Raw genomic sequence first — 115,343 nt, forward strand, 5'->3', positions numbered from 1 at the left:
ATCACAGCCGGATCACTGCGGCCGGGCTGTCGCGCGCCTTTCTGATGACCGATCTGCCGTTTCTGTCCTATGGCACCAAGCACGATGCGCTGGAAACCTCGCGCCGGCTGATGGGCGAGGGCATGGCCCAGATGGTCAAGTTCGAAGGCGGCGAGATTCAGGCCGATACCATCGAGCATCTGTCGATGCGCGGCGTGCCGGTGTGTGCGCATATCGGCCTGCAGCCGCAGCTGGTGCACAAGATGGGCGGCTTCAAGGTGCAGGGCCGCGGTGATGCGGCCGAAACCATGATCCGCGATGCCAAGCTGCTCGAAGAGTCGGGCGCGGACGTGATTCTGCTGGAATGCGTGCCCTCGGCGCTGGGTGCCGAGATCACCGCCAACGCCAGCGTGCCGGTCATCGGCATCGGCGCCGGGCCGGATACCGACGGCCAGATTCTGGTCATCTACGACATCCTTGGGTTGTCGCCGGGCCGCAAACCGCGCTTCGTGAAGAATTACATGGATAGCGCCGATACCCTCGATGCCGCGGTCACCGACTATGTGGCCGAGGTCAAGAACGGCCGCTATCCCGGCCCCGAGCACGCATTTTCCTAACCACGGGCAGTCCCGCGATGCAGCGACTCCACACGGCGCATGCGCTTCGTGAATGGCGCAGCCGGGCCGGCGGCAAAGTCGGCCTGGTGCCGACCATGGGCAACCTTCATGCCGGCCATCTGGCGCTGGTGGCTGCCGCCCGTGCGGCCTGCGAGCACGTGGTGGTGAGTATCTTCGTCAACCCGCTGCAATTTGGCCCGAACGAGGATCTCGACAGCTACCCGCGCACGCTCGAAGCCGATATCCTCGCGCTCGAAGACGCCGGCGCCGATGCCGTGTTCGCGCCGAGTGTGGATCAGATGTATCCGCACGGCGGTACCACGGCGACCACGGTGCGCGTGCAGGGCATTACCGATATGCTCTGTGGCAGCCGACGGCCGGGGCATTTCGAGGGCGTGGCTACGGTGGTGACCAAACTGCTCAATCTCGTTTGCCCGCATCGTGCTTTCTTCGGCGAGAAGGATTTTCAGCAGCTCGCGGTCATTCGGCGCCTGGTCGAGGATCTGTGCATGAACGTCGACATCGTCGGTGTGCCCACCGTGCGCGAAGCCGATGGCTTGGCACTGTCGTCGCGTAATCAGTATCTCGAGGCCGACGAACGGGCCCGTGCGCCGGCATTGGCGGCGGCGCTCGAGGATTGCAAACAGCGCCTGCTGGCCGGCGATCGCGATTTCGCCGCGCTCGAGGCGCGCGCACGCGCGCTATTGGCTGACGCCGGGCTGGAAGCCGACTATTTCGAGATCCGCTCGCCTGAACTCATTGCACCGCGTGCCGATATGAATGCATTCCGTGTGCTCGCCGCGGCCTTTCTTGGTCGTGCCCGGCTGATCGACAACATCGCCGTCGAGACGGTCGCGGCGGACGTGGCCCAGTAGTCGAACGCGGCGTTTTTCGTTAGGCTTTGGTCCTATTCCCTAGTCTTATTCCCTTCGTTTTTACGATTACAGGAAACTGTCATGCAAGTGACGCTTCTCAAGGCAAAACTTCATCGGGCCTGCACCACGCACGCCGAGCTCGATTATGAAGGCTCCTGCGCGATTGATTCCGATCTGCTGGATGCGGCGGGCATTTTCCCGTATGAACAGATCGAGATTTACAACGTCACCAACGGCGAGCGTTTCTCGACCTATGCCATCAGCGCGGAGTCCGGTTCGCGGGTGATCTCGGTCAACGGCGCGGCGGCCCACAAGGCAAGCCCCGGTGATCGACTGATCATTTGTGCCTATGCACGTATGCCCGAAGGCGAAGCCCATGCGCACAAGCCGCGTCTGATCTATCTCGACGAGCACAACCAGGTCACGCATACGCGCAACGCCATCCCGGTGCAGGCGGCCTAGCCAGGCGCCGTACCGTTCTCACGGTCGGCGATCGGCATGAGTGATCTACGCGACAAGCCGGCCTGGCGCGAACTGGGTGAACTGGCCGCGCGGCTCGAACACGCGCGCGTGGACACGATGTTCGACAACGACGCCCAACGCGCCGCGCGCTTTACCCGTGAAGCCGCCGGGCTGACCCTCGACTTCTCCAAGCAGCGTCTCGATGCGCGCGTGGTCGCCGCGCTCGAAGAACTGGCGGAAAGCCGCGGTTTTTACGAAATGCGCGACGGCCTGTTCGCCGGCGCGCCCATCAACACCAGCGAAGCACGCGCAGCCTGGCATGTTGCGTTGCGCCAGCCGGCCGATGCGCCCCTGTGCGAAGACGTGCATCGCGTACGTGCCGATATGGCGGATTTCGTCGATGCGGTGCGTTCCGGCCAGTGGACCGGCTATTCCGGCGCACCGATTCGCGATGTGGTCAATATCGGCATCGGCGGCTCGGATCTCGGCCCGCGGCTGGTTTACGAAGCCCTGGCGGACCAGGGCCCGCGCGTGCGCTGTCATTTCGTGGCCAATGTCGATCCGGCCGATCTCGACGATACGCTTGCGCATCTGGACGCCGCACAGACGCTGTTCGTGGTGACGTCGAAATCGTTCACCACCGCCGAAACCCTGGCCAACGCCGGCGTCGCGCGCCAGTGGCTGCTCGACCAGGGCGCTGGCGAGGCCGATATCGCCCGTCATTTCGTGGCCGTATCGACCAACGCCGAGGCGGTTCAGGCATTCGGCATTGAGCGCATGTTCGGTTTCTGGGACTGGGTTGGCGGACGGTTTTCGTTGTGGTCTGCAGTCGGCCTGTCGATCGCGCTGGGCCTGGGTAACGAGGTCTTCGAGTCGTTGCTGGCCGGCGCCCATGCGATGGATACGCATTTCAAGCAGGCGCCGCTCGGCGAAAACCTGCCGGCCGCGCTCGCGCTGGTCGGCATATGGAATATCAATTTCCTGGGCCTGCCCAGCCATGTGGTAGTGCCCTATGCACAACGGCTTGCCGAGCTGCCGGCCTATCTGCAGCAGCTGGAAATGGAAAGCAACGGCAAGAGCGTGACCCGCGATGGTCATAGCGCCGGGGTGGATACGGTGCCGGCGATCTGGGGCAGCGTGGGCACCAATGCCCAGCATGCCTACTTCCAGATGCTCCATCAGGGGGTATTGGCCGCCGATGTGGATTTCGTGCTGCCGCTATCCGACGCCCAGGCAGGCGTCGACGAGCGCGAGCGCCAGCGCGTGGCCAATTGCCTGGCCCAGGCCGAAGCCTTGATGTGTGGTCGCGATAGCCAGGCCCTGGCCGCGGAACTGGCGGATGAGGGTCTGGAAGGCGAAGCGCTGCAACAGCGCCTCGCGGCCCGCCGCTTCGACGGCAATCGCCCCAGTTCGACCATCCTCATGGCGCGCGTGGATGCTCATCATCTGGGCGCGCTGCTAGCCGCCTACGAGCACAAGGTGTTCGTGCAGGGCGTGATCTGGGATATCAACAGCTTCGATCAATGGGGCGTGGAATTGGGCAAGACCATGGCCGGCCAGCTGCAGGGCGAGCTCGAAGACCGCGTGGCAGCCGTCGCCCACGACGGTTCGACTGCGGCGCTCATGGCCCGTGTACGCCAGGCCTGGGGGCAGGACGAGGACTAGAAGCCTGTCGCACGTATCGTCGCCCGGTCGCCGATAACGCTAGAATGAAACCATGACCGAATCCAGTGAATATCTGCCCGAAGTCGTCTACGGTGCAGACCAGGTCGGCGCGCTCGACCGCCGTTTTATCGAGACATTCGAGGTCGAGGGCTTCGAACTGATGCAGCGCGCCGCGCGCGCGGCCTATCAGGAGCTCGCCCATATCTGGGCGATGCCGGGCACCTTGTGTGTGTTCTGCGGGCCCGGCAACAACGGTGGCGATGGGTTGCTGGTGGCCGATATCGCCCGTGACGGCGGCTGGGACGTGCGCGTGATCAGTCTTGTAGACACGCAGAAGTACAGTGGCGACGCCGCCCGGGCGCTGTCGCGTTTCATAGATAATGGTGGGACCGTCGAGGCGTTTGCCAATCAGCCGATCGAGGCCGACGTAGTGGTCGACGCGCTGCTCGGCACCGGCCTGAACCGGGATGTCGAAGGCGATTTCGCGGCCGCGATCGAGCGTATCAACGAAGCCGGGGATGCCGGCATCGGCGTGTTCGCGATCGATATCGCCTCCGGTATCGATGCCAGTACCGGCCATGTGTGGTCGCATGCCGTGCGTGCCGATGCCACGGCGACCTTCATCGGCCTGAAGCTGGGCATGCTCACCGGCGAAGGCCCGGCGCATTGTGGCGATATCGCGTTCAACGCCCTTGACGCACCCGATGAGCTGTATGTCGATCAGCCCTATATCGCCCGGCGCCTGACCCATCGGCGTCTGCGTAAGGCCCTGCGGCCACGATCACGCAACCAGCACAAGGGCGACAACGGCCATGTGCTGTGTGTGGGCGGCAACCGCGGCATGGGCGGCTCCATACGCATGAGCGCAGAAGCCGCGCTGCGATCAGGGGCAGGGCTGGTGAGTGTGGTCTGTCACCCCGATCATGCCGGGGCCATGAGTCAGGCCCGCCCGGAGTTGATGTGTCTTGGCGTGGGCGACGACGAATCGATCGCCACGCTGATCGACGCCTGCGACATCATCGCCATTGGCCCCGGGCTGGGCAGCGACCGCTGGGCCGAGAATCTGTGGACGCAGGTCGCCGCCAGCGACAAGCCGCTCGTGGTCGATGCCGATGCCTTGAACCGGCTCGCTCGCGAACCGTTCGAGCGCGACAACTGGATACTCACCCCGCATCCCGGCGAAGCAGGTCGGCTGCTCGACTGGCCCACGGCCGATGTGCTCGATGACCGCGTGAAAGCGGTCCAGACGATGCACGGGCGCTACGGCGGCGCGGTGGTGCTCAAGGGCGCCGGCAGCCTGATCGCCACGCACGAAGAACTGTGGCTGTGTACCGATGGCAATCCGGGTATGGCGGTCGGCGGTATGGGCGATCTGCTCACCGGTGTGATTGCCGCGTTTGCCGCCCAAGGCCTCACGCTCGCCGATGCCGCCAGCCTCGGCGTGTATGTGCATGCGCGCGCCGGCGACCGGGCCGCGGCCGAGGCCGGCCAGCGCGGCCTGCTACCTACCGATCTGTTCGCGGCCATTCGCGGGTTCGTCAATCCCGGGCAGGCGTGATCCACCTCGCCGATGCCGCCGCCACCGATGCCCTGGGCCACCGGCTGGCCGCGGCGCTGCGGGTGTTCGATCGCGGTATCGTGATATCCCTGCGCGGCGAACTCGGCGCGGGCAAGACAGCGCTTGCACGCGCGATCCTGCGCGGGCTGGGCCATGAAGGGCGGGTGGTATCGCCCAGCTATACGCTGGTCGAGCCGTATACGCTGGGCGCGCGCACGCTTTTCCATCTCGACCTCTACCGGCTGGGCGATCCGGAAGAACTCGAGTTTCTGGGCATTCGCGAAATAGACACCGGTCGCGACTGGGTATTCATCGAATGGGCCGAGCGTGGCGCCGGTTTTCTGCCGCCGCTGGATCTGGAAATCCGGCTTGGATATGCCGGTTCCGCGCGGCAGGTGGAGTTTTGCGCGCTCACGCCGATAGGAGAGGAGCTAGGGGCCGCGCTCGATTTTGCGAGATAGGCACGTGCTTTCAAGTGGATATGAAGGTAACGGCCCCTATTGGCTGTTTTGATTGATAAAAAATAGTTGCGCACAGAAAAGCACGGCGCTAGTCTCGCAATCGGGGAATATTACTCACGATGTTCTAGGCAGCAAACTATGCGCGCGAGCATGCAATGGCTTGTTTTCGGGCTTCTGATAAGCCTGACGACACTGGCCGTGGCGAAACAGGCCACGCTGCAGGATGTCCGTCTGTGGGCGTCGTCGGACAAGACGCGCGTGGTTTTCGACCTCGCCGGTCCCACCAACCCGGATCTGTTCATGATCGACAACCCGCTGCGGCTGGTGGTCGATCTGCCCAATGCGCAGGCGCTTAACCGCGTGACCGGCGATATCGACGGCAGCGGCCTGGTCAAGCGGGTGCGCACCGGCGTGCGTCACGGCACCGATTTGCGCGTGGTACTCGATCTCGGCGGGCAGGTGACACCCAAGAGTTTCATGCTGGACCCGGATGCCGACCACGGTTATCGACTGGTGGTCGATCTCAAGCCCAAGAACGGTGGTCCGGCACCCACTATCACAGCCGATGCCGGCTCGGACGCAGCCGGCGCCAGCCACAGCGACGACGATGCCGTGGGGCATGGCACCGCCGCCGCCAATGCCAATGCGCTGGCCCAGGTATCCGAGGCGCCCAGCCGCCAGGCCGCGCCGACGCGCGTGGCCAGAACGCCGGAACGTCCGTCGCGCGATATCGTGATCGTCATCGATGCGGGCCATGGCGGTAAGGACCCGGGCGCCCACGGGCGTGGCGGCACCAACGAAAAGGATGTCGTGCTGCAGATCGCGCGGCGCCTCAAGACCATGGTCGACGACCAGCCGAACATGCGCGGTGTACTGACCCGCGACGGCGACTATTACATCGGGCTGCGCGAACGTATGGTCCGGGCGCGCAAGGCGAAGGCGGATCTGTTCATCTCGATTCATGCCGATGCCGCGCCGCGGGGCGCGCGTGCCACCGGCGCATCGGTCTATGCGCTGTCACACCATGGCGCGACCAGTGAACATGCGCGTTGGTTGGCGCGCCGCGAAAACGCTTCGGACCTGGTCGGCGGCGTCAGCCTGAAGGACAAGGACGACAGCCTCGCCTCATTCATGCTCGATCTGTCGCAAAGTGCGAGTATCGAGGCGAGCATGGACGCCGGCGGACGGGTGCTCAGCGAATTGGACGCGCTCGGGCCATTGCACAAGGCCAAGGTGCAACAGGCCGGGTTCATGGTGCTCAAGTCGCCGGATATCCCGTCGTTTCTGGTCGAAACCGCGTTCATCTCCACGCCCGACGAAGAGCGCAAGCTCAAAAGCGCTGCCTATCAACGTCAGCTGGCAAGCGCCATGCTGCGCGGTATCAAGGGCTATTTCGCCAGCTATCGGCCGGCGACCTTCATCGCCAAGAACCAGGTGCATACCGTGCGATCGGGTGAAACGCTCTCGGAGATCGCCCAGGATTACGGTGTGAGCGTGGCGTCCCTGCGCAGTGTCAATGGCCTCAACGGCAATACCATCCGCGTGGGTGCCGAGCTTCAGATCCCGGCGCCGGGTAACCAGCAGGTCGCCGAGCTGCGTTAAGGCGCTGTATGGGCGCGCCTGATAGGGCGCTTTGATTGCGTGGTCTGAGTCGCCGGATTCGAGAGAATCGCCTGCGGCGGGTGTGCGCACGATCTACGTCGTCTAGCGTAGGCCGGGCCGTGGTGGCGGACTCGTATGAAACCTCAACACGCCCTAGACTGGGCGGATACCGCGCGCAATGGTCGCGCTGGATCAACGCCGCGCCGGGCGTGGCAAAGAGAGGCAGCAGTGGTTCTTCTCCTGGGGGTCGCGGCCGGGCTCGCCTACGGGCTGACCGCGTTCGCGGGCGCATTCCTGGCCGTACCCTTGCTTGTACTGTTTGCGGGCGTGACTTTTCATATGGCGCTGCCGATCGCCCTGTTTGCGCTGGGTATCTGTGCCGCGATCGCAGCCGGTGATGCCGTGCGTGCGCGCCAATGCGATATTTTCGCAAGTGTCTGGTTGATGGGCGGTTCGTTGCCCGTGGCGCTGGCGCTGGGCGCGCTGGCGCATTCGTTGTCGGACTCGGTGCTGGCAACGCTGTTCGTGGTGGCCGCGATCATATTCGGGCCTTTGCTGTTGCTGACCGTGCGTGCCTTTGCCGCGCATGTCGCGCTGCCGCCCGCGGCCCTGCTGCATGCGCCGCGGCGCAGTCTTACCGATGCCAGCACGCACATCGCGCGTAGCCCGGGCGATAATGTCGGCCTGTTGTTCGCGGGTATGGGCTGCGGCGTCTTGACAGCGTTGGTGTCGGCGCCCGGTTCCTGGATCGGCTGGCGCGTACTCCAGCAGCGCTGGCCCGGCCAGCCGCATCTGGCAGTCGGCACGCTGGCCCTGGTGACAGCGGTCGTGGCGACCCTGACTGCCGGCTGGCAGTTTCTGTTCGTCGCCGACGTGCCCGGCTATACGGCCGGACTGTATGTGCTGGGTACAGTCGCCGGCATGGGCATCGCGCGCCGGGTGCAGCAGCGTCTGCCGTTCGCGGCGACCCATCGCGTGCTGGGTGTTCTGACCGTGGTTGCAGCGCTGGCGCTGTGGGTGGCGGTAATGGGCAGTATCCGCGCCAGCTTATGAAACCGCTCGTGCTCGTCGGCGCTGGCCACAGTCATATTGCCCTGCTTGGGCGGGCAGAGCGCCTGCGTGCGGCGGGTTTCGACATAACCCTCGTCGACCCGGGCAGCTTCTGGTATGGCGGCGCGGCCGCTGGCGTGCTGGCAGGACAATTCAGCCAGGCCGCGCTCAAGCTGCCGTTACGCCGTTTCTGTGCCGATCGCGGTGTGCACTACCGCGCCGATCGAGCAATCGGCATGGATACGCGTCATCGCCGGCTGTGGCTTGCCAGCGGGGACATGCTCAACTTCGATACGCTTTCGATGGATGTCGGCCTGGAGAACAGCTTGTCGGTGGCCACCGGCAGTCACGAACCGCCGCAGCTATGGTCGGCGGTGGATGTCAGTGCATTGTTGCAGTTCGCCGATACATTGATGTCGGAAAGCCGGGGCGGGGCACTGCGGCGTATCGCAGTGGTCGGCGCCGGTGCACGCGCGCTGGAGGTGGTGGCCGGGTTGGGCGCACACCCGCAGGCGCGCGCATTCCAGATCGCCTGGTTCGTGCCGCATGCGCGGATATTGCCGGGCGCGCCGGTGGCGCTTGAGCGTCGTATCCGGCGGCGGTTGACCGCGCGCGGCGTGGAGATCATCGCGCACACGGCAATTATCCAGAAGGTCGACGGGGCGATCGTGAGTGACGATGGTCGGCGTTTCGCCATGGATCATGCCGTGCTCGCCGGCGATGCCAGTGCCGCACGGTTCGTACACGCGGCGCGCCTGCCCGCCCAGCAGGCCGGACTCTATGTCACCCGGCGGCTGCAATCGCCATCGGATGCGCGCGTCTATGCAGCAGGCGCCTGTGCCAGTGTGCTCGGCGCGCAGGGCGAACACCGTTATAGCGAACGCCATGCACGCGTTCTCGCCCACAATATCGAGGCAGGCGCACGACAGCGCCCTTTTCAGAGTGTGCGCGCAAACGCTGGCGCTACGGTGGTCGATCTGGGCGATGGACAGGCAGCCGGGTGGCGTGGCCGGTTGTGGTGGCAGGGCCGTGCGCTGGCACGTCGCAAGGCGCGTTCTCACGCGAAATGGCTGGCGTTGATTGCGCAATATGCGCCCGTCAGTCGATAACGCTGCCAATGCGTCGGCCACTGGCTTGAGCTGCCTTCCTTCTAATAGGCCATCGATTCTGAACCGCGCATAAAAAAGGCGACGCATCGAACGATGCGCCGCCTCCAACCGGATCGTCGTTAAACCGACGGTGCGCGGTTACGCGGACTGAAGGTTTTCCCGAACCGCCTTCTCGACGCGCTCGCCGATGGTTTCATCGACGTTGCGCCAGTACTGGAAGGCGCGCTGGAGCACGTCTTCGCCCACGCCGTCGGACAGATGACCCGCGATGTTATGCACCAGACGGTCACGTTCTTCGTCGTTCATCACCTTGTTGACGAGATCGTTGGCCTGGTTGAAGTCGCCGTCATCCTTGCGCAGCGTATAGGCCGCACGAACCATGGCACCGTCGGCTTCCCAGACGTTGTTCGCCGGGTAGGCATCCGGGTTGGCATGGGCGCCGCCCTTGGTGTTGGGCACATAGACCGGATCGCTCACGTTCTGGATGCGCATGGCACCACCCTTGGTGTAGCTGTGAACCGGCGATCTCGGCACGTTGACCGGGATCTGCTTGTAGTTCACGCCCAGACGGGCACGGTGTGCGTCGGCGTAGGAAATGGTGCGGGCCAGCAGCATCTTGTCGGGCGAAACACCGGTGCCGGGGACCATGTTGTTGGGCTCGAAGGCCGCCTGTTCGATTTCGGTATGGAAATCGGTCGGGTTGCGGTCGAGCTTCATGCGACCCACCGTATGCAGCGGGTAGTCCTCGTGCGGCCAGACCTTGGTCAGGTCGAACGGGTTGATGCGATAGGTCTTGGCATCCTTGTAGGGCATGATCTGAACCTGCAGGGTCCAGGTCGGATACTCGCCGCGTTCGATCGCTTCGAACAGATCGCGACGGTGATAGTCGGCGTCGGAGCCGGCCATCTGATCGGCCTGTTCCTGGGTCAGGCACTTGATGCCCTGATCGGTCTTGAAGTGGTACTTCACCCAGAAACGCTCGCCTTCGGCGTTGACCCACATATAGGTATGGCTGGAGTAGCCGTTCATGTGGCGCCAGGTGGCGGGCACGCCGCGATCGCCCATCAGCCAGGTGACCTGATGCGCCGATTCCGGCGACTGGGTCCAGAAGTCCCACTGCATGTCGTGGTCGCGCAGGCCGTTGTCGGCACGACGCTTCTGCGAGTGGATGAAGTGCTGGAACTTCATCGGGTCGCGCACGAAGAACACGGGGGTGTTGTTACCCACCATGTCGAAGTTGCCTTCCTCGGTATAGAACTTCAGCGCGAAGCCGCGCGGATCACGCCAGGTGTCGGGGCTGCCGGATTCGCCGGCGACCGTGGAGAAACGTGCGACCATCGGGGTGGTGGCGCCTTTCTGCAGGAAGGAGGCCTTCGTGTATTTGCTGACGTCTTCGGTGACTTCGAACTGGCCGAAGGCGCCGCCGCCCTTGGCATGGGGCTGGCGGTCCGGAATCATTTCCCGGTTGAAGGCCGCCATCTGCTCCATGAGGAAGTGATCGTGCATGACGATCGGGCCGTCGTTGCCGACGGTCAGCGAATGCTCGTCGCTCGGATACGGTTCGCCGCCGGTGGTCGTTTCTGTTTTATGGATATCGTCCGTCAAGGTTTTACCCTCCAGGTGGTGGTTTACGCGACGCGTACGCCGCATATCGTTATCGTCGCGACTGATCATCGTCCGTGCTGGCAGTGTCGGCCGTACGGCACACGCCGCAGATGCCCCAGTACATGACCTCGGCTTCGTCGATTTCAAAGCCGTGGTCGTGATCGGGATCCAGGCAGGGACGCACGCCAACGGCACAATCGACATCCTCGATACGCCCGCACCGCCGACACACCAGATGATGGTGGTTGTCGCCGGTGCGCCGCTCGAACCGCGCCGGATGGCCGGCCGGTTTGATCTGCTGTACCAGATTGGCTTCGAGACAAGCATTGAGTACGTCGTAGACCGCCTGTTTCGAAATCGAGCCCAGCCGTTGACGCACGCCTTCATGCACCTGCTCGACGGTGGCATGGGGGTTGTCCGCAAGCCACTCGAGCACGCCATGGCGCGCGGCCGTGACCCGCATTCCGCGGGCACGAAGCTGTTGAACGATGGGTGTCATGTCTCGACTCATGGCCAGCCGATACTCGGCGATAAACTTGAACGAGTCAAGTTTACGATTGGCTACAGTCAATCCTGGCGTCACAAGCGCGGGCAGCCGGCCAAATCGGGCGCACCGGTCGCGCTCCGGCGCGCACGCGATTTTGCGAACCCGCCAGACTTGGCCGACACTATGGCGCTGCCCAGACCGATGCAGCCTCATGCCGATTCGCCGACTCGATGACCAGTTGATCAGCCAGATCGCCGCCGGCGAGGTAGTCGAGCGTCCGGCGTCGATCGTCAAGGAACTCATGGAAAACAGCCTCGACGCGGGTGCGGGCTGGATTCACGTGACGATCGAACATGGCGGTCTGCGTCGTATTGTGGTGGCCGATGATGGCCACGGTATTGCAGGCGACGATCTGGCACTGGCCGTGGCCCGTCATGCCACCAGCAAGATCGATAGCCTGGATGCGCTCGAGTCGGTGGCAAGTCTTGGGTTTCGTGGCGAAGCGCTGGCCAGTATTGCCTCGGTATCACAGCTGACGTTGACGTCGCGCACGGCCGACGCCGATTGCGCCTATGCGATCAGCCCGGCCAGCAGCGATACGCCGCGCCCGGCAGCCCTCGATCGTGGTACGCGCGTGGAAGTGCGCGAACTGTTTGCGCGTATCCCGGCGCGGCGTAAGTTCCTGCGCGCGCCGGCGACCGAATTCGCGCATATCCGCAAGGCTTTCAATCAGCTGGCCCTGTCGCGCTTCGATATCGGCTTCGTACTGCATCACGACGGCACCGAAGTCGCGCGTATCGCCCCCGCGCAGAATCCCGAGGCCATGCAGCAGCGCGTGGACAAACTCATCGGCGGGGCGTTTGGTGATCATGCCGTGGCCGTGGATGAACAGGCCGCCGGCATGCGTCTGTCCGGCTGGATTGCCACGCCGGGGTTTTCCCGGGGCCAGGCCGATCGCCAGTACAGCTATGTGAACAACCGGCCGATTCGCGACAAGGTGTTCAATCACGGCGTGCGCCTGGCGTATCGCGATCTGTTGCACAACCAGCGCCACCCGGCCTATGTGCTCTATCTGACGCTGGATACCCGCCAGGTCGACGTGAACGCCCATCCGGCCAAGGCCGAAGTACGTTTTCGCGAATCGCGGCTGGTACACGATTTCGTGTTTCGCAGCGTCGGCCGGGCACTGGCCGCGGTCGAGGCCAAACCACATGCCGCACGCGAGGTCGAGCTGCCGGTAACCGCGAGTGAAAGCCCGCCGCCATCGAACCCGATCGCCAGCGCGGGCGTGCAGCAATCCTTCGATACCCGGCCATACAGTGGCGGGGCGCCGGGTGTCGCCCAGTCGCGTGCGGCCTATGCCTTCCAGATGCCGAGCGCCCCCGAGCCGTCGCTGCAGGCGCCGCCGGCCGCGCCTGCGAGCGCGAATGATGAGCGCGCGCCCATGCCGGCGCTGGGCTATGCCATCGGCCAACTGCACGATATTTATATTCTGGCCCAGAACCGCGAGGGCCTGGTGCTCGTGGATATGCATGCCGCGCATGAGCGCGTGCTCTACGAACAACTCAAACAGGAGTATTCGGCGGGCCATGTCCAGTCAAAGCGCTTACTCGTACCGGAAACGTTGTCGGTATCGGAACAGGAAGCCGCGGCGATCGAAACCCACGCCGAGGCCCTGGCGGCGGTGGGGCTGGAAATCACCCGCGCCGGGCCTACCAGCGGGCTGCTGCGCGCGGTGCCGGCACTGCTGGCCAACGAGGATTACGTGGCCTTGGCCTATGACATGATCGGCGAACTCGGCGAGGGCCTGCGCGGCGCGGCCGGCGTGCGCGATCGTATCGACGACGTGCTGGCCGATATGGGCTGCAAGGCTGCGGTGAAGGCCGGGCGCCGGCTGACCCTGACCGAAATGAATGCGCTGTTGCGCGATATGGAACATACCGAGCGGGCCGGCCATTGCAATCATGGCCGCCCGAGCTGGGTTCAGGTCGACATGGCCGGCCTGGACCGGCTGTTCATGCGCGGCAAGTGACGATGAATACGCACAGACCGGGCGTGGTCTTTCTGCTCGGGCCGACCGCCTCCGGCAAGACCGGTTTGGCCATCGAGCTGGTCGAACGCCTGAATGCCGAGATCGTGTCGGTGGATTCGGCCATGGTCTATCGCGGCATGGATATCGGCACCGCCAAACCGGATGCCGAAACGCTGGCCCGGGCGCCGCATGCGCTGATCGATATTCGTGACCCGGCCGAGCCGTATTCGGCCGCCGATTTTCGGGCCGATGCCATCGCCGAGATCGAGCGCATTCATGCCGCTGGCCGGCTGCCGCTGCTCACCGGTGGCACCTCTTTGTATTTTCGCGCCCTCGAACATGGGCTCAGCGAAATGCCGTCGCGCGATGAAGCCGTGCGCGCCCATCTGAATGCCGAGGCCGAGCGCCACGGCTGGGCGCAACTGCATGAACGCCTGGCAGCGATCGACGCCGAGACCGCGCAGCGGATTCATCCCAACGATGCCCAGCGTATTCAGCGCGCGCTCGAGATTCATACGCTGACCGGGCTCGCCCCCAGCGTATTGCATGCCCGGGACAAGGCGCGCCGGAACGTGGCTGCGCTGCCGTGGTCTATCGGCAAGATCGCGGTCGCGCCAGCGCGGCGCGAAACGCTGCATGCACGCATCGCCCAGCGCTTCGAGACGATGTTGGCACAAGGCTTGTATGCCGAGGTTGAAAAGCTGCACGCCCGGCCCGATCTAAACCTCGAATTGCCGTCGATGCGGGCGGTCGGTTATCGCCAGCTCTGGCAGGTGCTGGATGGGCAGATGACATTGGACGAGGGGATCACCCGCGCGGTGTTTGCCTCGCGTCAGCTGGCCAAACGGCAACTGACCTGGCTACGCTCGCTGGAACGGGTTGCATGGCTGGAAAGTGAAGAAAAAAACATTACAAATCAGGCATTAGAAGCCATCCGGGCAGCCGGCCAGTCTGTCGGGCCCGTGCTATAATCGAATCATACGAATTTTATACCCCTGCTTTTTCGGAGTCTGAATCCATGGCAAAAGGCCAAACACTACAAGAACCATTCCTCAATGCCTTGCGCAAGGAGCGCGTGCCGGTGTCGATTTATCTGGTCAACGGCATCAAGCTTCAGGGTCAGATCGAGTCCTTCGACCAGTTCGTGGTACTGCTGCGTAACGCGGTCAACCAGATGGTCTACAAACACGCAATTTCCACCATCGTGCCCTCGCGCAACGTCCGCTCGGAAATGCATGAGGAAATGAATCAGAACAGTGAGGTTGACGGTAATTCCTGATACAGCGCGTATGAGTAGTCGGCATGTTTGAGCGTCCGCCGACCGGCCAGGCGGCCGTGATCGTGCATCTCGCCTTCGGCCTCGACGAATACGACGAGGCCGATCGCGAGTTCCACGAACTGGTCACGTCGGCCGGTGGCGAAGTGCTTGCCCATGTCGGCGGTAGTCGGCGCAGCCCCGATCCGCGGTATTTCGTGGGCGGCGGCAAGGTCGACGAAATTGCCGAGCTCGTGGTCGAACACGGCGCCGAACTCGTGGTGTTCAACCACGACTTGTCGCCGAGTCAGGAGCGCAACCTCGAAAAGCGCCTGAACGCGCGCGTGCTCGATCGCGCCGGGCTCATTCTGGATATTTTTGCGTCGCGTGCGCGTTCGCACGAGGGCAAGTTGCAGGTCGAGTTGGCCCAACTTCAGCATCTGGCCACACGGCTGGTGCGAGGCTGGTCGCATCTGGAGCGTCAAAAGGGCGGTATCGGCCTGCGCGGGCCGGGTGAAACCCAGCTGGAAACCGATCGCCGCCTGCTCAACGAGCGTATCAAGATGCTGCGCCAGCGCCTGGAGAAGGTCAGTGCGCGGCGCGAGCAGGGCCGTTCGGCACGTCGGCGTGCCCGTACGCCGATCGTGTCGCTGGTGGGCTATACCAATGCCGGCAAGTCGACGCTTTTCAATCGACTCACCGGCGAAGACATCTATGCCGCCGACCAGCTGTTCGCTACGCTCGATCCGACCCTGCGGCGTATGAGTGTGCCGGTGGGCGAGCCGTTGATCGTGGCCGATACCGTGGGTTTCATCCGCGATCTGCCGCATGAACTGGTGGCGGCGTTCAAGGCCACGCTGGAAGAAACACGCGAGGCCGACGTATTGCTGCATGTCATCGATGCCGCCGACGTGGAGCGCCGCGCCCACGCACGCGAAGTCAATAACGTATTGGCAGAAATCGGTGCGGGCGAGGTGCCCCAGATCGAGGTGTTCAACAAGGTCGATCTGATCGACGACGAATCCGCGCGTATCGAAACCGATGCGCACGGCCGCCCGCTGCGTGTCTGGCTGTCGGCGGCCAGCGGCGAGGGCGTGGATGCGCTGCGCGCGGTGCTGGCCGATTTCTGCAATCCGGATATGATCGCCGGCGTGCTGCGCGTGCCGGCGGCAGCCGGGCGGCTGCGCTCGGCGCTGTTCGAGCTGGGCGTGGTGGACGACGAAAGCTACGATGACGACGGCGCGAGCCGGCTGAACGTGACCGCTTCGCAGGGCGACCTGGAGCGAATTGTCGCCCAGGCCGGGCTTGCGTTCGACGACGTGCTGGTGGAACGGCGGGCCGCGCGAATGGCCGCGGCGGACTCGGCATCTTCGGCTTCGCCGTCTGCGTAAGGCGCTTGCAGGCTGCGGTTGTTGCTGTGCTGGCTGTCGGTGTATGCGCCAGCAGCGTTCGACAGGGGTACGGGGGGTCGATAGAATCGCGCTTTCGCCCCGCGCCGGCGGCCAAATCCTTCGTTCCAGCCGCGTGCCGTTACGCCGCGAGCTGTGTGCGCGATGGCAATGTAAAGGAAACAACAGATTTGCTCATGGCAAATGAACGATCGATAACGCAACCGCCCAGCTCGGCGGTTCAGGCACTCGCTCTATCCTTGCGCTGCACCCGATTCGGGCGCGGCGCGCATGGCGCGTGCGCTGTTCACAACATGGCAACGGGAGCCTGCTGATATGGCCTGGAATGAGCCCGGTAAGGGTCAGGACCCCTGGGGCGGCGGCAACAAGAACAACGGTAGCGGCCCGCCCGATCTGGATCAGATCTGGCGTAAGTTCCGTGCCCGCATGTCCGGCAACAAGGGCGGCAATGGTGGTTCGGACAACGGCGGCGGCGCCGGTGGGCCGAGCCCGGCGATTTTGTTGTTCATCGTGCCGGTGGCACTGGTGATCTGGCTGCTGACCGGTCTGTACGTGGTGCAGCCGGGTGAAAAAGGCGTGGTGCTGCGTTTCGGTGACTATATCGAGACGCAGGGGCCGGGCTGGCACTGGCGGATTCCGTATCCGGTGGATCGGGTCTACAAGGTCGATACCCAGCAGGTGCGCCGGGCCAAGAACCGCGCGGTGATGCTGACCAAGGACGAAAACATCGTCGAGGTCGAGGTCGCCGTGCAATATCGCATTTCGGATGCGATGAACTATCTGTTCCAGCTGCGCGAGCCCGATGCCACCGTCGAGCAGGTGCTGCGTTCGGCGGTACGCGAGATCGTGGGCACCAGTCGTATGAACCAGGTGATCCAGGAAGGCGTGCAGGTCGAAGAGCTCGAGGATCGCGCGTTGCAGAACGTCGATCTCAAGGAAGGCTCCGGCCAGCCGGCCGAAAAGGATGCCCTGCAGGGCGTGGACGACAAGCTCGTCAACGAGATCAAGGCCCAGCAGGAAAGCTACCCCGAGATCACCGACCGTTCGCGCGCGGCCTTGCCTGAAAACGTACGCAAGATCGTGCAGAGCACGCTGTCGAGCTACGACGCCGGTATCGATGTGGTGGCCGTGAACGTGCAGTACTCGCAGCCGCCCGAACAGGTGCAGGGTGCGTTCGAGGAAGCCATCAAGGCGCGTGAGGAAGAAGAGCGCAAGAAGAATATCGCCCGCGCCTATGCCCGCGATATCGTCGCCCGTGCCCAGGGTGAGAAGGCGCGAATTCTGCTGGATGCACGGGGTTATCGCGAACAGAAGACGGCCCGCGCCAAGGGTGAGGCCCAGCGCTTCACCGAACTGCTGGCCCAGTACGAAAAGGCGCCGGAAGTCACCCGCGAACGCCTGTATCTGGAAACCATGGGCGACGTGCTGTCGAACGCGAACCTGATTCTGGCCGAGCAGGGCGGCAACGGGCCGATGATGTATCTGCCGCTTGAAAAGATGCTCAATGAATCGCGTCGCAACAAACAGCTCGAGAACGCAGCCAACGACGGCATGAACGCCGATTCGGATGGCAACAGCGCCAATGCCGGCTCGGCCGACAGCGGATCGAACGACAATAGCTCGTCGTCCAGCCGCCGTTCGTCCGACAGTCTTCGCAGCCGGGACCGCAACTCATGAGCCCCAAGCATATTTTCGCGATCATCGTCGTTCTCGTCATCGGCTACGCAGCGCTCGATTCGGCCTTCATCGTCGACGAGCGTGAGCGTGTCGTGGTGGTCGAGCTGGGTGAGATCGTCGGCCAGAACTACGAGCCGGGCCTGCATTTCAAGGCGCCCTTCATCCAGACCGTGCACTCCTTCGATCGCCGCGTGATGACCTTCACCGAAGAGATCGAACGCGTGCTGACCTCCGAGAACAAGAACCTCGCGGTCGATTTCTACGTCAAGTGGCGTATCAACGATACGGTCGACTATTACCTGTCGACCCAGGGCCAGGAACAACGCACTCGCGACCTGCTCACCGAAATCGTGGAGAACGACCTGCTGGCCGAATTCTCCAAGCGCACGATTCGCCAGGCGGTCGGCGACGATCGCAACGAAATCGTCGCCGCGGTTCAGGTGCAGGCCAATCAGGACGCCAAGGAACTCGGTGTGCAGATCGAGGACGTGCGCATCATGCGTCTGGACCTGCCCGAAGAAGTCAGCGAGTCGGTCTACGAGCGCATGCGCTCCGAGCGTCAGGAAGTCATCCGTACGCTCCGGGCCCAGGGCGACGCGGCCGCGCAGGAGATCCGCTCGGACGCCGAACGCGAACGTACGATCATCCTGGCCGATGCCTACAGCCAGGGGCAGGTGATCCGCGGTAAGGGCGACGCTCAGGCCGCCGAGCTCTATGCCCAGGCGTATCAGGCCAACCCGACGTTCTACAGCTTCTATCGCAGCCTGGAGCTCTATCGCAATGCGCTGGGCAGCGACGATCTGATGCTGCTGCGCCCGGACGGCAAGCTGTTCCGTTACTTCAACCCGAGTGCGTCGAACGCCGGATCGAGCCCGTAGCGCGGCATGTGGCCGGATCTTGTGCGCGCGTTGGCGCTTGTGCTGGTGATCGAGGGGTTGATGCCGTTCATCGCCCCCGAGCGCTGGCGTGAGATGATGCTGCGGCTGTCGGAAGTCGACGGCCGCAGCCTGCGCGTGTTCGGCGGCGTGCTCATCGGCGTGGGCGCGGTGCTGTTGCAATTCATTCATTGATTCAAAGACGTCGGAACGCGATGCAATCCAACCGCTGGCTTTTGCCCGAGGGCGTACAGGAAATGGTGCCGCCGGAGTCGTGGCGCCTCGAATCTGCCCGCCGGCAGCTTCTCGATCTGTACTGGCGCTGGGGCTATGACCTCATTCGCCCACCGCTGATCGAATATCTCGACTCGCTGTTGACCGGGGCCGGTCACGAGCTCGATCTGCAGACCTTCAAGCTGACCGATCAGCTCAACGGGCGCATGATGGGCGTACGCTCGGACATGACCACCCAGGCCACGCGTATCGATGCCCATCGCCTGGCGGCCACAGGGCCCGCGCGCTACTGCTATATCGGCAGTATTCTGCGTACCCGGCCCGAAGAGCCGGGTGGTTCACGCCAGCCCTTGCAGGTCGGCGCGGAGAAATTCGGCGATGCCCATATCGACAGCGATCTGGAAATCGTGTCGTTGATGCTGGAAACGCTGGGCCTGATGGGTATCGACAACGCCTGTCTGGATCTCGGCCATGTCGCGATCTACCGGCGGCTGGTCGCCCATGCCGATATGCCGGCCGAGCTCGAGCCGCAGCTTTTCGATGTGGTGCAACGCAAGTCACGGCCGGACCTCGACGCGCTCGCCGCCTCAGGCCGTCTGGATGCCCAGAGCCATGCCCGCTTCACCCAGCTGATCGAGCTCAATGGCGCGCCCAGCGTGCTCGCCGATGCGCGCGAGGCGCTGGCCGGAATCGACCCGGGCATCGACAGTGCCCTGGATCGGCTCGACGAAATGGTCGCGCTGCTGGCCAACCACTACCCGCAGGTACCGCTGTTTCTCGATCTGGCCGAGCTGCGCGGCTATCGTTACAAGACCGGCCTGCTGTATGCGGCCTTTGCGCCCGGTCTCGGGCGCGAACTGGCCCGTGGCGGGCGCTACGACAATGTGGGCGCGGCGTTCGGGCGGCCGCGCCCGGCGACGGGTTTTTCGGCCGATCTCAACCTGTTGGCCGCGCTCGGGCGCTTCGATGTCGCGCCGCGCGGCGGCGCGATCCATGCGCCGGCCGGTAGCGACCCGCAGCTGCTGGCCAGTGTTCGCCGGCTGCGCGCGGCGGGCGAACGCGTGGTCGTGGCCACGCCGGATAGCGGCGATCGTATCGACCCTGGTTGCGATCGCGCACTCGAATATATCGACGGTCGCTGGGACGTGCGACCACTGTCTGAAACGACTCACCCGAGCAAGGATTAGTCATGGGCAAACGTGTCATCGTCATCGGCAGCCAGTGGGGCGACGAAGGCAAGGGCAAGATCGTGGATCTGCTCACCGATCGCACCCGCCATGTCGTGCGCTTTCAGGGCGGCCACAATGCCGGCCATACGCTCGTCATCAATGGCGAGAAGACGGTGCTGCACCTCATCCCGTCGGGCATTCTCCACGATGGGGTGACCTGTCATATCGGCAACGGCGTGGTGCTCTCGCCGGAAGCACTGATCGAGGAAATGGCCACGCTCGAGGCGCGGGGCGTACCGGTACGCAGTCGCCTGCGCATCAGTCCGGCCTGTCCGTTGATCCTGCCCAGCCATATCGCGCTGGACAAGGCGCGCGAAGCCGCCCGCGGCAAGACCGCGATCGGCACCACCGGCCGCGGTATCGGTCCCGCGTATGAAGACAAGGTGGCCCGCCGTGCGATCCGCGTGGGCGATCTGTTCCGGCGCGAGATGCTGGCCGCCAAGCTCGGCGAGGCGCTGGACTTCCACAACTTCGTGCTCAAGAACTATTTCGGCGTTGCGCCGATCGATTTTCAGTCCACGCTCGACGAATGCCTGCGCTATGCCGACGAGATGGCGCCGATGGTGGCCGACGTGGCCGAGCTGCTGCGCCAGGCCTACGTCGCCGACGAATCGATTCTGTTCGAGGGCGCCCAGGGCGCGCTCCTGGATGTGGACCACGGCACCTATCCATACGTAACGTCCTCCAACACCACGGCTGGCGGGGCGGCCACCGGCACCGGCGTGGGCCCGGTGTATTTCGACTACGTCATGGGCGTGGTCAAGGCCTATACCACGCGCGTGGGCTCGGGCCCGTTCCCGACCGAACTCGACGACGCCAACGGCCGCCATTTGGCCTCCAAGGGCGCCGAGTTCGGTGCCACCACGGGGCGCGCGCGTCGCTGCGGCTGGTTCGATGCCGTGGGCTTGCGCCGGGCGGCCTTCAACAACAGTCTGTCGGGGCTTTGTATCACCAAGCTCGACGTGCTCGACGGCCTGGATGCGATTCAGCTGTGTACCGGCTATCGCTGCGATGACGAGCTGATTACCGTGCCGCCGCTGGGCGCGGATGCGCTGTCGCGTTGCGAGCCGGTGTATGAAGAGATGCCGGGCTGGAAGGAGTCCACGGTGGGCGTACGCGAATACGATGCGCTGCCGCAGGCCGCGCGTAATTATCTCGATCGTCTGACCGAGATCGTGGGTACGCCGATCGATGTGGTGTCCACCGGCCCCGATCGGGCCGACACCATCGTGCTGCGCGACCCGTTCGCGGGCTGAGGTTGCCTGGCCGCGGTCGCCGCCTGGTGACCGCGGTGTCTGAAGGGTTGAGGCGCGGCGCACGCGCTTTCGACAGACATAAAAAAAGCCGCGCTACCAGCGCGGCTTTTTCGCGATTCACGCTTGGCTCGGCCAATCGTGAGTCATCAATTCGAACTTGGTGCCCAGGAGAGGACTTGAACCTCCACGACCGTTAGGTCACTAGCACCTGAAGCTAGCGCGTCTACCAATTCCGCCACCTGGGCTCGAAGAGCGCGCAATTTAGCGATTGGCCCGGCAGTTGTCAATCGCTGTCGACAATCGTTGCTTGTGCATGCCTGTGGTTACGGTATCGTGCGCGCATATGGAGCAAAATCTTGAATAAGAAAACGAGCGGTAGCGCCGACTGGCGCGACCGCGATCCGCAGTTCAAACACGAAAAAGGCAGCTACGCCGAACCGGTGCCCAGCCGCCAGCTCGTGCTCGACGACCTCGCCGAGGCCGGGCGGCCCCTGACCTGGGCCGAGCTGACCGAACGCTATGCGTTGACCGGCGATGCCGCTGAAGCGTTCGAGCACCGCCTGCGCGCCATGTTGCGCGACGGCCAGTTGCTGGAAAACCGGCGCGGCGCGCTGGGGCCGCTCGACAAGATGGATCTGGTGCGTGGGCGCGTACAGGGTCATCGCGACGGGTTTGGCTTTCTCATCCCCGACGACGGCGAGCAGGACGATGTCTTTCTCAACCCGCGTCAGATGCGCCTGCTCATGCACGGCGATCGCGCGGTGGTGCGTATCGTCGGACGCGATCAGCGTGGCCGGCGAGAAGGACGTATCGCCGAGGTGCTCGAGCGTGTCAACGACACGGTCGTCGGGCGCTTCGTCGAAGAGCGTGGCGTATGTCATGTCGTGCCCGACAATGCGCGCATCGCCCACGATATCCGCGTGCCCGAGGCCGATCGCAACGGCGCCGAACATAACCAGATGGTGACCGTTCGTATCGTCGAGCCGCCGTCCAAGCGCGTACAGCCGATCGGCGAGATCGTCGAAGTGCTGGGCGACCGCATGGCGCCGGGCATGGAGATCGATATCGCCATGCGCTCGCACGGCATTCCCTACGAATGGCCGCCCGAGGCGCTGGCCGAGGCCGAAGCCTTCGGCGACGCCGTCGCCGAAAAAGACAAGCAGGGGCGCACCGATCTGCGCGATCTGCCCTTGGTCACCATTGACGGCGCCGACGCGCGCGATTTCGACGACGCTGTCTATGCCCGCAAGACTCCCCGCGGCTGGCGGCTGTGGGTCGCCATCGCCGACGTGTCTTCGTATGTGAAACCGGGCTCGGCGCTCGACGAAGAAGCCCAGCGCCGTGCGACCTCGGTGTATTTCCCCGATCATGTCGTGCCCATGCTGCCGGAGGCATTGTCGAACGGCTTGTGTTCGCTCAATCCCGAGGTCGACCGGCTGGCGCTGGTCTGCGAAATGCGCCTGGACAAACAGGGGCGCATGCGCTCGAGCCGCTTTTATTCGGCGGTGATCCGTTCGCATGCGCGCCTGCTCTACGAACAGGTCGCCGACTGGCTGGAAAACCCGGAGAACATGCCCGAGCGCTATCGGGAATTGGCTCAGCCGCTGAACAACCTGCACGGGCTGTACGAGGCGCTGCTCGCCGAGCGGCGCGAGCGTGGCGCGATCGAGTTCGAAACCACGGCCACGCGCATCATCTTCAACGAAGATCGCAAGATTCAGCGCATCGTGCCCACCGAACGCAATGTCGCGCACAAGATCATCGAGGAATGCATGATCGCGGCGAACGTGGCTACGGCCACGCATCTGTCGAAAAAGCGCATGCCGCTGCTTTATCGCGTGCACAGCGGCCCGGCGGCCGACGCGCTCGAGGATCTGCGTGCGTTCCTGGCCGAGCGCGGACTCTCGCTGCCCGGTGGCAGCGATCCGCAGGCGGCCGACTATGCGCGGCTGCTGGCGTCCATCGCCGATCGCAGCGATGCGCATCTGATCCAGACAGTGATGCTGCGCAGTCTGTCCAGGGCGGTCTATACGCCGCATAACGACGGCCATTTCGGTCTGGCGCTGGAAAACTACGCCCATTTCACATCGCCGATCCGGCGTTACCCGGATCTGCTGGCCCATCGCGCGATCAAGCACCTGGAGGCGCGGCGCAAGCCCAAGACCTTCGACTACGACATGGGCATGATGGAGGCTCTGGGCACCGTCTGCTCGGAAGCCGAAAAGCGCGCCGACGACGCCACCCGCGATGTCGACGACTGGCTCAAATGCGAATACATGAGCGATTCGCTGGGCCAGACGTTCGAAGGCACGGTCACCGGCGTGACCTCCTTCGGGCTGTTCGTCGAGCTCGATGGTATTTATGCGACCGGCCTGGTGCATGTATCGAGCCTGTCGAATGACTATTATCATTTCGACGCCCAGTCGCGTTGCCTGCGTGGCGAACGTTCAGGCGTGGTACACCGGCTGGCCGACAAGATGAAGGTGAAGGTCGCGCGCGTCGATCTCGACGAGCGCAAGATCGATTTCGAGCTGGTCGCGCCCGACAGTGCGGCCACCAAACGCGGCAAACCGGCGCCGAAGTCTGACTCGGGCAAGTCCGACAAGCGCAAGTCGTCCGGCAAGTCGCGCCGTCAAAGCAAGCGAGGTAAACGTTGATGAACCGGTCCATGACCCGAAAGAATTCCGCCATCCTGCTCGTCGCACTGCTGTGCACGGCGTTGTTCGTGACCGCCTGCGCGGGGGACCCCAACCGCAAGACCAAGATCGGTGCCGGCGTTGGCGCGGTCCTCGGTGGCATTGCCGGTTCCCAGCTGGGCGACAAGTCCGGCACCAACGCCGCGATCGGCGCGGCCATCGGCGCACTCGCCGGCGGCGCGACCGGGCGCTATATGGATAACCAGCAGCAAGAGCTCAACCAGAAGCTGTCGGCCGAACAGGCCCGCGACATGCTCGATATCACCCGTCTGAACGGCGACGCGCTCAAGATCGGCGTGGCCAGCGATGCCTCGTTCGCGGTGGATAGCGCCACTTTGTCGGGCAACGCCCAGAGCACGTTCAACAAGATCGCGGAAACGCTCAAGGACTACGACAAGACCGCGATTCACGTGGTCGGTCATACCGATAGCACGGGCAGCGAGCAGTACAACATGAAGCTGTCGCAGGAACGCGCTCAGGCCGTGGCCCAGTTCCTGACCAGCCGCGGCGTGGATCCGCAGCGCGTGCTTACCTGGGGGCGCGGCGAATCCGAGCCGATCGCCAGCAACGATACCGAAGCCGGCCGTGCGGAAAACCGTCGTGTGGATATCGTGATCAAGCCGATCGTGGAAGGCCAGGAATCGCAGGCTTTCTCCGAGCCGCCGTACCTCGGCTCGTAAGCGAGGCGTTTTCGGCCATCGTGCCGATCGATGAAGCCCGGCATGGCCGGGCTTCTTTGTTTGCAGCAATTCTTTCGAGCGACAAGAGCGGGGCATAGCCGGTGACAAGCGCAGACGAACGGGGCCTGATCGGCGGCTTTCATGCCGTGATGAGTGCGATTGAAAAGGATCGCGGCCTGGCGCGCATCTGGCTGGCCAGCGGCCGACGTGACGGGCGCGCCGACGCGTTGCGGGCTGCCGCGGCCGATCGCGGTATCGAGATCGTCAGCGCGGATATGGCCGCGCTCGATGCCATGCTCGCCGATGTACGTCATCAGGGCTGTATCGCCGAGCGTGCGCTCGCGCGCGAAAAACGCGAATCCGACCTGCTGGATCTGCTTGCCGCCGCCGAGCGCCCCTGGGTGCTCGCACTCGATCAGGTTCAGGATCCGCACAATCTCGGCGCCTGTCTGCGCAGCGCGGCCGCCGCGGGCGTGACCGCCGTGATCGCACCGCGCAAGCGTGCCGCCGGGCTCACCGCTGCCGTACGCAAGGTGGCCGCGGGCGCGGCCGAGCGTATTGCCTTCGTGCCGGTGACCAATCTCACCCGCGCGATCGCACGCCTGCAGGACGAGGGATTCTGGGCGGTTGGCCTCGACGGCACGGCAGAACTTTCGATCTACGACAGCGACCTGCCGGAACGGCTGGTGCTCGTGGCCGGCGGCGAGGAAAAGGGCATCCGGGCACTCACCGCGCGCCAGTGCGATGCGTTGGTTTCGATTCCGATGGCCGGGGACATCGAAAGCCTGAACGTATCGGTGGCCACGGGCGTGGCCCTGTTCGAAGCGCTGCGCCAGCGCCGGCTGGCTACGCAGGGCTGAAATAGCCCGCGCACGCGTTGCGTTGGGCGCGTCAAGCCCTTAGACTACCGCGCCTCGCGGCGTTCGCGCCGCAGTCCTTGCTCCACGGTCGTTCAGGCAATCGAACAGGCCGGGGGCTGCAACCCGAAAGGAAACACAATGCGACACTATGAAATCGTGTTTCTGGTCCACCCGGACCAGAGCGAGCAGGTGCCGGCGATGGTCGAAAAATATCGCGGCATCATCGAAAACGACGGCGGGACCATCCACCGCCATGAAGACTGGGGCCGTCGTCAGCTGGCCTATCCGATCACCAAGATCCACAAGGCGCATTACGTGCTGATGAACGTGGAGTGCTCGCAGGAAGCGCGCGAGGAACTCGAAGACGCGTTCCGTTTCAACGACGCCGTGCTGCGTCATCTGGTGATCGCCCGTCACAAGGCCGATACCGACCCGTCCCCGCTTGCCAAGAACGCCGACGATCGCGGCGAGCGCAAGCCTGCTGCCAACGCCAGCTAAGGAGTTTCGAACATGGCCCGTTTTTTCCGTCGCCGTCGTTTTTGCAAGTTCACCGTCGAAGGCGTCGAGGAGATCGATTACAAGGATATCGAGACCCTCAAGCAGTACGTCACCGAAACCGGCAAGATCGTGCCCAGCCGTATTACCGGCACCGCGGCACGCTATCAGCGTCAGTTGTCCACCGCGGTCAAGCGTGCGCGTTTTCTCGCGCTGCTGCCGTACACCGATCGGCATTCGTCCTAGGAGGCCCTCGTGGAAGTCATTCTGCTACAGAAAGTCCGCAACCTCGGCGACCTGGGCGATACCGTCAAGGTCCGTCCCGGTTACGGTCGTAATTTCCTGATGCCGCGTGGCATCGCGCTGCCGGCCACCAAGGCCAACCTGGCGGTCTTCGAAGAGCGTCGTTCCGAGCTGCAGGCTGCCTCGCAGGAACGCGAGGACCAGGCCAAGGCGCGTGCCGACAAGCTGCGTGGCACCGAGTACGTCATCGCCATGCGTGCCAGTGACGAAGGCAAGCTGTTCGGTTCGGTCGGTCCGCAGGAAATCTCGGACGCGATCACCGAAGAAGGCGTCGAGGTCAGCCCGAAGGAAGTCACCCTGACCGAAGGCACCATCCGCCAGGTCGGTGAGTACAGCGCCTTGTTGCAGCTGCATGCCGAGGTCGAGGTCGAGGTCACCGTGATCGTCGCCCAGAAGACCGACATGGGCATCAACATGCCGCCGCGTCGGGCCGCCGACGAGGCCGAAGAAGATGCGACCGCCGACGAGCTCGATGGCGAGCGTGTCGAAGACGCCGGCGAGCCGGCCGACGAAACCGGCACCGAAGCCGACGCGCCGCTGGGCGAGCGCGAAGACTGATTCGGTCGCCGTCGCGGCATTTTCTGCCCGACCTGAAAACGCCGCCTCCGGGCGGCGTTTTTTTTGGTCCGCGCCTTGCGTAAACTCCAGCTTCATTCTCGCCGCGTACGCACGGCGAGACGCCCCTCGTTCGTGTAAACAGGCGATACGCCATGGCCGAAGCCAAGTTGCCCCCGCATTCCATCGAGGCCGAGCAATCCGTGATCGGCGGCCTGCTTTTGTCCGAGCGTGCCTGGGACGAAGTCGCCGGGCGCATCAACGAAGACGATTTCTATCGCGAGGATCACCGCCTGCTGTTTCGCGGGCTGGCCGATCTCGCCGATACCGGCCAACCGCGCGATCTGGTCACGCTCACCGAATGGCTGCGTAGCCGCGGTCTGCTGGAAAAAGCGGGCGGGGCCAGCTATCTGGGCAATCTCGCTGCCGATATTCCGGGCGCGGCCAATATCAAGGCCTACGCGGATATCGTGCGCGAACGCTCGATCATGCGACAGCTCATCCGCGCCGGCGACATGATCACCACCATGGGGTTCGATACCCAGGGCCAGACCGCGGCCGATCTGCTCGAATCCGCCGAAAAGGAAATCTTCGCCATCGCCGAGCGCGGCCGGCGCGGCGGCGAGGGCCCGCAGGGGCTCAATTCGATTCTCACCAAGGCGGTGAACCGGATCGAAAAACTCGTGGCCAACGAGGGCTCGTTTTCCGGCCTGCCGACCGGGCTCAACAACTTCGACAAGATGACCAACGGCCTGCAGCCCTCGGATCTGTTGATCCTGGCCGGGCGCCCGTCGATGGGCAAGACCAGTTTCGCGATGAATATCGTCGAAAACGTCGCCATCAAGGAGAAGGTGCCGGTCGCCGTGTTCTCGTTGGAAATGTCGGCCGAACAGCTGGTTATCCGTATGATTTCGTCGTGGGGGCGTATCGATCAGTCGCGGTTGCGCTCCGGCCAGCTCACCGAGGATGACTGGCCCAAGGTCACCTCGGCGATCGGCATCATGAACGAAAATGCGCGGCTGTTCATCGACGACACGCCCGCGTTGTCGCCCTCCGAACTGCGGGCCAGGGCACGCCGGCTCAAGCGCGAACACGATATCGGCCTGGTCATGGTCGACTATCTCCAGCTCATGCAGGTGCCGGGCACCAAGGAAAACCGCACCAACGAGATTTCCGAGATCTCGCGCTCGCTCAAGGCGCTGGCCAAGGAACTGGACGTGCCGGTGATCGCGCTCTCCCAGCTCAACCGCCAGGTCGAGCAACGCGACAACAAGCGTCCGCGCATGTCCGATCTGCGTGAGTCCGGCGGTATCGAGCAGGACGCGGACGTGATCATGTTCGTCTATCGTGACGAGGTTTATAACGAAGACACGCCCGACAAGGGGGTGGCCGAGATCATCATCGGCAAGCAGCGTAACGGCCCGCTGGGCACCGCGCGCACGGCGTTCTTGTCGCATTTCACGCGTTTCGAGAATCTCCAGGAACACTACGACGACGATTTCATGGAATGATCGCCGTTTTCAGCCCAATCGGGATTGCGCCATGATTCGAGCCCGCGCCGTCATCGACCGCGCCGCGATCGCCCACAACCTCACGCGCGTACGTGCAATGGCGCCGCACAGTCGCGTGTATGCCGCGGTCAAGGCCGACGGCTACGGGCACGGCGCGACCACCGTTGCCAATGCGCTGGCCGAGGCCGATGGCTTTGCCGTATCGAGCCTCGACGAAGCGCTGCAGCTGCGCTGGGCCGGGATCGACAAGCCCATCGCCATGCTCTCCCAGCAGCTCGATGCCACGGTCTGTGAACAGGCCGGCGAATATGCCTTCGAACCGGTGATATTCCACGCAAGCCAGCTCGACGCGCTCGAGCACCATATCGGCCCACCCCTCAAGGTCTGGGTGAAAATCGATAGCGGCATGCACCGGCTGGGCTTTGCGCCGGCGTATCTCGACGAGGTACAGGCACGGCTGGAAGCGCTCGAACGCGTCGAAATCGCCGGCTGGCTGACCCATCTGGCCTGTGCCGATGAGCCGTCGCGCCCCGAAACCCCGGCCCAGCTGGCGGTATTCGCCGAGGCCACCGCCAATCGTCGCGGTTTGCGTTCGATCGCCAATTCGGCTGCGGTACTGGCCTGGCCGGACGCGCATGCCGATATCGTACGGCCAGGCATCATGCTCTATGGCAGTTCGCCCATGTGCGATCGCGATGCGGCCAGCTACGATCTCAAGCCGGCCATGCACTTGAGTGCGCCGTTAATTGCGCGTAACCATATCGCCGCCGGCGAAACCATCGGCTACGGCGCGACCTGGCGTACCCCCGAGGCGATGGATATCGGCGTGATCGGCATCGGCTACGGCGATGGCTATCCGCGCCATGCGCCCTCGGGCACGCCGGTGCTGATCGATGGCGTGCGTGTCCCTCTGGTCGGCCGGGTATCGATGGACATGATTACCGTGGATCTGCGCAGCGCGCCGAATGCGGCCGTGGGCGATCGCGCCACCCTCTGGGGCGGCGGCCTCGATGTCGACGAAGTCGCCCGGCATGCCGATACCATCGCCTACGAACTGTTCTGTCGATTGACGCCGCGGGTGCGCTTCGAGTTGGTGTGAGCGTTGCTTGGGTATGAAACGCAGTGGGCTGTTCTGAAGAAGGCAGGTCGTCCGCGAATGAACGCGAATACACGCGAATAAGGCAAAGACGTAGTGCGCCAAGGCCGGCTTGGTGTCCACGCCGCACGCTCAATGCAGTCCGCAGATGGTCCCTCTATAAGCACTTTCGGTAATGCACCGCGAGATGGCTTCGTTCTTCAAGACCAACCACAGATTTCGTAGATTACACAGATAAACACGCGGGCCACATGCGTCGGAAGGCAGTGAATGACCGCGATTTAGTGTCTTGATCTGCGTCGATCTGCGGACTGTGCCTTACCGCGAGTGCCACCCAAGCCAAGGCGTCAATACTGTCTATCGCCCACTACGGCCAAATCAATCAATCGGCGTAATCGGCGTAATCTGCGGATCAATGGCTTCTTGGCTTATGTATGAAATCCAGTTGCAGCCAGATTGTCCGCGAAGACGCGCGAATAAGGCGCACGACAGGTTGCTCGAAGGGCTGTTGCGCTGCGGTTAACGCCTCGCGTGCCAACGGTTTAGCCAATCAAGCGCTGCTTTTCATTCGCGTTTATTGGCGTGCATTCGCGGACCGTTTTCCTTCGCTGTCGATTGCGCCTGAAGCGCTTGTTGAGGGCCGCGCGAGCGTTACCGCAAGCTGATCGGGCTGCGGCTTCGCTCTTCGCGCTTGGCACGGCCCCGCTCGCGGCGGCGGTTGTCGGTCGCCTCTGGGGTCAGGTGTTCGTGGAAGAAGGCGATCTGGTCGGCACTGGACTGGCGAAAGCCCGCACCGCGGTAGATATCGAAATGGCCGATCTTGTAGTGGCGCTCGCGCCCGCGCTCGCCGGCGTGCAGGACGGTGGCCTCGGCGGCCCACGGCGGGGCGACGCTGTCTTCGTCGCAGATCTGTACGAGTATGGGGCAGGGCAGCCGGTTGGCGCGCCGGCCGGGCCGGTAGAAGGCCAGCGTAAGGGCAAAGCGCGCCGCCATTTCGTTGCGCCAGTCGGGTGGGGTGATGGCCTTATAGCCGTCGTAGGCATCTTCGCTGGTCATCGCGGCGAGCGTACCCGGCCGGCCCACGATCGGGATCATGTACGGGTCGGCGCCGGCGAGGTTGTTGATGGCATCGCGAATGCCGGCCCAGGTGAGCTTGAGCAACTGCATGAAGCCCGCGTACGAGACGAAGTTGGTCACCGCGGCAAGCCCGTCCATCATCGGCCCCTGGGCGGTGACCGCGGCGACATGGCCATCGCGCGCGGCGGCGGCCACAACATGCCCGCCGGAGAACGAGCTGCCCCAGAGCGCGATACGTTCGGGGTCCACATCGGCCTGACGCCGGGCGACGGCGATCGCGATCTTCCAATCGTAGAGTTGCGCGCGAACGGAAAACAGCTGGCGTGGCTCGCCGTCGCTGGCGCCGAAATAGCGGTAGTCGAACAGGAACACGGCCAGCCCGGCGCTGGCGAAGCGTTCGGCATAGGGTTCGAGCCCGGCGTCGCGGGTGCCGCCCAGGCCGTGCGCCATGACCACGCAGGGCACGCCATTGTCGGTTCGCAGGGCATCGCTACGCGCGGGATAGAACCAGGCGCGACAGGTCGTGCCACGGCTGATGAAGTCGATATCCAGGCGTTCGTGCATCGAAACCTCGCTGATCGTTCACCACGGCGTCTGCCAATCGTCGGCGCGCGGTGCGTGCATCGCTGAAATACAGCGCCTAGTATGCCGGTTTGTTTTCCGGCGCCGTAAGTCCGTATCGCGACTCCAGCGAGCGAATAGGTGGGCCACGGCGGGCAGGGCCGCGTTTCGTGGTGCCGGCCGGCATGATTTTCGAGAGTGTGATGGCGCGCAACAAGACTGTTTTCATCTGTGAGGCCTGTGGCGCGAGCCACCCGAAATGGGCGGGCCAGTGCAGCGATTGTGGCGCCTGGAATACGCTGGTGGAAAGCGTTGCGGCCGCGCCGGCCAAGCCCGGGGCGGGCGCGCCGACGAGTTTCGGCAATGCCGCGCCGCAGGTGGAACGCTTGAATGCGATCCGACCGGCCGAAACCGCGCGTACGCCCACCGGCTTGTCGGAGCTCGACCGCGTGCTCGGCGGCGGCCTCGTACCGGGCTCCGTGATTCTGATCGGCGGCGATCCGGGTATCGGTAAATCGACGCTGCTGTTGCAGGTGCTGGCCCAGCTCTCGGCGGCAATCCCGGCGCTCTATGTCACTGGCGAGGAGTCGCTGGAGCAGGTTCACCTGCGCGCGCAGCGCCTGGGGGTAGATCAGGCGGAACTGGCGGTGCTCGCCGAAACCTGTGTCGAGCGCGTGCTGGCGCTGGCCAAACCGCAGGCACCTAAACTGGTGGTGATCGATTCGGTTCAGACCGTGTTCTCACAGGCCGTGACCTCGGCGCCAGGCAGCGTGTCGCAGGTGCGTGAATCGGCGTCCATGCTGGTGCGCTTTGCCAAGGCCACGGGTACGGCGTTGATTCTGGTGGGGCATGTCACCAAGGAAGGCACCATCGCCGGCCCGCGTGTGCTCGAACACATGGTTGATACCGTGCTCTATTTCGAAGCCGAGGCGTCCAGTCGCTTTCGCGTGATTCGGGCGGTGAAGAACCGTTTTGGCGCGGTCAACGAGTTGGGCGTGTTCGCGATGTCCAACACCGGCCTGAAGCAGGTCACCAATCCGAGCGCGATCTTCTTGTCGCGGCATGAAACGGCCGTGCCCGGCAGTGCGGTGATGGTCACCCGCGAAGGCTCGCGACCGATGCTGGTCGAAGTCCAGGCGCTGGTCGACGAATCCCAGCTGCACAACCCGCGCCGCGTCGCACTCGGCCCGGACAGTCAGCGCCTGGCCATGTTGCTGGCGGTGCTGCACCGTCATGGCGGTATCCCGTTGGGCGATCAGGACGTGTTCGTGAACGTGGTCGGCGGCATGCGCGTGACCGAAACCGCGGCCGACCTGGCCGTGGTGCTCGCGGCGCTTTCGAGTTTTCGCGATCGCGCGCTCGGCGAACGGTTAGTGATATTTGGCGAAATCGGCCTGGCTGGCGAAATCCGGCCGGTACCGGGCGGCGAGGATCGCCTCTCCGAGGCCGCCAAGCACGGCTTCACCCGGGCGATCGTGCCCAAGGCCAACACGCCGCGCAGCAAGCGTATCGGCGAAATGGAAATCGTCGGCGTGGCGCGCCTGAGCGAGGCGATCGACGCCATCGCTTAGCTCGCTTAGCGATCCCTATCCAGATCGGTCTTGTCACGCTCATCGCGCGGGCGCATGTCCTCGTCGGCCGTGCGCCGTAGCCGACGGCGCGGTGGCTTGACCCGAACGGTTTGCACCAGGTTCGCGCGGGTCTGCGCGATTTCCAGCACGTATTTGCCCACCTTGAGCTTGGTGCCGGGCTGGGGGATGGTCTCCAGGTGTTCGGTGATCAGCCCGTTCATGGTCTTGGGCCCGTCCACCGGCAGCTTCCAGCCCATGGCGCGGTTGAGCGCGCGCAGGGTGACCGTGCCATCCACCAGATAGCTGTCGTCGCCGTCCATATAGACGTTTTTCACGCGCGTGGCGGGGTCGGTGGTGAATTCGCCCACGATCTCTTCGAGAATGTCCTCGAGCGTGACCAGGCCCTGGATATCGCCGTACTCGTCCACCACGAAACCGATGCGACGCTGCTGGTTCTGGAAGTTGAGCAGCTGCTGGTTGAGCGGCGTGCCTTCGGGCACGAAGTACGGCTCGCGGGCGAGGCCGAGCAGCGCGTCCTTGTCGAGATTGTCTTCGGAGATCAGTGCCAGCACCCGGCGCATATGCACGATACCGGCGAGTTCGTCGATGGAACCGTCGAAGATCGGCAGCCGCGTATGCTGATTGTGAACGAGCTGTTCGAGGATATCGGACCAGGACTTGCTGATATCGATGCCCACGATCTCGTTACGCGGGACCATGATGTCCTCGACCGTGGCATTTTCCATATCCAGAATCGACAACAGCATCTGCTGATGTCGGCGCGGAATCATCGCCCCGGCTTCGGTGACCACGGTGCGCAGTTCCTCGGAAGACAGCGAATGGGCGGCCGCATCGTCGGCCGATACTCCGAACAGGCGCAGCAGGCCGTTGCCGGCCCAGTTGATGACCATGACCACCGGCCAGGCTATGCGCAGCAGCGGCGCATACACATAGGAGGCCGGATAGGCCACGCGCTCGGGGTGCAGGGCCGCCAGCGTTTTCGGGGTGACCTCGGAAAAGATCAGCACGAACACGGTCAGCGTAACCGTGGCCACGAGCACGCCGACATTGCCGAACAGGCGAATACCGATCACCGTGGCCACGGCCGAGGCCGCGATATTGACCAGGTTGTTGCCCAACAGGATCAAACCGATCAGCCGGTCGGGGCGATCCAGCAGATGGGCCGCGCGCGATGCACCGCCATGACCGGTCTTGGCCAGGTGCTTCATGCGGTAGCGGTTGAGCGTCATCAACCCGGTTTCCGAGCCCGAAAAGAAGGCGGATAACACGAGCATCAACAGCAATATGCCGAACAGAACCGGCAGCGAGATGGCGTCCAAGAAGTCAGCCCTGAATCAAATGAGTACGCGTCGAGTATCTAGACTATCGGCACGTTGGCCGCGCGTTACCAATGTTCGCCTAGAATCAGCTCCAGCACCAACTTGCTGCCGAAGTAGGCGAGCACGAGCAGTACATAACCGGCCAGCGCGCCGCGCACCGCCAGCCGGCCACGCCAGCCATAGCGCCAGCGCCCGTAGAGCAGCACCGCAAAGAAGACCCAGGCGAACAGCGACAGCACGGTCTTGTGGACCAGATGCTGGGCAAACAGGTCGTCGATGAACAGCGCGCCGGTGGCAATCGCCAGACTCAACAGGAAAAAACCCGCGCCGATCAGCCGGAACAGCAGCGTTTCCATGGTCTGGAGTGCGGGCAGGCGGGTGAACATCCCCGCCGGTGGCCGACGTCTGAGCTGACGATGCTGCAAGGCGAGCACGATGGCCTGTACCGCGCTTAGCGTGAGCAGGCCGTAGGCGAGGATCGATAGCAGGATATGTAGTTGCAGCGGCCAGGCCAGGGCTTCGGTTGCACTGTGGGAATCGGGTACGAGCAGCGCAGCAATCGCGCACAGGCCGGCGAACGGATAGATCACAAGCCCCAGCGCGCCGACCGATTCGCGCAACGAAAACAGCCACAGCAGCAAGGCCGCCTGCCAGGCGAACAGGGATAGCGCGGTACCCAGGCCGATGACCAGCATGCCCGAATGCAGGCTCAGATGAACCAGCGAGCCGATCTGGGCAGCCAGCGCCAGCCCGGCCACGGCGGTGACGTGCCAGTACGGCGCGCCCTGCGCCAGATGGCGCCATACCGCGGCAGCGGCGCCGGCATAGAGCAGCGCTGCGAGCAGCACTTCGATTACGACCAGTGCCATTTAAACCAAGAGGGACTCGAAAGCCATGTGGACCATTGTGCCGTATTTCTCGTCTCGGGCGAGCCGCGATCGTGCGGCTATCGAATGCAGCGAGCGCCTGCGACGTTATACTGGGCGCCTTCATGGTTCCATCGATCGAGCGCGTGCATGTTCGACAGTCTGAGTGATCGGCTCAATCGCAGTTTTCAGACCATCCGCGGCCGCGGCCGGCTGACCGAAGACAACATTAAGGCCACCCTGCGTGAAGTACGCATGGCGTTGCTCGAGGCCGACGTGGCGCTGCCGGTGGTCAAGCAGTTCGTCGACGATATTCGGGCCCGCGCGGTGGGCAACGAGGTGATGACCAGCCTCACGCCCGGCCAGGCGCTCATCAAGATCGTCAAGGACGAGCTCACGTCGCTGCTCGGCGAGGCCAACGAAAGTCTCGACCTGCGCGTCAAACCGCCGGCGGTGGTCCTCATGGCCGGCCTTCAGGGCGCCGGCAAGACCACCTCCACCGGCAAGCTCGCGCGCTATCTCAAGCAGCGCGAGAAAAAGTCCGTGCTGGTTGTCTCCACCGACGTGTATCGCCCGGCGGCCATCGATCAACTCGCGCGGGTCGCAAGCGATGTGGGCGTGGATTTTCATCCGAGCCAGTCGAGCGACAAGCCGATCAAGATCGCGCAATCGGCGATGGAGGCGGCACGCAAGGGCTTTTACGACGTGCTGATCGTGGATACCGCCGGCCGGCTGGGTATCGACGACAAGATGATGGCCGAGATCAGTGGCCTCAACGACGCGCTCAAGCCCGCTGAAACGCTGTTCGTGGTCGATGCCATGACCGGCCAGGACGCCGCCAACACGGCCAAGGCCTTCGGCGACGCGCTGCCGCTGACCGGCGTGGTGCTTACCAAGGTCGATGGTGACGCCCGTGGTGGTGCCGCACTGTCGGTACGCCAGATCACCGGCAAGCCGATCAAGTTCCTGGGCGTGGGCGAAAAGCTCGAAGCGCTCGAGCCGTTTCATCCGGACCGTGTGGCCTCGCGCATTCTCGGTATGGGCGACGTGCTGTCGCTGGTCGAGGAAGCCGAGCAGAAGGTCGATCGCCAGAAGGCCGAAAAACTCGCCAAGAAGCTCCAGAAGGGCAAGGGCTTCGATCTCAACGATCTGGCCGACCAGCTGCGTCAGATGCAGGAAATGGGCGGCCTCGGCGCGCTCATGGAAAAACTGCCGGGTGGGGCGCAGATGCCCAAGGGCATGGCCGCGGCCGCCGACGATACCCAGGTCAAGCGCATGCTGGCCATCGTCGACTCCATGACCGCCCAGGAGCGTGCCTTTCCCGACGTGATCAAGGCCTCGCGCAAGCGCCGCATCGCCAACGGCTCGGGCACGCAGGTACAGGACATCAACCGCTTGCTCAAACAGCATCTGCAAATGCGCAAGATGATGAAGAAGTTCAAGGGCGGCGGCATGAAGAAGATGATGCGTGCCATGCAGGGCATGGGCGGCGGCGGTGGTGGCATGCCGCCCGGCATGGGTGGTGGCGGCAGTCTGCCGCCGGGCATGGGGCGTTAGCGCGCACCGGCTTGCACCGGTTCGGTCGAATTGCCGTATCGGTGCTTTCCTTTTTCAGTGATTGGCGTACAATGCGCGATCTTTGTACGGGCGCAAGCGACGATTTCGGTCGCGCTCTGTGACACCGTTCATTCATATCAACGGCATACAAACAGCTATGGTCAAAATTCGGCTGCAGCGCGGTGGCGCTAAGAAGCGTCCCTTCTATCACATCGTAGTGACCGACATGCGCAACGGGCGCGACGGGCGCTATATCGAACGCCTGGGTTTCTTCAACCCGGTCGCGATCGGTGGCGAAGTGCCGCTGCGTCTCGATATCGAGCGGATCGAATACTGGAAGGGCCATGGTGCACAGCTTTCCGAGCGTGTGACCAACCTGGTCAAGAGCTTCAACCGTCATGGCGAAGGTCAGGCTCCGGCCCGTGCCGCGCCGCCGGTGAGCAAGGCCAAGGAAGCCCCGAATCAGACCGTGCCGGCCGGCGCGACGGGCGATCAGTCCGCCGATGCCGCCCCGCAGGCCGACGAAAGCCAGGCCGGCGCCACGGAATAACAGCGCGCGCCTGCTGGCATGGCGGATCGACCGGTCGTTCTTGGCCATGTAAGCGGGCTTTTCGGCGTCAAGGGTTGGGTCAAGGTTTATTCCTACACCCGCCCGGCCGTTAATCTGTTCGAATACGATACGTGGCTGATAGGCCGCCAGGACGATACCTGGCGGCCTTTTCGCGTTCTGGACGCACGCGAGCAGGGCAAGACACTCGTGGCCCAGCTGGCCAGCGACGGCGCGCCCTTGCCCGATCGGGATGCCGCCGCCGAACTCATCGATCTGCAGATCGCGGTCGAACGCGATCAGTTGCCCGAGCCCGATGACGACGAATACTACTGGTTCGATTTGATCGGCCTGGATGTGGTCAATCGTGACGGCGCGCCGCTGGGCCGCGTGAAAGCGATGATGGAAACCGGCGCCAACGATGTACTCGTGCTCAAGGGCGATCGCGAGCGCCTCGTGCCGTTCGTGGTCGGCGAAATCATCGACGAGGTCGATCTCGAAGCGGGGCGGATCGTTGCCGACTGGGACCCCGACTTCTAGACGTGCGTATCGACGTCGTTACGCTGTTCCCGGAATGGGTCAGCCAGCTCGAACAGTTCGGTGTGGTCGGGCGCGGGCTGCGCGAATCACGCCTGGAACTGGCCTGCTGGAATCCGCGCGAGGCGGCCGATAACGCCAGCGGCCGGGTCGACGATCGCCCCTATGGCGGCGGCCCGGGCATGGTCATGCAGGCCCCACCGCTGGCGGCGACGCTCGAACGCGTGCGCGCTGCACGCAACGACAGCGTACCGGTGATCATGCCTTCGCCGCAGGGTGCGCCTTTCGATCAGGCACGGGCACAGCAGTTGGCCGAAGGCTCGGGGTTCGTGCTCGTTTGCGGGCGTTATGAAGGCATCGACCAGCGTTTTGTCGATGCCTATGTGGATATGGAACTGTCGGTGGGGGATGTCGTGCTCTCCGGCGGTGAACTGCCGGCGATGATGATCATCGACGCGGTGGCGCGGCTGTTGTCCGGCGTGCTCGGCGATAGTCGCTCGGCCACCCAGGATTCGTTCATGAACGGGCTGCTGGATCATCCGCATTACACGCGGCCGCCGACATTTGCCGGCCGGGACGTGCCCGAGGTGCTGCTCGGCGGTGATCATGCCCGGATCGCGCGCTGGCGTGAAAAACAGGCCCTGGGCGCGACCTGGCGACGGCGCCCCGATCTGCTCGCGCGCTGCACGCTCAGCGACGAACAAAAAGCGCTGCTGGAGGCGTATATCGCCGAGCAGGCGGATGTATCCGGGCCCGCGGACGGGTCATACGACTAGAAATTGACGAAAAACCTCGCCACGGGTGGCGAAAAACGCGACGAGTTCCGGTATACTGCCGCGTCTTTCAACGCCCCCGTGGCCTTCAAGAACGCTACTAGAGACTGACCATGAGCAACATCATCGACGAACTGGAAGCCGAGCAGCAGAGCGGCAAGAATATTCCGGATTTCTCGGCCGGCGATATGGTGGTCGTGCAGGTGCGCGTGAAGGAAGGCGAGCGCGAACGTCTGCAGGCCTTCGAAGGCATCGTCATTGCCAAGCGCAACCGTGGCCTGAATTCGGCCTTCACGGTACGCAAGGTATCGCATGGCGAAGGCGTGGAGCGTGTGTTCCAGACCTTTTCGCCGAACGTGGCCGAAATCAAGGTGCTGCGTCGTGGCGACGTGCGTCGCGCCAAGCTCTACTACCTGCGCGAGCGCAGCGGCAAGTCGGCCCGTATCAAGGAAAAGCTGTAAACGCTTTTCCCGGCCGCCATGCAGCCTGATGCATGGCCGCAAAGAAAACGGCGCCCGAGAGGCGCCGTTTTTGTATTGGGCGGCGATTAATCGGTTGCGCGATTCGGTATGACACGCCGCTGGCTGAACGCAAGCCAGCAGGTGGTTCGCCAATGAACGCGAAGCCACGCGAATAAGGCAAAGACGGCTTGCGCCAAGGCCGACCGGGCTGGTGCGCACGCAGCACGCTAAACCCCCCGCAGACGCCGGACGACGTGTGCGCAGTTCGGTAATCGACCGCGTGGTGGCTTCGTTCTTCAAGCGCAACCACAGATTGCGCAGATTACACAGATGAGCGCGCGGCACCTGCGCGATGCGACAGCGACCGATCACGGTTTCCGTTCTTCGATCTGCGTGATCCGCGTCGATCTGCGGACTGTGCCTTACCGCGAGTGCCACCCAAGCCAAAGCGCCGCTGCGGTCGATCGCCCATCACGGCGAAATCAATATATCTGCGTAATCGCCGTAATCTGCGGATAAATGGTTTTACAGAACCCGGCGTGCAGCACGCTAAAGATAATTGCAGGCCGGGCGCGGCTGTGCGCGAATTGCGGTAGTCGACCGTCTGATGGCTTTGTTCTTCAAGAGCAACCGCAGATTACACAGATGAAAAAGCGCGGCAGCTCTGCGACGCGACAGCGACCGATCACGGTTTCCGTTCTTCGATCTGCGTGATCTGCGTCGATCTGCGGACTGTGCCTTACCGCGAGTGCCACCCAAGCCAAGGCGCCGATGCGGTCGATCTCCCATCACGCCGAAATCAACACATCTGCGTAATCGGCCTAATCTGCGGATAAATCGCTTCTTGCATACGGGCGAAACGTCGCTGGTTCTCAAGCAAGCAGGTCGTTAGCCAATGAACGCGAAAATACAAGTCGGCCGCTGGCCGGGTGAGCTCATGTTCAGGCAGGATGCTGAACCTGGCCGATAATCAAGCGCGGGTTTAAAAGCGCTGTCGTCAGGGCAGCTGGCGGACCACGCCGACCAGGCGTTGTTGCCAGAAGTCGTCGTCGGTATCGAATAGCGCCACGCCGCTACTTCCACCAAAACCGGGATTGGCCATGAGCATCTCGCCGGCCTGGGTATACAGGCCGACGACCAGCCGGTCGCCGCCCTGACTATCCTCGACCCGGTAGAACAGCAGGTCGGCCGGCTGAGCTTCGACCAGTTCGATGGGTTTGCCCGTATCCAGCTGGGCCTGAAGATCGCGGGGCAGGGCCGCACCCACGCTGCGATAGGCCGCATAGACCAGGCCGCTGTCGTCATAGGCTTGTGGGCCTGCCGCACCAGCCTGATAGGGACTGCCGAGCATCTGCAGGGCGGCATCGGCCACTGCCGTACGTGTCGCGGTGGTGGGCGGGATATCCTGCTCGCTACCGCGCGGCGCGCTGCTGCAGCCCGCCAGGGCCAGTAGCAGCGCCACTACGAGGATCGGGCAGTAGGCGCGTAACGCAGTCGCCATGCGAATCGAAGCTGTCATGGCCTTCATCATGCCTCAACCACGACCCGCCCGACCAGCCGGTACGCATCGTGGCCGATACGATGGCTCATACCTCGCGGTGCGCGACCTGGCTTTCCAGATGGGCTTCGCGGGCGTTGTCGTCTTCGCTGAGCGCGTCGAGATATTTTTCGGCATCGAGTGCGGCCATGCAGCCGGTGCCCGCCGAGGTAATGGCCTGTCGATAGACATGATCCATCACGTCGCCGGCCGCGAATACGCCGGGTTTGCTGGTGGCCGTGGCATTGCCCTGTGTGCCGCTCTGGACCTTGATATAGCCGCCGGCCATATCCAGCTGGCCTTCGAAGATATCGGTATTGGGCTTGTGGCCGATGGCGATGAAGATACCATCGACATCGAGCTGTTGCGTCTCGCCAGTTTCGCGGTGTTTGATCCGCCCGCCGGTCACGCCCATTTCGTCGCCGAGCACTTCATCGAGCTCGTGATCCCAGACGATCGAGACATTGCCGTTGGCGACCTTGTCGAAGAGTTTGTCGGCCAGAATCTTTTCGCCGCGGAACTTGTCGCGCCGATGCACGACCGTGACATGGGCGGCGATATTGGACAGATACAGGGCTTCTTCGAGCGCGGTATTGCCGCCGCCGATCACTGCGACGTTCTTGTTGCGATAGAAAAAGCCATCGCAGGTTGCGCAGGCGGAAATGCCCTTGCCCATGAACGCGGTTTCCGATTCCAGACCCAGGTAACGGGCGGTCGCGCCGGTAGCGATGATCAGTGCGTCGCAGGTATAGATGCCACGATCGCCTTCCAGCCGGTAGGGCGGCTTCGACAGGTCGGTGGTGTGGATATGGTCGAACACGATCTCGGTATCGAAGCGCTTGGCGTGTTCTTCCATGCGCTGCATCAGCCCCGGGCCCTGCAGGCCTTCGACATCGCCGGGCCAGTTGTCCACATCGGTGGTGGTCATGAGCTGGCCACCCTGTTCCATGCCGGTCAGCAGCACGGGCTTGAGATTGGCGCGCGCGGCATAGACCGCAGCGGTATAGCCGGCAGGCCCGGAACCGAGAATGATCAGCCGGTGGTGGATGACGGGTTTGCTGTCGTCTTTGCTCATGGTTGATCCTGGCGCAGAATTAGCGATCTAGATGCGTGTTCATGCGGTGTCGCGACGCCGAATTCAAGTCGCGAAGGGCAGTGCGAGCGGCTACACTGCCACGCGTCGCACGCGTTTGCATCCATCACGCTTGTCTATCGACCGGCCCGTCCTCGGGTCCCGCGTTGATCCTACGGAGTTGTCGTGGCCAAGAAACCCTCGCTCATTCGTCGTCTTTTTCGTGGTATCTGGCGCACGATCCTGCTGTTTTATGCACTGCTGTTGATCGTGACCCTGGTGCTCGTACCGGTGGGCGTGTATTTCGCGTTTTTCAGTACCCCGAATGTCACCGTGGAGCAGGATACGGCCCTGGTCTGGACGCCCAGCGGCGAGCTGGTCGAGCAGCGCAATCACGGCGTGGGTTCGTTGCTCGGTGCGGCGGTTTCGCAGCCGCAGCCGCAATCGGTGGTGCGCGATCTGATCGAATCGCTGGATCGCGCGGCCGCCGATAGCCGTATCAAGCTGGCATTCTTGAAGCTCGACGAACTGGTGAGCGCCCAACCCGGTCAGTTACAGGATCTGATCGCCGCGATCGATCGCTTCAAGCGTTCCGGCAAGCCGGTCTATGCCTGGTCGCCGGCCTACAATCAGGCCCAGTACGCATTGGCCAGCCATGCCGATACGATCTACCTGGACCCGCTGGGCTATGTGTTGCTCCCCGGCTACGGCGTGTATCGCAACTACTACAAGGACGCCATCGACAAGCTCGGTATCGAGGTCAATGTGTTCCGGGTGGGCGAATACAAGTCCTATGTCGAGCCTTATACCCGCAACGACATGTCGCCGCAGGCCCGCGCGGCCAACCAGGCCTGGATGAATTCGCTCTGGCAGACCTATCGCGACGAGGTCAGTGCCGATCGCGATTTCGCCGCCGAGGATATCGACCGCTATACCGAGACCTATGCCGATGCGCTGGTCAGTGCCGGCGGGGATGCCGCGGCCGTGGCGCGCGATGCCGGTCTGGTCGACACGGTGGCGCCGCTAGCGGATATACGTGCCCAGGTCAGCGAACAGGTGGGCGTGGACAATACCCACGGCAGCTTTCGCCAGATTCACTATGTGGATTATCTGGGCGCGACCGATGCCGACGAGTCGAAACCGGCGACCGAAAGCCGGATCGCGGTGGTGGTCGTGGAAGGCGCAATCGTCGACGGCGAAAGCGTACCGGGTTCGGCCGGCGGCGATACCGTGGCACGTTTGATTGCCGATGCACGGCGCGACGATCATGTCGCGGCGCTGTTGCTGCGCGTGAATTCGCCCGGCGGCTCGGTGACCGCCTCCGAGCAGATCCGCCGCGAAGTACAGCTCACCCGCGAGGCCGGCAAGCCGGTGGTGGTTTCCATGGCCGGGATGGCCGCGTCCGGTGGCTACTGGATTTCCATGAACGCCGATCAGATCTGGGCCGAGCCGGCCACGATCACCGGCTCGATTGGCATCTTCGGCATCGTGCCGACCTTTGCCAAACCGCTCAACGATCTGGGCATCCATACCGACGGCATTGGCACCACGTCCTTGTCCGGCGCGCTGCGTCTCGATCAGCCGCTGTCCGAGCCGGTCAAGGCAATGCTGCAGGCCGGTGTGGAGCACGGTTACGATGAGTTCGTCTCGCGGGTCGCGCAAGCGCGCGACATGCAGCCCGAGGCGGTGCGCAAGATCGCCCAGGGCCGGGTCTGGAGCGGCATTGACGCCGAGCGCATCGGCCTGGTCGACAAACTGGGTGGCTATCTCGACGCCGAACAGGCCACCGCCAAACTCGCCGGCCTGGGAGCCGGGGACTATACGTTGCAGCCCATGCAGCCGCCTTCGGACTGGCGTGCGGCGATCCGGGAATTTCTGAGTTCGAACGTGCAATCCGCCGTCGTGCCAGCGTGGCTGTCCAAGGTCACCGATGCATCGGCACTCGATTGGCTGCGTACGGGACTCAACGACCCGCGGCATCTGTATGCGCATTGTTTCTGTGCGATCGACAACGGTGCACCGCCCGCATCACAGGTCTCGCTACCTCAAAAACGTGTGGAGTGAAGCATGGGATTACTCGTCGAAGGCCAGTGGAAGAACCAGTGGTACGACACCGAATCCACCGGCGGCAAGTTCGTTCGCGAATCGGCCGGTTTCCGTGACTGGGTGAGTGCCGATCCGGATTCGCGCTTTACCGCCGAAGCCGGACGCTATCATCTGTATGTGTCGCTGGCCTGCCCCTGGGCGCACCGCACCCTGATCCTGCGCAAGCTCAAGGGCCTGGAAGGCGCGATCGGCGTATCCATCGTGGACCCGTACATGGGCGAGTGGGGATGGAGCTTCTCCGATGCCCCGGGCACGATTGCCGATCCGCTCTACGGCCTGGATCATCTGTTCGAGCTGTATCAGAAAGCTGCCAGCAGCTATACCGGACGCGTGACCACGCCCACGCTGTGGGATCGTCAGCACGAAACCATCGTCTCCAACGAGTCGGCGGATATCGTGCGCATGTTCAACAGCGCTTTCGACGCCGTGGCCGAGCACCCCGAGCGCGATTACTACCCGAGTGAGTTGCGCAGCGAAATCGATGCCGTCAACGAGCGGGTCTACCACGACGTGAACAACGGCGTGTACAAGGCCGGTTTTGCCACCACCCAGCAGGCCTACGAGCAGGCCTTCGAAAAGCTCTTTGCCACGCTCGACTGGCTCGATGCACGCCTGGCCGAGCAGCGCTATCTCGCAGGCAGCCGGATCACCGAGGCCGACTGGCGTCTGTTCGTGACGCTGGTGCGCTTTGATGCGGTTTATGTCGGCCACTTCAAATGCAATCTGCGCCGCATCGCCGACTACCCGAACCTGTCCGGCTATCTACGCGAACTCTATCAGGTGCCCGGCATCGCCGAGACCACCAACTTCGACCATATCAAGCAGCACTATTACCGCAGCCATCCCACGATCAACCCCACCGGGATCGTGCCGGTCGGCCCGGAGCTGGATCTGTATGCCCCGCACGGCCGTGCCGCGACCGCGGCTGCGTCATAGGTCCAGATCCGAAAGCGGTACGAAGGGCATGTTTTCGGCGAAGCCGCTATCGCCGGTGGCTTCCCAGGCGTCGCATTCGGCCTTGATGTCGAGAATGCGCTCGAAGATCGAGTCGAATAGCGCGATCATCTCTGGGTCGAAATGCCGCCCGGCTTCGCCGAGCATGGTGTCGCGGGCGCGTTCGACCGGCCAGGCCGCCTTGTAGGGACGCGTTGTCGTCAGCGCGTCGAATACGTCGGCGATCGCGGTCAAGCGTGCCGGTATCGAGATCTGTTCGCCTGCCAGGCCGTCCGGATAGCCGTTGCCATCCCATTTTTCGTGGTGATGCAGCGCGATTTCGGCGGCCATTTTAAAGCCGGGCGCGCGGCTTTTCGCGAGGATGTCGTGACCGATACGCGTATGGGTCTGCATGATCCGCCATTCCTCGGCGTCGAGCTTGCCGGGCTTGCGCAGGATCGTGTCGGGGATGCCGATCTTGCCGGTGTCGTGCAGCGGCGCGGCGAGTTCGATCAGATGCACCTGTTCCGTGCTCAAGCCATAGGCGCGAGCCAGTTCGGTTAGGCCATGCGCCAGATATGCACGCCGGTGTCGGTATCGTTGTAATGCCCGGCGTGGCCGAGCATGTTGAGCGCGTCGCGATAGCTTTGATCGAGTCGCGTGGCCTGTACTAATGATAGATGTGTACGTACGCGTGCGCGCACGATCGGCGCCGATACCGGCTTGACGATGTAGTCCACCGCACCGGCGGCGAAGCCTTCGGCCTCGTTGCCGATATCGGCCATGCTGGTGACGAAGATCACCGGAATCGCGGCGGTGTCGGCGTCGCTTTTCAGACGCCGGCAGACTTCGTAGCCGTTCAGATCCGGCATCTGGATATCGAGCAGGATGAGCGCCGGGCTGTGTTTGCGAGCCGCGGCAAGGGCGTTCTCGCCGCTGCGCGCGAACACCAGCCGGCGTTCGCCCGCCAGAATCTGACGCAGGGCGGCCAGGTTTTCCGGTTCGTCGTCGACAATGAGAATCGGCTGCATAAGCGTTAGTTGTCGTCGATCGAAATGCCGAGTTCGTGCGCGAGTTCGGCGGTGCGTTGTCGCCCGCCGTCGAAGTCGAATGCTTCCAGCGCCGCGGTCAGCGGTGCCAGCCGCTCGGGCGACAGATGCATGCGCAAGCGTTGAATGATCGGTTCCACCGCATCCGGATCATCGGTATCGAACGCGCTATGCGCCTGCTGCAACAGGCTCGCCAGAGACTCACTCGAATCCGCAGGCGCCGGTTGGGGGGCGCTGTTTGCTGACGTGTGCGCATACCGTTCTATCGAGCGACGCGCCTGTCGCAAGGCCCGTGCGAGCGCGCGCAGATGTCGCGTGCGCACATGCTGGTCCTTGGCGGCCCCGGATTCGATGCGTCCGGCCGCGTCGGCGACCTCCACGAGCGCCAGATTGGCGGCGACGCCCTTGAGCCTGTGCGCGCGCGCTCGTACCTCGGTAATATCGGCGGCCTGTTGAAGCTCGCGTGCGGCCTCGCCGTGTTCACGTAGAAAGCGCAACAGATACTGTCGATAGACGGCCGTGTCACGCCAGGTGGCCAGCCCACGGGCGATATCCAGGCCGGGTAGAGCCTCGGCCGTTGGCGCCTGGGCCGCGCTCGTTTCGGGCATCTCGGCCCGGGTCAGGCGCTGGAGTACCCGAAACAGCTGGGCCGGATCGAGCGGCTTGGGCAGGTATTCGGCGAACCGGGCCCGCGGGGCATCGCTGCTGCGCGCAAGCAAGGCGTCGGCGGTTAGCGCCACGATCGGCAAATCCTGGCAGCCGTCGAGTGCATGGATTCGCCGGGTGGCCTCGACACCGTCCATATTCGGCATCTGTATATCCATGAGTACCACGTCGGCCTCGCCAATATGCGCGCTGACCCAATCCACGGCCTCGCGGCCGTCTTCGGCGAGCCAGACCCGCGCGCCTTCTTCGACGAGCAGGCGCTGGGCCACTTCACGGTTGATATCACTGTCGTCGACAATGAGTACGCGCACGCCGTCCAGGCTTTGTCCCTCATCGCTTCTGGCCTGTGTTTTGCCGGCGCCGCTGAGACTCGGCGCCAGTGCATCGTGCAGCGAGGACGGTGTCACGGGCTTTGCCAACACCGCGTCGGCGAGATCGCTCGCCGGCTCGGCGATCAGGTCGGCGCGCGAGGCGGCCGTGATCATGATCACGATCGGCCGATTGGGATCATCGGCCGGATAGCGTTCACGCAACGTCTTGAGTACGGCGATGCCGTCCATGTCCGGCATCTGCCAATCGAGCAGAATCGCGCGGCGGCGCCTGGGGGAATCGTTGCGCGCGGCTTGCAAATGCGCCAGCACGGCGGCCCCGGTTTTGAAAGTCTGGCATGAAAAACCAATGCTTCCGACAGTATGGGACAGCGCTTCCAGGGCGAGTTCGTTATCGTCGACGATCATTACGTCCAATTCGTTCGCGCCCAATCCCGCCGGCGCCGGATCGCGGTCGAGCACGAGTTCGAACCAGAACTCGCTACCCTGACCGGGCGCGCTTTCGAGTCGTAGCGATCCGCCCATCAACTCGACCAGTCGGCGCGAAATCGCCAGCCCCAGGCCGGTGCCGCCGAAGCGGCGGGTCGTCGACGTGTCGGCTTGGGTGAACTCGGCAAAGATTTCGGCCTGCTTGTCGGCCGGGATACCAATTCCGCTGTCGCGCACGGCGAATCGCAGTCGGGTGTGGTCGTCTTCGATTTCCAGCGGCGTGATGCGTACATCGACGAAGCCTTCGTCGGTGAACTTGATGGCGTTGCTGGCGAGGTTGATCAGTATCTGCTCCAGACGCAGTCCGTCGCCACGCAACGGGTCGACACTGGGATTGGGCGGCGTGATCGCCAGTTCCAGCGGCTTGTCGCCCAGGTTGAGAGCCATGATGGTGGCGATGTTGTCCAGCAGGTCGGCGAGATAGAAACGCTCGTGCTCGAGTTCGATACGACCGGCCTCGATCTTGGAGAAGTCGAGGATGTCGTTGATCAGGTTCTGTAGCGAGCCGGTTGCACGCTTCATCTTGAGCGCGAGCTGGCGCATGTTCTGGGTCGGCGCATGGCGCTCGATCAGATGGCTCAGGCCGGCGATCGCGTTCATCGGCGTACGGATTTCGTGGCTCATATTGGCCACGAACGCCGTCTTGGCGCTGTTGGCTGATTCCGCCGTGCGGGCACGGCTGCCCAGTTGCCTGTTCAGGCGGGCGATGGTGGCCTGAGAACGCGCGACCGACCATGCAATGAGCAGTGCGAGTACAAAGGCGGCAACCATAACCGGTGCGGCCTGTTTCCAGATGATGTCCTGCTGGATCGCGGCGAAACGCGCCCGGGGCAGGTAGGCCAGAGCATGCCATAGATAATCGCTGCGCCCGACTACTTTCACGTCGCTGTTATTACGTAGTTCCGCGGCGGTTGCTCGAACCTCGGCCAGCGGATCGATTGTGCGCCACGACCATAATCCATCGGCAGTGAGCATGCTGCCGCTGGGTTGGGTGTGCACCGTGCGCCAGACATTGGGATACGTTTTTTGGAGCTTGGCGGCGTGGCCCAGTTCAAACCCCCATTCGTCCTGCGGTTCGGGGCCGATCAGCCAGTAGCCCTTATAGTTGGCGAGCATCAGCTCGCCGCTGCCGGTAAGGTGCGAGGCATGGAACGCATCCAGCCAGCGCTCGCCCAGGAAGTTCACCACCAGCGCCCCCTGAGGCGGCCATCGGGGTCGCGCAGCGGCAGCGCAAAGCGCATGACGGGTTTGTACGGTACTTCGATTTGCCCGTTTTCGATGTTCAGGTTCATCGGCGAGACGTAGATATCGTCGCCACCCAGTTGGCTCGTACGTTTTATATAGTCGCGGCGCGATTTATCCTGCAGTGCGTCTTCGCTGCGGCGGATGGGGACTCGGCCATTGGTATCGACGCGGATCGATTCCATGCCGCGCTGGTCGATCCAGCGGACCTGATCGACGCTGCGGTTGGTCTGGATATAGGCCGCGAAATATCGCGCGACGCGTTCGCGACGCGAGCTCGAGTCGGCGCTGAAGACTTCGGCGATACGCATCTGCTCGCGCAGAAGCAGAATATCGCCGAGCGCGTCACGTAAACGTTCGGCCAGACGCTCCGAACTCGTCGAAAGCGCTTCGCCTTGTTGGTTCACCAGTTCATCGACTACCGCGTTCATTCGGCTTTCGGCATAGATATAGCCGGCGCCGCCGATCAGTACTGCAAAGAAAAGTAACAGCACGAGAAAAATCGCAATCGGCGATTTCACGTTGATATCCCCCCGCCGCTCAATAAGATCGTTCCCGATGGCGCACTTGGCGACATTTTTCGAAAACGATTAGGTGTTGAGTATCACCACAAGGTTAGGGCGTTCGTCAAACGACTTTGGTCGGAAAAGCGCACCGTATTGCTGTCTTGAATCCGCTCGTTACGGGACATTCAGGGAATCGAGGAGATGGATTCCTGAAGCGATCTATTGGCTGCTTTCAATAACGAAGGTTTCTATCCGTAAAACTACGGTTACGCCACGCCAATTAATTCATGAACCAGCAAAAAGCGATCGGGTCACGAAACATTGTCAAAATCTTTCCCGTAGCGGCGTGCCAGGAAAGCTTCGGTCGAGCAACCGAGTACAGGCTCAAGTGCCGTATTGGCCGCTCGCGCGGGGGCGCGCCCGGGTGCGGGAGAGCGCTTCAGCGGCGTTCGCGTGCGCGATCGAGGCCTTGTTGTATGCGCACGGCGTTATTGGAAAACACCCAGTTCACGCCGCGCGCGATTTCGCGCAGGCACATGGCCGGCGTCCGAACGAAGCCGCTGCCGACCCACGCGCCGCGATGCTGGAGCGTGTCGATATGACGCGAACGCAACAGTGCAAACGGTCCGGCCAGGCCAGCGCAGTCGTTGTTAATAGCCCAGTCGTGTAGCGCGCTCAGATTGAACTTGGCCACCGGCAGGCGCGCGTGGCCAGGCAAGTCCGATACGGCCTCGAACAGCTGTGTATCCAGCGCCAGGACATGAAAATCGCGAGACGGGGTCAGCCCGCCCAGCAGATCGACAAGGCGCTGTTCGGCACGCGGCGTGCCCCGGGTCTTGATTTCGATCATCAGATGCGCGCGTGCGTGATAGCGCTCGAGCAAACTCTGCAGGTGGGGTAGTTCCGGCACGCGCCGGCGTAGTGTCTGCCACGGCGTATCGGCAACGATATCGGCGAAGCCGAATACGCGTTTCAAATCGGCATCGTGGACGACCACCGGTTCGTCGTCGCGGGTATAGCGTATGTCGAACTCGATGCCGGCTACGCCCGCCGCGACGGCCGGATCGAACGCGGCAAAGGTGTTCTCGCGCACGCGTCGGCCGTCGCGCTCGCCGCGGTGGGAAACGACCCGCGCGTGAGCCAGGGCGGCGTCATCGGGGCGCGAATGCGGCAGGCGTGCCAGCACGGCTTCGGCGGTATGGGACAATATGGCTTCGAGATGTCGATTCACAGCAGGCGGCGATCCGGGCCCGAGTATTGGCGCGAGTATAGAGCCAGTGACGGTGACTGCGTTGTATCGACGACCACAAACCTTGAGTGCTGCATGAAAAACGCGACCCGACTCGTTCATGCCGGACGTGATCCGGCGGCCCAGCAGGGCATGGTCAATCCGCCCGTCTATCACGCGTCGACGGTATTGTTCGAATCGCTGGATGCGCTCGAGCGCGCCGCGGCGAACCCGTTCGAAGGTGTGTACTACGGGCGCAACGGCACGCCCGTCCAGTTTGCCTTCGAAGCCGCGGTTGCCCAGATGGAAGGCGCCTTTGGCGCGGTCACGACCTGTTCCGGGCTGGCGGCGATCACCGTCGCCTTGATGAGCCAGGCGAGCCAGGGCGCGCATTTTCTGGTGACCGATAACGTGTACGGGCCGACGCGCAAGCTCTGCGATGGTCTGCTCGCGCGTCTGGGTGTGACGACCGAATATTTCGACCCGACGATATCCGCGGCTGAGCTCGAGTCGCGGATCGGCGCACAGACGCGCGTGGTATTTCTCGAAGCGCCGGGTTCGCTGACTTTCGAAATCAGTGACGTGCCGGCATTGGCCGATGTGGCCCATCGCCACGGTGTGACGGTCATGGCCGACAACACCTGGGCCACGCCCTTGTATTTCAATGCCCTCGAACACGGCGTGGATATCTCCATTCATGCGGCGACCAAATATCTGGTTGGCCATGCCGATGCGATGCTGGGTGTGATCAACTGCAACGAAGCCCACTACATGACGGTGCGCAAAGCCGCGGCGGGCATGGGCTACTGCGCCGGCCCGGACGATATCTATCTTGGCTTGCGGGGCCTGCGCACGCTCGGCCAGCGCCTGCCCGTGCATCAGGCCAACGCGCTCGCGCTTGCGGACTGGCTAGCCGCACAGCCCGAGGTCGCGCGCGTGCTGCATCCGGCGCGGGCTGATCATCCGCAGCACGAACTGTTCACACGCGATTTCAGTGGCGCGAGTGGTTTGTTTTCTATCGTGCTGCATCCGGTGGCCCGCGAACGACTGGCGGCGATGCTCGATCATCTCGCGCTGTTCGGCATGGGCTTTTCCTGGGGCGGCTATGAAAGCCTGATCCTGGCGGTCAATCCCGAGCGCAGCCGTAGTGCCACCCAGTGGGCGGCGGCCGGCCCGACGCTGCGTATTCATGCCGGGCTCGAAGACGTGGACGATCTCGTCGAGGATCTGGCCGCGGGTTTAAAGAGGCTGCGCGGCTAGCCGATATCGCCTAAAGAAGCGTCGCCGCCGGCGGCGCGCATATCGAGGGCGATTCGATGAACAACAAACAGTGGCTGGCGGCGGCCGGCCTGAGCGTGATGGCGTGCGGTGCGCAGGCGAGCGATTTCAGCGTGGGCGCGGTGGCGGGCACGCTCGGCCTGGGCGGTCAGGTCACCTATGCGTGGACCGAGCGTGTCCAGACGCGTGCGATGGTGGCCGGCATCAGTGCCGATGTGGATTTCGAGGCCGATGGCGGCAGCGATCTGGAATACAGCGGCAACGTGGATCTGCTGCACGGCGCGTTGCTGCTGGACTATCACCCCTTCGGCGGGGTGTTTCGCCTGACCGGCGGCGTGATGCTCAACGACGATAAGATCGACGGCAGTGCGACCTGCGAACAGCTGGCCTGCGATCTGGGCGATAACGAAAGCGTGCTCGTGCGTGGCGACCGCCTCGATGCGACGGCGCGCTACGATTCCGTATCGCCCTATATCGGCTTCGGCTGGGGCAAGTCGCCGGGCGCGGAAGGCGGGTTGGGCTTTAGTGCCGATATCGGCGTGTTCTATCTCGGCGAGCCCGATGTCGACGTACGGCTCAGTGGCGCCTCGAGCGCGAATCCGATCGCCCGCGACGCGGTCGAAGAGGAACAGGACGATATCCAGGACGACCTGGACAAGCTGCCGCTGTACCCGGTGGTGATGCTGGGCGTGGACTATCGCTTCTGATCGAAAGATCGGGCGGCGTAAAGCACTTCGTTAGAACGCCGGGATGGCGTGCTCCATCCCGGTCGTCTGCGTCTAGGGCGTGTCGTCATATCTCATGACGAAACGCCCTAGTCGGTATGCATGCGCATGGAAAAATCGGTGGCGCGCAGGTGCTTGGTCAGCCCACCGATGGAAATACGATCCACGCCCGTATCGGCGACTTCACGCACATTGCGCAAATTGATATCGCCCGAGGCCTCGATGACGATATCGCGGCGAAAGCGCCGCCGGTGGGCATCGGCCATGTTGACCGCGCGTGCGAGCACGTGACTGGCCAGGTTATCGAGTAACACGCCGTCGCAGCCGGCTTCCAGGGCCTGTTCGAGTTCTTCCAGCGTTTCGATTTCCACCTGGACGAACAGCCCGGCGGCGGTTTCGCGTGCGCGCTCGACCGCGGTTTCGATCGAACCCGCGGCCATGATGTGGTTTTCCTTGATCAGGATGGCGTCGAACAGGCCGAAGCGGTGGTTCACGCCGCCGCCGCAGCGTACTGCATAGCGCTGCGCGCTGCGCAGGCCCGGCAGGGTCTTGCGTGTATCGATGATCTGGGTGTTCGTGCCCTTGACCCGTTCCACGAATTCGAACGTGGAACTGGCCACGCCCGAAAGCAGCTGCAGAAAATTCAGTGCCGTGCGTTCACCGCTGAGCAGCGCGCGTACCGGCCCGCGGATTTCGCACACCGGCGTATTGGAGTGGATTCTTTCGCCGTCGTTGGACAGCCACTCGATTTGTACCCGCTCGTCGAGCGCCGTGAAACTGCGCTCGAACCAGGCCGCGCCGGATAGAATTGCGTTTTCGCGTACGATCACTCGCGCGCGGGCTTCCAGGCCTTCGTCGACCAGGGCTGCGTTACGATCGCCGTCGCCGATATCTTCGGCCAGCGCCGCTTTCACGACGCTTTCGATATCGTCGGGCAGAGTCAGGTCTTTTTCCGACATGGCTTATCTCGGCTGCGAATACCGGCGCGCAGTATATGCCATTCCAGGATCGGGCCGAGCCGGCGCTGCGTTCAGGTGCTCGCCAGACGCAGCCCGGCGTGGATATGACGATGGGTAGGCGGGTAGAAATTGCGAAAGCCCGGCCGGCATATCTCCGGTTCGCTGTGCACGCTCGCGCCGCGGGCCACGAAATGGCCGCCATCGAACCACGGCAGGGAATAGCCGTCGTAGGGAAATGCGCGAAAGCCCGGGTAAGGGTAGAACGCATCGTCGCACCATTCCCACACCTGTTCGACATCCGTAAGCACGCCGGCGCGGCGTGCGGCTTCCCATTCGGTTTCCCGCGGTAGCCGCGCGCCGGCATAACGGGCGTACGCACGGGCTTCGTACCAGCCGATGCCGTGCACCGGCGCATTCGCGATATCCGTACTGCCCGGCGCGAACACGAACCAGCCATTCGTCAGTGCTCGCCAATGCTGTGGATGCGCGATGCCGGCCGCTTCACGCCAGGCCCAGCCGTCGGCGTCCCACCAGTCGGCGTTCTGGTAACCGCCGGCTTCGATGAAACCCAGCCACTGGGCGTTGCTCACGCAGCGCTCGGCGATCGCGAACGTCGGCGGATAGGCGGTGAATACGGGCTGCTCGTTGTCGTAGGCATCGATGCTGGCGGTGCCGATATCCACGGCATGGGCAGCCAGCGGGGTGAAGGCGGTATCCGGTGCGGCGGCGCGCATGTCGATCGCGGCCGGGTCGCATTCGGCCAGCCCCAGCTGGGCACGCACCAGGCGCATCGTTTCCAGATGCTGGGCGTAGTGCTGGCGTAAAAAGGCGGCGAGGTAGCCGTCGGCGAGCAGCGGATGCGCCATATCCCGGGCGCGCTGCCAGCAGGTATCGTTATGTTCGGAAATCTCGGCCGCCCACGCGCGCAGGGCGTCGGCGTCGGGCAGCCGGGCACTGCGTTCGTCCTTGGCCGATATTTCGGGCACATAGAGATCGCGCCATGCATCGGTGATGCGGGCATCGCCGAATACCCGCTCGGCCAGCCAGTAGGTTTCCATGAACAGCACATGGCCCACATGCCAGAGCATGGGGCTGAGTTCGGGGTGGCTCTGGCAGCGCTGTTGAGCGGGCGTAAGGCCGTCGAGCATGGCAACGCTGGCTTGTCGCAGCTGTGCGATACGAGAGGGCGGATTGGCAGTCATAGGGATTCTCGCCGCGGCGTCTGGCCGGCTTGGGCAATGATCATTTGATCAGACTCTACGCATGTCCAGCCGCTGTGGTTGTCGAACGCTTCCGAGCCAATCGCGATGCCGCCATGCCAGTCGGCATGAAAATATAACGAGGGCGCGTCGCCGTTCACTGCCGCGCGTACCGCCACCATGCACTGGCCGTCACTGACGATCATGTTCAGCAGCGCGCGTACCTGCGGCGTGTCGGCAAGCCAGTCACGCACCTGCGTGATCACCGAACCTAGGCGTGTTTCCAGTGGGCCGGTCTGTTGGCGCAGCAGCGCGAACAGATATTCCGAATCGGTATTGCCGTTGATCGTGGTTTCGATCTCGGGCGCGACCTCGGCACGTAGACGCGCGCGCAGCGTGTGCGCGAAGCGGTCGATAAATCCGTTGTGCGTGAACAACAATGCATCGTCGTAAAACGGCTGGGTGTTGGCATAGTCGGTGCCCAGCCCGGCGGTGGCACTGCGTACGTTGGCAAGCCATAGCGGCGAGCGAAGACTGCGCCCCAGCGAGTCGAGATTGGCATCCGCCCAGATCGGCAACACCTGCCGATAGGCCGCGGGCTGGTGGTCGGCGTCGAGCCACGCCGCGCCCCAGCCGTCGGCGTTGACGGTCGCACTCACCATTTCCCGGGCCGCCCAGGATTGATGCGCCAGGCCGTGGGGTGGGTCGCAGATCAGGGTGCGCAGCGCGAGCGGCTGCAGGCCGATATAGCCGGCGATTCGGCACATCCGTACAAGTCCGAAATATTAAGGTTACCGGCCGATGATAACCTTGCGAAATCAACACGCCCAACGATCCGCTGTGCGGATGACCCGTTTATGACCATGACCCAGTCTGGCCGCCGCCTGACCAGTACCGATGTCGCGCCCGAACGCCCCCTGGCCAGTCTCGCCGACGACGTGCGCGCCGGGCTGTTGTCGCGTCCGCGCTGGTTGTCGCCGAAGTATTTCTACGACGATCGCGGCTCGGCGCTGTTCGAAGCCATTTGTGCGACGCCCGAGTATTACCCCTCACGTACCGAGGCGGCGTTGCTGGCTGCGCACGGGCGCGAAATCGTCGAATACGCTGCCCCCGATCATATGCTCGAACTGGGCAGCGGCAGTTCGCGCAAGACGCGGCATTTGCTCGATGCCTGCGACGCGCTGGGCCAGGGCTGTACCTATTGGCCTTTCGATGTCAGCGCACAGATGATGCTCGATGCCGGCGCCGAGCTGGTCGCCGATTACTCCTGGCTGTCGGTGCATGCGCTCATCGGCGACTACACGGGCGGCTTGGCCAACGTGCCGTTGCCCGAGGCCGGCCGGCGTCTGATCGTGTTTCTGGGCGGCACCCTCGGCAACTTCGAACCGCCGGCAGCCACGGCGATGCTCGAACAGATCGCAGCGCTCATGCGCGATGGCGACCGGCTGTTACTCGGTGTCGATCGGGTCAAGGATACGGCCACGCTGGAAGCCGCTTACGACGATGCCGAGGGCGTGACCGCCCAGTTCAACCGCAACGTGCTGCGCGTGCTCAATCGCGAGCTTGATGCCGATTTTCCGGTACAGGATTACAGCCACCGTGCGGTGTTCGATCGCGATATGGCTCGTATCGAGATGCGGCTTGCGGCCGATCATGCCCACCGGGTCACGCTGGCCGCCCTGGATACGGCGATCGATATCGAGGCGGGCGAGGAAATCGTCACCGAATTCAGCCACAAGTTCACCCCGGATACGCTCGCCGCGCTGTTCGAAACCGCCGGGCTGACCATCGAGCGCCACTTCGAAGCCGAAGGCGGCGCCTATTCGCTGGTGCTTGCCGGCAAGGCTAAGCCCTGAGCTGGGATGGTCGCAGACCCGGACAGTGCGCAGATTCAAGCGCTTTGCAGACGTCCACGACTTTCAGTGCGCTGACGTCTGCGCTGTGGGTGAGCTAAGCCGCGCACGAAGCGCGAGGCGGGTGAGACCCGTGGCCCAAAAATCCTGCGCAATCGGCGTAATCTGCGGATCGATGTCTTTTTGTAAAAGACATCCACGGATTGCGCAGATTGACGCAGCGCTGCGATGGTGAGCTGTCGTAACCGGTCAGGGCGGGTTTTACACTCGCCAGAGGCGAATCATCTGCGTTGAATCTGCGTTTTTCTGCCGGGTATCAGGCGTTGAGCAGATCCAGCAGCAGGGCTTTCTGAGCATGCAGACGGTTTTCGGCCTCGTCCCACACGACGCTGTTGGGCCCATCGATGACCTCGGCGCTGACTTCCTCGCCGCGATGCGCGGGTAGACAGTGCATGAACAGAGCGTCGTCCTTGGCCCAGCTCATCAACGCCTTGTTGACTTGGAAGTTGGCGAAATCGGCCAGCCGCACTTCGCGGTCGTCCTCGTCGCCCATGCTCGCCCAAACATCGGTGACCACCAGATCGGCGCCGTCGGCCGCCTGGGGCGCGTCTTCGCAGATCACCACGCGTTCGCCGCTGGCCTTGAGGATCTGTGCATTCGGGCCATAGCCTTCGGGTGTCGCGATACGCAGCTCGAAGCCGAGCAGGCGCGCGGCCAGGATATAGGAGTGGCACATGTTGTTGCCGTCACCAATCCAGGCCACGGTCTTGCCCGCGATATCGCCGCGGTGCTCCTGATAGGTCTGCAGGTCCGCGAGTAGCTGACAGGGATGAAAGCGATCGGTCAGGCCATTGATCACCGGCACGCTGGAATAGGCCGCGAAGCGTTCCAGCGTATCGTGCGAGTGGTTGCGAATCATCACCACATCGACCATGCGCGAGAGCACACGCGCTGTATCCTCGACCGGTTCGCCACGCCCGATCTGGGTATCGCCGGGCGACAGGAAGATTGCATGGCCGCCCAGCTGGGTCATGCCCGCCTCGAACGACACCCGTGTGCGCGTCGAGGCCTTTTCGAAGAGCATGCCCAGTGTGCGGCCCACGAAAGGCTGCTTTTTCAGCGGCTTGTGCTTGAGCGCGATGGCATTGTCGATAACACGGCGAATGCCGTCGGCGCCCAGGTCGTCCAGGCTGAGAAAATGGCGCAGGGTCATGGTCAGTTTGCTTGGTTGGAACGGGTTGAAGACGCATCGGGCGTAGCGATGCTTTCGATGAGATAGCACACGCCGTCGACCAGCCGCTCGACTTCGGCGGGGCCGATGATCAGCGGTGGCAACAGGCGAATGACATTGGAGGCCGTCACGTTGAGCAGAATGCCCTGTTCGCGCGCGGCGTCCACGAGATAGGCGCAGGGCTCGGCGAGTTCGATGCCGATCATAAGCCCCGCGCCGCGGATATCCTTGACATGGTCGAGGCCATCCACGCGCGCCTCGATCTGGCTGCGGATCGAATCGCCCATGGCCTGAACATGGGTGAGCAGGCCGTCGGCTTCGATGGTGTCGAGCACGGCCAGCGCGGCACGACAGGCCAGCGGGTTACCGCCGAAGGTCGAACCGTGGCTGCCGGGCCCGAACAGGGGCGTGGCCTTGCCGGCCACCAGCGACGCACCGATCGGTACGCCCCCGCCAAGCCCCTTGGCCAGGCCCATGACGTCGGGGGTGATGCCGGCAGCCTGATGGGCGAACCAGTGCCCGCTGCGGCCGACGCCGGTCTGAACCTCGTCGACCATCATCAGCCAGTCGCGTTCGTCGCAGAGTTTGCGCACGTCGGCCAGAAAGCCGGGCGGGGGCACGCGAACACCGCCTTCGCCCTGGATCGGTTCGACCAGCACGGCGGCGATATTGGCATCCTCGAGTGCGGCGATCGCATCGATATTGCCATAGGGTACGCGCACAAAGCCTTCCGGCATGGGCTCGAAGCCTTTCTGTGCGCTGGCGTTGCCGGTCGCGGCGAGTGCGGCGAGCGTACGGCCATGAAACGAATTCTCCATGACCACGACCACGGGCTTGTCGATGCCGCGCTTGTGACCATGCAGGCGGGCGAGCTTGATCGCGGCCTCGTTGGCTTCACTGCCGCTGTTGCCGAAAAACACCGCGTCCATGCCGGACAGCTCGCACAGGCGATCGGCCAGGCGGGTCTGTACCTCGATCTCGTAAAGATTCGAGGTATGCAACAGTCGGCTGGCCTGGTCGTTGATGGCTTCGACGAGGGCCGGATGGGCATGGCCGAGCGTGTTGACCGCGATGCCCGACAAGGCATCGAGATAGCGCTTGCCGTCGCTATCGAAAAGCCACGCGCCCTGGCCGCGTTCGAATGCGATGGGCTGGCGCTTGTAGGTCGGAATCAGATGCGAAATGGCCATAAGGCGTCCTGATGGAGTGGTTGTACACGGCCGAAACCCAGTGGCCGCAACACCGATACCCCAAACGAAAAACGACCCCGCCGCAACGCGACGGGGCCGTATTCTAGCGCAAACTGCGGATCGTTCTAGTCGACCTGCTCGTCGTAGCGCTTGGCGATGCCGTCCCAGTTGACGACGTTCCACCAGGCGTCCACGTATTCGGGCTTGCGGTTCTGGTACTTCAGATAGAAGGCATGCTCCCAGACGTCCAGGCCCATGACCGGCTTACCGGACTCGGACACGACGTCCATGATCGGGTTGTCCTGGTTCTGGGTGGACACGATCTTGAGCTGGTTGCCCTGCGGCACGAGCCATACGAAGCCCGAACCGAACAGACCGGTGGCCGCGTTCGTGAACTCTTCCTTGAACGCATCGAAGGAGCCGAAGCTGGAGTCGATGGCCGTACCCAGGCCGCCGGTCGGCTTGCCGCCGCCGGACGGGGACATGCTGTCCCAGAACAGAATGTGGTTGTAATAGCCGCCACCCTGGTTGCGCACGCCCGGGCCGTGCTGGCCGGCCTTCGAGAGGATCGTTTCCAGATCCTGGTCTTCGAGTTCCGTGCCTTCGATGGCCTTCTTGAATTTGGTCAGATAAGCGTTGTGATGCTTCTCGTAATGGATCTCCATCGTACGACCGTCGATATACGGTTCGAGCGCATCGTAGTCATACGGTAGATCGGGCAGTTCGAATGCCATGACGTATCCCTTGTATTGAGATGAGTGAATCAACGCCGACTAGTTATATAGGGTTTGTTCGTCATTTTTCAAAGCGCGAGCACATATCCCAGCGGTGGTCGCCCAGACAGTGCGGCGATATCTCTGCTCTTTGCTCGCGGCATTGCTAGACTCGCGCGTATGAATACAAGCGTCACCGCCAAGCCCGCCAACGCCATCGAACTGGCGATCTTTGCCAGCCGGATCACGGCTGTGTGTGAGGAGATGGGGGCGAGCCTGGCGCAGGCAGCGTTTTCGCCCAATATCCGCGATCGCCTGGATTACTCCTGCGCGGTGTTCGACGCCCAGGGGCGGCTGTGCGCGCAGGCCGCGCATATTCCGGTGCATCTGGGCAGCATGGCCTATGCCATGGCCGATATCGTGGCCGCGCGCGACTGGGCGCCGGGGCAGATGATCGCGCTCAACGATCCGTATCTGGGTGGCACACATCTGCCGGACGTCACCCTGATTGCGCCGCTGTTCGTGGGCGACGAACTGGTCGCGTTCGTGGCCAACCGGGCGCACCATGCCGATATTGGCGCCGACTCGCCCGGTTCCATGCCGTTGGCGAAGAACCTCGACGAAGAAGGGCTTGTGATCGCGCCGGTAGCGCTGGTCGACGATGACGCGATCGACGAATCGGTGCTGGGCGGCTGGCTGGAACATCTGCGCAACCCGCCGATCGCGCGCGGCGATTTCAGTGCTCAGATCGCGGCCAACCGAATCGGGCTCAAGCGCTTGTCGGCGTTAATCGGCGAGGGCGGCGACGCCGACGTGGCGGCATTCAAGAAACAGCTGGGCGAATACAACGACTATGCCCGTGCGCTGGCGGCGAGCGCCCTGCGCGAACTGCCCGATGGCCGCTACGAATTCACCGATGTGCTCGATGACGATGGCCAGGGCAATACCGATCTCGCCATTGCCTGTCGTATCGATATCGACAACGGCCGCATCGCGGTGGATTTCGCCGGTAGCGCCGACCAGACGGCCGGCAACGTCAACTGTCCGCTGTCGGTCACTGCGGCGGGCACGCTATATGTCTTTCGTTGCCTGATGCCGGATCAGGTACCGGCCTGTGCGGGCGCGTTCGACGATATTCAGATCAGTGCGCCCGAGGGCTGTCTGCTCAATGCCCGGGCACCCCATGCCGTGGCGGCGGGGAATGTGGAAACCAGCCAGCGCGTGGTCGATGCCGTGCTCGGCGCGTTGGCCCAGGCAATCGGCGACCGGATACCGGCCGCTAGTCACGGCAGTATGAACAACGTCGCGCTGGGTTCGCATCGGTCGGATACGCCCTGGGACTATTATGAAACCATGGGCGGCGGGCTCGGCGCCGGGCCGAATCGCGCTGGCGCAAGCGGCGTTCAGGCCCATATGACCAACACGTTGAATACGCCTGTGGAAGTGCTCGAGCGGCATTTTCCGCTGCGTATGTGTCGCTATGCGCTACGCCGCGGCAGCGGCGGGGCCGGCGCGCAACGCGGCGGCGACGGTTTGATTCGCGAGATCGAGTTTCTCGAACAGGCGAGCTACACCGTGCTCGCCGAGCGTCGTCGGCATGCGCCATGGGGGCGCGACGGTGGCGGCGATGGCGCAGTTGGCGAGAATCACCTCGACGGCGAATCACTCGCGCCCAAATGCACGGGCGTGGCTGATGCCGGGCAACGACTGGCCGTGGCCTCGGCCGGCGGCGGCGGTTACGGCACTTCGTCGTAACGAGGCCTCGACAGGCGCGTTATAATCGCGATCAGCTAAACAGATTTTCGAATCAGAGGATAACGCCATGAGCGCGAAAGCAATGGAAATCATCAAGAACGAGGTCGAGAACAATCCGATCGTGCTGTACATGAAAGGCACGCCGGACTTCCCGCAGTGCGGTTTCTCCGCACGCAGCGCCGAGGCGCTCAAGGCCTGTGGCGTACCGTTCAAGGCGGTCAACGTATTCGACGACGAAGAGATCTATCGCCAGGGCGTGAAGATCTACTCGAACTGGCCGACCATCCCGCAGCTGTTCGTCGACGGCGAGCTGGTGGGCGGCTCGGATATTGTCATCGACATGTTCCAGTCCGGCGAGCTCAAGACGCTGCTCGAAGAGGCGGCCAACAAGGCCTGATAACAATTTTCGCGCCGTCGGCTGTTGCCGGCGGCGCAAGTTTTTGCGCGACATGATTCACAAGGAGTAGCGGCTAATGGCCTACAAGCACGTACGCTTGCCCGAAGACGGTCAGAAGATCACCGTCGAAAACGATCAGATGAATGTGCCGGACAACCCGATCCTCGGCTATGTCGAGGGCGACGGGATCGGCCCCGATATCACCAAGGCTTGTCTGCGCATCTGGGATGCTGCAGTGGAAAAAGCCTATGGCGGCAAGCGCAAGATCCATTGGGCCGAGCTGTTCATGGGCGAGAAGGCCGCCAAGGTCTATGACGGCGACTACTTCCCGGCCGAAACCCTGGAAGCGATCAAGGATCTGTGGGTGTCCATCAAGGGCCCGCTGACCACGCCGGTGGGCGAGGGCTTTCGTTCGCTCAACGTCTCGCTGCGCCAGGAACTGGATCTGTATGCCTGCGTGCGCCCGGTACGCCACTACACCGGCGTGCCGTCGCCGCTCAAGGACCCGGGCAAGGTCGACGTGGTGATCTTTCGCGAGAACACCGAAGACGTCTACTGCGGCATCGAGTACCAGTCCGGTACCGACGAGAACAAGAAGCTGGCCAAGTTCCTCAAGGAGGAAATGAAGGCCGACTTCTTCGACGACGCGGGCCTGGGCATCAAGCCCATTTCCGAATTCGGCACCAAGCGCCTGGTGCGCAAGGCCATCCAGTACGCGATCGACAACGGCCGCGAATCGGTGACGCTGGTGCACAAGGGCAACATCATGAAGTTCACCGAGGGCGCCTTCCGTGCCTGGGGTTATGAAGTCGCCCGCGAGGAATTCGGCCACTGCACGATCACCGAAGACCAGCTCTACGCCGAGTACAACGGTCGCCAGCCGGAAGGCAAGATCGTGATCAAGGATCGTATCGCCGACATCATCTTCCAGCTCATGCTGCTGCGCCCGGATGATTTCGACGTGCTGGCCACCATGAACCTCAACGGCGACTATCTCTCGGACGCCGCGGCGGCCGAGGTCGGCGGTATCGGTATCGCCCCCGGCGCCAACATGTCCGACAACATCGCCGTGTTCGAGGCCACCCACGGCACCGCACCCAAGTACGCCGACAAGAACAAGGTCAACCCGGGTTCGCTGCTGTTTTCGGGCGTGAACATGCTCGAGTACATCGGCTGGCAGGAAGCCGCCGACCTGATTTCGCTGGCCTACCCGGAAGTGCTCGCGGACAAGATCGTGACCTACGATTTCGCCCGCAACATGGAAGGCGCCACCGAAGTCGGTACCAAGGAATTCGCCGATGCGCTGATCGAGCAGATCAACGGCGGTATCGATCTGGAAACCAAGCGCAAGCAGCGCAGCGAAAAGCTCGCCCGCGAGCGCAAGCAGCGCGAAATCCGTCGTCTGCTTCAGCCCATGGAAGAAATGATCGCCAGCGGACGTACGCCCACCAGCGTATCGGACGTGATGACGCGTTCGCTGATCACGGTCACCGACGACACCAGCGTGCATGATGCCATGCACGAAATGCGCAAGAATGAAGTCTCATCGCTGGTGGTCGAGCCCAACGATTCCGGCGAGTGGGGCATCATGACCCGTCGCGATATCGTCACCAAGATCGTACGCGAAGGTAAATCGCCGACCGATCTCACCGTGGGCGAGATCGCCTCGCGGCCGGTGGTCACGGTTGCGCCCGAAACCGATCTGCGTGCCGCCGCCAACACCATTGCCGAAAAGAACATCAGCCGTCTGCTGGTGGCCGGCAAGGATGGCGAGCCGATGGGCATCACCACCGAAACCGATATCTTCGGTGCCATCGAGCAGTCCGGTTGGTTGCCGGAAGCCTGATGTCGGCATGACATGAGTTGATGCACGCGGGCCACGTTTCGACGTGGCCCGCTTGTTTGTATCCAATAAATAACAACGAGGCTTTGCACCGAGTGGACCACCTGCCATCTTCTGCACCGCAGCGCATCGGGATCGTACTCATCGGTGATGAGCTGCTTTCGGGCAAGCGTCAGGACAAGCACATGCCGCAGGTCATCGAGATCCTCGATGCGCGCGGCATGGAGCTGTCTTGGGCGCGTATGGTGGGCGACGATGCCGGGCTACTGGAAACGACGTTGCGCGAAACGATGGCGAGCAACGATATCGTGTTCAGTTTCGGTGGTATTGGCGCGACGCCCGATGATCGGACGCGCCAATGCGCCGCAGCGGCTGCCGGCGTGGCGCTCGAATTCAACGCCGAGGGTCGGGCATTACTGGAAGCTCGCTTCGGCGACGCAGCCTATCCCAAGCGTATTCATATGGTCGAATGGCCGGTGGGCGCGCGCGTGATCCCTAACCCCGTCAATCAGGTGCCCGGATTCTCCTTCGGCCACCATCATTTCGTGCCGGGCTTCCCGAATATGGCCTGGCCGATGATCGAGTGGGTATTGGATACCCACTATCGGCATCTGCAAAGCGAAGAGCGCAATATCGAGCGGCTCGTCGAAGTGCTCGACACCCCGGAAAGCGCGTTGATCGATCTCATGCAGCAGGTCATGGATGCCCATCCCGACGTGCGAATTGCCTGCCTGCCCAACGCCAGTGGCAAGCGTTCTATCGAATTTGGGGTACGGGGAAGGCCGGTTGCTGCCGATAATGCCTTCAGGGCGCTGATCGATGCGCTCGATACGGCTGGCGTCCCGCTGGGGCGCGGCCGGCCGTAAGCGTCCACACAGGCTGGCGCGAATATACAGGGTTGAATCGCGATATCTTTTAGTGCTGCCGGTGCTAGAGTCGAACGACTCGCCCCGGGGGAGAGCGTTTTGCAGCAATCGAATGCCGAATTTATGTCACGGGTGACGTCGATCTTTCGCGGCGGCATTTCGCGCTATGCGCTGTACGCATTTGCCATCGCACTGGCGGCCGTGCTTGTGGCCACGATTGCGGCCGCGATGCTCACCGGTTTGCCGCTGACGCCGGCCGGCCTCTATGCGGCGCAGACGCATAATCCGATGTTGCTTGCCCTGGATGCGGTTCCTTTTATCTTTGCCCTTTGGGGGCAAGGGTTTGGCGCAACTTTTTCGAGCGATACCGACAATCAGCGACCACGCAAGCGTGCCGGTGACGACAACGAGAAAGTCGCCCTGCAAGCCGAAGCCCGTCGCCTCGAACAGGAAGATGCGCTCACCGGGCTGGCTAACCGCGGCCATTTTCTCAAGCAGCTCGACGCTGCCCTGCAAACCGCACAGCTGGATCGCACCCGCGTCGGCGTGATCGTGCTCGATCTCGACGGCTTCTCCGAAGTCAACGACCAGTTCGGTGCGGCCAATGGCGATCGCGTGCTCAAGAGCGTGGCCCGTCGGCTGTCCAATGCGGTGGAAAACACCGGCGCCGTGCTTGCGCGTCTGAGCGGCGACAGCTTTGGACTGGCCATCGATACGCTGCATTCCAATGGCGTGCTCGAAGACATGGCGGCGCGTATACAGGATGTACTCGCGCCGCCGTGCACCCTCGACAAGCTCTCGTTGAATCTGGCGGCAAGTATCGGCGGTGCGGTGTATCCCGATCACGCCACCGATTCCTATGGGCTGGTCAATGCCGCGGACGGTGCCATGCAGCACGCCAAGGCAGGCGGCGGCGGCTTCGAGCTGGTGCAGACGGCGTTGCCGGTCGAGGACGCCGAAATGCACAGCCTCAGCGCCGAACTGCGCGCGGCGATCGATGAGGATCAGCTGGTGCTGTATCTGCAGCCGCTGATCGATATCCAGGCCGACGAAGTGCACGGGGTGGAAGCGCTGGTACGCTGGCAGCACCCGCGTCGCGGTTTCCTGCCGCCGGGCGAGTTCATTCCCCGCGCCGAACGCGCCGGGCTCATGCATGACCTGTCGAAATGGGTCTTGCGGCGCGCCTTGGAATACAACGCCGCCTTGCGCAAGGAAGGCTGGTCGATCGGCGTGTCGGTGAATCTGTCGGCGCGCTCACTGCTCGACCCGGAGTTCCCGGACGTGTTGGCGGCCCTGCTGGCCGAATACGATGTGCCCTCGGAAGTGCTCACCATCGAGATTACCGAAGATACGCTGATGTCCGATCAGCGCCGTACCATGGATGTGGTCACCCGTGTCTCGAATATGGGCATCCATATCTCGATCGACGATTTCGGCACGGGCTATTCGCAGCTGACCTATCTCAAACGTCTGCCGGCCAGCGAGATCAAGATCGATCGCTCGTTCGTGACCGACATGCTCGAGTCCGATACGGACCTGGCCATCGTCAAGGGCACGATCGAACTCGGCCATGCGCTGGGTCTGCGTGCGGTTGCCGAGGGCATCGAGCACGAAAACCAGAGCGTGCGTCTGCGTGAGCTGGGCTGCGACATCATCCAGGGCTACTACATGGGCCGGCCGATGCCTATCGACAAGCTGCGCGAATGGCTAGCCGAGTGGCAACTGCATCACCAATCGCGGGCGGTCGCGGTCGGCGAGTCATCGCACAGCCGGTAAGCGCCGGTCGGCCCGGTGCCAGTGCCATGTGGTCGGCCTTGCCGGCTGGCTAGCCGGTCTTATGCGCGACGGGCGCGATAACAAAGGCCTGGCCGAATGTCGGGACGATAAAACGGTCTGTGTTCAGCCCGGCCGCATCGCGGGCGCGCGCCAGTGCTCGCGCCGGCTCTGCCTGGCCCTCGTCGGTCAGTTTGAAGGTGGCAAAGTGAATACCGACGCTCTGCTGCGCGCTCAGCTGCTGATGGGCATCGACGGCGTCGGCCGGGTTCATGTGTTGTGGGGCCATGAACCAGCGCGGTTCGTAGGCGCCGATTGGCAACAGGGCGACGCGCGGTGCACCCAGGCGTTCACGAATGGTGCCGAAATGCGGCCCCATGCCGGTATCGCCGGCGAAATAGACGGCGCCGGCTGGCGTATCGAACCAGAAACCTGCCCACAAGCTCCGGTTGCGATCGAGCAGGCCGCGCCGTGACCAGTGTTGGGCCGGCGTGATGGTCAGGCGCAGCCGATCGTTCAATTCGACATCCTGCCACCAGTCGCCGCAGGTAATCCGTTGCGCGCCGAAACGCGCGAGATAGCCATCCACACCCAGCGGCACGACGAAATGCGGATCAAAACGCGCGACCAGCCGAGCCACTGACGCGCGGTCGAGATGATCGTAATGGGCGTGACTGATGGCCACGATATCGATGGGCGGCAGATCGTCGAACGCAACGCCCGGTGGGTGATAGCGGCGCGGACCAGCCCAGGACAGCGGGCTGGCCCGCTCGGAAAAGATCGGGTCCGTGAGCAGGTTCAGGCCGCCCGCCTGGATAAGTACGGTGGCGTGGTTAATCCAGGTAACGCGCAGGCCCTTCTCGACCCGCTGCGGCGGTGCGGGCGGCGGCACGAATTGTTCGATCCGTTGCCAGGGGTGGTTTTCGCGATTGCGCCACCAGCGCAACAGATCGCCCGCGCTGTGGGTGATCGGGCGTGCATTGTGAAAACGCCGGCTGTCGAAATGATCACTCACCCGGCCGCGATAGCCGCCCGCGATTCGGTCGACCACTCGATTGGTTAACGTAAGAAGCGGCTGTTTCATGGCATGCCCCGTAGTGAAAACTAGGCGCGTTGCCGACGCGTGACGACCACGATCAGTGCGGCACAGATCACCGACGCCGCCCCGAGCGCGCTCAACAAATCGGGCGTTTCCTGCCAGAAGATCCAGCCGATCAGGGCCGCGAACAACACGGTCGTATAGATCAAGGCGCCGATATGGGCCGCGGGCGCCAGGCTATAGGCCCGCGTAAGCAGCAGTTGGCCGGCCGTGGCAATACTGCCGGCGCCGAACAGGGCCAGCCATTGGCCTGGCGTGGGTGTCTGCCATGCCGCGATGGCCGGCAACGCCGAAACCAGCGTACCGAGCACGCTGAAATACATCACGATACGTACCGTCGGCTCGGTATCCGACATGCGCCGGATCGCGGCCATGGATGTGGCCGCGAGAATGCCGGCCGCCAGGCCCGCGAGCCCGGCCGGCCCCTGCCAGCCCAGGCCGGGCTTGAGGATGAGCAGCACCCCGATAAAGCCGATCAGCACGGCCGGGAAGATACGTGTGGCGGGACGCTCGCCCAGCCACAGCCAGGCAATGAACGGTAGAAACGGCGGCTGGCTGTAATTGAGCAACACCGCGCTGGCCAACGGCATCTGCGACAGGGCATAGAAAAAGCAATACATCGCGCCGAGCCCGGTGGCCGCGCGCAGCAGGTGCATGCCCGGGCGCGCGGTACGCATCGACACCGCGCTCGGCCCACGCCGCGCCAGCCAGGGCAATAACACGACCAGGGCGAACAGGTTGCGAAAGAACACCACCACGGGATTGGGCAGCTCGCCGCCGACGAGCTTTACACAGGCGCTGACCACGGCAAACGCGCCCGCGCCGGCGACGGCCAGGAGTGCACCGCGGCGCAGATCGGTGGCGGCGGTGGTCATGGCAATGGCGCTACGCGCCAGGGCTGCGTGCGTTTGCGCACGGGCCTCGCATCGGCCACGCGCTAGCGGCTGTCGTTGACGGGGGTATCGGTAGCATTGCCCCAGTCAGACCAGGCTCCGGGGTAGCCACGGACCTTGTCGAAGCCGAGGTATTTGAGCACCAGATAGGTATAGGACGAGCGCATATGGCTCTGGCAATAATTGACGATATCGCGCTCGCTTTCGATATCGTGATCGGCGATGAGCTGTAGCAGTTCGCTACGTGGGCGCAGCCGCCCGTCATCGCCCTTGAGCAGGTTCCAGTCGAGATTGATTGCGCCCGGGATATGACCGCCGCGCGCGCTTCGCACATCCGCCCCGGCGTATTCTGCGGCGCTGCGCACGTCGAGAAACGCCACGTCGTCGTCATCCAGATGCGACATGATCCATTCGCGATCGGCAATACGATCAGCCTGGCGCTCGACGGCGAATGAACTCGCGCCCGCCTGGGGTGGGCCGGCATCGAGCGCCAGGCCGGCCTGGTGCCAGGCGGCCAGGCCACCATCGAGCAGCGAGATCGCGCCATGGCCCATGGCATCCAGCGTATAGAGCAGGCGTGCGGCCTGGGCATCGCCGGCCCGATCGTAGGCCACGATATGGGCGTCGTTACGCAGGCCGGCGTCGGAAAAGACCTCGGCCAGGCGTTCGCTGTCCGGCAACAGGCCGGCGACTGGCGGCGCGCTGGCGATGAAGTCGCTCGCCGCGATCTGTAGCGCGCCCGGGATATGCGCCTGGGCATAATCGCGGGCGCTGTCGACCGCCACAATCTGGATGTCCGGTTCGTCGATGACCGCACGCAGGTCCTCGGCATCGACGAACAACGGCAGTTTGGCGGTCATGCAATCTCCTCGAAGCGGCTGACAGGCGTGCGACTAGACGCTTTCGCCGGCCAGATACAACCAGGTGCTGACCACGGTATCCGGGTTCAGCGACATGCTTTCGATCTGCTGTTCGAGTAGCCATTTGGCCAGATCCGGATAATCGGACGGGCCCTGGCCACAGATGCCGACGTATTTGTTGTTGCGCTTGCAGGCCGCGATCGCTTTTTCCAGCATCACCTTGACCGCTGGGTCGCGTTCGTCGAACAAATGCGAGATCAGTCCCGAGTCGCGATCCAGGCCCAGCGACAGCTGGGTCATGTCGTTGGAGCCGATCGAGAAGCCGTCGAAATACTCGAGGAACTGATCGGCCAGAATCGCGTTCGAGGGCAGCTCGCACATCATGATGATCTTGAGCTCGTCTTCGCCGCGCTTGAGGCCGTGCTGGGCCAGCAGATCGGTCACGCCCTTGGCCTCGCCGAGCGTACGTACGAACGGGATCATGATCTGGACGTTCTTCAGACCCATGTCCTCGCGTACGCGCTTGACCGCAGCCAGTTCGAGTTCGAAGCAGGGGGTGAAATCCTCGGCCAGATAGCGCGAGGCACCGCGCCAGCCGATCATCGGATTTTCCTCGTCCGGCTCGAAACGTTCGCCGCCGATGAGGTTGGCGTATTCGTTGGACTTGAAGTCCGACAGGCGCACGATCACCGGCTTGGGCGCGAAGGCCGCGGCGATCGTGGCAATGCCTTCCACCAGACGATCGATATAGAACTCCACCGGGCTGGCATAGCCGGCGATATGCGCATCGATGGTCTTTTTCAGATCGTCGGGCTGCTCGTCGTATTCGAGCAGCGCGCGCGGATGCACGCCGATCTGGCGGTTGATGATGAATTCCAGCCGGGCCAGGCCCACGCCGGCATTCGGGGTCATGGCGAAGTCGAAGGCGCGCTCGGGGTTGCCCACGTTCATCATGATCTTCGTCGCGATCTCGGGCATCTTGTCGAGCGAGACCTCGTCGACGTTGAAGTCGATCTCGCCGTCATAGACATAGCCCGTATCGCCTTCGGCGCAGGAGACGGTCACGGCCATGCCGTCGCTGAGCTTCTCGGTGGCATTGCCCGAGCCAACCACGGCCGGAATACCCAGCTCGCGGGCGATGATCGCCGCGTGACAGGTACGCCCGCCGCGGTTGGTCACGATCGCCGAGGCGCGTTTCATGACCGGCTCCCAGTCCGGGTCGGTCATGTCGGTGACCAGGATATCGCCCGCCTGGACCTTGTTCATTTCCTTGATGGACTTGACGTTGCGTACCTTGCCGGCACCCACGCGCTGGCCGATCGAACGACCTTCGACGAGTACCTCGCGCCCGGCGGAATCCAGCTGATAGCGTTCCAGTGTGCCGCCGCTATTCGACTTCACCGTCTCCGGGCGGGCCTGCAGGATATACAGTTCGCCGGTTTCGCCGTCCTTGCCCCATTCGATATCCATCGGGCGCCCGTAATGGCGCTCGATGATCAATGCCTGGGCCGCCAGGGCCTCGGCATCGGCATCGGTAATCGAGAACTTGGCCTGATCGGCGGCCTCGACATCGACGAATTCAGTCGTCTTGCCGTGGCTGCGATCGGCGGTATAGACCATCTTTACGGCCTTGCCGCCGTTCACCCGGCGCAGGATCGCCGGGCGCTTGGCGTCCACGTTCGGCTTGTAGACATAGAACTCGTCCGGGTTGACCGCACCCTGGACCACGGCTTCGCCCAGCCCCCAGGAACTGGTGATGAACACGACCTGATCGAAACCGGATTCGGTATCGATGGTGAACATCACGCCCGACGCGCCCGTATCCGAACGCACCATGCGCTGGATGCCGGCCGAGAGTGCGACCTGGCTGTGCTCGAAGCCCTTGTGCACGCGATAGGAGATCGCGCGGTCGTTGAACAACGAAGCGAACACGTCCTTGATCGCGAGCATGACGTTGTCGAGCCCGCGCACATTGAGAAAGGTTTCCTGCTGGCCCGCGAACGAGGCATCCGGCAAATCCTCGGCGGTCGCCGACGAGCGCACGGCCACCGAAATGTCCTGGTTGTCGCCCGACAGCGTTTCGAACGATTCACGGATCGCGGCTTCGAGTTCGGGCGGGAAGGGGTGGTCGATCACCCAGTTACGGATCTTCTCGCCGGTTTCGGCGAGTGCATCCACATCCTCCACGTCGAGCGCGTCGAGCGCGGCGTTGATGCGATCCGCCAGGCCGTCATGGGCAAGAAACTGGCGATAGGCATCGGCGGTGGTGGCGAAGCCGTCCGGCACATTCACGCCGGCATCGGCCAGATGGCTGATCATTTCGCCCAGCGATGCGTTCTTGCCGCCGACGGTTTCGACGTCGTTCATTCCCAGCTGGCTGAACCAGAGCACGTGCTCGCTTTGCAAGATGGAGTCCTCGCAGGTAAACGTTCGAAAGCGCGATTTTACACATTCGAACACGCGGCCGGGTCGAAAAACGCATTGCGCACAATCTGGCGGCACGACCCACCACCACTAGGCGTGGCTGCGACGCTCGTGCACGATAGCGCTCATGACCACGAACGATGCCCCCAAACGCTCCATATTCTTCCTGTCGGATCGCACTGGCATTACCGCCGAAACCCTTGGCGCGACGTTGCTCACCCAGTTCGATGAAGGCTCTTTCCGCCAGTCCACACTGCCGTTCGTCAACACGCCCGACAAGGCGCGATCGGCGCTGGACTACATGGAGCACACCGGTGCTGCGAGCGGACTCAAACCCATCGTGTTCTCGACCACGGTCAGCGAACAGGTGCGCGAGATTCTGCGCGAAGGCAACGTGGTCTTCCTGGACCTGTTCGATCAGTTCGTGCCGGCCCTGGAAGGCGCGCTGGACACCAAGTCCACCCATCGCGAAGGCCGTGCCCACGGCATCGCCGACGAAGATATCTACGAATCGCGTATCGATGCGATGAACTATGCGCTCACTCACGACGACGGCGTGGGCGAGAACGGCTACCGCAAGGCCCAGGTGATCCTCATCGCCCCGTCGCGCTGTGGCAAAACGCCGGTGTGTATCTATCTGGCCATGCAGCACGGCGTGTACGCCGCCAACTATCCGCTCACCGAAGAGGATCTGGAGCGGCGCACGCTGCCGCCGGCGCTCGCCGAACATAAGGACAAGCTCTACGGCCTGTGGATCGACGCCGAACGCCTGCACCAGATTCGTAGCGAACGCCGCAAGGGTAGCCAGTACGCGGCCTTGCCGCAGGTGTCCTATGAACTGCGCCAGGCCGAAAGCCTGTACAAGCGCCACGGCTTGTCGTACTCGGAAACGACCAACAAGTCGATCGAAGAGATCGCCACCATGATCATGCAGGACAAGAATATCCGGCGCCGTTCCTTCTAAGCCGCGCACGCGCATGCTGCGCCCCGATTTGAAAAGCGCCATGCCTGCCGTATAGTCCGACAGATGCCCACACTTCAACGCAATCACTGGCTGGCTTCGGCGCAGCCGCGCAGCTTTACGGGCCTGATGGGCCTCTACGAAAGCAATTATCGGCGCTTCGAGCGGCTGGTTCCGGAGCTGGACCTGCCTTTCGAGTCGGCCGAATCGCGCGGCGCCGATGCGACGCTGTATCTGCGCGTGGTCGAGCGTTGCCGCTACACGACCACGGTGCATCTGACCTACTGGTTCGGCGAAGGCGAGGACCTGCATGCTGACCCCGACCTGCTGCTGCGTGTCTATCAGGACGCTCAGCTGGCCGAGGCTATTTCCTGCGATGCGCGCTCGCGCTATGTCGCGCTCGCCGGCGTGCCCGAAATCGACGAAGACGTGCTCGCCACGCAATGGCCGCGCAATCTGTTGCTCAACAAGTGGCTGGCCTACTGCCTGGCCCAGGGGCACGGGTTCGGCGGCGCTCATCGGCCGCGCCAGCCGCACGACTGAGCTACACCAAACCGCAGCGCGCGACCTTGCCCGCCGTCCGCAAACTTGTGCCGTGGTGAGGCCTTAACGGCCCTCGGCGGGTGGCGCGCTGCGTCGGCGCTTGGCCGACTTCGGCTCGGTTTCGGCTTCGCTGTCGTCGTGTAGCTGCAGACCCACGGTTTCGATGATGCCCGCGTGCAGCGAACGCACCGTCAGGCGCAGCCCGTCGACATCGACTACATCGCCTTCCACCGGACGACGCTTGAGCCGACGGCGCATATAGTCGGCGATCGACAGCTCCCAGTGATGCTCGGACAGGCCAAGGTTGTAGACAACGGCCAGCTCCGACATCGCGGCATCGCCACGCAGCGTGAAGCTGCCGAAAAAACGCCGCGCTTCGGGCGCATGCTTGGTATCGCCGCGAAAGAGTTTGCCGAGTTCGTCACTGTGTTTCGCGGGCGTGACCAGGTAGAGCAGATCGCCCACGGCATATACGAAATGCGCCTTGGGAAAGAGCAAATGCGCCGATCGCGTCACCGCAATGCAGCGTAGCCCCTCGAAGCGTTGCAACGCCTCGCCCTGGGTGGCGGCCAGACTCGAGGCCGGCTGGATACGAAACGCCAGCAGCACATAGCTATGCCCGCGCCGGCCCAGAAAGCCGAAGCTCGCCGCGGGGCCGGGCTCCTGGGGCACCTGTAGCTTGAGCTGGCGCGCCGTCCAGGCCAGCGAGCTGCCCTGAACGATCAGCGAAACCAGCACCACCGCGAAGGTGATATCGAACAGAAACTGTGCGCCTTCGAGTTCGGCCATCAAAGGGAACAGCGACAGCACGATCGGCACCGCGCCGCGCAGGCCGACCCAGGAAATGAACCCCAGTTCGCGGGACGGAAAATTGAAGGGCAACAGGCTCAGCCATACCGCCAGTGGACGGGCGACGAACATCAGGAACAGGGCCACCAGCGCGGCCGAGCCGGCATGCGACCACAGCTGATGCGGGTTTACCAACAGCCCGAGCACCAAAAACATCCCGGCCTGGGCCAGCCATGCCAGCCCGTCCATGACGCGAAAAACATGCTCGGTGGCCGGGTTGCGCCGATTGCCCACGACCAGGCCAACCAGATAAATGCCCAGAAAGCCGCTGCCCCCGAGCTGGTTGATCGCGGTGAACGCCATCAAACCGCCGGAGGCCACCAGCAGGGCATACAGTCCTTCCACCAGTTGCATGCGCGCAGCCAGAAACGACAGGGCGTAGCCCAGCAGCAGGCCGCCGGCGATGCCGATACCGAACTGGGCCGCGATCTCGCTGAAGATGCTCGAGGCCGAAAACGCCTTGCTCGCATCGATGGTAGCCAGCAAAAACGTGACCAGGAAAATGGCCATCGGATCGTTGGTGCCGGATTCGATCTCCAGCGTCGCGCTCACACGCTGGTTGAGCGTGACCCCGGAATTGCGCAGCTGCGAGAACACTGCGGCCGCGTCGGTGCTGGCCACGATCGAACCCAGCAGCAAGCCGTAGCGCCAGTCCAGATCCAGCCAGAACGCGATGAACGCGCCGGCCAGCGAGGCCGATATCAATACCCCGACGGTCGCCAGCGATAGCGCCGGCCACAGGGCCACCCGAAATGTCTGCAAATGCGTGCGCAGCCCGCCGTCGAGCAGGATGATGGCCAGGGCCAGATTGGCGATGAAAAACGCCAGTGGCACGTTATTGAAATCGATCTGGCCGGGGCCGTCCTGGCCGGCCAGCATGCCGACCATCAGAAAGATCAGCAGCAACGGTGGACCGAACCGCGACAGCGAACTCGCGACCACGCTCAGAAAAAGCAGCAGGCCGACAAAAAAGAGAATGACGTTGGTATCGGTCATCGAATCCGGGAAAGGTCGTTTGACGAACGGCGTGCTTGGGGCCCGTGCCGGCAACCAGGCAACACGGGCGAAGCCTAACTATGCCATGCCCATAGGTTATGTCCGCGAAACGCCGTGGTGAAGACATCGCTTTACCTAGGCTCTTCGGCAGGCCCCACAGGAACGCATAAACCGGCCACGCTCGGCCCATAGTGTTGCGTTAGCCGGGCGTAAATATCGAGCGCGGGGTTTAGTGCGTTCAGCGCGGGCATAGGATATCGAGCGGCCCGTTGGCGTCGATCAAGTGAAAGGATTACATTTATCTTTCGGGGCGGTGTGACGCCGGCTTCGAGATGACAAACGGGACGGTGCAGGCGTCGGGGCGAACCCCTTGCGTGATAAGCGCGCAACCGGCGGGACAGCTCGACGACCTCGAATTTCAGCGAGAGGCAGGGCGTATGAAAGATCCTGGATCTCGGCCGCCGTACATGCGGCTTGCCGGCCACGCGGGCAGCGGGTGCGCCGGCGGTCTTTGCGCCGAACGGCTCGCCCAGGCGAAGCGGTTCCGGCGCCACGCGGTAAGTCGTGTGGCGTGGCGCGATCGTCTGCAGCGGTTTGGCCCCGCGTCGGTGCGCATGCCGTTCGGCGATCCATTGACGCCAGGGCCGAGCGCGGACCCTGGCATTTCATTCGACCGCCGCGTTCGCCGTACCCGCGGCGATCGCGGTGGTGGCGTAACGTGGGCAGGCCCGCCGAGGGTCTGTGGATTTTAGCGGGGCTGCCGTCGCCCGGGTGCGAACCCTATAGGCGGACACGGATTAGTCGGCGAGTGCCGTGCGTGACAAAACCCCGACGGCCGGCAGCGGTATTCAAGCCCACGGGCATCTCCTAGCCGCGTGGCCGGCAAGCCCGCCATGGTGCGCATGGTGGGCTTTTTGCGTGGTAGCCCGGCGCGCTATCAATCCGGCGCCAAAACATGCTTGGGTCAGCTGTTTTCAACGCAGCCGCTGGCTACGCAGGCATGGTTTCACCGAAAACGAACAGGCCGTCTCGGTGGCAGATGCCGGGCAAGAAAAAGGGCAGACCATCCGGTCTGCCCTGCATGCCTGATTTAACAGGCGTATTGGTGGAGGCGGCGGGAATCGAACCCGCGTCCGCGGATTCTCGACCCTCGGGTCTACATGCTTATTTCGTCTTTGATTGTCGGCGCGAGGTTACCCGACGAAAAGGGAAAACCTGCGCGTATCTTCGTTTGCTCTTAACGGGTCGGCCCGAAGCGGGGCCTTGCCGCGAGTCTGTAAGAGTCGATACCCGGGTCCGGAAGTACAGACACTTGCCGGTCGGGCACTAGCAGGCTTTTAAGCTGCTAGAGCGTAGTTGTCGTCGTTCGCAACTAGCTTAGGTTGCAAATTGATTAACGAGGTTGATTTGCGACCTCGGCATGCACCTCGGGTTTTGACATCCGCGTCGAAGCCATGTCGCCCCCGAAAAGGCAGATAGATTGTAACAGCAAACGAAGTGCGGGCGCTGCCTGAAAATTCAAGCGGACTGTTATCAGGTGCGCAGAATCTGGGCCTTGCGCCGATTCCAGTCGGCTTCTTTCTTGGTTTGGCGCTTGTCGTAGTTGGCCTTGCCCTTGGCCAGCGCAATCTCGAGCTTGGCCTTGCCGCGCTTCCAGTACATTGCCAGCGGCACGACCGTGTAGCCTTTTTGTTCGGTCGCGCCGATGAGCGTGGCCAGTTCGCGGTCGTGCAGCAGCAGCTTGCGCGTGCGTGTCGCATCTACCACCACATGCGTCGAGGCCGATTCCAGCGGCTGGATATGACTGCCGAGCAGAAACGCCTCGCCGTCCTTGATCAGCACATAGGCTTCGGTGATGCGCCCCTTGCCGGCGCGCAGTGCCTTGACCTCCCAACCTTCGAGCACGAGTCCGGCTTCCAGGCGTTCTTCCAGGAAGTAGTCGTGACGCGCGCGCTTGTTGAGCGCGATGGTCGAACTGGGCTGTTTGCTGTTTTTTTGCTTTGCCATGGCCTTAGTATAGCGGGCCAGGGCAAGCAGGTAACCGGGGGACGATTTGCCAGCCGATCATTCATTGCACACACACGTCTCAAAGTCAGCGCCATTGCGGCATAGCCTGCACGGCAGGTATGGGTACGGTGTGCGCACCACCATCGCGGCGGTGCGCCCGAGCGAAGGCGCCGCGCACTGATGGCGGCGTTGGCCCAGCGCACGCAGTGGTCGTCGTCGCCCCGTTTCGTGATCGCGATGATCGCGGCGGTGGTGAGTCTGAGTAATCTCTGGCGGTTGCCGTATCTGTTGTCGGACTACGGCGCGGGCGCATTTTTGCTGGTGTATGTGGGCGCGTTGTTGAGCATGGGGCTGCCGCTGTTTTCAGGGCAGCTGCTCATGGCGCGGGGCACGCGTGCAGATGTGCCCGGGGTGATCGCCGCCTGGACACGCAATACGCCGCATTCGCGGGTATGGATCTGGAGCGGTTATCTGGCGGTATTCGGGGCCGGCCTGCTGCTGGCGGCCTACAGCGTGGTTGCGGCCTGGAGTCTGGCCTACAGTCTGCGCGGCGTGACCGGCATGCTCGATGGCAGTTCGGTGGCCGCGGCGAATGCCCAGTTCGTGACCTTCGCCCGCGATTCGGAAAGGGGCTTTGGCTGGCTGCTGTTGTTTTTCGCGCTGATCACGGCGACCGCGGCCCGCGGTCTGCGCCGCGGCGTGGAGCCGGTCATGCGCACGCTGGCGTTCTGTATGCTCATGGCACTGACCGCGCTGGTGGTGTCGTCGCTCATGGACGCGCGTGCATCTTCAGCCTTGCATGCGGTATTCGCCGTGGATTTCGCGGCGCTGAGCTGGCGCGGCGTGTTCGAAGCGCTCTATCAGGCGTTTTTCACCCTGAGCCTGGGTACCGGCGTGGTGGTGTGTTTTGGCAGCTATCTGCCCAGCGATACGCCGGTGGTACGTCTGTCGCTGCTCATTCTGTTGATTGATCTGGCGGTTTCGCTGGCCTGCGCGTTCATGCTGGCGGTGTTCGTCGGCGACAGCGGGGCCAATCTGGATGTGGGCATTCAGAGCCTGTTCGAAACGTTGCCGGTAGCGCTGGCTGGCAGCTGGCAGGCGCCGATCATGTTCGTATTGGTCGCGCTGGTGAGTCTATCGACCGCGATCGGGCTGTTCGAGCCGGTCGTACAGCTGGTCCAGCATCGGTCGGGCTACAGCCGCCTGCGCTCGGCGCTGTATGCGGGCGTCGCACTGGCATTGCTGGGGCTGGTAGCGCTGTTGTCCTTCGGCATGCTGCATCGGCTGACCGTGTTCGGCTACAACCTGTTCGGCTGGCTGATGCTGGCCACCGCCCAGCTGATCGGACCATTGACGGGCTTGTTGCTGTGTATCTTCATGGGGCGGGTACTGGCCCGCAAGCGTCTGGTCGACGCCTGGCAGCACGCCGGCGAATACAGCCGGGCGACCGGCTTTGCCATCTGGCATGCGCTGCTGCGCTATCCCACCCGGATCGTGCTGGTTCTGGTGCTCGCCTATGCGCTGGGCGCGCTGCGACTGATCGAAATCGTGTGGTTCCCGTGAGCGAAACGATGGCAATCGAGGTCGTGCTGGCGTTGCCGGGTGAATGCCTGCGCAAGACCGTGCACCTGACAGCGCCGGCCACTGCCGAACAGGCCTTGCGCGCGAGCGGGCTGGATCGGGTGTATCGCGAGCGTGTGGGCCACCCGTTGCCGGCGCTGGGCGTGTACGGGCGCAAGATCAAGGCCGAACAGACCCTCAAGCATGGGGATCGGCTCGAGCTCTATCGCCCGCTCACGGCCGATCCGCGCCAGCGTCGGCGTGCGAAGGTGGATGCCCGCCGGCGCGGCGAGCGCAGCGACTAGGGCGCTTCAGGTGCCGGGTAGCGGCGCGCTCAGCGGCTGATCTTCCGAGCGGTCGGGGTCATCCGCGCCGGGCAGATCGTTGTCCGGGCCGGGGGTCACGCTCGACGGCACGGGCTCGTCGTCCATGATCTGCGTGGTGTATTCCTCGTCGCCATCGATTTCGGCGAGCTTGTCGTCGACGAAATACAGGTTCAACTCGCTCTGGCGCACATGCGCACGCGGATCGCGGTAATAGAACACATAGTCCCAGCGGTCTTTTTCGAAACTGCTGTCGATCAGCGATGTACCCATCACGTATTCGACCTGACGCTTGGTCATGCCGAGTTCGAGCTGGTTGACGTTCTTGGCCGTCACCACATTGCCTTGCACCACCGGCACACGAAAGAAAACCGGTAGGCTGCATGCGCTGAGCATGAGCAGCATGACGAGCACGGCGACTGTTCTCATAGAATTGGACCCGTAGTTGGCGAGGGGCATCATACGGCAGCGCTTTTGTGGCTGCCAAACGCGGGCAGGGTGGATATGCGCAACAGCGCGCATTGCACGTTGAGTACGTCCATTCAAGCGCGCGCCCGTTCGATCATGTCGGCGGCATGCGCTCGGGTCTGGGCGGTGAGTTCCACGCCGCCGAGCATGCGTGCGACTTCCTCGACCCGCGTGTCCGCGTCGAGATAGGTGATACGCGTGGACGTATGGCCGTTGCGCACCTGTTTGGCTACATGCAGATGATGGGCTGCCTGGGCGGCGACCTGGGGCAGATGGGTCACGCACAGCGATTGCCCGGCCGCGCCCAGCGCGCGCAGCTGGCGGCCAACGATCTCGGCCACGCCGCCGCCGATGCCGGTATCGACCTCGTCGAACACCAGCGTGGGCACGCGGGTACGCGTGGCCGCGACCACCTCGATCGCCAGGCTGATGCGCGACAACTCGCCGCCGGAAGCCACGCGTTCGAGCGGGCGCGCGCTCTGCCCCGGATTGGCCGCGATCAGGAATTCGATCTCGTCGGTCCCGCTGGCGTTGATGCGCGCGTGCGCGCCCGGCGTGATGCGTACGCTGAACTCGCCTTCCGGCATGCCCAGCGAACGAATGATGTCGGTGATGGCCTTGCTCAGCTGTTTGGCGGCGCCAACGCGTTTCTTGCTGAGCGCGGCGGCGGCTTCGTGATAGGCCTCGGTCTGGCGGGCTTCGTCTTTCTTGAGCGTTTCCAGGCGTGCGCCGGCACCCTCGAGCGCGTCGAGTTCCTCGGCCAGGCGGGTGGCCAGCGCCGGCAGATCGGCCGGCGCACAATGATGCTTGCGGGCCAGGTCCTGAATGCTGGCCAGACGTTGTTCGACTTCCTGAAAACGTTGCGGGTCGATATCGAGCGTGTCGACATGATGGCGTAGTGCATCGACCGCCTCCTGGGCCTGGATGCGTGCACTGGCGACCAGTTCGAGGATGGGCGCAAAGCCGTCGTCGATTTCGGCCAGATCGCCCACCAGGCGCTCGGCGCTGCCGAGCTGGTCCATCGCCGCGCCTTCCTCGGCTTCGTACAGCAGGGCGAGCGCGCGCTGGCCATCGCCGATGAGCCGCTCGGCACTGGCCAGGCGGCGGTGCTCGGCTTCCAGCTCGTCGAGTTCGTCCGCGCCCAGATCCAGCGCTTCGAGTTCGCTGACCTGATAGCGCAGCAGGTCGATACGCATGGCGCCGGCGTCGTCGACCTGTTCGATGGCCGCGATCGCGGCCCGGGTTTCGCGCAGGGTTTCGGCCGCCTTGGCGACCGCTGTGAGCGCGTCGCCGTGCTCGCCGTATTCGTCGAGCAGATCGCGCTGGGCGCTGCGCCGCAGTAGCGACTGATGCGCATGCTGGCCGTGGATATCGACCAGGCGTTCGCCAAGCTCGCGCAGCTCGCGTGCGGGCATGGGCGTGCCGTTGATCCAGCAGCGACTGCGGCCTTCGCTGGCGACCACGCGCCGGATCAGGCATTCGTTGTCGTCATCGAGCTCGTGTTCGGTCAGCCAGGCACGAGCGGCCGGGGCATCGTCGAGCACGAAGCGCGCGCTCACCTCGGCGCGTTCGGCGCCTTCGCGTACCGCCTGGGCATCGGCGCGATCGCCAAGAATCAGATTGAGCGCATCGACCAGAATCGATTTGCCGGCGCCGGTTTCGCCGGACAGCACGGTCATGCCGGTATCGAACTCGACATCCAGCCGGTCGATGATCGCGAAATTGCGAATGGTGATTTCAGCCAGCATCAGGAATACGCCAGTTTCTGACCGCGGCCCCACTGCAGCTTGTTGCGCAGGATATTGAAGTAATCGTAGCCGCACGGATGGATCAGCTTGAGATCGTGTTCGCCACGCCGGATATGCACGCAATCGCCCGCGCCCAGCGGCTGGCTGACCTGGCCGTCGCTGGTGAACAGCGCCGCGCCGTCGAGCGTATCGGCCACGCGCACTTCGATTTCGTGATCGGCATCGACGATCAGCGGTCGATCGGAGAGCGTATGCGGACAAATAGGGACCAGCGCCAGCGCATTAAGCGCGGGATGCAGCACCGGCCCGCCGCCGGATAGCGCATAGGCGGTCGAGCCGGTGGGCGTGGCCACCACCATGCCGTCGGCTCGGTGGTGGCTGATGAAGGCGCCGTTCATATAGGTGTCGAAATCCAGCACGCGGGCAAAGGCCTGGTTGCGGATCACGCATTCGTTGATGGCCGGATACAGATCGGGCTGCAACTGGCCATCCGCGCGCTCGATTTGCGCTGCAAGCATGAGGCGGGATTCGGCAATGTACTCGCCGGCAAAGATCTCGTCGAGCGTGGCGCTCATGTCGGCCGGCAGTACGTCGACCATGAAACCCAGACGGCCGAGGTTAACGCCCAGAAGCGGCGTGCCGGACGCAGCGGCCGCGCGCCCGGCATCCAGCAGCGTACCGTCGCCACCGACCACCACCACCAGATCGCAGCGTTCGCCGAGCTGATCGCGCGGGCAGGTTTCGACCTGTTCATGCGCGCTGGCGTGGCTGTCGTCCAGCAGCACGCGCTTATCGCGCGCCTGTAGATCGGCGATCAGATTTTTCAGGGTCTGGCGTACGCCATCGTCGTGTTTCTTGGCCAGGATGCCGACGGTTTCGAACTGTTGCGCCATGCGCGTGCCTGCGGCCTGCCGGGAAGTCGATCGCGTAAGCATTCACGCCTTGCACGACAATTTCAACGAAAACCGGCGACATCGCACGCTTGAAATGGCGCCAGCCAGCCCAATGGTGAGGGCAGTCACGCCGGCGCAGGGCGTATCTGGCCGGCACCGTCCAACAAGCGGGGATTTGCAACACATGAGCCAGGACGAAAAACACAGTACACCGCACGGCGAAACCGATTCCGCGGCCGAAAACACGCCGCAGCCGGATGTGGAAGCGGTGCAGACCGGTAGCGAAGACTTTGTCGACGCCGGCGAGACCACGGCCGACAGCATTTCGGAAACCGACGAGCTGCAGGCCGAACTCGACCAGGCACGCGCCGAAGCCGAGCAGTATCGCGACCAGGCCGTGCGTGCGCATGCAGAGATGGAAAACGTGCGCAAGCGCGCCCAGCGCGACGTGGAATCGGCGCGCAAATTCGCGATCGAGAAGTTCGCCTCGGAACTGCTGGGCGTGCGCGACAGCTTGGAATTGGGCTTGAAGGCCGCCGAGGAACAAAGCGGCGATTACGACAAGCTCAAGGAAGGCATGGACATGACCGTGCGCATGCTGGCCACGAGCATGGAAAAAGTCGGCATCGAAGCGATCGACCCGAAGGGCGAAGCCTTCAATCCGGAATATCACGAGGCGGTTTCCACCCAGCCCAGCGAAGAGCTGGCGCCCAATACCGTCGCCGAGGTGATGCAGAAGGGCTACACGCTCAACGGCCGGGTGTTGCGTGCGGCGATGGTGGTCGTGGCCAAGCCCGCCGGCGGCGATTCATAAGCGCGCAAAAATCCGGCGCATAAAGGGGCGGGGCGCTTGAAAACATTCGCATCGCGCCCCAAATCGATTGTCAAGTCAAGTTTTAAAGACGCTGCCAATGCAGTGCGAAGTAGAGGGAATTAAACATGGGTAAGATTATCGGTATCGACCTCGGCACCACGAACTCCTGTGTGGCCGTGCTCGAAGGCGACCAGCCTAAAGTGATCGAGAACGCGGAAGGCGAGCGCACCACGCCGTCGGTCGTCGCGTTCACCGACGACGACCAGACGCTGGTCGGTCGCCCGGCCAAGCGCCAGGCGGTCACCAACCCCAACGATACGCTGTATGCGATCAAACGCTTGATCGGTCGTACCTTCGACGATCCGACCACGCAGAAGGACATCGATGCGGTGCCCTACAAGATCGTCAAGGCCGACAACGGCGATGCATGGGTCGAAGCCCGTGGCCAGAAGATGGCGCCGCCGGAAGTCTCGGCCAAGGTCCTGCAGAAGATGAAGGCCACCGCCGAAGACTATCTCGGCGAAAAGGTCACCGAAGCCGTGATCACCGTGCCGGCCTACTTCAACGACGCGCAGCGTCAGGCCACCAAGGACGCCGGCCGTATTGCCGGTCTCGACGTCAAGCGCATCATCAACGAGCCGACCGCGGCCGCGCTGGCCTACGGCATGGACAAGAAAGGCGGCGACAAGAAGATCGCGGTCTATGACCTGGGCGGCGGTACCTTCGATATCTCGATCATCGAAGTGGCCGAAGTCGACGGCGAACACCAGTTCGAAGTGCATGCCACCAACGGCGATACCTTCCTGGGTGGTGAAGACTTCGACAACGCCATCATCGAGCACATCGCGGCCGAGTTCCAGAAGGAGCAGGGCGTGGATCTGCGCAAGGACAAGCTGGCCCTGCAGCGCCTGAAAGAGGCCGCCGAGAAGGCCAAGATCGAGCTGTCCTCCACGCAGCAGACCGAAATCAATCTGCCCTACGTGACCGCCGATCAGTCGGGTCCAAAGCATCTGAACATGAAGATGACCCGGGCCAAGCTGGAAAGCCTGGTCGAGGATCTGGTCGCCCGTACGATCGATCCCTGCCGGACCGCGCTCAAGGACGCGGGCATGAAGGCTTCGGATATCGACGACGTCATCCTCGTCGGCGGCCAGACGCGCATGCCGGCCGTGCAGGAAGCAGTGAAGAGCTTCTTCGGCAAGGAAGCGCGCAAGGACGTGAACCCGGACGAAGCCGTGGCTGTGGGTGCCGCCATCCAGGGCTCGGTGCTTTCGGGCGACACCAAGGACGTGCTGCTGCTGGACGTCACGCCGCTGTCGCTGGGTATCGAAACCCTGGGCGGCAAGATGACCAAGCTCATCGACAAGAACACCACCATTCCGACCCGCAAGTCGGAAGTGTTCTCCACCGCCGAGGACAACCAGCCGGCCGTGACCGTGCATGTGCTCCAGGGTGAGCGCGAGCAGGCCAGTGCCAACAAGTCGTTGGGCCGCTTCGACCTGTCGGATATTCCGCCGGCACCGCGCGGTACGCCGCAGATCGAGGTCACCTTCGATATCGACGCCAACGGCATCCTGAACGTGTCGGCCAAGGACAAGGCCACCGGCAAGGAACAGTCGATCGTCATCAAGGCCTCCTCCGGTCTGTCCGACGAAGAGATCGACAAGATGGTCGCCGATGCCGAAGCGCACGCCGAGGAAGACGCCAAGTTCAACGAACTGATCACGGCGCGCAACCAGGCGGACGGCCTGATCCACGGCATCGAGAAAGCCATGCGCGATCTCGGTGACAAGGTCAGCGAAGACGAGAAGAAGCCGATCGACGATGCGATCGCCGAGCTTCGTACCGCGCTCGAAGGCGACGACAAGGACGAAATCGACGCCAAGACGCAGAAGCTCTCCGAGGCGTCCGCTCCGGTCATGGAAAAGGCCTACAGCGACGGCCAGGGTGACGAAGCCGCCACTGGCGAAGGCCAGGCCCAGAGCGAGGGCGGCTCGAACGACGATGTCGTCGATGCCGACTTCGAGGAAGTCAAGGACGACGACAAGAAGTCCGGCACCAACTCGTAATCCGCTCGATCGGATAGTCCTACTGCCGGGGCAGCGCCAGTCGTTGCCCCGGCGTTTTCGGTTGTAAAGGTCAAGGATTCATGGCGAACCGCGATTACTACGAAATCCTCGGCGTGTCGAAGAGCGCGTCGAAGGACGAAATCAAGAAAGCCTATCGCCGGCTGGCGATGAAGAACCATCCGGACCGCAACCCGGATGACGCCGATGCCGAAGCGCGTTTCAAGGAGGCATCGGAAGCCTACGAAGTGCTCTCCGACGACCAGAAGCGCCAGACCTATGACCAGTTCGGTCATGCCGGGCTCGGCGGCGCTGCGGGCGGCGGCGGCTTCGGTGGTGCCGGTGCTGGCGGTTTCGGCGATATCTTTGGCGATATCTTTTCCGACATCTTCGGCGGCGGCATGGGCGGCGGCCGTCAGCGTGCCTCGCGCGGCGCCGATCTTCGCTACGATCTGGATTTGGATCTGGAAACCGCCATCGGCGGCGACACGGTCGAAATCCGAATTCCCACGCTCGAGCAGTGCGACGCCTGCGACGGCAGCGGTGCGGAGAAGGATTCGCCGGTCGATACCTGCCCGACCTGTCAGGGCGTCGGTCAGGTGCGTATCCAGCAGGGATTTCTGTCGATCCAGCAAAGCTGCCCGGACTGCCACGGCAGCGGCAAGAAGATTCGCAATCCCTGTCGCAAGTGCGGCGGCGAAGGCCGGGTGCAGTCGTCCAAGACGCTGTCGGTCAAGGTACCGCCGGGCGTGGACAACGGCGATCGCATCCGCTTGTCCGGCGAAGGCGAAGCCGGCGAAATGGGCGGGCCGTCGGGCGATCTGTACGTACAGATCAACGTCAAGCCGCATGAGTTTTTCGAGCGCGACGGCAACAACCTGCACGCCAATGTGCCCGTCGATATGATCACGGCCGCACTCGGCGGCGAAATCGACGTGCCCACGCTGGATGGCAAGGTCAGCCTGCGTATCCCGGCCGAAACCCAGTCGGGCAAGACGTTCCGTCTGCGCGGCAAGGGGGTGCAGTCGGTACGTACCTCCGCGCCGGGCGATCTGCTGTGCAAGGTATCGGTGGAGACGCCGGTCAACCTCAATGCCAAGCAGAAGAAATTGCTTGAAGAGCTGCGCGAAAGCCTGGAAACCAGTGGGCGCAGCCATAGCCCGGCGACCAGCTCCTGGCTGGACAAGGCCAAGCGTTTCTTTAACGAACACCTCGGCTGAGCCAGCCGAGCAAAAAGGAAGGTGACGTCATGACCACACGTGTGGCGATTAACGGCGCCGCCGGGCGCATGGGCCGGGAACTGATCATTGCCTGTCAGCGCAATGATGCGCTGACCCTGGTGGCGGCTTTCGAAGCCCCCGACAGCCCGGCGATCGGCCAGGATGCCGGGCGCCTGGCCACGGGCGAAGACCTCGGCGTGGCGATTGCCAGCGCCGATGATCGCGATGCCTCGGCATTCGATGTGCTGGTCGACTTCACCCGGCCCGAGCCCTGTCTGGCGGCACTCGCCGACTGTGTGGCGGGCAATGCGGCCATGGTCATCGGCACCACCGGTTTTGATGACAGCCAGCTTGCCCAGCTCGACGAGGCGGCCTCCAAGATCGCGCTCGTATTCGCGCCCAACTTCAGTGCGGGCGTGAACTTGACGCTGAAACTGCTTGAAAAGGCAGCGAAAGCGCTGGGCGACGATTTCGATATCGAAGTCATCGAGGCCCATCATCGCCACAAGGTCGATGCGCCCTCGGGCACCGCACTGCGAATGGGCGAAGTGCTCGCCGATGCCACCGGGCGCGATCTTGACGATTGCGCGGTGTATGCGCGTCAGGGCCATACCGGCGAGCGCGAGCGTGGCAGCATCGGTTTTCAGACCATTCGCGGCGGCGACATCGTCGGCGAGCATACGGTGCTGTTTGCCGGCGAGGGCGAGCGCGTCGAGATCACCCACAAGGCGTCGTCGCGTCAGACATTCGCCGGCGGGGCGATGCGCGCGGCCGCCTGGGTCGCCCAGCAGCCGGCCGGGCGCTATGACATGAACGACGTGCTGGGGCTGTCTGCCGACTAAGGAAACTGGCCGCGGGCCATTCAAGCGGCTATAATCCGGCGCCGCCTGCGCCCGACTTCGTTTCGCGAATACCGGTGCGTCCCGAATCCACGAATCCTGGAGGCCCTGTTGCGCCCCAAAGCTGTGCTCGCGCTCGAAGACGGTAGCCTGTTTCACGGTCGTGCAATCGGTGCTCTCGGCACCACGGTGGGTGAGGTCGTATTCAATACGGCCATGACCGGCTACCAGGAGATCCTCACCGATCCCTCCTATCGTCAGCAGATGGTCACGCTGACGTATCCGCATATCGGCAATACCGGTGCCAACCCCGAAGACATCGAGTCGGACCGCGTACAGGCGGCGGGTCTGATCATCCGCGAAGTGCCGCGCGCGCAAAGCAACTGGCGCGCGCGCAGTGGTCTGATCGAATATCTCGAAGACAACGGCGTGGTGGGGATCGGCGATATCGATACCCGTCGCCTGACCCGCGTGCTGCGCGAAAAAGGCGCCCAGAACGGTTGTATCGTCGCCGGTGACGATATCGATGTAGACGAAGCGATCGCCCAGGCGCGCGCGTTCGCCGGCCTGAAGGGCGCGGACCTCGCGGCCGATGCCGGCACCACCGAAATCTACGAATGGCGCGAGCCCAGCTGGGTCGGGCCCAACGATACGCACGCGCCGGCGCCGCCCACCTACCATGTGGCGGTCTACGACTACGGGGTAAAATACAACATCCTGCGCCGGCTGGTGGATTGCGGCGCGAAGGTCACGGTAGTGCCGCCGCGTACGCCGGTGGCCGAGGTGCTGGATATGGGCGTCGATGGCGTGCTGTTGGCCAATGGCCCAGGCGATCCGGAGCCGCTGGATTACGCGATCGCGACCTGCCGCGAGCTCATCGAGCGGGGCTTTCCCACGCTGGGTATCTGTCTGGGTCACCAGATCCTGGGGCTGGCCGCCGGTGGCAAGAGCCTGAAGATGAAGTTCGGCCATCACGGCGCCAACCATCCGGTTCAGGATATCGACAGCGGCGAAGTGCTCATCACCAGCCAGAACCACGGCTTCGCCATCGACGAAGCCAGCCTGCCCGAAACCGCGCGGGTCACCCATCGCTCGCTGTTCGATGGCTCGCTACAGGGCATCGAAATCGTCGGCAAGCCGGTGTTTTCGTTCCAGGGCCATCCGGAAGCCAGTCCCGGCCCGCACGACGTGGCCCCCATCTTCGATCGCTTCATGCGGGCGATGGAAAGCCATCGGTAGTCCGCAAATCAACGCGAATGAGCGCAAATGAAAGACAATATTTCAAAGCGTGTCATTGGTTGTGCATTTACGGTGAGCAATCAGCTTGGTTGCGGTTTCCTGGAAAATGTTTACGAGAATGCGCTGGCGATCGAGCTTCGCGACCAGCGCATCGAGTTCGAACGGCAAAAGGCGCTCAAGGTTTATTACCGTGGTGTGGTGATCGGCCAATACGTCGCGGACATCGTGGTCGCGCAATGTTTGATCATCGAGATCAAGGCGTTAGCGTCAATCACGTCGACTCATGAAGCGCAGCTTATGAATTACCTGCAGGCGACGGGTATTACGGTCGGCCTGCTGTTGAATTTTGGTACACAACGTCTCGGCGTGAAGCGCATTGTTAAGTCGCACGACGACTCTTCGCCGATCTGACTTTTATTTGCGCTCATTTGCGTCAATTTGCGGACAAGTGATTTATGCCCAAGCGCACAGACCTTAAAAGCATCCTCGTTATCGGCGCCGGCCCGATTGTGATCGGCCAAGCCTGCGAGTTCGACTACTCGGGCATGCAGGCCTGCAAGGCGCTCAAGGACGAGGGCTTTCGCGTCATCCTCGTGAACTCGAATCCGGCCACGATCATGACCGACCCGGAAACGGCGGACGCGGTCTATATCGAGCCGATTACCTGTGCCACGGTCGAGCGCATCATCGAAGCCGAAAAGCCCGATGCGTTGTTGCCCACGATGGGCGGCCAGACCGCGCTCAACTGCGCGCTGGATCTGTATAACGCCGGTGTGCTGGCCAAGCACGGCATCGAAATGATCGGCGCGACCCAGGAGGCCATCGACATGGCCGAGGATCGCAGCGCCTTCCGGCGCGCGATGACCGAAATCGGTCTAGCCACGCCCGAATCCGCGGTCGTGCATACGATGGATGAAGGCATCGAGGTGCAGGCGCGTATCGGTTTTCCGATCATCATGCGGCCGTCCTTTACCCTCGGTGGCACCGGTGGCGGCATCGCCTACAACCGCGAGGAGTTCGAGGATCTGCTTTCGCGCGGGCTGGAACTGTCGCCGACCAACGAAGTGCTGCTCGAACAGAGCGTGCTCGGCTGGAAGGAATACGAGATGGAGGTGGTGCGCGATCATGCGGACAACTGCATCATCATCTGTGCGATCGAGAACCTCGACGCGATGGGTGTCCACACGGGCGACTCGATCACCGTCGCCCCCGCCCAGACGCTGACCGATCGCGAATACCAGGTCATGCGCGATGCCTCGCTGGCCTGTTTGCGCAAGATCGGCGTGGATACCGGCGGCTCCAACGTCCAGTTCGCGATCAATCCGGCCGACGGCCAGATGATCATCATCGAGATGAACCCGCGGGTGTCGCGCTCCTCGGCGCTGGCCTCCAAGGCGACCGGTTTCCCGATCGCCAAGATCGCGGCTAAGCTGGCGGTGGGCTACACGCTCGACGAGCTCAACAACGAGATCACCGGCGGCGTCACGCCGGCCTCGTTCGAGCCGTCGATCGACTACGTCGTCACCAAGATGCCGCGCTTCACCTTCGAGAAGTTTCCGGCCGCCGACAACCGTCTGACCACGCAGATGAAATCCGTGGGCGAGGCGATGGCGATCGGGCGCAGCTTCCAGGAGTCGCTACAGAAGGCCATGCGCAGCCTGGAAATCGGTTCGGATGGCTTCGAACCCAAGCTCGAGGATCTGGCCAGCGATGCGGCCAAGGACACGCTGCGTGCCGAGCTGTCGACGCCGCGTGCCGAGCGGCTTTGGTATGTCGGCGATGCCTTCCGGGCGGGTTTCAGCCTGGACGAAGTGCATCGCCTGACCCATATCGACCCCTGGTTCCTCGACCAGATCGAAGAGCTGATCGCCATGGAAGGCGCGCTGGCGCAGTCCACGCTGGGCGATCTCGATGCCGATACGCTGCGCGCCTACAAGCGCAAGGGCTTTTCCGATCTGCGTCTGGCCACGCTGCTGGGCTGCGATGAATTCGCGGTACGCCGCGCGCGGCTGAAGAACAATATCGTGCCGGTCTACAAGCGGGTCGATTCCTGTGCGGCGGAATTCCCCACCGCGACCGCCTATCAATACTCCTCCTACGACGAGGAGTGCGAGGCCAACCCCTCGGATCGCGACAAGATCATGGTGCTCGGCGGCGGGCCCAACCGGATTGGTCAGGGCATCGAGTTCGATTACTGCTGCGTGCACGCGGCCCTTGCGATGCGCGAAGATGGCTACGAGACCATCATGGTCAACTGCAATCCGGAGACCGTCTCCACGGACTACGACACCTCGGACCGGCTCTATTTCGAGCCGCTGACCTTCGAGGACGTGATGTCGATCATCGATGTCGAGCAGCCCAAGGGCGTGATCGTGCAGTACGGCGGCCAGACGCCTTTGAAACTCGCGCGCCGCCTGGAAGCCGCCGGCGCGCCGATCATCGGCACCACGCCGGATTCGATCGACCTGGCTGAGGATCGCGATCGCTTCCTCAACCTGGTCAACAAGCTGGGCCTGAAGCAGCCCGCCAACCGCAGTGCGCGCTCCGAAGCCGAGGCCATGCGTCTGGCCGAGGAAGTGGGCTTTCCCATGGTCGTACGCCCGTCGTACGTGCTGGGTGGCCGGGCGATGGAAATCGTCTACGAGCCGGAGGATTTGCAGCGGTACATGACCGCCGCGGTCAAGGTCTCGCCGGATTCGCCGGTATTGCTGGATCGCTTCCTGGAAGACGCGATCGAGCTGGACGTGGATGCCATCTGTGACGGCACCGATGTGTTCATCGGCGGCATCATGGAACATATCGAACAGGCCGGCGTGCATTCCGGCGACTCGGCCTGTTCGCTGCCGCCGTACAGTCTCGGTGCCGAGGTGCTCGACGAAGTACGCCGTCAGACCGCCGCGCTCGCGCGCGGGTTGTCGGTGGTCGGGCTGATGAACGTCCAGTTCGCCATTCGCGGCGGCGAGGTCTATCTGCTGGAGGTCAATCCGCGTGCCTCGCGTACGGTGCCGTTCGTGTCCAAGGCCACGGGCGTGCCGCTGGCCAAGATCGCGGCGCGTTGCATGGCCGGACAGACGCTGGCCGAGCAGAATATCGGCGCCGAGCGCAAGATCGCGCATTTCGCGGTCAAGGAAGCGGTGTTCCCGTTCTCCAAGTTCCCGACCGTCGACCCCTTGCTCGGCCCGGAAATGAAATCCACCGGCGAGGTCATGGGCGTGGGCCGGACCTTTGGCGAGGCCTTTGCCAAGTCGCAGCTGGCCGGCGGCGTGGGCCTGCCGGAAAGCGGCACCGCGCTGATTACGGTGCGTGACGGCGACAAGCCGCATGCGGTCAAGCTCGCGCGCGAGCTCGCCGAAGCCGGCTTTGGCATCGTCGCCACGCGCGGCACGGCGAGTGCGATCAGCGAAGCGGGCGTGGCCTGTACGGTGGCCAACAAGGTCAAGGAAGGCCGGCCGCATATCGTCGACATGATCAAGAACGGTGAAATCCAGCTGGTGGTCAATACCACCGAGGGCAAGCGCGCGATCGAGGAATCACGCTCGATCCGGATCACGGCCTTGCGCTACAAGGTGGCCTACTTCACCACCATCGCTGGGGCCCAGGCCAGCTGTACTGCGCTTACCGACGGGCGCGCGGCTCAGGTGTATTCGCTGCAATCGATTCAGGCCGCGATTCCGGCGTAATTCAGGCGCGGCGCAGCGCGCGTGTTCGCGCGTTGCGCCGCCTTTTCAGGCCCCGGCGATCTTGCGGCGATCGGGTGATCGGTTGGGCGCAGGCCGGGGCGGGCCGAAAAAAATCGGCGAACCCGTTATAATGCGCACAAACCAAAACTCTGACTGAAGCCATTAGCGACCAAAATTCTGCAAACGACGTCCGGTTTCGTCCGCCTCGCAAGGAAGACGGTGCCGGTATTCTTCGCCTCGTGCACGATCTCGGCGTGCTCGATGTCAATTCGGCCTACGCCTATATGCTTATCGGCGAACACCACGCCGATACCAGCGTAGTCGCCGAGATTGACGGCGAACTGGTCGGGTTCATCACCGCCTATATCCTGCCGGCGCACCCCGACATAGTATTCGTCTGGCAGGTGGGTGTGGCCGAAGCCGGTCGCGGACGCGGTCTGGCCACGCGCATGCTCTTCGAAATCCTCGCGCGCGACGCCTGCCAGAACGTGCGCTATCTGGATACCACCATCGGCCCCAGCAACGAGCCTTCGATCGCCTTGTTCCGCGGTCTTGCCCGTCGTCTGGATACCGACGTTGCCGAAAGCGAGCTGTTTTCCAGCGAAATGTTCGGCGATTTCGACGACGAGCCCCACGAGCCGGAAATCCTGTTTCGGATTGGCCCGTTCGACCGCGCCCGCGTGCTTTCGCAGCACAGCGAATAAGATCGCCAGGCCGCTTGCCATACGGCCGCCGCTCACCGATTATCCGAGCAAAAGCTCAGGAGCAGTTATGGAAATTATCAATCGTCTCGAATCCGAAGTCCGCGGCTACGTCCGCTCCTTTCCCAAGGTATTCACCTGGGCCAAGGGCAACCGCATGAAAGCCGAGGACGGCAGCGAATATCTCGACTTCTTCTCCGGCGCTGGCGCGCTTAACTATGGTCACAACGACGAGACCATGAAGGCCGCGCTGATCGAATACATCCAGTCGGACGGTGTGACCCACGGTCTGGACATGGCGACCGCCGAGAAGATCCGGTTCCTCGAAACCTTCGAGAACGTGATCATGAAACCGCGCGGCATGGAGTACAAAATCCAGTTCCCGGGGCCGACCGGCACCAATGCCGTGGAAGCCGCGCTCAAGATCGCGCGCAAGGTCAAGAAACGCCCGGGCGTGCTGTTTTTCACCAACGGCTATCACGGCATGACGCTGGGCGCGCTGTCGGTCACCGGTAACGCCTCCAAGCGCGGCGGTGCGGGTGTAGCCATGCCCGGCACCACGCCGCTGCCGTACTGCGGCTATTTCGGCGAAGACCGTGATACCGCCGACGACCTCAAGGCCCTGCTGGAAAACAGCTCCAGCGGTCTGGAAAAGCCCGCGGCGGTGATCGTGGAAACGGTACAGGGCGAGGGCGGCATCAACGTCGCCAGCTTCGAATGGCTCAAGAAGATCGAACAGCTCTGCCACGAGCACGACATGCTGTTCATCGTCGACGATATTCAGGCGGGCGTGGGCCGTACCGGTCCGTTCTTCTCGTTCGAGCCGGCCGGCATCAAGCCGGACATCATCACCGTGTCCAAATCGCTGTCGGGCTACGGCCTGCCGCTGGCGATCACCATGATCCGTCCGGACCTGGATATCTGGAGCCCGGGCGAGCACAACGGCACCTTCCGCGGCTTCAATCATGCGTTCGCGACCGCGATCGCCGCGCTGGAAACCTACTGGAGCGACGACAAGCTCGAAAAGGAAACGCTGCGCAAGAGCGAGACCATCAAGCAGCGCCTGAACGCGATGGTGGATGCGCAGCCGTCCTTCGAGGCCGAAATTCGCGGGCGCGGGTTCTTCATCGGCATGGATTGTGCGCAGGCCGAGCTGGCTGACGAGATTGCCGGCGAGTGTTTCGAGAACGGTCTGATCCTGGAAACGGCCGGTGCCGACGACAACGTCATGAAAGTCATGCCGCCGTTGATCAGCAGCGACGAAGACATCGCCGAAGGCCTGGATATCATCGAAAAGGCCCTGGCCACGGTGCTCGAACGCCACGGCCTGCTCAACAGCGCGGCCTGATCATTCGTTTGCCCTGCAATCTGCAGTCTATGCTGTAGGATGCAGGGGTGTAGATCATCACAAGACGCAAGGAGTCTTATATGAAGATTGTGCGTACCGAAGACCTGCGTGGAACCGACCGCGAAGTCATCAGCCCGGACGGCTGGACCAGCGTGCGCTGGTTGCTCAAGAGCGACGGCATGGGGTTTTCGTTCCACGAAACCACCTTCCCGCCGGGCCTGGAATTCGACATGTGGTACAAGTACCACCTCGAAGCGGTGTTCTGCTACAAGGGCGAGGGCACGATCGTCAATCGCGATACCGGCGAAGAACACAAGATCGAGCCGGGCACGGTGTATGCGCTGGATAACCACGACAAGCATACGCTCAAGGCCAAGACCGAAATGAAGCTGGTCTGTGCCTTCAACCCGCCGGTCACCGGTCGTGAGATCCACGACGAAGACGGCGCCTACGTGCCGCCGGAAGACTGATCGCAGCGCCTTTTCATCTGCGATGAATGAAAAAAGCCCCGGTCGCTGACCGGGGCTTTTTTGTGCCCATTCGCTGCGCGCGCCCGGGTTTACACGGTCAAGCCACCGATCAGCGCGCCGAGCAGCAGCGGCAGACTCTGCACCACGATCAGAATGAATAACCCGGCGCTGGCGATCATGCCGATGATGGGCAAACCGATCAGCGCACCGGAAAGCCCCACCAGCACGAAGCACAACACCGCAGCGGGCAACAGCGCTGCCAGCAGTCCGCGCGAGGCGCTGCCTGCCGTACGCCCGCCGACGAAACCGGCGACCAGCGGCCCCACCAATGGCAGCCAGAACAGTAGTAGGGAGAGAACGGCCATCCAGATCATGGCCATGACGATACTGCCTTGTTTCATGCGCTTCTTTTTCCTTTCCTTGATGGACGCGTGCCGGTCAAAACCGGACAATGACGCCGATTATCGCATCTGAGCGCCAATCGCCATGAATCGTTATAGCCTCGACAACTACGAGCGCCCTGAACTCGAGCCGCCGCAAAGCGACGAGAAGCTGCTCATGCATTCCTGCTGCGCGCCCTGTGCCGGCGAAGTGCTGGCTGCGGTCAAGGCCTCCGGCATCGATGTCACGGTGTATTTCCACAACCCGAATATCCATCCGGTGCAGGAATACGAGATGCGCAAGGCCGAGGACATGCGCTACTGCGAACAGCTCGGCATCCCCCATATCGACGGCGATTACGATACCGACAACTGGTTCGACCGTATTCGCGGGCTGGAAAACGAGCCCGAACGCGGTCGCCGGTGTACGGTGTGTTTCGACATGCGCTTCGAACGCACCGCCTTGTATGCCGCCGAACACGGCTATGGCCTGGTGTCGAGCACGCTGGGCATTTCGCGCTGGAAGAACATGGCCCAGATCAATGAAGCCGGCGTACGTGCGGCCAACCGCTACGACGGTGTGACCTACTGGACACTGAACTGGCGCAAGCAGGGCGGGGCCGCGCGCATGATCGAGATCGCCAAACGCGAGGCTTTCTATCAGCAGGAATACTGCGGCTGTGTGTATAGCCTGCGCGATACCAACCGGCACCGCACGGCGAGTGGGCGCCCGCGTATCCAGAAAGGCATCAAGTTCTACGGTCGCGAGGCCATTCGCAGCGCGAATGTGCCCGGCCGCGGGGAATATCCGACCCTCGACCGGGGCTCGGACTGATAACCCGGTTCTGACGGCGCCTATGCGCGATGCCATGCTCCGATCGAAGCCGTTAGAGGCGATTATAATCACGCCATGAGTCGCCCCCACGTGCATTCCGCCGCTGCGCACCGCCAGGCGCGTTCGGATTTCAGCGCCAAGCGCCGTGCGACGATCGTCGGCGCGTTGGTCAATCTGCCGTTGGCGCTGATCAAGATCGTGGTCGGCGTGATCGGCCATTCGCAATCGCTGATTGCCGACGGCGTGCATTCGGCGGCCGATCTGATCAGCGACGCGGTGGTGCTCGGCGCGGTGCAGATGGGCATGCAGCAAGCCGATCGCGACCATCCGTACGGACATGCGCGCATGGAAACGGCTGCCACATCGCTGGTGTCGCTGTTTCTGCTGCTGACCGCGGGCGCGCTCGCCTACGACGGTATTCGCCATCTGGCCAGCGAGCAGGCCGGCACACCGCCCGGCATGCTCGCGCTGGCGGTCGCGTTGTTATCGCTGGTGCTCAAGGAGGCGTTGTTCTGGTACACGCTGCGTATCGCACGCCGGGCCAAGTCGCAGCTGATCGAGGCCAACGCCTGGCATCATCGTAGCGACGCGCTGTCGTCGATCGCGGCACTCGTGGCCATCGGCGGCGCGATGCTGGGCTACCCGGCCCTGGATGCGCTGGGCGCGATTCTCATCGGCCTGATGCTGGCGTTCATCGGCGTACGTTATGGCTGGCAGAGTTTTCGCGAACTGGTGGATACCGGGCTCAAGGCCGACCGTATTCAGGTGGTACGCGATCAGATCGCGACCGTACCCGGGGTGCGGCACATGCGGCGCCTGCGTACGCGCACAATGGGTGGGCATGACGCGTTTGCCGATGTCGGCGTGTTTGTCGATCCGTACGTGAGCCTGACCGAGGCCCATCGCATCAGCGAGGCGATTACCTCACGGCTGGTACGCCATGTCGACGAGATCGCGGATATCTGCGTACATATCGAGCCGGACGGCCATGCCGATTCCGACGCAGCGCATGCACTGCCGCTGCGCGAACAGATCCTGCCGGAACTGGAAAGCGCCTGGGCGGACTTGCCCGCAGCGGGCGAAATCCAGCGTGTGACGCTGCATTACCTGGACGACGTGATCGAGGTCGAGATTCAGCTACCGCTGGCCCGTGTGCCGTTTCACGAACGCGACCAAGCGGCCTTCGATACAGTCGCCCGCGATATGCCCGCGATTGCCGAAATCCGGCTACTCTACGGTGCACCGCAGCGTACGCCGCGCCGCGAGTGATCGCGCCAGGAAGATGACGTCCGCGAATACACGCAAATAAGGCATGAAGACCGATAACCATCGGGCGCCAGGTCAGCTTTAAGCGCTCAAGCCTGATATTTGTTTTAGCCCCTAATCGAGCGCAACGAAGCCGTTATGGTCGAATAGCGCCGTGCATGAACCGTCTTGTCTTCCATTCGCGTGTATTAGCGTTCATTTGCGGATCGTCTTCTCGCCGTGAAGACAGCGTTTTCGCGAATGAACGCAAATAAACGCAAATAAGGCACGAAGACAGATCGATATCGCTCGCGGGGGAGCGGCAAGCGCTCAAGCCTTATGCGGGTTTTGCCCCAAATCGAGCGCAAGGAGGCCGTCCGGTCGAACAGTGCTCTGCAACTGTCTTCCATTCGCGTTTATTGGCGTTCATTTGCGGACCGTTTTATTTTCTTGAAAGCAAAAACCGCAGGTTACACAGCGGGCGTTTGGTGCCCCGCCGCTAATAGGCGAATTCGGTGAACACCGGGTCGACCGATTCATTCCATCGGCCGGCATACAGATCAAGCAGTGTTTCGGCAGGCGTCACGCCGGTTTCGGCGATTTCGGCCAGCTGGTCGAGATACATGCGTTCGTCGCGGTCCTGGCTATCCAGGCGCGCTCGGCGTTCGAGCCCACCCTGGGCGATGGCGACGACTTCGCGGGCGATATCCTGCAACGTGCCGTCGCGAAACGGCGTTTTCAGCCCGTAGACGGGGGCGTCGCGGCGCAGACGGTTGCGTTCTTCCGCAGTGAAATCGCAACACAGCTGCCAGGCAGCATCCAGGGCTTCGCTGTCGTAACACAGCCCGGCCCAGAGCGCGGGCAGCGCGCACAGCCGGCGCCAGGGCCCGCCATCCGCGCCACGCATTTCCATGAAACGCTTGAGTCGCACCTCGGGGAACAGCGTGGTCAGATGATCGTCCCAATCCGACAGCGTAGGCAGCTCGCCCGGTAGCGCCGGCAGCTTGCCGGCCAGAAAATCCCGGAACGACTGGCCGGAGGCGTCGATATAACGCCCGTCGCGATAGACGAAATACATGGGCACGTCGAGCGCATATTCGATATAGCGCTCGAAGCCCATATCGTCGTCGAACACCCAGTCGAGCATACCGGAGCGATCGTTATCGGTATCGGTCCAGATCTGGCTGCGATACGACACGAAACCGTTGGGCTTGCCTTCGGTAAACGGCGAGTTGGCGAACAATGCCGTAGCCACCGGTTGCAAGGCCAGGCCGACCCGGAATTTCTGCACCATATCGGCTTCCGAGCCGTAGTCGATATTCACCTGTACGGTGGATGTGCGCAGCATCATGTCCAGGCCGAGCGTGCCGACCTTGGGCATATAGGCTTTCATGATGTCGTAGCGCTGCTTGGGCATCCACGGACAATCCGCGCGTGCCCATTTCGGCTGAAAACCCAGGCCGAGCAGGCCGACGTTCATTTCCGCGGCGACTTCCTTGACCTGTTTCAGGTGCACATGAATTTCGTCGCAGGTTTCGTGCACGGTATCCAGCGGCGCGCCGGCGAGTTCGAGCTGGCCGCCGGGTTCGAGCGTGATATGGCAACGCCCGAGTTCAAGCGCCACGAGCTTGTCGTTTTCGGTCATCGGCTGCCAGCCGAAGCGTTGCAGTTTTTCCAGGAAGGTCTGGATGCCGCGCTCGCCTTCATAGGGCAGGGGCCGGAGCGTGTCGCGGTCGAACACGAATTTCTCGTGCTCGGTGCCCAGGCGCCAACGGCTCGGCGGCTTACAGGCGTTTTCGAAATATTCGATGAGCTGGCGACGATCTGTGATCGTCGCGCCGCCGGATTGCGAAGGCGCCGACATGGACTCTCCAATCGGTCATGAGCGCGGCCAGAACACGCGCTTCATGCTGCAGTCTGAATTTGGCGCATGGTAACGTTAAAAGCCGCGTTCCGGGATAGTTGGCGAATGCAATCAATACATGGCCTGCGTTGGCGCGCATGGCGGCGTGTGCTCGCGCCGGTTTCCTGCGCGTATCCGCGCGTCGCCGCGAGGAGTTCACGATGAGTACGGCGATCCTGAAATCCAGCCATATCGAGGCGCTGTTTCGGCTCACCCGTCTGCACAAGCCGATCGGTATCTTCCTGGTGGTCTGGCCCATGCTCTGGGCGCTGTGGCTGGCGGCGGGTGGCGTGCCCGATCTGTGGGTGTTGTGCGTTTTCGTGCTCGGCGCGATTCTCATGCGCTCGGCCGGTTGTGTCATCAACGATTTCGCTGATCGCAAGATCGACGGTCATGTAAAACGCACGCGCGAGCGGCCGTTGGCCACCGGCGAGGTCAGTTCACGCGAGGCGCTCGTCCTGTTTGCCGTGCTGTGTCTGGCCGCCTTCGCGCTGGTGCTTACGCTCAACGGTCTGACCATCGCCATGGCGTTCGTGGGCGCGGGGCTGGCCGTGCTGTACCCGTTCACCAAACGAATGACCCACTGGCCGCAGATGTTTCTAGGTGCGGCCTTTGGCTGGGCCGTGCCCATGGCATTCGCGGCTCAGGCCGGCGGCGTGCCGTGGGGTGGCTGGCTGCTGTTCGCGGCCACGCTTATCTGGGCGCTGGTCTACGACACCTTCTATGCCATGGTCGATCGCGACGACGATCTCAAGATCGGGGTGAAATCCACGGCTATTCTGTGGGGGCGCTACGATCGCGCGGTGATCGGTGTGTTCCAGCTGCTGTTTTTCGCGCTGCTGATTGGCGTGGGCCGGGCGTTCGAGTTGGGCGGGCTGTACTACCTGGGGCTGACCTGCGGCGCGCTGATGGCGCTTTACCATCAATGGCTTGCGCGTAATCGTGATCGCGACGCCTGTTTTCGTGTGTTCATGCAGCACAACATTCTCGGTGGGGTCATTTTCGCCGGCGTTGTAGCGGATCTGGCCATCCACTAGGGTGCGAAACGCATCCCGGCGCAGTCGGCGCTGACGATAAGCGCTGTTACTAGCATCTCGTCGTCACGCGCGCCTGAGCGTCAGACGCTCGAACGTGTCGACCCATTCACCCAATCCGACCGGAACCTGCTATGAGCAACGCCGAGCTGATTGCGCGCGATTTGAACGTCGTGTGGCATCCCTGTACCCAGATGAAGGATACCGAGGCCATGCCACCGGTCCCGATCAAGCGCGGCGAGGGCGTATGGCTGGAGGATTTCGACGGTAATCGCTATATCGACGCGGTGAGTTCCTGGTGGGTCAATATCTTCGGCCATGCCAACCCGGCCATCAACGACCGCATCAAGACGCAGCTGGATACGCTCGAACACGTCATGCTCGCCGGTTTTTCGCACGAGCCGGCCGTCGAGCTGGCCGAACGCCTAGTCGCGCTCACGCCGGCCGGCTTGACCCGTGCCTTCTATGCCGACAACGGCTCGGCGGCGGTCGAGGTCGCGCTCAAGATGAGCTTCCATTACTGGCGCAATACCGGCCACGGTGAAAAGACGCGCTTCATCAATCTGTCCAACAGCTATCACGGCGAAACGCTGGGCGCGCTCGCGGTCGGCGATGTCGATCTCTATAAAAAGACCTACGAGCCGCTATTGCTCAAGCCGCTGACCGCCCGCTCGCCGGATTGCTACGAGCGCGAACCGGGCGTGAGCTGGGAAGCACACAGCCGTGCCGTGTTTGCTGATATGGAAGCGCTACTGGCCGCGCATGCGCACGAAACCTGTGCGGTGATCGTCGAGCCGCTATTGCAGTGCGCGGGCCATATGCGCATGTATCACCCGGTCTATCTGGAATTGTTGCGCGAGGCCTGTACGCGCTACGGCGTGCATCTGATTGCCGACGAGATCGCGGTCGGTTTCGGGCGTACGGGCACGCTGTTTGCCTGCGAACAGGCCGGCGAGGCCGGGATTTCGCCGGATTTCATGTGTCTGTCCAAGGGGTTGACCGCAGGCTATCTGCCGCTGTCGATCACCATGACCACCGACGATATCTACAACGCCTTCTACGACGACTATGCCAACCTGACCGCGTTTTTGCACTCGCATTCCTATACCGGCAACCCGCTGGCCTGCGCGGCGGCACTGGCCACGCTCGACGAATTCGAACGCCGCGACCAGATCGCGGTCAACCGCGGGCTGGCCGAGCATATGGCCGCGGCCGTCGCGCCACTGGTCGATCATCCCAATGTGGCCGAGGTTCGCCAGACCGGTATGGTGCTGGCCATTGAAATGGTGGCCGACAAGGCCACGAAAACGCCGTTCGACTGGCGCGAACGCCGCGGCATTCAGGTTTATCGGCATGCGTTGAGCCAGGGCGCGCTGCTGCGCCCGCTGGGCGATGTGATCTATTTCATGCCGCCCTACGTGATCACGCCGGAACAGATCGCGCATCTGGGCACGGTCGCTGCACAAGGCATCGAACGCGCCGTCTCGACTTGAGCCGAAAGCGCTGCTAGCCTGACCCTATCCGGTTTATACCGGCCCAGACACAACCGATTCTTGCATCCGCAACAGAAACGGTCGCCGAAACGGCGGCCGTTTTGTTTTCGGGTGTGCTGTTTTCCAAGGTGGAGTGATGGACAAGACACCGCTGACGCAGAACGGCGCCGACGCGCTGCGCGACGAACTCAAGCGACTCAAGAAAACCGAGCGGCCGCGCATTGTGGCCGCGATCGAGGAAGCGCGCGCGCATGGCGATCTCAAGGAGAACGCCGAGTACCACGCGGCCAAGGAAGAGCAGGGCTTCAACGAAGGCCGGATCAACGAAATCGAATCCAAGCTCGCCACCGCGCAGATCATCGATGTGGCCCGCGTGGGCGCACAGGCGAATGGGCGCGTGGTTTTTGGTGCAACGCTCGACCTGGCCGACGAGGACAGCGGCGAGGAATTCACCTATCAGATCGTTGGCGAGGACGAGGCCGATATCAAGAAAGGCCTGCTGTCGTTCGCCTCGCCGATCGCGCGGGCGCTGATCGGCAAGACCGAGGGCGACGTGGTGGATATCGATGTGCCCGGCGGCCGCCGTACACTCGAAATCGTCGAGGTTCGTTATATCTGATCGGCCGCGCCGATACGGCCCGCCCGCCGGTTGGATGACCCGCGGGCGGGGTTTGCGACGGCGGAGGGGCTACGCTTTCTCGGGATTGGGGCGATACAGTGTCGCGGTGCGCCCGATCTGTTGGACACAGGCGGCGTCCAGGCGCTGGCAGACCTGTTCGACTTCACCGCGCCGATCCTGTTTGTCGTCGGTGGCCAGCTTGATCTTGACCAGTTCGTGATCGAACAGGGCGCGGTCGATTTCGGCCAGCACCGGCTCGCTCAAACCGGCCGCGCCGGTTTGCACCACCGGCTTGAGATGATGGGCCTGTTTCTTGAGTGCGCGCCGCTCGGCGGCATCGAGATCTGGGGACATTGGCGGTTTCACGATCGCTGGCTTGAAAACAGCGCAACAGTATACGACCCATGAGCAAGCGCAGCGATACACGCCGATGGCTGGACAAGCACCGCAACGACCCGTACGTGCGGGCTGCGCAAAAGGATAACTACCGTTCGCGCGCGGTCTACAAGCTGGCCGAGGTCGACGAACGCGATTCCCTGCTCAAGTCCAAGCACTGTATTGTCGACCTGGGCGCGGCGCCGGGCGGATGGAGCCAGTATTGTCGGCGGCAGCGCCCGCAGGCGCGGGTCGTCGCACTGGACCGCCTGGACATGGATCCGATCGACGGCGTGGATTTTCTGAAGGTCGATTTTGCCGAGCAGGCCGGGGTGGATACGCTGCTGGATACGCTGGGCAGCGACCGTGTCGATCTTGTACTTTCGGACATGGCCCCCAATTTGACAGGGATCATGGTGGCCGACCAGGCCGGTGTGATGCAGTTGGCCGAACTCGCACTGGATCTGTGCGCGTCGGTACTCGATGCCGATGGCGATCTGTTCATCAAGGTGTTTCAGGGCGAGGGCTTCGATGAAATGCTGGTCGACATGCGAAAACGCTTTCGGCGTGTGGCGGTGCGCAAGCCCAAGGCTTCGCGCGATGCCAGCCGCGAAATGTATCTGCTGGGCCAGGGCTGGCGTATATAGGCACTGGGTAAAGCAGCGGGCCGACAGGCCGATTGTTTATACTGTTCGGCAGAACACGCCGGACGCCAATCATACGACCGCCGGATCGCGGTCGAGGATGTAGATCTTGAACGAACTAGCTAAGAATCTGCTGTTGTGGGTCGTGATCGCACTCGTGCTCATGAGTGTGTTTTCGAGCTTCGCGCCATCGGCATCGAGCGCCAACGAGGTGTCGTACTCGCATTTTCTCGATCAGGTCGAGAATGGCAGCGTTTCGCAGGTCCATATCGAGGATCAGCGGATTCGTGGTCAGCTCAAGTCCGGGCAGAAGTTCGCGACCTACAGTCCGGAGTCCGATAACAAGGCCATGATCGGCACGCTGCGCGAGCATGACGTAGAGATCGTCGGTGAACCGGAGGACCAGGGCTCGTTCCTCAAGCAGATCCTCATTTCCTGGTTCCCCTTCCTGCTGTTGATCGGCGTCTGGATCTATTTCATGCGCCAGATGCAGGGCGGCGGTGGTGGCCGCGGCGCGATGTCCTTCGGCAAGTCCAAGGCGCGCATGATGCAGGCCGACCAGGTCAAGATCACCTTCGCTGACGTCGCCGGCGTGGAAGAAGCCAAGTCCGAGGTGCAGGAGTTGGTGGAATTTTTGTCCGAGCCGGGCAAGTTCCAGCGCGTGGGCGGCAAGATCCCGCGTGGCGTGCTCATGGTCGGCTCGCCGGGTACCGGTAAGACGCTGCTGGCCAAGGCAATCGCCGGCGAGGCGGGCGTGCCGTTCTTCTCGATCTCGGGTTCCGACTTCGTGGAAATGTTCGTGGGCGTGGGCGCGTCGCGTGTTCGTGACATGTTCGAACAGGCCAAGAAGCAGTCGCCCTGCATCATCTTCATCGACGAAATCGACGCGGTCGGCCGCCAGCGTGGTGCCGGCCTGGGCGGCGGCCACGACGAGCGTGAACAGACGCTCAACCAGCTGCTGGTCGAAATGGACGGTTTCGAAGGCAGCGAAGGCGTGATCGTGATCGCGGCCACCAACCGGCCCGACGTGCTCGACCCCGCGCTGCTGCGCCCCGGTCGTTTCGACCGTCAGGTGGTGGTGCCGCTGCCGGACGTGCGCGGGCGCGAGCAGATCCTGAAAGTGCACATGAAGAATGTGCCCATTCACGACAACGTGAAGGCATCGGTGATCGCGCGTGGTTGCCCGGGCTTTTCCGGTGCGGATCTGGCCAACCTCGTCAACGAGGCCGCGCTGTTCGCCGCGCGTGCGAACAAGAAGCTGGTGGTCCAGGAGGATTTCGAGCGCGCCAAGGACAAGATCATGATGGGCGCCGAGCGCAAGTCCATGGTCATGACCGAGGACGAAAAACGCCTGACCGCCTATCACGAGGCCGGCCACGCCATCATCGGCCTGACCGTGCCCCAGCACGATCCGGTGCACAAGGTCACCATCGTGCCGCGCGGTCGTGCGCTGGGCGTGACCATGTTCCTGCCGGAAGAGGATCGCTACAGCTATTCCAAGCAGCGGCTGATCAGCCAGATCTGCACGCTCTACGGCGGCCGTCTGGCCGAGGAGATCATCTTCGGCAAGGAAGCGGTCACCACGGGTGCGTCCAACGATATCGAGCGCGTGACCGAAATCGCGCGCAACATGGTCACCAAGTGGGGTCTGTCCGATCGTCTCGGGCCGATCGCCTACGATACGGAAGACAATCAGCCGTTTCTGGGCAAGGCCGCGACGCAGTCCAGCGGTATTTCCGACGAAACGGCGCATGCCATCGACAAGGAAATCCGTTCCATCATCGACGGCTGCTACGAGCGCGCCAAGCAGATCCTCGAAGATCATATGGACAAGCTGCATCTGATGTCGGATGCGCTCATGAAGTATGAAACCATCGATCGCAAGCAGATCGACGAGATCATGCAGGGCCGCGAGCCCGGCCCGCCGGAGAGTTGGGACGATTCGGATACGCCGAATTCCGGCGGCGGCAATGCGCCGACGGCGAGCAGCCCCGATTCGGGCAAGTCTTCCGACAGTCAGGACAGCGACGACAAGGGTGTGCCGAGCCCGGCCCACCATCGCGAGTCCTGATCGCGGGCTTTAATTGGACGGGCCGGCAGTCTGCATCTGCCGGCCTTTCTGTTTAGAATCAGATAAATGCTTTGTATTTCTCATCGCCTTTGTCACGCTGCGCGGGTGTCGCCGTGCAGTTGAGTGGCCGCGATCGAACGCTGGATCTGACCCGGCCTGCGGTGATGGGCATTCTCAATGTCACGCCGGATTCGTTTTCCGACGGCGGCGCCTATGTGGAAACCGAGCGCGCGATCGCTCATGCCCTGGCCATGGCCGAGCAGGGCGCTGCCGTTATCGATATTGGCGGCGAGTCCACGCGCCCCGGCGCGGCGCCGGTCGACGAGCACGAGGAGCTCGCACGCGTGCTACCGGTCATCGAAGGCCTGCGTGCGCAAAGCGATGTCTTCATTTCCGTGGATACGATCAAGGCGCGGGTAATGCGCGAAGCCTGTGCGGTCGGCGCCGACATGATCAACGATGTCATGGCCTTGCAGGCGCCTGGGGCGATCGAGGCGGCACGCGACAGCGGTGCGGCGGTGTGTCTGATGCATATGCAGGGCGAGCCGCGCACCATGCAGTCCGCGCCCGTGTATGGCGATGTGGTCGCCGAGGTGCGTGACTTCTTGCAGGCCCGTGTCGAAGCCTGCCAGGCGGCGGGGATCGACAGGAATCGAATCTGTCTGGACCCCGGTTTCGGCTTTGGCAAGACGCTCGAACACAATCTCGAGCTCATGCGCCGTCTGAATGCCTTTGTCGCGTGCGACCTGCCGGTACTCGTGGGCGTGTCGCGCAAGTCCATGTTCGTGAAGCTGCATGGGCATGACGATATGGATAGTCGTATTCATGCCAGCGTCACCGCGGCCTTCTGGGCCGTGACCCAGGGCGCGCGTATCATTCGCAGCCACGACGTGGCGCGAACAGTCGAGGCGCTGACGCTTGCCTCGGCGCTGACCGATAGCCCGTAAATCAAGAAAGGAAGACGCGATCGTGGCGCAGCGATATTTTGGAACGGACGGTATTCGCGGTGAGGTGGGCGAGTCGCCGCTGACACCGGATTTCGCGCTCAAACTGGGCTGGGCTGCAGGGCGCGTACTCGTGCGCCGACTCGGCGAACGCGGCGTGCCGGAAAGCGCCGGTGAGCGCGCCCAGGTGTTGATCGGCAAGGACACCCGCCTGTCTGGCTATATGTTCGAATCTGCCCTCGAGGCGGGTTTTGCCGCCGCGGGCGTGGATGTGCTGCTGGTGGGACCGTTGCCGACGCCGGCGATTGCCTATCTGGCGCGCACCTTTCGTGCGGGCGCAGGCGTAGTCATCAGCGCGTCGCACAACCCTTTTTCCGATAACGGTTTCAAGTTCTTTTCGCACTACGGCCAGAAGCTGGCCGATGAAGTGGAGGCGGAAATCGAAGCCGAGCTCGACCAGCCGTTGGTCTGTGTGGATTCCGATCGGCTGGGGCGCGCGCGGCGCGTGGAAAGTGCGCCGGGGCGCTATATCGAATTCTGCAAATCCACGGCACGCTTCGAAAACGGCGGCCTGTCGGGTCTGAAGCTCGTGATCGACTGTGCCCACGGGGCGACCTATCACGTTGCGCCCGATGTGTTTCGCGAACTCGGCGCCCAGGTCAGCGTGATCGGCGCTGCTCCGGATGGGCTCAATATCAATCGCGATGTCGGCTCGACCCATCCCAAAGGCCTGTCGGAGGCCGTGCGCGCGCATGGCGCCGATGTCGGCATCGCGCTCGACGGCGACGGCGACCGCTGCATCATGATCGATCACGAGGGCAATATCGTCGACGGCGACCAATTGCTCTACGTGATCGCGAACGCGCGCCGTGAGGCTGGCGAACTCCAGGGCGCGGTCGTCGGTACGCTCATGAGCAATCTGGGGCTTGCGCTGGCGTTCAAGCGCGACGGCGTCGAGTTCGAGCGCGCGAAAGTGGGCGATCGCTACGTTTTCGAGCGACTCAAGGCTCTGGGCGCGAATATCGGCGGCGAGTCGTCGGGCCATATTCTGTGCCTGGATCGCGCGACCACGGGCGACGGCATTGTCTCGGCATTGCAGGTGCTCGCAGCGATGGTCGCCAGCGGCGAGAGTCTGCAAACGCTGGTGCAGCCTGTCGACAAGTGTCCGCAGACACTGATCAACGTGCGTATTAACCGGGGCAGCGCGGATACGCTCATGCAGGACGCGCAGGTGGTTGCGGCCGTGCACGACGTCGAAAGTGCGTTGGGCGAGGAAGGTCGCGTATTATTGCGCCCCTCGGGCACCGAGCCGTTGCTGCGCGTGATGGTCGAAGGTACCGACGCGGCCGCGGTCGAGGACTGCGCCAACCGGCTCGCCGACAGCGTACGCCAGGCGGCAGCTGCGGCCTGAGCGCGGCGGATACGACAACAAATGAAGGATACCCAATGAGCCGTACGATGCTGATCGCAGGCAACTGGAAAATGAATGGCGACGCGGCACAGGTGGATGCGTTCGCCCGCGACGTCGCGGCCGGCGCGGCGAACATTTCTGCCGACATGCTCGTGTGTGTGCCGTTCGTCTATATCGAGCGCCTGGCGGCGGGTCTGGGCGACGCCTCGGTGGCGGTGGGTGCACAGAACGTGGCGGCCGAGGTCGAAGCCGGCGCCTTCACCGGCGAGGTCAACGGCGCGATGCTCGCGGATATCGGTTGTCGTTATGCCATCGTCGGCCATTCCGAGCGGCGCGCCCTCTACGGCGAAACCGATGCCGTGGTGGCCGCCAAGACCGACGCCGCGGTCGCCGCCGGGCTCACGCCGATCGTATGCGTTGGCGAAACGCTGGAACAGCGCGAAGCCGACCAGACCGAAGCGGTGCTCGCCGCGCAGATCGATGCGCTGTTTGCGCAGTGCGATGCGCGCACGCTCTCCGCGGTGGTGATTGCCTATGAACCGATTTGGGCGATCGGTACGGGGCGTTCTGCCTCGCCGGAACAGGCTCAGGCGGTTCATGCATTCCTGCGCGGACAAATCGCTGACAAGGATGCTACAATTGCCGAATCGGTTCTGCTGCTTTACGGCGGCAGCGTAAAGCCGGACAATGCCGCGGCGTTATTCGCCGGGGCGGACGTCGACGGCGCGCTGATTGGCGGCGCTTCGCTCAAGGCCGATTCATTCTTGGACATTGCGCGCGCGGCCGGTTAGGCTCGCGCACGTTCACAGGCTCTGGCATGGTTTATACAATACTGGTCGTCATCCAGGTCGTGGTTGCGTTGGCCCTGATTGGGCTGATCCTCGTGCAGCACGGCAAGGGTGCGGACGCGGGCGCTGCCTTTGGCAGCGGTGCATCGGGCACGGTTTTCGGGGCCAAGGGCTCGGCAAACTTCATGACCCGTGCGACCGGCGCGCTGGCTACGGTATTCTTTGCCATCAGTTTGACACTGGCCTATCTGATCAATGGTGCCAGCACGCCCACGGGCAGTGTCACCGATCAGGTTCAACAGCAGGCGCCGGGTTCGTCGCTGCTGTCGGATGGCAACAACAATGGCGTGGCCGGCGACGAAGTCGTCACCGGCGACACCACGGCGCCCGCCGCCGAAGATACGAACAAGGGCGCGTCGGCCGAACAGGGCTCGACGTCGCCGCAAGTACCGGCCGACAACGGTGATGACGCCGATGCGGCCGAACCCAGTGCGCAGGTGCCCGAGTAGGGCGCGTACGGGTTCACGCTCATGCCGACGTGGTGGAATTGGTAGACACGCTGTCTTGAGGGGGCAGTAGCGAGAGCTGTGCCGGTTCGAGTCCGGCCGTCGGCACCATACAATTTGTCAGCGACGTGAGAGGCACGCCAGCGGCGACATGCGAGTCACGATCAAGAAAGGTCTGGATCTGCCAATCGGCGGTGCGCCCAGGCAGGTCATTCAGGATGCGTCGCCGGTCAGCCGCGTCGCGGTTGTCGGCACCGACTACCACGGCATGAAGCCGACCATGGCGGTTGCCGAAGGCGATCGGGTCAAACTCGGCCAGCCGCTGTTCGAGGACAAGAAGACACCCGGGGTCATTTATACCGCCCCGGGCGCTGGCGAGGTGGTTGCGATCAATCGCGGCGCCAAGCGGATGCTGCAGTCGGTGGTCATTCGTCTGGACGCCGACGCCAGCGCCGACGATGAAATCACCTTCGATACCCATACCCCCGAGAAGCTCGGCGAGCTCGATCCCGCGCGTGTTGAGCGCACGCTGATCGAATCCGGGTTCTGGACGGCGCTGCGTACACGCCCGTTCAGCAAGGTGCCGGCGCCGGGTACACGCCCGCGCTCGTTCTTCGTAACCGCGATCGACACCAACCCGCTGGCCGCCGACCCGGGCGTGATCGTCAATCAGCGCCGGTCGGATTTCGTCAACGGTCTGCGCGTGCTGTCCCGGCTTACCGACGGTTCGGTCTATATCTGTAAAGCGCCCGGGGCGGATATTCCCCAGCCCGGTGGCAGCCAGTTCGTAACCGCCGAATTCGAAGGCAAGCACCCGGCCGGGTTGGTCGGCACGCATGTGCATTTTCTCGACCCGGTGGGCGTGGACAGCTGTGTATGGCATCTGGGCTATCAGGATGTCATGGCCATTGGCGCGTTGTTCATCACCGGGCGTATTAACGTCGAGCGGGTCGTCGCGCTTTGTGGTCCCGCGGCATCGAATCCGCGCCTGCTTCGTACGCGTATGGGTGCGAGTACCGACGAGTTGTTGCACGACGAGATCGAGGGCGATGAAGTGCGCGCGATTTCGGGTTCGGTTCTATCCGGGCGGCGCGCGGCGGAGTGGGGCTCTTTCATGGGTCGCTACGACACCCAGCTCACATTGTTGCCGGAAAGCCGCGAACGGCCCTTCATGGGTTGGCTGATGCCCGGGCGTGATCGCTTTTCCAAGATCAACGTATTCCTTTCGAGCCTGCTCAAGCCGGCGAGCTACAAGTTCAATACGTCACAAAACGGCAGTGCCCGTGCCATGGTGCCGATCGGCAACTACGAAGAAGTGATGCCGCTGGATATTCTGCCCACGCAGCTGCTGCGCGCATTGCTGGTGCGCGATACCGACAGCGCACAGGCACTGGGCGCGACAGAACTCGACGAAGAGGATCTGGCGCTGCTGAGTTTCGTCGACGTCGCCAAATACGATTTCGGGCCGCACCTGCGTGCGAACCTCGACATCATCGAACGCGAGGGTTGATGCCATGGCGGGTTTGAGAGAAAGGCTGGATCGCTTGCATCCGCTGTTCGCCAAGGGCGGGCGGCTCGAGCGTTTCTATGCGCTGTACGAAATGGTGGATACGTTCCTCTATTCGCCGGCGGATACCACCCGCACGGCGCCGCATGTACGCGACGGGATCGACCTCAAGCGGGTCATGATCTATGTGTGGCTGGCGACCTTCCCCTGTATCTTCATGGCCTGCTGGAACACCGGTTTCCAGGCTAATCTCGCGATGGCGCAAATGGGTGTCGACAGCGTCGACAACTGGCGCCAGGTACCGTTGCATCTGTTCGGCGTCAGCCACGACCCGGACAGTTTCTGGGATAACTTCGTTCTCGGTTTCTGGTATTTCGCGCCGGTGTATTTCGTCACCTTCGTGGTCGGCGGGATCTGGGAGGCGCTGTTCGCCGCGGTTCGCAATCACGAAATCAACGAAGGGTTCTTCGCGACCTCGATTCTCTACACCCTGACGCTGCCGCCCGCGATCCCGCTATGGCAGGCCGCGCTGGGTATTACCTTCGGCATCGTGGTCGGCAAGGAAGTCTTCGGCGGTACCGGCAAGAACTTTCTCAACCCTGCGCTGACCGGACGCGCCTTCCTGTTCTTCGCCTTTCCGGCCTACATGTCCGGCGATAGCGTATGGACGGCGGTCGATGGCTGGTCTGCGGCCACACCGCTGGGCCTGGGCGCCAACGACGGCATGAGTGCAATCACCAGCCAGATCACCTGGTGGGATGCATTCGCAGGCGATATTCAGGGTTCGCTGGGTTCGACCTCCACGCTCGCGATTCTTCTGGGCGCGGCGTTCCTGCTTTATACGCGGGTGGCGTCCTGGCGCATCATGGCCGGCTGCGTGGGTGGCCTAGTCGGTATTACCGTGCTGTTCAATCTTATCGGCAGCGATACCAACGCCATGTTCGCCATGCCGTGGTACTGGCATCTGGTGATTGGCGGGTTTGCCTTCGGCGCGGTCTTCATGGCGACCGACCCGGTCAGTGCATCGATGACCAATACGGGCCGGTTGATCTACGGCGCGCTGATCGGTGTGATGACCGGCCTCGTGCGCGTGGTCAATCCCGCGTTCCCGGAAGGCATCATGCTGGCGATTCTGTTTGGCAACATTTTTGCACCGCTTATCGACTATTTTGTCGTACAGGCGAACGTGCGTCGGCGCCAGAAACGCCTGGCCGGGGCCAACGGCAGCCGCAACGCCAAGTCGGCCGAAACGGTCGCCGCGGAGTAGATCATGGTAGGTATTGTCGGATTTTCGCGCGATGGGGTCGGCTACGTTGTCGCGGTCGCGCTCGCGGTCTGTCTGGTGTGTTCGGTTCTGGTCGCCTCGGCGGCGACTTTTCTCAAGCCCATGCAGACGGTGAATGCCAAGGCTGATCGGCGCAGCAACATTCTCGAGGTTGCCGGCTTGCCGAGCGGCCCCGATGTCGACGTGAATCAGGTCTTCAAGGATCGCATCGAAGCGCGCGTGGTGGATCTGTCCACTGGCGAGTATGTGCCGGACATGGAATCGGCCGAGTTCGATCAGCGTCGTGCGGCCTCCGATCCCGACACCAGCATCAAGATTCCGCGTTCGCAGGATATCGCCGATATCAAGCAACGCTCGAAATATGCCGAGGTCTATCTGGTCAACGACGAGCAGGGCAAACTCCAGACCATCGTGCTGCCGATCCATGGCTATGGTCTGTGGTCGACGATGTACGGCTTTCTCGCGCTCAAGCCGGACGCGAACACCGTCGAAGGCATCAAGTATTATGAACAGGGTGAAACGCCGGGCCTCGGTGCCGAAGTGGAGAACCCGCGCTGGCGCGCCAAATGGGACGGCAAGAAAGTCTACGGTGACGATGGCAACGTGGAGCTGAGCGTGATCAAGGGCAGCGTCGGCAGCAACACGCCGAATGCCCAGTACAAGGTCGACGGGCTGTCCGGCGCGACGCTGACCAGCCGCGGCGTATCCAATACCATCCACTACTGGCTGGGCGAAAACGGCTTCGAGCCGTACCTCGACAAGCTTCGCAGCGGCAAACTCTCGGCAGAGGGATAGACATGGCACAGAGTCAGGCTATGAAGGTGTTGACCGAACCGTTGGTCAACAACAATCCGATCGCGCTGCAGATTCTGGGCATATGCAGCGCGCTGGCGGTGACCAACCAGGTGGCTACCGCGCTGCTCATGAGTGTGGCGTTGACCGCGGTCACGGCCTGTTCGAACTTCTCGATCAGTCTGATCCGTAATCATATCCCCTCGAGTATTCGTATCATCGTGCAGATGACGATCATCGCCTCGCTGGTGATCGTGGTCGACCAGGTGCTCAAGGCCTTTGCCTATGACCTGGCCAAGTCGATGTCCGTGTTTGTCGGCCTGATCATTACCAACTGCATCGTCATGGGGCGTGCCGAAGCCTTTGCCATGAAAGAGCCGCCGGGTCTGGCGTTTCTCGATGGCCTGGGCAACGGCCTGGGCTACAGCCTGATCCTGTTGCTGGTGGGCACGATTCGCGAACTGCTGGGTTCGGGATCGCTGCTGGGTTATCAGATTCTGCCCCTGGCCAGCGCGGGCGGCTGGTATGTGCCGTTGGGCATCATGCTGCTGCCGCCGAGTGCGTTCTTTATCATCGGCTTTCTCATCTGGGGCCTGCGCAGCTGGAAACCGGAACAGAACGAAGAAGCCGATTACCAGATCCACCAGGTGCATCGCACCGAGATCGTCTAAGCACGGATCGACGAGGCATAGGACGTGGAAAACTATCTCAGTATCCTGATCAAATCGGTCTTCATCGAGAATCTGGCCTTGGCCTTCTTTCTCGGGATGTGCACCTTTCTGGCGCTGTCGAAGAAAATCTCGACCGCGATCGGCCTGGGCGTGGCGGTTATCGTCGTGCAAGGCCTGACCGTGCCGGTCAACAACCTGATCTACCAGCACCTGCTCAAGGAAGGCGCGCTGGCCTGGGCCGGTCTGCCGAATACCGATCTGAGCTTTCTCGGGCTGATCAGCTATATCGGCGTGATCGCCGCCATCGTACAGATACTGGAAATGTTTCTGGATCGGTTCGTGCCGGCGCTGTATGCGGCCCTGGGTATCTTTCTGCCGCTGATTACCGTGAACTGCGCGATCATGGGCGGTTCGCTGTTCATGGTCGAACGCGACTACGGCTTCGGCGAAAGTGTGACCTATGGTCTGGGCAGTGGCATCGGCTGGGCGCTGGCGATTGCGGCCCTGGCCGGCGTACGCGAAAAGCTCAAGTATTCCGATGTGCCGGACGGCCTTCAGGGGCTGGGCATCACCTTCATCACTGTGGGTCTGATGTCGCTTGGCTTCATGGCCTTTTCCGGTATCCAGCTCTAGATAGGCGGCTTTGCGAGAACGTGAGAACTCATGGGTGAACTAGCGCAAATCAGTCTCGGTGTCGCCGTCTTTACCGGCGTCGTCCTGTTTCTCGTGGTGGTGATTCTGCTGGCGAAGTCGCGGCTTGTTGCCAGCGGTAACGTCAATATCGAGATTAACGGCGAAAAGACGATCAAGGCCGCGGTGGGCACCAAATTGCTGGGCGCACTGGCCGATTCCAAGCTCTATGTGTCGTCGGCCTGCGGTGGCGGCGGCACCTGCGCCCAGTGCCGGGTGAAAGTGCTCGAAGGCGGCGGCGCGATCCTGCCCACCGAGGAAAGCCATATCAACAAGCGCGAAGCGCGCGAAGGGGATCGGCTGTCCTGCCAGGTGACCGTCAAGCAGGACATGAAGATCAAGGTTCCCGAGGAGGTCTTCGGCGTCAAGCAGTGGAAGTGCAAGGTGCGCTCCAATGACAACGTCGCCACCTTCATCAAGGAACTGGTGCTGGAACTGCCCGAGGGCGAGCACGTCAATTTCCGCGCCGGCGGTTATATCCAGATCACCTGTCCGCCGCACGAGGTGGCTTACAAGGACTTCGTGATCGACGAGCGCTTCCATGAGGACTGGGATACCCATAACCTGTGGCGCTATGTCTCGAAGGTCGACGAAACGGTAACGCGCGCGTACTCGATGGCGAACTATCCGGAAGAGAAGGGCATCATCATGCTCAATGTCCGGATCGCCACGCCGCCGCCGCGCAATCCGGACGTCAAGCCGGGCGAAATGAGCTCCTATATCTTCTCGCTCAAGCCGGGCGATGAAGTACTCATTTCCGGACCGTTCGGCGAATTCTTTGCCAAGGATACCGACGCCGAGATGGTGTTCGTGGGCGGTGGCGCCGGTATGGCGCCGATGCGTTCGCACATCTTCGATCAACTCGGGCGGATCAAGACCAACCGCAAGATGTCGTTCTGGTACGGCGCGCGTTCCAAGCGTGAGATGTTCTATGTGAACGACTTCGACACGCTCGCGCAGGAGAACGACAACTTCACCTGGACCGTGGCCCTGTCCGACGCCAAGGAAGAGGATGAATGGACCGGCGAGACCGGCTTCATTCATAACGTGCTCTATGAGCGCTACCTCAAGGATCACCCCGCGCCGGAAGATTGCGAATACTATCTTTGCGGGCCGCCGATCATGAATGCGTCGGTGATCAGCATGCTCGAAGACCTCGGCGTGGAGCCGGAAAACATCATGCTGGACGACTTCGGCGGCTAGGGTCGGCCTATGCGCGCTGCCGGCTTCGCATTCGCCTGCAGAGCTCGCCGTGGTGCGCAGGTTGCCCGTAACCGTCATTCGACCCCGCGTCCGGCTTAGCCAGCGCGGGGTTTTTACGTTGAGCGCGCCGCAGCCGCCGATGACGGGCTGACAAGCGCGCTGTCGATAACGCGCAGGAACCCCTATGCATCGCAAACTTCGTGATTTCGGCCCGGCGCGGGCGGCCAGTGGCGTGTTCTTCGCGCTCGCGTTCGCGCTCGTGCTAGCCGCCTGTACCGGTGAGCAGCGCGAGCCGGTGCGCGTGGAGGGGCCGGCTCAGGGCACCACCTATAGCGTGACGGTCATGAATCCGCCGGCCGACCTCGACGAGGCCGGCCTGAAGGACGCCATGGGCACGGTTATCGCACGCATCGACGCCCAGATGTCGACGTGGCGCGACGATTCCGAGATCGTGCGTTTCAATGCCGCGCCATCCGGCGAATGGGTCTCGGTATCACCCGAGCTTGCCGAGTTGAGTGCGCAGGCCTTGGCCATTGGCAAGGAGACCGGGGGCGCGTTTGACGTAACTCTGGGCCCGATTCTCAAGGTCTGGGGGTTCGGTGCCGACGCCGATGCACCCAGCCATCTGCCGACCGCCGACGAGCTGGCCGCCGCGCGCGAAAAGACCGGCATCGGCCTCATCGACGTGCGACAAGATCCGCCAGCACTGCGCAAGCGCTCGCCCAACGTCACGCTCGATCTTGCCGGTCTGGCCCAGGGCTATACCGTCGATCTGATGGCCGCGCGCCTCGATTCCCTGGGCGCGAAGCGCTATCTCGTAGAGCTCGGCGGCGAGCTCTACGCCAAGGGCAACAAGCGCGGCCGTTCGCCCTGGCGTATCGGTATCGAAAAACCCAAGGCCGGTACCCGGGAGATCGAGCGCGTGGTGGGGCTGGCCAATGCCGGTATGACCACCTCGGGCGATTATCGCGACTATTTCGAGCTCGACGGTCGGCGTTTTTCGCATACCATCGACCCGCGCACGGGGCGCCCGGTGGCCCACGATTTGCGCGCGGTCACGGTCATTGCGCCGGACGCGACCACC

Annotated in this window: 100 protein-coding genes, 2 tRNA genes, 1 other RNA gene and 3 pseudogenes (2 of these 106 cut by a window edge); 75 read left to right on the plus strand and 31 right to left on the minus strand. The window is 63.1% G+C overall.

Features of this window, described 5'->3' with window-relative positions; all coding sequences use genetic code 11:
- The 9 genes from panB to T5B8_RS08010 form a co-directional block, all read left to right on the plus strand.
- Positions 1-596, plus strand: partial view of a 3-methyl-2-oxobutanoate hydroxymethyltransferase gene (gene panB / locus T5B8_RS07970; protein WP_353177745.1) — the 3' portion only. The gene continues 238 nt to the left of window position 1, outside the view; only the last 596 of its 834 coding nucleotides appear in the window; its start codon lies off the left edge, out of view; its stop codon occupies positions 594-596.
- Between the two features lie 17 nt (positions 597-613).
- Positions 614-1,471, plus strand: coding sequence for a pantoate--beta-alanine ligase (gene panC, locus T5B8_RS07975; protein WP_353177747.1), 858 nt, complete (start codon positions 614-616; stop codon positions 1,469-1,471).
- Positions 1,472-1,552: 81 nt separating this feature from the next.
- The gene (panD, locus tag T5B8_RS07980) at positions 1,553-1,933 is read left to right on the plus strand and encodes an aspartate 1-decarboxylase (protein WP_353177749.1); all 381 of its coding nucleotides are present in this window, start codon (positions 1,553-1,555) and stop codon (positions 1,931-1,933) included.
- A 36-nt stretch (positions 1,934-1,969) separates the two neighbouring features.
- Entirely contained in the window at positions 1,970-3,598 is a 1,629-nt protein-coding gene (pgi, locus tag T5B8_RS07985) for a glucose-6-phosphate isomerase (protein ID WP_353177751.1), read from the plus strand.
- Between the two features lie 52 nt (positions 3,599-3,650).
- On the plus strand, positions 3,651-5,156 hold the full coding sequence (locus tag T5B8_RS07990) for an NAD(P)H-hydrate dehydratase (protein ID WP_353177752.1): 1,506 nt from the start codon (positions 3,651-3,653) through the stop codon (positions 5,154-5,156).
- Positions 5,153-5,617, plus strand: coding sequence for a tRNA (adenosine(37)-N6)-threonylcarbamoyltransferase complex ATPase subunit type 1 TsaE (tsaE, locus tag T5B8_RS07995; protein WP_353177754.1), 465 nt, complete (start codon positions 5,153-5,155; stop codon positions 5,615-5,617). The genes T5B8_RS07990 and tsaE overlap by 4 nt, the downstream gene beginning before the upstream one ends.
- A 150-nt stretch (positions 5,618-5,767) precedes the next feature.
- Positions 5,768-7,219, plus strand: a complete 1,452-nt coding sequence (locus tag T5B8_RS08000; protein ID WP_353177756.1) for an N-acetylmuramoyl-L-alanine amidase — start codon at positions 5,768-5,770, stop codon at positions 7,217-7,219.
- Positions 7,220-7,447: 228 nt separating this feature from the next.
- A complete protein-coding gene (locus T5B8_RS08005) occupies positions 7,448-8,272 on the plus strand; it encodes a TSUP family transporter (protein ID WP_353177758.1) in 825 nt (274 codons plus the stop codon).
- Positions 8,269-9,378: an NAD(P)/FAD-dependent oxidoreductase gene (locus T5B8_RS08010; protein ID WP_353177759.1), complete on the plus strand. Its 1,110-nt coding sequence runs from the start codon at positions 8,269-8,271 to the stop codon at positions 9,376-9,378. Before T5B8_RS08005 ends, T5B8_RS08010 begins: the two co-directional genes overlap by 4 nt.
- Positions 9,379-9,516: 138 nt before the next feature.
- Here T5B8_RS08010 and T5B8_RS08015 read toward each other — a convergent pair whose 3' ends face one another.
- The gene (locus T5B8_RS08015) at positions 9,517-10,983 is read right to left on the minus strand and encodes a catalase (protein WP_353177761.1); all 1,467 of its coding nucleotides are present in this window, start codon (positions 10,981-10,983) and stop codon (positions 9,517-9,519) included.
- A 49-nt stretch (positions 10,984-11,032) separates the two neighbouring features.
- Complete coding sequence (locus tag T5B8_RS08020; RefSeq protein WP_353177763.1) at positions 11,033-11,494, minus strand: Fur family transcriptional regulator; 462 nt, start codon at positions 11,492-11,494, stop codon at positions 11,033-11,035.
- 187 nt (positions 11,495-11,681) lie between these two features.
- On the opposite strand from T5B8_RS08020, the gene mutL reads away from it, so the two are divergent.
- The 9 genes from mutL to T5B8_RS08065 all read left to right on the plus strand — a co-directional run bounded on the left by mutL (position 11,682) and on the right by T5B8_RS08065 (position 21,437).
- Positions 11,682-13,502, plus strand: a complete 1,821-nt coding sequence (mutL, locus tag T5B8_RS08025; RefSeq protein ID WP_353177765.1) for a DNA mismatch repair endonuclease MutL — start codon at positions 11,682-11,684, stop codon at positions 13,500-13,502.
- Positions 13,503-13,504: 2 nt separating this feature from the next.
- Complete coding sequence (gene miaA / locus T5B8_RS08030; protein WP_353177767.1) at positions 13,505-14,473, plus strand: tRNA (adenosine(37)-N6)-dimethylallyltransferase MiaA; 969 nt, start codon at positions 13,505-13,507, stop codon at positions 14,471-14,473.
- A gap of 47 nt (positions 14,474-14,520) precedes the next feature.
- On the plus strand, positions 14,521-14,781 hold the full coding sequence (hfq, locus tag T5B8_RS08035; RefSeq protein ID WP_353177769.1) for an RNA chaperone Hfq: 261 nt from the start codon (positions 14,521-14,523) through the stop codon (positions 14,779-14,781).
- 23 nt (positions 14,782-14,804) lie between these two features.
- A complete protein-coding gene (gene hflX / locus T5B8_RS08040; RefSeq protein WP_353177771.1) occupies positions 14,805-16,148 on the plus strand; it encodes a ribosome rescue GTPase HflX in 1,344 nt (447 codons plus the stop codon).
- 333 nt (positions 16,149-16,481) lie between these two features.
- Entirely contained in the window at positions 16,482-17,843 is a 1,362-nt protein-coding gene (gene hflK / locus T5B8_RS08045; protein ID WP_353177773.1) for a protease modulator HflK, read from the plus strand.
- Positions 17,840-18,721 carry a protease modulator HflC gene (hflC, locus tag T5B8_RS08050; RefSeq protein ID WP_353177775.1) on the plus strand — a complete coding sequence of 294 codons (882 nt, stop codon included), beginning with the start codon at positions 17,840-17,842 and terminating at the stop codon, positions 18,719-18,721. The genes hflK and hflC overlap by 4 nt, the downstream gene beginning before the upstream one ends.
- A gap of 6 nt (positions 18,722-18,727) precedes the next feature.
- The gene (locus T5B8_RS08055; protein ID WP_353177777.1) at positions 18,728-18,913 is read left to right on the plus strand and encodes a DUF2065 domain-containing protein; all 186 of its coding nucleotides are present in this window, start codon (positions 18,728-18,730) and stop codon (positions 18,911-18,913) included.
- A gap of 20 nt (positions 18,914-18,933) precedes the next feature.
- Complete coding sequence (locus T5B8_RS08060; RefSeq protein WP_353177779.1) at positions 18,934-20,139, plus strand: ATP phosphoribosyltransferase regulatory subunit; 1,206 nt, start codon at positions 18,934-18,936, stop codon at positions 20,137-20,139.
- Between the two features lie 2 nt (positions 20,140-20,141).
- A complete protein-coding gene (locus T5B8_RS08065) occupies positions 20,142-21,437 on the plus strand; it encodes an adenylosuccinate synthase (RefSeq protein WP_353177781.1) in 1,296 nt (431 codons plus the stop codon).
- Between the two features lie 158 nt (positions 21,438-21,595).
- Here T5B8_RS08065 and T5B8_RS08070 read toward each other — a convergent pair.
- Positions 21,596-21,682: transfer RNA gene (locus T5B8_RS08070), tRNA-Leu, on the minus strand.
- Positions 21,683-21,793: 111 nt separating this feature from the next.
- On the opposite strand from T5B8_RS08070, the gene rnr reads away from it, so the two are divergent.
- The 8 genes and pseudogenes from rnr to alr all read left to right on the plus strand — a co-directional run bounded on the left by rnr (position 21,794) and on the right by alr (position 29,636).
- Positions 21,794-24,094, plus strand: a complete 2,301-nt coding sequence (rnr, locus tag T5B8_RS08075) for a ribonuclease R (protein WP_353177783.1) — start codon at positions 21,794-21,796, stop codon at positions 24,092-24,094.
- 11 nt (positions 24,095-24,105) lie between these two features.
- Positions 24,106-24,813 carry a YiaD family glycine zipper/OmpA-like lipoprotein gene (locus T5B8_RS08080; protein ID WP_353177785.1) on the plus strand — a complete coding sequence of 236 codons (708 nt, stop codon included), beginning with the start codon at positions 24,106-24,108 and terminating at the stop codon, positions 24,811-24,813.
- 101 nt (positions 24,814-24,914) lie between these two features.
- Complete coding sequence (rlmB, locus tag T5B8_RS08085) at positions 24,915-25,673, plus strand: 23S rRNA (guanosine(2251)-2'-O)-methyltransferase RlmB (RefSeq protein ID WP_353177786.1); 759 nt, start codon at positions 24,915-24,917, stop codon at positions 25,671-25,673.
- A 138-nt stretch (positions 25,674-25,811) separates the two neighbouring features.
- Positions 25,812-26,171: a 30S ribosomal protein S6 gene (gene rpsF / locus T5B8_RS08090; RefSeq protein ID WP_293627128.1), complete on the plus strand. Its 360-nt coding sequence runs from the start codon at positions 25,812-25,814 to the stop codon at positions 26,169-26,171.
- Between the two features lie 12 nt (positions 26,172-26,183).
- Positions 26,184-26,414, plus strand: coding sequence for a 30S ribosomal protein S18 (gene rpsR / locus T5B8_RS08095; RefSeq protein WP_353177788.1), 231 nt, complete (start codon positions 26,184-26,186; stop codon positions 26,412-26,414).
- Positions 26,415-26,423: 9 nt separating this feature from the next.
- Positions 26,424-26,858 (plus strand): annotated as a pseudogene (gene rplI, locus T5B8_RS08100) (50S ribosomal protein L9); the annotation flags it as partial.
- A 323-nt stretch (positions 26,859-27,181) separates the two neighbouring features.
- The gene (dnaB, locus tag T5B8_RS08105) at positions 27,182-28,537 is read left to right on the plus strand and encodes a replicative DNA helicase (RefSeq protein ID WP_353177790.1); all 1,356 of its coding nucleotides are present in this window, start codon (positions 27,182-27,184) and stop codon (positions 28,535-28,537) included.
- Positions 28,538-28,568: 31 nt separating this feature from the next.
- Positions 28,569-29,636 (plus strand): alanine racemase, encoded by a 1,068-nt coding sequence (alr, locus tag T5B8_RS08110; protein ID WP_353177792.1) that lies wholly within the window; start codon positions 28,569-28,571, stop codon positions 29,634-29,636.
- A gap of 648 nt (positions 29,637-30,284) precedes the next feature.
- Here the strand turns inward: alr and T5B8_RS08115 are convergent.
- Entirely contained in the window at positions 30,285-31,274 is a 990-nt protein-coding gene (locus T5B8_RS08115; RefSeq protein ID WP_353177794.1) for an alpha/beta hydrolase, read from the minus strand.
- A 200-nt stretch (positions 31,275-31,474) separates the two neighbouring features.
- Here T5B8_RS08115 and radA point away from each other — a divergent pair, with 200 nt between their 5' ends.
- Positions 31,475-32,842, plus strand: a complete 1,368-nt coding sequence (radA, locus tag T5B8_RS08120; RefSeq protein WP_353177795.1) for a DNA repair protein RadA — start codon at positions 31,475-31,477, stop codon at positions 32,840-32,842.
- Positions 32,843-32,847: 5 nt separating this feature from the next.
- Here radA and T5B8_RS08125 read toward each other — a convergent pair whose 3' ends face one another.
- Complete coding sequence (locus T5B8_RS08125) at positions 32,848-34,182, minus strand: HlyC/CorC family transporter (protein WP_353177797.1); 1,335 nt, start codon at positions 34,180-34,182, stop codon at positions 32,848-32,850.
- Between the two features lie 65 nt (positions 34,183-34,247).
- Positions 34,248-35,051 carry a cytochrome C assembly family protein gene (locus tag T5B8_RS08130; RefSeq protein WP_353177799.1) on the minus strand — a complete coding sequence of 268 codons (804 nt, stop codon included), beginning with the start codon at positions 35,049-35,051 and terminating at the stop codon, positions 34,248-34,250.
- 147 nt (positions 35,052-35,198) lie between these two features.
- On the opposite strand from T5B8_RS08130, the gene ffh reads away from it, so the two are divergent.
- The 5 genes and pseudogenes from ffh to rplS all read left to right on the plus strand — a co-directional run bounded on the left by ffh (position 35,199) and on the right by rplS (position 38,923).
- Positions 35,199-36,605 (plus strand): signal recognition particle protein, encoded by a 1,407-nt coding sequence (ffh, locus tag T5B8_RS08135; RefSeq protein WP_353177801.1) that lies wholly within the window; start codon positions 35,199-35,201, stop codon positions 36,603-36,605.
- Between the two features lie 157 nt (positions 36,606-36,762).
- Positions 36,763-36,999 (plus strand): annotated as a pseudogene (gene rpsP, locus T5B8_RS08140) (30S ribosomal protein S16); the annotation flags it as partial.
- Positions 37,000-37,173: 174 nt separating this feature from the next.
- Positions 37,174-37,692: a ribosome maturation factor RimM gene (gene rimM, locus T5B8_RS08145; RefSeq protein ID WP_353177803.1), complete on the plus strand. Its 519-nt coding sequence runs from the start codon at positions 37,174-37,176 to the stop codon at positions 37,690-37,692.
- A gap of 2 nt (positions 37,693-37,694) precedes the next feature.
- The gene (trmD, locus tag T5B8_RS08150; protein ID WP_353177805.1) at positions 37,695-38,465 is read left to right on the plus strand and encodes a tRNA (guanosine(37)-N1)-methyltransferase TrmD; all 771 of its coding nucleotides are present in this window, start codon (positions 37,695-37,697) and stop codon (positions 38,463-38,465) included.
- Between the two features lie 110 nt (positions 38,466-38,575).
- Positions 38,576-38,923, plus strand: a complete 348-nt coding sequence (gene rplS, locus T5B8_RS08155; protein WP_006914333.1) for a 50S ribosomal protein L19 — start codon at positions 38,576-38,578, stop codon at positions 38,921-38,923.
- Between the two features lie 997 nt (positions 38,924-39,920).
- Here the strand turns inward: rplS and T5B8_RS08160 are convergent.
- Both T5B8_RS08160 and trxB read right to left on the minus strand, forming a co-directional pair.
- Positions 39,921-40,442 carry a C40 family peptidase gene (locus T5B8_RS08160; RefSeq protein WP_353177807.1) on the minus strand — a complete coding sequence of 174 codons (522 nt, stop codon included), beginning with the start codon at positions 40,440-40,442 and terminating at the stop codon, positions 39,921-39,923.
- A gap of 67 nt (positions 40,443-40,509) precedes the next feature.
- Positions 40,510-41,535, minus strand: coding sequence for a thioredoxin-disulfide reductase (trxB, locus tag T5B8_RS08165; protein ID WP_353177809.1), 1,026 nt, complete (start codon positions 41,533-41,535; stop codon positions 40,510-40,512).
- Positions 41,536-41,718: 183 nt separating this feature from the next.
- Between trxB and sppA the strand changes: the two genes are divergently transcribed.
- Both sppA and T5B8_RS08175 read left to right on the plus strand, forming a co-directional pair.
- Complete coding sequence (gene sppA, locus T5B8_RS08170; RefSeq protein ID WP_353177811.1) at positions 41,719-43,596, plus strand: signal peptide peptidase SppA; 1,878 nt, start codon at positions 41,719-41,721, stop codon at positions 43,594-43,596.
- A gap of 3 nt (positions 43,597-43,599) precedes the next feature.
- The gene (locus tag T5B8_RS08175) at positions 43,600-44,574 is read left to right on the plus strand and encodes a glutathione S-transferase family protein (RefSeq protein WP_353177813.1); all 975 of its coding nucleotides are present in this window, start codon (positions 43,600-43,602) and stop codon (positions 44,572-44,574) included.
- Here the strand turns inward: T5B8_RS08175 and T5B8_RS08180 are convergent.
- From T5B8_RS08180 to T5B8_RS08195, 4 genes and pseudogenes are all read right to left on the minus strand, one after another.
- Positions 44,569-45,602 (minus strand): annotated as a pseudogene (locus T5B8_RS08180) (response regulator). The gene T5B8_RS08175 and the pseudogene T5B8_RS08180 sit on opposite strands and share 6 nt — an antisense overlap.
- Positions 45,603-45,607: 5 nt before the next feature.
- Entirely contained in the window at positions 45,608-48,292 is a 2,685-nt protein-coding gene (locus T5B8_RS08185) for a hybrid sensor histidine kinase/response regulator (RefSeq protein WP_353177815.1), read from the minus strand.
- Positions 48,286-48,867 (minus strand): PDC sensor domain-containing protein, encoded by a 582-nt coding sequence (locus tag T5B8_RS08190; RefSeq protein ID WP_353177817.1) that lies wholly within the window; start codon positions 48,865-48,867, stop codon positions 48,286-48,288. Before T5B8_RS08190 ends, T5B8_RS08185 begins: the two co-directional genes overlap by 7 nt.
- A 424-nt stretch (positions 48,868-49,291) precedes the next feature.
- The gene (locus T5B8_RS08195) at positions 49,292-50,083 is read right to left on the minus strand and encodes a glycerophosphodiester phosphodiesterase (RefSeq protein WP_353177819.1); all 792 of its coding nucleotides are present in this window, start codon (positions 50,081-50,083) and stop codon (positions 49,292-49,294) included.
- A gap of 93 nt (positions 50,084-50,176) precedes the next feature.
- Between T5B8_RS08195 and metC the strand changes: the two genes are divergently transcribed.
- Both metC and T5B8_RS08205 read left to right on the plus strand, forming a co-directional pair.
- Positions 50,177-51,340 carry a cystathionine beta-lyase gene (gene metC, locus T5B8_RS08200; protein WP_353177821.1) on the plus strand — a complete coding sequence of 388 codons (1,164 nt, stop codon included), beginning with the start codon at positions 50,177-50,179 and terminating at the stop codon, positions 51,338-51,340.
- Positions 51,341-51,396: 56 nt separating this feature from the next.
- Positions 51,397-52,065 (plus strand): hypothetical protein, encoded by a 669-nt coding sequence (locus T5B8_RS08205; protein WP_353177823.1) that lies wholly within the window; start codon positions 51,397-51,399, stop codon positions 52,063-52,065.
- Between the two features lie 107 nt (positions 52,066-52,172).
- On the opposite strand, the gene nadC is transcribed toward T5B8_RS08205, so the two are convergent.
- The 3 genes from nadC to T5B8_RS08220 form a co-directional block, all read right to left on the minus strand.
- Positions 52,173-53,042, minus strand: a complete 870-nt coding sequence (gene nadC, locus T5B8_RS08210) for a carboxylating nicotinate-nucleotide diphosphorylase (protein ID WP_353177825.1) — start codon at positions 53,040-53,042, stop codon at positions 52,173-52,175.
- 71 nt (positions 53,043-53,113) lie between these two features.
- Positions 53,114-54,244 carry an SUMF1/EgtB/PvdO family nonheme iron enzyme gene (locus tag T5B8_RS08215; RefSeq protein WP_353177827.1) on the minus strand — a complete coding sequence of 377 codons (1,131 nt, stop codon included), beginning with the start codon at positions 54,242-54,244 and terminating at the stop codon, positions 53,114-53,116.
- Positions 54,241-55,008, minus strand: a complete 768-nt coding sequence (locus T5B8_RS08220; protein WP_353177829.1) for a class II glutamine amidotransferase — start codon at positions 55,006-55,008, stop codon at positions 54,241-54,243. Before T5B8_RS08220 ends, T5B8_RS08215 begins: the two co-directional genes overlap by 4 nt.
- 96 nt (positions 55,009-55,104) lie before the next feature.
- Between T5B8_RS08220 and egtD the strand changes: the two genes are divergently transcribed.
- The gene (gene egtD / locus T5B8_RS08225; RefSeq protein WP_353177831.1) at positions 55,105-56,097 is read left to right on the plus strand and encodes an L-histidine N(alpha)-methyltransferase; all 993 of its coding nucleotides are present in this window, start codon (positions 55,105-55,107) and stop codon (positions 56,095-56,097) included.
- 313 nt (positions 56,098-56,410) lie between these two features.
- Here egtD and argF read toward each other — a convergent pair whose 3' ends face one another.
- From argF to T5B8_RS08240, 3 genes are all read right to left on the minus strand, one after another.
- A complete protein-coding gene (gene argF / locus T5B8_RS08230; protein WP_353177833.1) occupies positions 56,411-57,307 on the minus strand; it encodes an ornithine carbamoyltransferase in 897 nt (298 codons plus the stop codon).
- Between the two features lie 2 nt (positions 57,308-57,309).
- The gene (locus T5B8_RS08235; protein WP_353177834.1) at positions 57,310-58,515 is read right to left on the minus strand and encodes an acetylornithine transaminase; all 1,206 of its coding nucleotides are present in this window, start codon (positions 58,513-58,515) and stop codon (positions 57,310-57,312) included.
- A 125-nt stretch (positions 58,516-58,640) separates the two neighbouring features.
- Positions 58,641-59,249: a superoxide dismutase gene (locus T5B8_RS08240; protein WP_293627166.1), complete on the minus strand. Its 609-nt coding sequence runs from the start codon at positions 59,247-59,249 to the stop codon at positions 58,641-58,643.
- Between the two features lie 159 nt (positions 59,250-59,408).
- Between T5B8_RS08240 and T5B8_RS08245 the strand changes: the two genes are divergently transcribed.
- The 5 genes from T5B8_RS08245 to T5B8_RS08265 all read left to right on the plus strand — a co-directional run bounded on the left by T5B8_RS08245 (position 59,409) and on the right by T5B8_RS08265 (position 65,865).
- On the plus strand, positions 59,409-60,983 hold the full coding sequence (locus T5B8_RS08245) for a hydantoinase B/oxoprolinase family protein (protein WP_353177836.1): 1,575 nt from the start codon (positions 59,409-59,411) through the stop codon (positions 60,981-60,983).
- 67 nt (positions 60,984-61,050) lie between these two features.
- A complete protein-coding gene (grxD, locus tag T5B8_RS08250) occupies positions 61,051-61,380 on the plus strand; it encodes a Grx4 family monothiol glutaredoxin (protein WP_353177838.1) in 330 nt (109 codons plus the stop codon).
- Positions 61,381-61,456: 76 nt separating this feature from the next.
- Positions 61,457-63,226, plus strand: a complete 1,770-nt coding sequence (gene icd, locus T5B8_RS08255; protein WP_353177840.1) for an isocitrate dehydrogenase (NADP(+)) — start codon at positions 61,457-61,459, stop codon at positions 63,224-63,226.
- A gap of 92 nt (positions 63,227-63,318) precedes the next feature.
- The gene (locus T5B8_RS08260; protein WP_353177842.1) at positions 63,319-64,089 is read left to right on the plus strand and encodes a competence/damage-inducible protein A; all 771 of its coding nucleotides are present in this window, start codon (positions 63,319-63,321) and stop codon (positions 64,087-64,089) included.
- A 99-nt stretch (positions 64,090-64,188) separates the two neighbouring features.
- Positions 64,189-65,865, plus strand: coding sequence for a putative bifunctional diguanylate cyclase/phosphodiesterase (locus T5B8_RS08265; protein WP_353177844.1), 1,677 nt, complete (start codon positions 64,189-64,191; stop codon positions 65,863-65,865).
- 49 nt (positions 65,866-65,914) lie between these two features.
- On the opposite strand, the gene T5B8_RS08270 is transcribed toward T5B8_RS08265, so the two are convergent.
- The 4 genes from T5B8_RS08270 to ppsA form a co-directional block, all read right to left on the minus strand.
- Positions 65,915-66,946 carry an MBL fold metallo-hydrolase gene (locus T5B8_RS08270; RefSeq protein ID WP_353177845.1) on the minus strand — a complete coding sequence of 344 codons (1,032 nt, stop codon included), beginning with the start codon at positions 66,944-66,946 and terminating at the stop codon, positions 65,915-65,917.
- A 20-nt stretch (positions 66,947-66,966) separates the two neighbouring features.
- Positions 66,967-67,836, minus strand: coding sequence for a DMT family transporter (locus tag T5B8_RS08275; RefSeq protein ID WP_353177847.1), 870 nt, complete (start codon positions 67,834-67,836; stop codon positions 66,967-66,969).
- Positions 67,837-67,898: 62 nt separating this feature from the next.
- A complete protein-coding gene (locus T5B8_RS08280; RefSeq protein WP_353177849.1) occupies positions 67,899-68,714 on the minus strand; it encodes a sulfurtransferase in 816 nt (271 codons plus the stop codon).
- Positions 68,715-68,747: 33 nt separating this feature from the next.
- Entirely contained in the window at positions 68,748-71,120 is a 2,373-nt protein-coding gene (gene ppsA / locus T5B8_RS08285) for a phosphoenolpyruvate synthase (protein WP_353177850.1), read from the minus strand.
- Between the two features lie 145 nt (positions 71,121-71,265).
- Between ppsA and ppsR the strand changes: the two genes are divergently transcribed.
- Positions 71,266-72,102 (plus strand): posphoenolpyruvate synthetase regulatory kinase/phosphorylase PpsR, encoded by an 837-nt coding sequence (gene ppsR / locus T5B8_RS08290; RefSeq protein ID WP_353177852.1) that lies wholly within the window; start codon positions 71,266-71,268, stop codon positions 72,100-72,102.
- 63 nt (positions 72,103-72,165) lie between these two features.
- Positions 72,166-72,642 (plus strand): DUF1249 domain-containing protein, encoded by a 477-nt coding sequence (locus tag T5B8_RS08295; RefSeq protein ID WP_353177854.1) that lies wholly within the window; start codon positions 72,166-72,168, stop codon positions 72,640-72,642.
- A gap of 63 nt (positions 72,643-72,705) precedes the next feature.
- On the opposite strand, the gene T5B8_RS08300 is transcribed toward T5B8_RS08295, so the two are convergent.
- The 3 genes from T5B8_RS08300 to smpB form a co-directional block, all read right to left on the minus strand.
- Positions 72,706-74,487: a potassium/proton antiporter gene (locus T5B8_RS08300; RefSeq protein WP_353177855.1), complete on the minus strand. Its 1,782-nt coding sequence runs from the start codon at positions 74,485-74,487 to the stop codon at positions 72,706-72,708.
- 1,103 nt (positions 74,488-75,590) lie between these two features.
- Positions 75,591-75,952: a transfer-messenger RNA gene (gene ssrA / locus T5B8_RS08305) on the minus strand.
- A gap of 68 nt (positions 75,953-76,020) precedes the next feature.
- The gene (gene smpB, locus T5B8_RS08310; protein WP_353177857.1) at positions 76,021-76,494 is read right to left on the minus strand and encodes an SsrA-binding protein SmpB; all 474 of its coding nucleotides are present in this window, start codon (positions 76,492-76,494) and stop codon (positions 76,021-76,023) included.
- 180 nt (positions 76,495-76,674) lie between these two features.
- Here smpB and T5B8_RS08315 point away from each other — a divergent pair, with 180 nt between their 5' ends.
- On the plus strand, positions 76,675-78,057 hold the full coding sequence (locus T5B8_RS08315; protein ID WP_353177859.1) for a sodium-dependent transporter: 1,383 nt from the start codon (positions 76,675-76,677) through the stop codon (positions 78,055-78,057).
- Positions 78,054-78,359: an RnfH family protein gene (locus T5B8_RS08320; protein WP_353177860.1), complete on the plus strand. Its 306-nt coding sequence runs from the start codon at positions 78,054-78,056 to the stop codon at positions 78,357-78,359. The genes T5B8_RS08315 and T5B8_RS08320 overlap by 4 nt, the downstream gene beginning before the upstream one ends.
- Before the next feature lie 6 nt (positions 78,360-78,365).
- Here the strand turns inward: T5B8_RS08320 and T5B8_RS08325 are convergent, their stop codons facing one another.
- From T5B8_RS08325 to T5B8_RS08335, 3 genes are all read right to left on the minus strand, one after another.
- Complete coding sequence (locus T5B8_RS08325) at positions 78,366-78,806, minus strand: outer membrane protein assembly factor BamE (RefSeq protein ID WP_353177862.1); 441 nt, start codon at positions 78,804-78,806, stop codon at positions 78,366-78,368.
- 113 nt (positions 78,807-78,919) lie between these two features.
- Positions 78,920-80,593 carry a DNA repair protein RecN gene (gene recN, locus T5B8_RS08330; RefSeq protein ID WP_353177864.1) on the minus strand — a complete coding sequence of 558 codons (1,674 nt, stop codon included), beginning with the start codon at positions 80,591-80,593 and terminating at the stop codon, positions 78,920-78,922.
- Positions 80,593-81,486 carry an NAD(+) kinase gene (locus T5B8_RS08335; protein WP_353177866.1) on the minus strand — a complete coding sequence of 298 codons (894 nt, stop codon included), beginning with the start codon at positions 81,484-81,486 and terminating at the stop codon, positions 80,593-80,595. The genes recN and T5B8_RS08335 overlap by 1 nt, the downstream gene beginning before the upstream one ends.
- A 184-nt stretch (positions 81,487-81,670) precedes the next feature.
- On the opposite strand from T5B8_RS08335, the gene grpE reads away from it, so the two are divergent.
- The 10 genes from grpE to T5B8_RS08385 all read left to right on the plus strand — a co-directional run bounded on the left by grpE (position 81,671) and on the right by T5B8_RS08385 (position 93,863).
- The gene (gene grpE / locus T5B8_RS08340) at positions 81,671-82,300 is read left to right on the plus strand and encodes a nucleotide exchange factor GrpE (RefSeq protein ID WP_353177868.1); all 630 of its coding nucleotides are present in this window, start codon (positions 81,671-81,673) and stop codon (positions 82,298-82,300) included.
- A 125-nt stretch (positions 82,301-82,425) separates the two neighbouring features.
- Entirely contained in the window at positions 82,426-84,369 is a 1,944-nt protein-coding gene (gene dnaK, locus T5B8_RS08345; protein ID WP_353177870.1) for a molecular chaperone DnaK, read from the plus strand.
- Positions 84,370-84,449: 80 nt separating this feature from the next.
- Positions 84,450-85,586, plus strand: a complete 1,137-nt coding sequence (dnaJ, locus tag T5B8_RS08350; RefSeq protein ID WP_353177872.1) for a molecular chaperone DnaJ — start codon at positions 84,450-84,452, stop codon at positions 85,584-85,586.
- Positions 85,587-85,615: 29 nt separating this feature from the next.
- Complete coding sequence (gene dapB, locus T5B8_RS08355; protein WP_353177874.1) at positions 85,616-86,428, plus strand: 4-hydroxy-tetrahydrodipicolinate reductase; 813 nt, start codon at positions 85,616-85,618, stop codon at positions 86,426-86,428.
- A 108-nt stretch (positions 86,429-86,536) separates the two neighbouring features.
- Positions 86,537-87,664 (plus strand): glutamine-hydrolyzing carbamoyl-phosphate synthase small subunit, encoded by a 1,128-nt coding sequence (gene carA, locus T5B8_RS08360; protein WP_353177876.1) that lies wholly within the window; start codon positions 86,537-86,539, stop codon positions 87,662-87,664.
- 27 nt (positions 87,665-87,691) lie between these two features.
- Positions 87,692-88,075, plus strand: a complete 384-nt coding sequence (locus tag T5B8_RS08365; protein WP_353177878.1) for a GxxExxY protein — start codon at positions 87,692-87,694, stop codon at positions 88,073-88,075.
- A 44-nt stretch (positions 88,076-88,119) separates the two neighbouring features.
- Positions 88,120-91,344, plus strand: a complete 3,225-nt coding sequence (gene carB / locus T5B8_RS08370; RefSeq protein ID WP_353177880.1) for a carbamoyl-phosphate synthase large subunit — start codon at positions 88,120-88,122, stop codon at positions 91,342-91,344.
- Positions 91,345-91,505: 161 nt separating this feature from the next.
- A complete protein-coding gene (gene ectA, locus T5B8_RS08375) occupies positions 91,506-92,048 on the plus strand; it encodes a diaminobutyrate acetyltransferase (RefSeq protein ID WP_353177977.1) in 543 nt (180 codons plus the stop codon).
- 67 nt (positions 92,049-92,115) lie between these two features.
- Entirely contained in the window at positions 92,116-93,393 is a 1,278-nt protein-coding gene (gene ectB / locus T5B8_RS08380) for a diaminobutyrate--2-oxoglutarate transaminase (RefSeq protein WP_353177882.1), read from the plus strand.
- Between the two features lie 80 nt (positions 93,394-93,473).
- A complete protein-coding gene (locus T5B8_RS08385) occupies positions 93,474-93,863 on the plus strand; it encodes an ectoine synthase (RefSeq protein ID WP_353177884.1) in 390 nt (129 codons plus the stop codon).
- A gap of 89 nt (positions 93,864-93,952) precedes the next feature.
- On the opposite strand, the gene T5B8_RS08390 is transcribed toward T5B8_RS08385, so the two are convergent.
- Complete coding sequence (locus T5B8_RS08390; RefSeq protein ID WP_353177885.1) at positions 93,953-94,264, minus strand: hypothetical protein; 312 nt, start codon at positions 94,262-94,264, stop codon at positions 93,953-93,955.
- Between the two features lie 85 nt (positions 94,265-94,349).
- Between T5B8_RS08390 and T5B8_RS08395 the strand changes: the two genes are divergently transcribed.
- Together T5B8_RS08395 and T5B8_RS08400 are read left to right on the plus strand one after the other, a co-directional pair.
- On the plus strand, positions 94,350-95,078 hold the full coding sequence (locus T5B8_RS08395; protein ID WP_353177887.1) for an epoxyqueuosine reductase QueH: 729 nt from the start codon (positions 94,350-94,352) through the stop codon (positions 95,076-95,078).
- A gap of 75 nt (positions 95,079-95,153) precedes the next feature.
- Complete coding sequence (locus tag T5B8_RS08400; protein WP_353177889.1) at positions 95,154-96,347, plus strand: cation diffusion facilitator family transporter; 1,194 nt, start codon at positions 95,154-95,156, stop codon at positions 96,345-96,347.
- Between the two features lie 475 nt (positions 96,348-96,822).
- Here the strand turns inward: T5B8_RS08400 and T5B8_RS08405 are convergent, their stop codons facing one another.
- Positions 96,823-98,187 carry a glutamate--cysteine ligase gene (locus T5B8_RS08405; protein ID WP_353177890.1) on the minus strand — a complete coding sequence of 455 codons (1,365 nt, stop codon included), beginning with the start codon at positions 98,185-98,187 and terminating at the stop codon, positions 96,823-96,825.
- Positions 98,188-98,387: 200 nt separating this feature from the next.
- Between T5B8_RS08405 and ubiA the strand changes: the two genes are divergently transcribed.
- The 3 genes from ubiA (at position 98,388) to greA (ending at position 101,372) form a co-directional block, all read left to right on the plus strand.
- Positions 98,388-99,263: a 4-hydroxybenzoate octaprenyltransferase gene (gene ubiA, locus T5B8_RS08410; protein WP_353177892.1), complete on the plus strand. Its 876-nt coding sequence runs from the start codon at positions 98,388-98,390 to the stop codon at positions 99,261-99,263.
- A gap of 131 nt (positions 99,264-99,394) precedes the next feature.
- Entirely contained in the window at positions 99,395-100,753 is a 1,359-nt protein-coding gene (locus tag T5B8_RS08415) for an adenosylmethionine--8-amino-7-oxononanoate transaminase (RefSeq protein ID WP_353177894.1), read from the plus strand.
- Between the two features lie 136 nt (positions 100,754-100,889).
- On the plus strand, positions 100,890-101,372 hold the full coding sequence (gene greA / locus T5B8_RS08420) for a transcription elongation factor GreA (RefSeq protein ID WP_353177896.1): 483 nt from the start codon (positions 100,890-100,892) through the stop codon (positions 101,370-101,372).
- Between the two features lie 69 nt (positions 101,373-101,441).
- On the opposite strand, the gene yhbY is transcribed toward greA, so the two are convergent.
- The gene (gene yhbY / locus T5B8_RS08425) at positions 101,442-101,726 is read right to left on the minus strand and encodes a ribosome assembly RNA-binding protein YhbY (protein WP_353177898.1); all 285 of its coding nucleotides are present in this window, start codon (positions 101,724-101,726) and stop codon (positions 101,442-101,444) included.
- A 50-nt stretch (positions 101,727-101,776) separates the two neighbouring features.
- Here yhbY and T5B8_RS08430 point away from each other — a divergent pair, with 50 nt between their 5' ends.
- The 14 genes from T5B8_RS08430 to T5B8_RS08495 form a co-directional block, all read left to right on the plus strand.
- On the plus strand, positions 101,777-102,394 hold the full coding sequence (locus tag T5B8_RS08430) for an RlmE family RNA methyltransferase (protein WP_353177899.1): 618 nt from the start codon (positions 101,777-101,779) through the stop codon (positions 102,392-102,394).
- A gap of 106 nt (positions 102,395-102,500) precedes the next feature.
- Positions 102,501-104,462 carry an ATP-dependent zinc metalloprotease FtsH gene (ftsH, locus tag T5B8_RS08435; RefSeq protein ID WP_353177901.1) on the plus strand — a complete coding sequence of 654 codons (1,962 nt, stop codon included), beginning with the start codon at positions 102,501-102,503 and terminating at the stop codon, positions 104,460-104,462.
- 113 nt (positions 104,463-104,575) lie between these two features.
- Positions 104,576-105,409 (plus strand): dihydropteroate synthase, encoded by an 834-nt coding sequence (folP, locus tag T5B8_RS08440; protein WP_502950787.1) that lies wholly within the window; start codon positions 104,576-104,578, stop codon positions 105,407-105,409.
- Between the two features lie 22 nt (positions 105,410-105,431).
- Positions 105,432-106,817 carry a phosphoglucosamine mutase gene (glmM, locus tag T5B8_RS08445; protein ID WP_353177903.1) on the plus strand — a complete coding sequence of 462 codons (1,386 nt, stop codon included), beginning with the start codon at positions 105,432-105,434 and terminating at the stop codon, positions 106,815-106,817.
- Positions 106,818-106,852: 35 nt separating this feature from the next.
- Complete coding sequence (gene tpiA / locus T5B8_RS08450; protein ID WP_353177905.1) at positions 106,853-107,608, plus strand: triose-phosphate isomerase; 756 nt, start codon at positions 106,853-106,855, stop codon at positions 107,606-107,608.
- A gap of 26 nt (positions 107,609-107,634) precedes the next feature.
- On the plus strand, positions 107,635-108,114 hold the full coding sequence (gene secG / locus T5B8_RS08455; RefSeq protein WP_353177907.1) for a preprotein translocase subunit SecG: 480 nt from the start codon (positions 107,635-107,637) through the stop codon (positions 108,112-108,114).
- Between the two features lie 23 nt (positions 108,115-108,137).
- Positions 108,138-108,222: transfer RNA gene (locus T5B8_RS08460), tRNA-Leu, on the plus strand.
- 40 nt (positions 108,223-108,262) lie between these two features.
- Positions 108,263-109,621: a Na(+)-translocating NADH-quinone reductase subunit A gene (locus T5B8_RS08465; RefSeq protein WP_353177909.1), complete on the plus strand. Its 1,359-nt coding sequence runs from the start codon at positions 108,263-108,265 to the stop codon at positions 109,619-109,621.
- A gap of 4 nt (positions 109,622-109,625) precedes the next feature.
- Positions 109,626-110,885 (plus strand): NADH:ubiquinone reductase (Na(+)-transporting) subunit B, encoded by a 1,260-nt coding sequence (locus T5B8_RS08470; RefSeq protein WP_353177911.1) that lies wholly within the window; start codon positions 109,626-109,628, stop codon positions 110,883-110,885.
- 3 nt (positions 110,886-110,888) lie between these two features.
- Positions 110,889-111,698, plus strand: a complete 810-nt coding sequence (locus tag T5B8_RS08475) for a Na(+)-translocating NADH-quinone reductase subunit C (protein WP_353177912.1) — start codon at positions 110,889-110,891, stop codon at positions 111,696-111,698.
- A 2-nt stretch (positions 111,699-111,700) separates the two neighbouring features.
- Positions 111,701-112,366 (plus strand): NADH:ubiquinone reductase (Na(+)-transporting) subunit D, encoded by a 666-nt coding sequence (locus tag T5B8_RS08480; protein WP_353177914.1) that lies wholly within the window; start codon positions 111,701-111,703, stop codon positions 112,364-112,366.
- Between the two features lie 24 nt (positions 112,367-112,390).
- Positions 112,391-112,999, plus strand: a complete 609-nt coding sequence (gene nqrE / locus T5B8_RS08485) for an NADH:ubiquinone reductase (Na(+)-transporting) subunit E (protein WP_353177916.1) — start codon at positions 112,391-112,393, stop codon at positions 112,997-112,999.
- 30 nt (positions 113,000-113,029) lie between these two features.
- Positions 113,030-114,259 carry an NADH:ubiquinone reductase (Na(+)-transporting) subunit F gene (gene nqrF / locus T5B8_RS08490; protein WP_353177917.1) on the plus strand — a complete coding sequence of 410 codons (1,230 nt, stop codon included), beginning with the start codon at positions 113,030-113,032 and terminating at the stop codon, positions 114,257-114,259.
- A 184-nt stretch (positions 114,260-114,443) separates the two neighbouring features.
- Positions 114,444-115,343 carry the 5' portion of an FAD:protein FMN transferase gene (locus tag T5B8_RS08495; protein WP_353177918.1) on the plus strand. It continues 162 nt past the right edge of the window, so only the first 900 of its 1,062 coding nucleotides appear in the window; it begins with the start codon at positions 114,444-114,446; its stop codon lies beyond the right edge, outside the window.

This window comes from Salinisphaera sp. T5B8 (genome assembly GCF_040361255.1).
Classification (GTDB): domain Bacteria; phylum Pseudomonadota; class Gammaproteobacteria; order Nevskiales; family Salinisphaeraceae; genus Salinisphaera.

Coding starts and splice junctions, on each gene's coding strand:
- panC (WP_353177747.1), top strand. CDS start 614: ATGCAGCGACTCCACACGGCGCATGCGCTTCGTGAATGGCGCAGCCGG.
- panD (WP_353177749.1), top strand. CDS start 1,553: ATGCAAGTGACGCTTCTCAAGGCAAAACTTCATCGGGCCTGCACCACG.
- pgi (WP_353177751.1), top strand. CDS start 1,970: ATGAGTGATCTACGCGACAAGCCGGCCTGGCGCGAACTGGGTGAACTG.
- T5B8_RS07990 (WP_353177752.1), top strand. CDS start 3,651: ATGACCGAATCCAGTGAATATCTGCCCGAAGTCGTCTACGGTGCAGAC.
- T5B8_RS08000 (WP_353177756.1), top strand. CDS start 5,768: ATGCAATGGCTTGTTTTCGGGCTTCTGATAAGCCTGACGACACTGGCC.
- T5B8_RS08010 (WP_353177759.1), top strand. CDS start 8,269: ATGAAACCGCTCGTGCTCGTCGGCGCTGGCCACAGTCATATTGCCCTG.
- T5B8_RS08020 (WP_353177763.1), bottom strand. CDS start 11,494: ATGAGTCGAGACATGACACCCATCGTTCAACAGCTTCGTGCCCGCGGA.
- mutL (WP_353177765.1), top strand. CDS start 11,682: ATGCCGATTCGCCGACTCGATGACCAGTTGATCAGCCAGATCGCCGCC.
- miaA (WP_353177767.1), top strand. CDS start 13,505: ATGAATACGCACAGACCGGGCGTGGTCTTTCTGCTCGGGCCGACCGCC.
- hfq (WP_353177769.1), top strand. CDS start 14,521: ATGGCAAAAGGCCAAACACTACAAGAACCATTCCTCAATGCCTTGCGC.
- hflX (WP_353177771.1), top strand. CDS start 14,805: ATGTTTGAGCGTCCGCCGACCGGCCAGGCGGCCGTGATCGTGCATCTC.
- hflK (WP_353177773.1), top strand. CDS start 16,482: ATGGCCTGGAATGAGCCCGGTAAGGGTCAGGACCCCTGGGGCGGCGGC.
- hflC (WP_353177775.1), top strand. CDS start 17,840: ATGAGCCCCAAGCATATTTTCGCGATCATCGTCGTTCTCGTCATCGGC.
- T5B8_RS08055 (WP_353177777.1), top strand. CDS start 18,728: ATGTGGCCGGATCTTGTGCGCGCGTTGGCGCTTGTGCTGGTGATCGAG.
- T5B8_RS08060 (WP_353177779.1), top strand. CDS start 18,934: ATGCAATCCAACCGCTGGCTTTTGCCCGAGGGCGTACAGGAAATGGTG.
- T5B8_RS08065 (WP_353177781.1), top strand. CDS start 20,142: ATGGGCAAACGTGTCATCGTCATCGGCAGCCAGTGGGGCGACGAAGGC.
- T5B8_RS08080 (WP_353177785.1), top strand. CDS start 24,106: ATGACCCGAAAGAATTCCGCCATCCTGCTCGTCGCACTGCTGTGCACG.
- rpsF (WP_293627128.1), top strand. CDS start 25,812: ATGCGACACTATGAAATCGTGTTTCTGGTCCACCCGGACCAGAGCGAG.
- rpsR (WP_353177788.1), top strand. CDS start 26,184: ATGGCCCGTTTTTTCCGTCGCCGTCGTTTTTGCAAGTTCACCGTCGAA.
- dnaB (WP_353177790.1), top strand. CDS start 27,182: ATGGCCGAAGCCAAGTTGCCCCCGCATTCCATCGAGGCCGAGCAATCC.
- alr (WP_353177792.1), top strand. CDS start 28,569: ATGATTCGAGCCCGCGCCGTCATCGACCGCGCCGCGATCGCCCACAAC.
- T5B8_RS08115 (WP_353177794.1), bottom strand. CDS start 31,274: ATGCACGAACGCCTGGATATCGACTTCATCAGCCGTGGCACGACCTGT.
- radA (WP_353177795.1), top strand. CDS start 31,475: ATGGCGCGCAACAAGACTGTTTTCATCTGTGAGGCCTGTGGCGCGAGC.
- T5B8_RS08130 (WP_353177799.1), bottom strand. CDS start 35,051: ATGGCACTGGTCGTAATCGAAGTGCTGCTCGCAGCGCTGCTCTATGCC.
- ffh (WP_353177801.1), top strand. CDS start 35,199: ATGTTCGACAGTCTGAGTGATCGGCTCAATCGCAGTTTTCAGACCATC.
- rimM (WP_353177803.1), top strand. CDS start 37,174: ATGGCGGATCGACCGGTCGTTCTTGGCCATGTAAGCGGGCTTTTCGGC.
- rplS (WP_006914333.1), top strand. CDS start 38,576: ATGAGCAACATCATCGACGAACTGGAAGCCGAGCAGCAGAGCGGCAAG.
- T5B8_RS08160 (WP_353177807.1), bottom strand. CDS start 40,442: ATGACAGCTTCGATTCGCATGGCGACTGCGTTACGCGCCTACTGCCCG.
- trxB (WP_353177809.1), bottom strand. CDS start 41,535: ATGAGCAAAGACGACAGCAAACCCGTCATCCACCACCGGCTGATCATT.
- T5B8_RS08175 (WP_353177813.1), top strand. CDS start 43,600: ATGGGATTACTCGTCGAAGGCCAGTGGAAGAACCAGTGGTACGACACC.
- metC (WP_353177821.1), top strand. CDS start 50,177: ATGAAAAACGCGACCCGACTCGTTCATGCCGGACGTGATCCGGCGGCC.
- T5B8_RS08205 (WP_353177823.1), top strand. CDS start 51,397: ATGAACAACAAACAGTGGCTGGCGGCGGCCGGCCTGAGCGTGATGGCG.
- nadC (WP_353177825.1), bottom strand. CDS start 53,042: ATGTCGGAAAAAGACCTGACTCTGCCCGACGATATCGAAAGCGTCGTG.
- T5B8_RS08215 (WP_353177827.1), bottom strand. CDS start 54,244: ATGACTGCCAATCCGCCCTCTCGTATCGCACAGCTGCGACAAGCCAGC.
- T5B8_RS08220 (WP_353177829.1), bottom strand. CDS start 55,008: ATGTGCCGAATCGCCGGCTATATCGGCCTGCAGCCGCTCGCGCTGCGC.
- egtD (WP_353177831.1), top strand. CDS start 55,105: ATGACCCAGTCTGGCCGCCGCCTGACCAGTACCGATGTCGCGCCCGAA.
- argF (WP_353177833.1), bottom strand. CDS start 57,307: ATGACCCTGCGCCATTTTCTCAGCCTGGACGACCTGGGCGCCGACGGC.
- T5B8_RS08235 (WP_353177834.1), bottom strand. CDS start 58,515: ATGGCCATTTCGCATCTGATTCCGACCTACAAGCGCCAGCCCATCGCA.
- T5B8_RS08240 (WP_293627166.1), bottom strand. CDS start 59,249: ATGGCATTCGAACTGCCCGATCTACCGTATGACTACGATGCGCTCGAA.
- T5B8_RS08245 (WP_353177836.1), top strand. CDS start 59,409: ATGAATACAAGCGTCACCGCCAAGCCCGCCAACGCCATCGAACTGGCG.
- grxD (WP_353177838.1), top strand. CDS start 61,051: ATGAGCGCGAAAGCAATGGAAATCATCAAGAACGAGGTCGAGAACAAT.
- icd (WP_353177840.1), top strand. CDS start 61,457: ATGGCCTACAAGCACGTACGCTTGCCCGAAGACGGTCAGAAGATCACC.
- T5B8_RS08270 (WP_353177845.1), bottom strand. CDS start 66,946: ATGAAACAGCCGCTTCTTACGTTAACCAATCGAGTGGTCGACCGAATC.
- T5B8_RS08275 (WP_353177847.1), bottom strand. CDS start 67,836: ATGACCACCGCCGCCACCGATCTGCGCCGCGGTGCACTCCTGGCCGTC.
- T5B8_RS08280 (WP_353177849.1), bottom strand. CDS start 68,714: ATGACCGCCAAACTGCCGTTGTTCGTCGATGCCGAGGACCTGCGTGCG.
- ppsR (WP_353177852.1), top strand. CDS start 71,266: ATGACCACGAACGATGCCCCCAAACGCTCCATATTCTTCCTGTCGGAT.
- T5B8_RS08295 (WP_353177854.1), top strand. CDS start 72,166: ATGCCCACACTTCAACGCAATCACTGGCTGGCTTCGGCGCAGCCGCGC.
- T5B8_RS08300 (WP_353177855.1), bottom strand. CDS start 74,487: ATGACCGATACCAACGTCATTCTCTTTTTTGTCGGCCTGCTGCTTTTT.
- smpB (WP_353177857.1), bottom strand. CDS start 76,494: ATGGCAAAGCAAAAAAACAGCAAACAGCCCAGTTCGACCATCGCGCTC.
- T5B8_RS08315 (WP_353177859.1), top strand. CDS start 76,675: ATGGCGGCGTTGGCCCAGCGCACGCAGTGGTCGTCGTCGCCCCGTTTC.
- T5B8_RS08325 (WP_353177862.1), bottom strand. CDS start 78,806: ATGAGAACAGTCGCCGTGCTCGTCATGCTGCTCATGCTCAGCGCATGC.
- recN (WP_353177864.1), bottom strand. CDS start 80,593: ATGCTGGCTGAAATCACCATTCGCAATTTCGCGATCATCGACCGGCTG.
- T5B8_RS08335 (WP_353177866.1), bottom strand. CDS start 81,486: ATGGCGCAACAGTTCGAAACCGTCGGCATCCTGGCCAAGAAACACGAC.
- grpE (WP_353177868.1), top strand. CDS start 81,671: ATGAGCCAGGACGAAAAACACAGTACACCGCACGGCGAAACCGATTCC.
- dnaK (WP_353177870.1), top strand. CDS start 82,426: ATGGGTAAGATTATCGGTATCGACCTCGGCACCACGAACTCCTGTGTG.
- dnaJ (WP_353177872.1), top strand. CDS start 84,450: ATGGCGAACCGCGATTACTACGAAATCCTCGGCGTGTCGAAGAGCGCG.
- dapB (WP_353177874.1), top strand. CDS start 85,616: ATGACCACACGTGTGGCGATTAACGGCGCCGCCGGGCGCATGGGCCGG.
- T5B8_RS08365 (WP_353177878.1), top strand. CDS start 87,692: ATGAAAGACAATATTTCAAAGCGTGTCATTGGTTGTGCATTTACGGTG.
- carB (WP_353177880.1), top strand. CDS start 88,120: ATGCCCAAGCGCACAGACCTTAAAAGCATCCTCGTTATCGGCGCCGGC.
- ectB (WP_353177882.1), top strand. CDS start 92,116: ATGGAAATTATCAATCGTCTCGAATCCGAAGTCCGCGGCTACGTCCGC.
- T5B8_RS08385 (WP_353177884.1), top strand. CDS start 93,474: ATGAAGATTGTGCGTACCGAAGACCTGCGTGGAACCGACCGCGAAGTC.
- T5B8_RS08390 (WP_353177885.1), bottom strand. CDS start 94,264: ATGAAACAAGGCAGTATCGTCATGGCCATGATCTGGATGGCCGTTCTC.
- T5B8_RS08395 (WP_353177887.1), top strand. CDS start 94,350: ATGAATCGTTATAGCCTCGACAACTACGAGCGCCCTGAACTCGAGCCG.
- T5B8_RS08400 (WP_353177889.1), top strand. CDS start 95,154: ATGAGTCGCCCCCACGTGCATTCCGCCGCTGCGCACCGCCAGGCGCGT.
- T5B8_RS08405 (WP_353177890.1), bottom strand. CDS start 98,187: ATGTCGGCGCCTTCGCAATCCGGCGGCGCGACGATCACAGATCGTCGC.
- ubiA (WP_353177892.1), top strand. CDS start 98,388: ATGAGTACGGCGATCCTGAAATCCAGCCATATCGAGGCGCTGTTTCGG.
- T5B8_RS08415 (WP_353177894.1), top strand. CDS start 99,395: ATGAGCAACGCCGAGCTGATTGCGCGCGATTTGAACGTCGTGTGGCAT.
- greA (WP_353177896.1), top strand. CDS start 100,890: ATGGACAAGACACCGCTGACGCAGAACGGCGCCGACGCGCTGCGCGAC.
- yhbY (WP_353177898.1), bottom strand. CDS start 101,726: ATGTCCCCAGATCTCGATGCCGCCGAGCGGCGCGCACTCAAGAAACAG.
- T5B8_RS08430 (WP_353177899.1), top strand. CDS start 101,777: ATGAGCAAGCGCAGCGATACACGCCGATGGCTGGACAAGCACCGCAAC.
- tpiA (WP_353177905.1), top strand. CDS start 106,853: ATGAGCCGTACGATGCTGATCGCAGGCAACTGGAAAATGAATGGCGAC.
- secG (WP_353177907.1), top strand. CDS start 107,635: ATGGTTTATACAATACTGGTCGTCATCCAGGTCGTGGTTGCGTTGGCC.
- T5B8_RS08465 (WP_353177909.1), top strand. CDS start 108,263: ATGCGAGTCACGATCAAGAAAGGTCTGGATCTGCCAATCGGCGGTGCG.
- T5B8_RS08470 (WP_353177911.1), top strand. CDS start 109,626: ATGGCGGGTTTGAGAGAAAGGCTGGATCGCTTGCATCCGCTGTTCGCC.
- T5B8_RS08475 (WP_353177912.1), top strand. CDS start 110,889: ATGGTAGGTATTGTCGGATTTTCGCGCGATGGGGTCGGCTACGTTGTC.
- T5B8_RS08480 (WP_353177914.1), top strand. CDS start 111,701: ATGGCACAGAGTCAGGCTATGAAGGTGTTGACCGAACCGTTGGTCAAC.
- nqrF (WP_353177917.1), top strand. CDS start 113,030: ATGGGTGAACTAGCGCAAATCAGTCTCGGTGTCGCCGTCTTTACCGGC.